Here is a 113,329-nt window from a genome sequence, read left to right as displayed (position 1 = left end):
GGGAACAACGTCCGGGCGCAGAACTGGCAGGCCGCCATGGATGCCACCGACCAGCTGGTGGTCACCATGTCCGCCCGGAACGACTCCGCCGAGACAGCCGCCCGGATGCTCGACCACCTGGAACAGAGCGGGCGGCAACGGCTGGTCCGGCAGGCGGTCACCGTGGTCTCCATGCCACCGTCCCGCAAGGAGATCGACCTGCCCGCCATCCAGGAACACTTCGCCGCCCGTACCCGGGCGGTGCTGCTCGCCCCGTACGAGCGACTCATCGACACCGGCGAGCCGCTGCGGTACGCGCAGCTCTCGACGGCCACCCGGGACGCCTGGCTCAAGATCGCCGCCTCGGTGGCCGAGGGCCTGTAGGCCGCCTGCCGACGCGCCGCCGACCCGGGCGTGCCCGGGCCGGCAACACCGCACCGGGTCAGTTGCTGGCCAGCGCGTCGGCGGCGGCCGGATCGCAGTCGCGGAGGAACTGGGCGCAGCGGGCCGCCTCGTCCGCCTCGGCGATCGCGTCGGCAGCCCGGGACAGCACGTAGAGGCAGCGCAGGAAGCCACGGTTGGGCTCGTGCGACCACGGCACCGGCCCGTGCCCCTTCCAGCCGCTGCGTCGCAGCTGGTCCAGACCCCGGTGGTAGCCGGTACGGGCGTACGCGTACGCCGGCACGACCTGGCCCTGCGCGAACGCCCGGGCGGCGAGCGCCGCCCATGCCGCGCTGTGCGTCGGGTACCGGGCCGCCGCCTCGGCGAACGCCTCGTCGCTGCCGGCCTGCTCGGCTGCGGCCAGCGCGGAGTCGGCCTCGACGTGCGCGGGCAGGAGCGTGGCGGGCGGCTCAGGTAGGAGGTTCTGCATCGCCCCATTCAACCCGCTTCGCACGGCGGCCCGCGAGGGGGTCCGGTCAGCCGGTCGGCTGAACGGCCGAGAGGTCGGTCACGCCTGCGGCCCATGCCGTCGTCGGGTCGTATCCACTACAACTATGGATCCGGAGCCTCCCCAGGAACCGGAAGTGCGGGAGCCCGGCCAGGCCGCCGGGCTCCCGTCTCATCACCGGGTCGTCCCCCGGGGCCACGTCCACGGCGTTGCGCCGGCCCGGCAGGATGACCCGATGCCGACTCCACCACCCGCGGACGTCATCGAGCCGCACACCTGGACAGACGAGATCCAGACCCGGGCGGAGTTCGACAGGCGACTGGCCACCGGCAGCCTGGTCGGGCTCACCGTGCAGGGCCTCCGGCTGGACCTGGCGCCGGTCCCCGACCTCACCGGGGTCGAGGTGGCCGGCACGCTCTTCGTCGGCTGCCGCTTCGCCTCCCGGCAGGTCGGAGCCGACCTGGTCCGGCGGGGCGCCAACGTGGTGCCGCCCTTCTCCGGCCTGCCGTACCCGACCCAGCCGTCCCACCTCTACACCCCGGAGGAACTCGCCGCCGGCTTCGCCGAGGGTGGCTTCACGGCGATGTACGACACCCGGGTGTACGCGCACTTCCGCGCGCACGGCGGCGCGTTACCCGATGTCCGGGAAGCGCTCGGCCAGCGGCTGCACGACCACGGTGTGGACAACGCGCTCGCCGACGCCACCCGTGCCTGGCTGACCACCCACGGGCCGCAGTCGGTGGTCGGGGTGATGGGCGGACACGCGGTCCGCCGCGGCAGTGAGCCGTACCGGATGGCCGCGGTGCTCGGCCGGGAGCTCGCGCGGGCGCACCGGTTGGTGGTCACCGGTGGTGGGCCGGGCGTGATGGAGGCGGCCAACCTGGGTGCGTACCTGTCGACCCGGTCGGCGGAGGACCTCAACGCGGCCATCGACCTGCTCGCCACCGCGCCGGACTACACCGACCACGACCGCTACACGGCGGCGGCGCTGCGGGTACGGGAACTCTTCGGCCGCTCGGTCACGCCGCCGGTCAACGGCACCGAGCCGGTGACCGCCTATCGGGCGGACTCAGCCGCGCTGACCAGTGGCGATCTGGACTGGGCGGGCTGCGGCGGCCTCGCCGTGCCGACCTGGCTGTACGGGCACGAGCCGGCGAACCTGTTCGCGGGCCGGATCGCCAAGTACTTCTCCAACGCCATCCGGGAGGACACCATCCTGCGGCTGGCCCGGGGTGGCATCGTCTTCGCCCCCGGCCGCGCCGGCACCGTGCAGGAGGTGTTCCAGGCGGCCACCAAGACCTACTACGGCACCGACGGAGCCAGTGGCGCGTACGTCTTCCTGGACCGCGCGTACTGGACGACGGAGCTGCCGGTGGAGTCGCTGCTGCGCCCGCTACTGGCCGCCTCCCCCTTCGGGGACCTCTCGAACACCGTGCACCTGACCGACGACGTCCACGAGGCCGCCCGCCTGCTGACGAGGTAGGAAGACGGAAGCCTGCCTGTGCGGGCGCAACGGCACGGCGGCCGGCCCCGAGTCGGAGCCGGCCGCCGTCCGGGCGACGTCAGTTCGTCACTTGGTCATCGTGGTGCCGGTGGAGCGCAGGTGCTCGCAGGCCTCCGCCACGCGGGTGGCCATGCCCGCCTCGGCGGCCTTGCCCCACACCCGCGGGTCGTACATCTTCTTGTTGCCGACCTCGCCGTCGACCTTGAGCACGCCGTCGTAGTTGCGGAGCATGTGGTCCGCCGCCGGACGGGTGAAGGCGTACTGGGTGTCGGTGTCGATGTTCATCTTCACCACGCCGTAGTCGAGCGCTTCGCGGATCTCCGAGAGCAGCGAACCGGAGCCGCCGTGGAAGACCAGGCTGAGCGGCTTGTCCTTGCCGTACTTGGCGCCGACCGCCTCCTGGATCTGGTTGAGGATCTCCGGGCGGAGCTTGACGTTGCCCGGCTTGTAGACGCCGTGCACGTTGCCGAAGGTCAGCGCCGCCATGTAGCGGCCCTTCTCGCCCAGGCCGAGCGCCTCGACCATGGCCAGGCCGTCCTCGACAGTGGTGTAGAGCTTGTCGTTGATGGCGTTCTCGACGCCATCCTCCTCGCCGCCGACGACACCGACCTCGATCTCCAGGACGATCTTGCCCTTGGCCGCCTCGTCGAGCAGCTGGGCCGCGATCTCCAGGTTCTCCGCCACCGGCACGGCCGAACCGTCCCACATGTGCGACTGGTACAGCGGCTCCTGGCCGGCCTTCACCCGCTCCTGGGAGATGGCCATCAGCGGCCGGACGAACTTGTCCAGCTTGTCCTTCGGGCAGTGGTCGGTGTGCAGGGCGATGTTGACCGGGTACTTCTTGGCCACCTCGTGCGCGTACGCGGCGAACGCCACCGCACCGGTGACCATGTCCTTGACCGAGGGGCCGGAGAGGTACTCCGCGCCACCGGTGGAGACCTGGATGATGCCGTCGCTCTCCGCGTCGGCGAAGCCCTTGAGCGCCGCGTTCAGCGTCTGCGAGGACGTCACGTTGATCGCCGGGTACGCGTACCGGCCGGCCTTGGCGCGGTCCAGCATCTCGGCGTAAGCCTCGGGGGAAGCGATGGGCATGTCGAACGCTCCTTACTTGCCGCTGTCGGCCGTACGGCCGCTGTTCTCCGTAGGGGCCCGGCCGTGCGGCCGCCTCTTCTACCTTGGGGGCCGGCCGTGCGGCCGCCAGTCCTACCGTGCTGCGCCGGACCGCGCTGTCCTCCGCGGGCAGTATCCCGTAGCGGCACCGGACCGGCACAACCGGGCCGGTTCACCGCCGGTCCGCTGGATCCGGTACGGCGACGCTGATCAGCCAGGTGACCACCGCCATCACGATGGCCCCCCAGAAAGCCGCCCAGAAGCCGTCCACCTGAAACGGCAGCTCGAACGCCCGGGCGATCCGGTCGGTCAGCAGGAACAACAGGGCGTTCACCACCAGCGCGAACAGGCCGAGGGTCAGCAGGTAGAAGACGCAGCCCACGACCTTGATGACCGGCTTGAGCACCGCGTTGACCAGGCCGAAGATCAGCGCCACGATGAGCAGGGTGAACGCCGTGTCGTAACCGGTGCGCCCGGTCACCTCGACACCGGGCACGATCAGCGTGGTGATCCACAGTGCGATGGCGGTCGCCGCCAGTCGGATGAGGAAGCCCACGGCCCCATCCTGGCACCGGCGGGAGTCACCGGTGGGCCGATTCGGCCGACTCGGCTACGACGACGGCGTACGCTCGGCGGCTCGGCACCGGCGTACGGCTCGGCGGTTCCCAGCGTGCCGCCGGCACACCCCGTACGGTGGGTGGGTACCCGACCGCCGACATCCCGGAGGCATCGAATGGGCCAGCCCGACGAGGACTTCGCCCCCGGCGACCACCTGAGCCCGGAGGAGCGCGACCTGGAGGCCGAACCCGCCGACGCTGTCGAGCAGGCTGCCGTGGTCGACCCGAGTCAGGTCGACGTCGAGCCGCATCGCGGCCTGGAGGTCGACGACTGGGACGCCATGGAACAGGCCCGCGTGGTCGGTGCCGACGAGGACGACTACCGCTGATCAACCTTTCGGTCAGACCTCGCCCGGGACAGTCGATACGGACAGCGGGAACCTTAGAGATTCCTTAGCATCCGGGGGCTTCACCTGCACCCCTCACGGGAGGACCCCCTTCATGCTCACCCACTCCACCCGGCGCCGGCTGGCCGGGTTGGGCGTGGCCGGCGCGCTGATCGCTGCCGTCGCCACCCCTGCCACTCCCGCCTCGGCCGAGGAGTCCGAGATTTCCCTGGGCGTCTACTTCGGCGACACCACCATCGCCGCCGGCTCCCCCGGCAAGATCGACAGCCCGATCCTGTTCGCTTCCTCCACGGTGGTGGTACACGACCTCACCGTGCGCTACGACTTCACCGGGCTCGCGGGCAAGGCGACCGTGACGCCGGAGTACGACGCCGACTACTGCTCGACGCCCGAACCGAACGTCCTCGTCTGCACGGACCCGTTCGAGGTCGAGCTGTACGAGGGCGGATTCGGTGGCCTCTACTCGGTGGTCATCGCGCCCACCAAGGACGCCAAGGACGGCGACGAGGGCACCGTCAAGGTGAGCCTCAGTGCCACCGGCTACGCGGCCGTGACCCACGAGGCGCGGGTGCGGATCGGCGAGGGCGTCGATCTGGCCGCCGGCCCCGAGACGGAGCACTCCGGCAAGCCGGGCTCGTCGTTCACCGTGCCGCTGCGGGTCGGCAACCCGGGCGAGACGGTCGCCAAGGGCGCCGTCGCCGTCTTCTACAACGACTACGGGATCCAGGCCGACAAGCAGTACGCCAACTGCACGTACGAGGGAAGTTGGCTGCGCACCTGCCACTTCGACCGCCAGCTGGAGCCGCGTACCAGCTACGTCGCCACCCTGCCGTACCGGATCGCCAAGGACGCGTTCGCGCCGGGCTTCGACTACGGCGAGATCCTGTGGCTGACTCCGGCCGAGTTCGAGGACTACGAGGCGTACGTGAAGAGCCGCGGCGCCACCATCGGCAAGCCGGGCACCGGCGGCGAACTGCTGCTGGACGAGGCCGGTCCGAGCATCGCAGCGCGTACCTTCCAGGCGGACACCCAGCCGGACAACAACTGGTCGAGCCTCGGGGTGACGGTCACCGGCAAGAACAGCACCGACCTTGAGGCGGTCGGCGACGAGGTCTCCGGCGCGAAGGGCGACGAGGTCGTCGCCACCGTCGGCTTCCGCAACAACGGCCCGGCCACCCTGGACTACGGCCGTTCCGGATCCTCGGTCACCAACATGGAGGTCGCGATTCCGAACGGCACCACCGCGGTCAAGGTGCCCGACAACTGCTCACCGGTGCGCGGCGAGAACGAGTGGGGCGAACCGGGCGAGCCGGGTGCCGGCCTTTACCGCTGCTACACCAGCTGGTTCATCAAGGCCGGTGACGCGGAGACCATGGAGTTCGGGCTCCGGATCGACAAGGTCGTGCCGAACGCCACCGGCGAGGTCAAGGTCAACGTCGCCTGCCAGTGCGACGGCGGCTTCTACGCCGACTTGAAGCCGGCCAACGACGTCGCCAAGCTCGTCGTCAACCCGAGCGGCGGCCAGGGTGGCGGTGACGGCGGCGAGCTGCCGATCACCGGCGCCAACACCGCGCTGATCGCGGGCGTCGGCGGCGTGCTGCTCGCCGCCGGTGTGGCCGGCTTCGTGCTGGCCCGCCGCCGCCGTACCCACTTCACCGCGTAGCCCGTACGGAACGACAGCACCACCGGTGCCCCGCCGACCATCCTCGGCGGGGCACCGCCCTTTCCCCCACCCCCCGCTGGCCACGAGTTGGCCGTCGCGATCCTGGCCTGCGAATCGGAGCGGTCGACCCGCAGCTCTGACCTGGCCGGGCGGGTGACGCGGGCCCCGGTAGCCTGATTGACCGTGGCGGACGCCACACGGGGCCAGTGATCGAGCGATTCACGGAACGGAATCTTCATGGCATTGGGCGAACGGGTAGGCCATGTCCTGCGCGGCGCGGCCATCGGTGTGGCCGAGGCCGTGCCAGGGGTCAGCGGCGGGACGATCGCGCTGGTGACCGGCGTGTACGAGCGGGTCATCGCGTCCGCCGGGCATCTGGTGAACACGGTGCGGTACGCGGTGACCGACGTGCCGCGCGGGCGCGGGTGGACGCGGGCGGGGCACCAGCTACGGCAGGTGCACTGGGAGGTGGTGATCCCGCTGCTGATCGGCATGCTGCCCGGCCTGCTGATCGCGGCGAAGCTGCTCGAACCACTGCTGGTCGACCATCCGGAGCAGACCAGAGGACTCTTCCTCGGGCTGGTCCTCGCCTCGGTGCTGGTGCCGATCTCGATGGTCGGCAAGCCGTGGCGCGGGCTGGAGGTGCTCGCTCTGATCGTCGCCGCGATGGCGGCGTTCATTCTGACCGGCCTGCCGCAGGCCACCATCGAACCGCACCCGTTGGTCGTACTGGTCGCGGCGGCGGTCGCGGTCTGTGCCCTGGTGCTGCCCGGGGTCTCCGGGTCGTTCCTGCTGCTCACCGTCGGCCTGTACGAGCCGACCATCAGCGCCGTCAACGATCGCGACTTCGGCTACCTGGCGATCTTCGCCACGGGCATGGTCATCGGCTTGGCGCTCTTCGTCAAGCTGCTTCAGTGGCTGCTTGAGCAGCACCGCCGGATGACCCTGGCGGTGATGGCCGGTGTCATCCTGGGCAGCCTGCGCGCGCTGTGGCCGTGGCAGTCCGAGGACCGCGCCCTGTACGCGCCGGGCGACCACGTTCCGTCCATTGTGGCGCTGTTCCTGATCGGAGTCGCCGTGGTCACGGCAATGATCATCGCCGAGCGTCGCCGGCTGCGCCGGGCCGCCCGGGACCTCACCGAGGAGACGTACGAGACGCCGCGCGTCCACTGACGACCGCCGCTTGATGGCTGCCCGGCTGGGCAGCCACCAAGCGGTTCCGGTTCAGCGAGCCTTTTTGGTGGCCCGCTTACGCGGCGGGGTCAGCAGGTCGGCGATCGTGGCGATCGCGGTCGGGACCAACCGGTAGTAGGCCCACACACCGCGCTTCTCCCGCTCCAGCAAGCCGGCCTCGGTGAGGATTCGGAGGTGGTGGCTGACCGTCGGCTGGGAGAGGCCGAGCGGCGCGGTGAGGTCACACACGCACGCTTCTCCCTCGGGTGCCGACTGGATCAGGCTGAGCAGCCGCAGCCGAGCGGGGTCGGCAAGGGCCTTGAGGACCCCCGCCAGCCGCTCGGCGTCGGCGCGTTCGATCGGCTCGCCGGCAAGCGGCGAGATCTGAGGCATAGTCATTTCGGCCAACGCAGTTCCCACGTATTCCATCCTTCCACCAGCAGCATCGATCCGCCTGCATATCAGCAGGTCCGAATCGGCAAACTTTTACGCCACAAGGCCGAGGTCAGCCAACGTATAGGCCGCCCGATAGGGCAATCCGGCGGCTCGCACCGCGTCGCCGGCACCACGATCAACGATAACCGCCACCCCCACGACCTCGGCCCCGGCCTCGCGGAGGGCCTCGACGGCGGTCAACACGCTTCCCCCGGTGGTAGAGGTGTCCTCCACCGCCAGCACCCGGCGACCCGCCACGTCGGGCCCCTCGATCCGACGTTGCAGCCCGTGCGCCTTGCCCGCCTTGCGGACCACGAACGCGTCCAACGGACGCCCGGCAGCGTGCAGCATCGCGAAGGCGATCGGGTCGGCCCCCAGGGTCAGACCGCCCACCGCGTCGTACGACCAGTCGGCGGTCAGCTCCCGCATCACCCGTCCCACCAACGGTGCCGCCTGGTTATGCAGCGTGACGCGACGCAGGTCTACATACCAGTCGGCCTCCCGCCCGGAGGAGAGCACCACCCGGCCATGGACCACAGCCAGGTCGGAGATGAATTTACGCAGGTCGTCGTGGTCCCCCATGGCGATAGAGGGTACTGCGCAAGTCTGTGTGCCGCGTGTGCGGGCCACCCTGGTCAACCCTCCGGGGGACCGATGAGTGGCGATGTCCGGTTACGCTACGTCGATCATCACGGGTGGATCGGTTCATGTCCTCCGCCCCGCCACGCGGTCGGCCGCTCGGCCGCCGGTCAGCCGCGGTCGCGGCCGATGCGCCCACGGGTGTCCCGGGAGACCACGTCGAGCAGGCGACGCGGGGCGTGCCGCAGCCCCGCCACGGCCACTTTGTACTTCCACGACGGAACGCTCACCAACTTGCCTTTGCGCAGGTCACGCAGGGCCTCGTCGACCACATCGGTGGCTTCGAGCCACATCCATTCGGGGGTTTTCGACATGTCGATGCCGGCTCGTTGGTGGAACTCCGTGCGGGTGTAGCCCGGGCAGAGCGCCATCACGCGTACGCCGAAGGGGCGGGCGGACTGCCCGACGGACTCGCTGAAGTTGGTCACCCACGCCTTGCTGGCCGAGTACGTGGACCCGGGCATCACCGCGCCGAAACCTGCCACCGAAGAGACATTAATCACTGCCCCGCTGCGCCGCTCGGTCATCGTGGCCAGCGCGGCGAGGGTCAGCCGAAGCACCGCATGGACGTTCAGCCGCAGCAGTCGGGTCTCGTCCTGGACGGACGACCGGAGGAAGGGCTTGTTCAGGCTGATGCCGGCGTTGTTGATCAGAAGCTCGACGGACGGCCCGTCGGCCAGCCGTCGTTCGACCGCGGCGCAACCGTCGTCGGTGGACAGATCAGCGGTGAGGGTCTCGGTCTCCACGCCGTGCCGACCGGTCAACTCGGCGGCCTGGGCCGCCAGCCGGGTCGCGTCGCGGGCCACCAGCACCAGGTGCCATCCGTCGGAGGCGAGCCGGGCAGCGAACGCCGCCCCGATGCCCGCCGTCGCCCCGGTGATCAACGCCCATCGTTCGGTCGTCCGGTCGGGCGTCACGGGCGTCATCACCTCGGCGGGTTCGGGGGCGACGGCGGCGCCCCGGGCGGCGGGTAGGGCTGGTACGGCGGCTGGTGCGGCGCCGCCGGTGGCTGTCCGAACGGTGCTGTGGGTGGCTGGTGGAGTGCCGGCCGACGCCGGAACCAGGCGTTGGCCGCAGGCAGTGCCAGCAGCACGGCTACCACAAGGTAACCGAGCACCTGAGCGATCGAAAGGGTGACGGTGAGCGGAATCCACCAGGACGGATAGGCGTCCGGCAGCCGAGCGAGCAAATCGGCGGTCGCCCGGTCGTCACCGAAATCCAGGGGCACGGCGCGCTGCACGATCAGGGTGGCGAGCCCACCACACCCGCAGCACATGCCCAACCCGGCGACCACCCAGGTCGCCACCCGGGCCGCCGGTCGGCGGGCGGTCAGCCCCACGGCCAGGCCGACGAGGAGCAGAGCGGCGAGAATGCTCAGCACCGCCGACACCACGACCGAGGCCCGCAACAGAGCCACCGCCGCGTCGACCTGACCGGGGTCGGCGTCGGCCGTCGCGCGGAACCGGTCTACCGTGCCGCTCACCGAGACGAGCCCGATCACCGCGTACGCGAGCGCGCCGAGCGCCATCACCATCAGCGTCGACACGGCCAGCAGCACCGTGGCCGGCCGGCGAGCCGGTGCCTGTTCGGGGTACGACACGACGAGTCCCTCCGGTAGGCGTTCGGAAGCAACCTACTCGGAGGGACCGTCGCGGTCGTGTGTTACGCGTGTGTCGAAGACCTGGGGCAAGCCGAGGCAGAGTTCAGGTGCCGGCCGACCAGGGACGTCGACACCCGCGCCAACCCACCGAAGGTCAGCCGGGGCGATCGGTGGGCGGCTGGGTACCGGGCTGCTCCGGGCCATCCGACGGCGGGGTCTGCCCGCTCGGCTGGCCGCCCTGACCGCCGGCCGGTGGCTGGCTGCCGGTGGCCGGATAGCCGGGCTCGCCCGGCTGCTGTGGGGTGCCCGGGTAACCCGGCTCGGCCGGGCTGGTGCCCGGGTAACCGGGGGCCTGCGGGTAGCCGGGCTGGCTCGGGTAGGCACCGCCGGGCGTGGGCGGCTCCCACTGCTGGGTCGGCTTACGGAAGAACTCGTTCGCCTTGGGCAGCGCCAGCAGGATCAGCGCCGTCAACAGCGAGATCAGGCTGATCACGCCGAGCAGGATGCTGACCGGCGTGGTCCAGCTCGGCAACGCCTCCTCCAGCCGACGCTGGATCTCCTCGCCGCTGGGCATGTCGCCGCTGGTCTCGCCGGGTGCGCTGAAGTTGCCGGCGAAACCGCTGAGCAGACTGAAACCGGTGCAGCAGAAGAGGATGCCCCCGACGATCCAGGTGGCGATCCGGGTGCCGTTCTTGCCGCGCAGGTTCATCAGCCCCAGGCCGAACAGCGCGAACGCCACCACCAGCAGGAAGATGGCGGTGCCGACGCCAATCACGACGGTGATGTCGGCGACGTTCTCCGCCCCCTCGACGGTGGAGTCGCGGTAGGCGTCCTCCATCACCTCGCGGACGGTACCGATGGTGGCCAGCGAGATGATCACGCTGATCAGCTGACAGATCGCGAACACCAACAGCAGGTAGGTGGATATCGTCACCACGCCCGGCCGCGGCCGGGCCGGCGTGTTCTGAGGATCGACCATCTTTCTCCCTTCCTGGAACGCGCTTCACCGTATCGGCAACAGGCCATTCCGGCACGGTGCGACGCCGAGCGGTGGGCACGTGACCGGCCACCCGGTCGACCGGGATCGATCGGACGGGCTGGTTTCCCGGCTCAGGACCTGTTCTGCGGGTGCACGGTCACCCCGTCACTGCCCAGCCGTTCGCCACGGGCCATCGCCCAGCCCGCCTCCCCGTACGCCTCGAAGGTGAGCCGCGCTCCGCCCGGTGCACGGTAGTCGTGGTAGCGCATGGTGCCGCTCGACGTCAGGTCGGTGGCTCCGGAGGCGGTGTACCGGGCCTGGCCGGACTCGTGCCAGCTGTAGCGCCGGCCGCCGGACTCCACCTCGGGCGCGCCCGGCGTGACGGCGGCGTCGCGCGGCACCGACTCCCACAGCACCAGTTCGAACCCGGGACTCTCCGCCACCGAGAGCCGACGCCGGGCACCGTGCTCATCGCGGTCGTCGAGGAGGTGCTCGGCCCACCTCCACTCGCCTTCCACCAGGCGAATCGACCCCCGCACCGAATAGGTGGCGTCACCGATTTCGACGATGTCCCCGACCTCGATCCGCCTCGGGTCACGTCGGTTCCCGTCGCCGTACCGCTGCTGCTGCCGACGTGCCGCTGCCGACCGGTCGCGCCACCAGCGCAGCGTCAGCCCGGCAACGACCACCCCGACCAGGCAACCGGCCGCCAGGTACGCCGTCATCCCGTCCATCCGGTCACCTCCCGAGACAGTTCGGCGGGGTCGTCGACCATGATCCGGGCAGCCGCCGCCTCCCGCCAACCGGCTACCGGTCGGCGGGATCCGTTCCGCCGGGAGCCGCGGCACCCCCCTGCTCACCATCGCCGGAGGCCGCGGTGGCACCGCCGGGGAAGGTCGGTCCGTCCGACGCGGGTGGCGCGGCCGACACCGGAGGTGCCTCCGGGACGGTCGGCGAGGCCGCGTGGTGCGGGGGATACCCGGCCGGACCCGGGCCGCCCTCGGCACCGGGTACGGCGTACCCGGGATACCCGGGCACCGCATACCCCGCATCGGGCACCCCATACCCCGGTGGCACCGGATACCCGGGCGGCGGATAGCCCGGCGGGAAACCGGGCTGTGGTGGATAGCCCGGCGGCGCGGGATAGCCGGGATAGCTCATCGGCAAGGCGTAGCCGATCAGGTGGGCGTTCGGGATGTCGCGGCCGGCGGGTGGCCAGACGGCTGCCGGTTCGGCGCGGGGCACGAACCAGCGGTGGGCCGGCGGCAGCGCCAGCAGCAGCACCACCGCCGCCGTGAGCAGGAAGACCAGCAGCACCCCGAGGCCCACCAGCGGAAAGAACATGTCGAACGGATTCGGCTGGTCGTACAGCGCCTCGATGAAGTCCGACTCCTGCCAGAATTCGTCGTCCGGTGGCGGCACGTCCTCCGGGTAAGACTCGTCGACGTACGGCCCCTCGGCCATCGCGAACGCCAGACCGAACGGAATCAGGAACGCGCCGGCACAGCCCTGGGCGACGCAGAGCAGCAGTTGCACGCCACCGGCGACGAAGACCATGACCCGGGCGGTGTTGCTGCCCGCACGTACCCGGGGCGCGGTCAGGCCCAGCCAGAGCGCCAGCAGCAGGGCGGGTACGCCGAACACCGCCGCCATCATGACGCTGTTCCAGCGCTCCGCGCGTACCTGGTCCGGGTCCGCGTTCGGCACCTGCCGCACCGCCTGGTCAACTGCGTGGTTCCAGTCGATCGCCGCCAACACCAGCAACGTGACGAGGCCGAGCAGGATCACCACGGTGGCGAGTTGCAGCCAGAAGGCCACCGTGACGGTGCCGGGACGCGGCGGACGGGGTGGGGGTACGGCTGCCGGAGCTTCGGCGGTCGCGGTCATGTCGCGGACGGTACGGCCCGATCGCAAGCCTCGGCAGCGCCGTTTGGGCAGACTCGTCCCGGTGGACGGATCATGCTCCGTTGAGTCGCTCGACCGCGTACTCGCCGACCGTGGTGCTTCCCATCACGCAGCCGGTCATCGTGTTCAGCTCCGCCGGGTCTTCGCGCAGCGCCGTCCAGGCCGCCCGCCCGGCCGCCGGGTCGAGCCGTTCCAGCAGGGTGGCGGCGTACACGCGGCCCGCGGGGGCACCGCCGGTGAGCAGCCGGTCGAGCAGGTCGCGTACCTCCTCCGGGTGGTCGGCCACGGCCGCCGCGACGCGCTGGTACGCCTCGGTCTCGGGCAGCAGCGTGCCCGCGATGCCGACCCCGCCGAACGCCAACGTGCTGGCGTGGCCGAGTTCCGCGACGGCCCTCGCCAACTCCGACTCCTTCTTGCGCCGCATGCCGAACATGTCTCCATCCTCGCCCCGGGAGCCCGCCTCCGCCCGTCGGAGGCGGGCCCGGTGCGACGGGTTCAGCTGGACGTGACCGACAGGCCGTCCTTGCTGTCCCGGAGGTCGACCCGCACCGCGTCGCCGTCGCGGACCTCGCCGGCGAGCAGCGCCCTGGCGAGTTGGTCGCCGATCGCCGACTGGACCAGCCGACGCAGCGGCCGGGCACCGTAGATCGGGTCGTACCCGTGCTCGGCGAGCCAGCCACGGGCGTCCTCGGTGACGTCCAACGTCAACCGGCGGTCGGCGAGACGTCGACCCAACCGCGCCAGTTGGATGTCCACGATGGCCCGGAGGTCGTCACCGTGCAGGGCGGCGAAGACCACGATGTCGTCGAGTCGGTTGAGGAACTCCGGCTTGAAGTGCGACCGGACCGTCGCCAGAACGCCCTCACGGCGCTGCTCCTCGGCCAACGTCAGGTCGCTGATCACCGCCGAACCGAGGTTCGAGGTGAGGATCAGGATGGCGTTGCGGAAGTCGACCGTACGCCCCTGGCCGTCGGTGAGCCGACCGTCGTCGAGCACCTGGAGCAGGACGTCGAAAACGTCCGGGTGGGCCTTTTCCACCTCGTCCAGCAGGATCACCGAGTACGGCCGGCGGCGCACCGCCTCGGTGAGCTGGCCGCCCTCCTCGTAGCCGACGTAGCCGGGCGGTGCGCCGACCAGACGGGCCACGGAGTGCTTCTCGCCGTACTCGCTCATGTCGATGCGGACCATGGCCCGCTCGTCGTCGAAGAGGAACTCGGCGAGCGCTTTGGCCAACTCGGTCTTGCCGACACCGGTCGGGCCGAGGAAGAGGAAGCTGCCGGTCGGACGGTCCGGGTCGGCGACTCCGGCCCGCGCGCGGCGGACGGCGTCGGAGACCGCGGCGACCGCCTCGGCCTGGCCGACCACGCGCCCGCGCAGCGACTCCTCCATCCGCAGCAGCTTGGCGGTTTCACCCTCCAGCAACCGGCCGGCGGGAATGCCGGTCCACGAGGCGACGACCGCGGCGATGTCGTCCGCGCCGACCTCCTCCTTGAGCATCGCGCCGGCGGACTGGAGTCGCGCCAACTCCTCCTCGGCGGTGGCCAGTTCGGCCTGGAGGGCGGGGATCCGGCCGTACCGCAGCTCGGCGGCGCGTTCCAGCTCGCCGTCGCGCTCGGCCCGTTCGGCCTCGCCACCGAGCCGCTCCAGTTCCTCCTTGGCGGTGGAGAGCTTGGTGATGTGGCTCTTCTCCAGTTGCCACCGCTCGGAGAGGGCGGTGAGCTGCTCGCGCTTGTCGGCCAGCTCCTTGCGTAGCCGCTCCAGCCGCTCGGCGGACGCCGCGTCCGGCTCCTTGGCCAGCGCCATCTCCTCGATCTCCAGCCGGCGCACCGCTCGCTCGATCTCGTCCACCTCGACCGGACGCGAGTCGATCTCCATCCGGAGCCGGGAGGCGGACTCGTCGACCAGGTCGATCGCCTTGTCCGGCAGGAACCGGTCGGTGATGTACCGGTCGGAGAGAGCAGCGGCGGCGACCAGGGCGGCGTCGGTGATCCGTACGCCGTGGTGCACCTCGTAGCGCTCCTTGAGCCCGCGCAGGATGCCGATGGTGTCCTCCACGGTGGGCTCACCGACCAGTACCGGCTGGAAGCGGCGCTCCAACGCCGGATCCTTCTCGATGTGCTCGCGGTACTCGTCGAGCGTGGTCGCGCCGACCATGCGCAGCTCGCCACGGGCGAGCATCGGCTTGAGCATGTTGCCGGCGTCCATCGAGCCCTCGCCCTTGCCGGCACCCACGACGGTGTGCAGCTCGTCGAGGAAAGTAATGACCTGCCCGTCAGAGTTCTTGATCTCCTCCAGGACGGACTTCAGCCGCTCCTCGAACTGGCCCCGGTACTGTGCGCCCGCCACCATGGCGCCGAGGTCGAGCGAGACGAGTTTCTTGTCGCGCAGCGACTCCGGCACGTCGCCGGCCACGATCCGCTGCGCCAGGCCCTCGACGATCGCGGTCTTGCCGACACCGGGCTCGCCGATCAGCACCGGGTTGTTCTTGGTACGCCGGGACAGCACCTGGATCACCCGGCGGATCTCGGAGTCCCGGCCGATCACCGGGTCGATCTTGCCGTCCCGCGCGCTCGCGGTCAGGTCCACGCCGTACTTGGTAAGCGCCTGGTAGGTCTGCTCCGGATCGGCGGTGGTCACCCGGCGGTCCCCGCCGCGTACCGTCGGGAAGGCGGCCACCAGGCTCTCCTCGGTGGCACCGGCGGCCTTGAGCGCGGCGGACACGGCCCCGCCGACCCGGGCCAGCCCGGCGAGCAGGTGCTCGGTGGAGGTGTACTCGTCGCCCAGCGGGCGGGCGATCTGCTCGGCGGCGCCGATGGCGTTGACGAACTCGCGGGCCAGGGTCGGCTCGGCGATGCTGGAGCCGCGGGCGGCGGGCAGCGCGTCGACGGCCCGTTGGGTGGCCCGGCGCAGCTCGGTCGGGTCGGCCCCGACGGCGCGCAACAGGCCGGCAGCGGTCGAGCCCTCGGTGTCCAGCAGCGACAGCAGCAGGTGCCACGGTTCCACGGTGGCGTGCCCGCGCTGGTTGGCCAGGGCGACGGCACCGGTGATGGTCTCGCGGCTCTTGGTGGTGAGGCGTTCGGTGTTCATGGGCTCCCCTGGATCGGTGTGTCCACTGATACCGACAGAACCAGAGTTGAGTCTATTCCGCTCAACCTCACTGATGTGATCTCCGTCACCCTCCTTCGCCATCTCCATATCAGGCGACCACCAGACCCGCAACGTGCTGGAAATTTCCACCACCGCGACAGCGGAGATCAAACGGTTACGCGGAGTTACCAAGTCAGCGTTCGAATGTCGCCGAATAACTTGTCCGACCATTGATGTCAACCGAGGCCAGCCATCGATTGAACCGCCGGCAATACCGCAGCAGCCAGGGTCCGACAAGACCTCTTGACGGAGGGTTTACCTGATAAACCACAAGTGTGTTTTGTCACCCAGCGGAGGGGTTCTCACGCAGGTCTGCTTGTTGAAGCTTGGGAATAGACCACAACCACTCCTGAGAGGACGGGGCACATGCACGTGATGACACGAGTCGCGAGTGTTTTCGCGATGGCGGTGGTAACTGTCGCCGGAACTGCCAACGCTGCGCACGCCGCGGACAAGGACGAGTCGACCGCCCTTTCGACGCGCGGCCAGGCCGCGTATCAACAACAGCAACTCCGTGCTCTTGCCGCAGCCGGTGACTGTGGAGTGCGGGTAGACCTGCCACACGCTTCCTACACCACCGACAACCAGATCCACACCAGGGTCGAGTCCTTCTGTCAGGGCACCACGATCGTCAACAACACGATCACCGGCAAGAGTTACCGATCCCGCTGGTACGGCTGGGAGCACAGGAGGACCAAGACGAACGGCCCGAAAACAGCCTGGCGGGTTCGGGTGACCGTGGACGTCGATTGCGACTACGGCTCCTGGCACCGCTGGCGGACCGAAGGATTCGGCAGCGGAATTCTCGACGGACAGCCGGTCAGTGCCGCGGCGTACGAAGAGAACGACGACGAGATTCAGTGTGGTTCCAACAACTGACACCCATCCCGGTAAGCATCGGTGGCGTACGGCCGTCATCGCGTATGCCAGCGCGGTGACGGCCGCCGTCATGCTGCTCGCCACGACCGGATGCCGTCCGGAGCACCACCAGACCGGCCCAGCAGCGGGAAGCAACTCCCACCAGGGCGATATGCCGTACCTGTCCGATGCACTCCTCACCGCTCCGCTGGAGCCGCCGGCACTGAGCCTCGTCACGGCGGAGGAACGACGGCCACTACGGAGAATCATGATCGACTGGTCGGCTCGTGGCGGGCCGGTCACCGGTCCACCACGGCACGTCGACTGGCCGGAGGTCCGGCTTGCCAGGGCGACCAGACGGGTGACCATGGAGTTCGGGACAGCGCAGCTGCCGTCCCGCGTGGTTCTCTACCGCTATCCCGCAACGGGAGCCGATGGCATACCGGACGAGGACACCGGCACCGAGACGATCTGCGGCTACTCGGCTCCGGCGGCGGCCTGCTCGCGATCGGATGGCGGAGACCGGCCGGCACGAGTGAGTGTGGCACTCGATGTCGAAGAGGGCACGTACTGGGTGGTTCACGCTGCTTGGCCCGTGCTCGTGGGTCGCGGTTCCACCCAGGACGTGCCCATCGTCTCGGCATCATGGGTGGTCAGGGTCGACCGTATGGAAGGACGACGCGGATGAACGTGACGAGGTGGCTGTCCCTGATGACCCGCGACGCGGTCACCTCGGCGAGCGCAAGCGTCGGCACGACCGGTCCGCACGACACTTTCGAGCAGGTGTCCGAGCACCGACTGCGTGCGACCAGCATGCTGAGCTGGTCCTACACCGCCAGGGACGACCACGGCGAAATGCGGTGGTGCTGTGACGGCCAGAACCTGGTGCAGGTGCGCGTTGACGGTGAACGGCTCAGCTCGCCGGTGCCTGGCGAGGACACCCTCGACGACCCTCGGTATTTCTACTCGTGGCCGGCGGTAGTGGACGCCTGGTTCGTGGAGATGCTCCGCCCGGTAGACCTCCTCGCCCGGGTGGTCGTGTCGGCGGTGACCGGGCCGGACGCCAGCGGCCTGATCCACCTCGAGGCCAGTCCGATGGGCAACGAACCGTCGCCGTACAACGGATTTTCCCTACCCGACCGGAGGGCGCTGCGGATCGCTCTCGACCCCGAGCGGGGTTGCCTGGTCACGGTGACCGTGAATCACGTTGACCGCCCCCCGCTGACCTGCCGCCTCACCCAGCTTGAATGAGTCGCCCGGCAACCGTCCGTGACCGCTGACACGCAGGCCGTACCCGCTGCGCCGACCTCGTAGGCCGGACGCCGTGCCGGTAGCGTTGCCCGGGTGCGAGTACGTGTCGAACAGACTGCCTTACCGGGGATCGGCGTACGTCATGACATGATGACGGAGTCCGGCCGGCGGTTGGGGGTCGTCTCCCACCGCAGCGGTCGCCGCGACCTCGTCCTGTACGACGCGGACGACCCGGACGGTTGCTCGGCGGACATCCCACTCACCGACGACGAGGCGGGGGCGCTGGCCGACATCCTGGGCGCGTCGCTGATCCTCGGGCAGCTCTCCGGGCTGCGCGAACAGGCCGCTGGCCTGCTCACCGAGCAGATCGCCGTCCCGGCCTCCTCCACCTATGTCAACCGGCCCCTCGGTGACGCGAAGGTGCGCACCCGCACGGGAGCCTCGATCGTGGCGATCCTGCGCGCCGGCGAGGTTATCGTTTCGCCGAGTCCGACGTTCCGCCTCGCCGCCGGCGACGTGCTCGTCATCGTCGGCAACCGGCAGGGCCTGGACGGGGCAAGCGCGATCTTCGCCGCCGACGATCCCGCCGGCTGAGCCCGATGCACGACTTCAGCACCCTGCTCATCGAGGTCGGCGGGTTGCTGTTCCTGCTCGGGTTGCTCGGCCGGCTGGGCCGCCGGGTCGGGCTCTCGCCGATCCCGCTCTATCTGCTGGCGGGGCTGGCCTTCGGTCACGGCGGCGTGCTGGAGCTAAGCGCCAGCGAGGAGTTCTTCGCGATCGGCGCCGAGATCGGTGTGATCCTGCTGCTGGTGATGCTCGGCCTGGAGTACTCCGCCGACGAACTCGTGGGCAGCCTGCGGTCGGCCGCGCCGGCAGGACTGCTCGACGCGCTGTTGAACGCGCTGCCCGGTGCGGCATTCGCGCTGCTGCTCGGTTGGGGTTGGGTGGCTGCGGTGGTGCTCGGCGGGATCACCTGGGTCTCGTCCTCGGGGGTGATCGCCAAGGTTCTGGCCGACCTGGGTCGACTCGGTAACCGGGAGACCCCCGTGATCCTCTCCGTGCTGGTGGTCGAGGACCTCGCGATGGCCTTCTACCTGCCACTGCTGACCGCTCTGCTGGCCGGAGTCGGATTCGTCAAGGGCGGTGTCTCCCTCGCCGTCGCGGTGCTGACCGTGATCGCCGTGCTGGTGGTGGCCCTTCGTTATGGCAACGTCCTCTCCCGGGCGTTGTCGGCCGGCAGCGCCGAGGCACTGCTGCTCGGGGTACTCGGACTGACCCTCCTGGTCGCCGGGGTCGCCGCGAAGTTGCAGGTGTCGGCGGCGGTGGGCGCGTTCCTGGTCGGCATCGCGCTCTCCGGGCCGGTCGCCCACCACGCAACCGAGCTGCTGACTCCGCTGCGGGACCTCTTCGCCGCCGTGTTCTTCGTCTTCTTCGGCCTCGCCACCGATCCACGGCACATCCCACCGGTGCTGCTACCGGCGCTGCTGCTCGCGCTGGCCACCATGGGGACCAAGACGCTTACCGGCTACCTGGCCGCCCGGCGGACGGGCATCGCCGAACCGGGCCGCTGGCGCGCCGGCCTGGCACTGGTACCCCGGGGCGAGTTCTCCATCGTCATCGCCGGAATCGCGGTGGCCTCCGGCACCGTTTCACCGAAACTGGCGGCACTGGCGGCGACGTACGTGCTGATCACGGTCGTCACCGGGCCGGTGCTGGCCCGGCTGCCCGACCTCGCCTGGTTCAAGGGTTGGCTACGGGCCCGAGCCGCGGCGCAGCGGGCCCGGGCGGCGGCCGCGTCGAACCGAGCGTGAGCGTCGAATCAGCCGATTCCACCGTCCGGAGGGCCCGCGTCGACCAAGAGATGCCGAATTGCTTCCCGTAGGGGCTACCGGTACTCACCGGTACCGCGTTAACGTGTCGCCCCAGCAGCCAGGGTTCGCGGTGGGCGGACGCCCCCGCGGGCGAAAGCGGAAGGTTGGCCGGTGAGCGTGCAGGAGTCAGCGTTCCACGGCTTCGCCAACCCCGTCGACCCAACCCCGGCGGAGTTGCGAGCGTGGGCCTACCACCCCGATTCCGTCCCGTTGACGTCGATGCCGCCGGACTGGGACCTGCTGGTCTCCGGTGACCGGTTGGTGATGACGCTGTTCGAACTCGCCATGGACACCCGCTGTCCGGCGCGTCGGTTCGCGCTGCACTGTCTCTACATCTACGCCGCCGACGGGATCCGGACGAACTTCCGGGCACATCCGAAGCGCCGCTTCCGGAAGCTGGTCGACCAGGCCGAGCGCAACGGCGACGAGATGATGCGCACCTGGGCGCACAACAGTCGGGTACTGCTGACCCGACCGGAGCTTTTCGTGTACCGGGAGTGGTGCGAGGGCGGGCTGGTGCGGGAGAACCGCCGACTTTGAACGCCGAACGGGCCGGGACCCCCCGTGGCTCCCGGCCCGCACGTCGGCGGATCGTCAGCGCGACCCGCCCCGCTCGCGACGGTGCTGATCGCTGCGCACCTGGCCGGCACCATGGCCGACCCGGCCGCTGTCCGCGGCGACCCGATCGCCCCGGCCGCTGAACCTGCCGGCCTGGACCTGGTCGGAGAAGCGTCCCTTGGTGATCCGGTCGAACCGGTGCTGGACGTTCTCAGCCAGGTCGTCGAGGCGTTGCTCCGTCTCCTCGGCCACCTTCCTCGCCGATTCCGTCATGGCTCCCCCCGCCAGTTCGGAGTCCGGATTGAGATGGTTTAGACCTGATTTCTGAAGACTAGTCGAGGCAACCTGTCTCTCGCTCGGGTTTCCGGAACCACGAGCGGCGCAGCACCCGCGGACACGCGAAAGGGGTGTGGCTCCGTCGGAGCCACACCCCTTTCGCCGTAGCGGCCGTCAGCGCCCGGAGCTGCGTCGGGGACGCCAGACCACCAGGGCGGTCGAGGTCTGGTTGGTGGGGACGAGATCCCGACCGGGGAAGCGGGCCAGCGACTCCAGCTCGGCCATCCGGCGGTACGCGGCGTCGAGTTCCGCCTCCAGCTGGGCGACCCGCTGCTGTGCCTGCTCCAGCAGTTGCTCCAACCCGATGATCCGCTTGATCCCGGCGAGGTTGACGCCGTCGTCCTGACTGAGCCGCTGCACCTCGCGCAGCAGCACCACGTCCCGGACGCTGTACCGCCGCCCGCCACCGGCCGCCCGGCCGGCCTGCACCAGGCCGAGCCGGTCGTACTGGCGCAGTGTCTGCGGATGCATGCCCGCCATCCGCGCCGCAACCGAGATCATCAGCACCTTGGCCTCGTATGCCGGGTCATCCGAGCCGACGAACCCGTCCATCCCGCTCACCTCCGCACCGCTTCACCGATCAACCGAACCGACGCACCCGCGCGTCGAGATGTTCCCGGGCCGCCGGCGGGGTCTGCTCGGCGAACGTCTCCAGCGCGGCCCGCGCCTCGTCCGAGATCCGCGCTGGCACCACCACGTCCAGGGTGACCAGCAGATCGCCCTGCTGTCCGTCCCGGCGGCTGACCCCCTTGCCCCTGGCCCGCAGGATGCGACCGCTCGGCGTACCTGGCGGCACCCGCAGGGTCACCGGACCGTCGAGCGTCGGCACCCGCAGGTCGGTGCCGAGGACGGCCTCCGCGAATGTGATCGGCACGGTCAGGGTGAGGTCGTCGCCGGTACGCCCGAAGACCTCGTCCGGGCGAACCTTCACGTGCACGAACAGATCACCCGCCGGACCGCCGCGCTCACCCGGCTCGCCTCGGCCGGCCAGCCGGATCCGCTGGCCGTCGGCCACCCCGGCGGGAAAGCGGACGTTGAGCGTACGGGTCTTGGTGACTCCGCCGGTGCCCTGGCACTCCGGGCACTTCTCGTCCACCACCGTGCCCACGCCCTGACAGTTGCGGCAGGGCTCGGAAAAACTGAACGCACCCTGGTTCCGGTTGGTGACCCCGGCACCGTGGCAGACCGGACAGGTACGTGGCACGGTGCCGGGCTTGGCACCGTTGCCGTGGCAGGTGTCGCAGACGCCGGGCGCGCGCAGCGTCAGCGGCAGGGTCACGCCGCGTACCGCGTCGTTGAAGTCGAGCGCCACCTCGGTCTCGATGTCCCGGCCCCGAGCCGGACCTGGTGCGCCCGCAGCCCCGCCACCGCCGGAGAAGATCGAGCTGAACAGGTCGGAGATGTTGCCACCGGCGAACCGGCCGCCGCCCGGCTGCGCACCACCGAACAGGTCGGAGACGTCGAACGGCGCACCGCCCGGCTGGCCGCCCTGACGGGCGCCACGCCGGAACGCGCCCGAGCCGAAGAGCGAGCGCATCTCGTCGTACTCGCGGCGCTTGGCGTCGTCGCCGAGCACCGCGTACGCCTCGGACACCGCTTTGAAGCGTTCCTCGGCCTTGGCGTCGCCGGGGTTGTGGTCCGGGTGCGACTCGCGGGCCAGCTTGCGGTACGCCTTCTTGATCTCATCAGCCGGTGCGGCTTTCGCCACGCCCAGGACCGCGTAGTAGTCCTTCTCGATCCAGTCCTTCGAACTCACCCGTACACCTCCTCCCCACCTCCGGGCCCGGTCCGCCCCGCCCGCCGGGTCTCGGCGAGCGGGGCGGCCGGATCACCGTCGCGCACTATTCCGGGTCGGCGACCGCGACCAGCGCGGGCCGCAGCAGTCGCTCACCGACCTGGTAGCCCCGACGCATCACCTGCACGCAGGTCGGCTCGGTGACGTCGGACGAGGTCTGGTGGGCCACCGCCTCGTGCCGCGTCGGGTCGAACGGATCGCCCTGCTCGCCGAACGGGGTCAGCCCGAACTTGCCCAGCGCGGTGATGAGCTGCTCGGCCACCGAACCGAACGGGCCGACCAGATCGCCATGCTCCCGGGCCCGGTCGAGATCGTCCAGGATCGGCAGCAGCGCGGCGAGCACGGATCCGGTGGCCTGCTCGGTGACCAGGCCACGGTCGCGCTCGACCCGCTTGCGGTAGTTGGCGTACTCGGCCGACACCCGCTGCACGTCGCGGGTGCGTTCGTCCAGCTCGGCGCGGAGCGCCTCCAGCTCGGCACCCAGCCCGCCGACGGTCGGCTCGGTCGGCTCCCCGACCGGCTGTGCCGGCGCGTCCACGACCGGCGGACCCTCGGTGGACGCGTCGCTGAGCGCGCTCGCCTCGACCTCGATCGAGTCGACCACGACCTCGGCCTCCTCGACCAGGCCCTCCGCTGGCACGTCCGGTCCGGCGTCCGCCGCCGTACCGTCGGGCTCGCGGATCTGACTGATCTTGCGGTTGTTGCGGATGACGACCCGCGGCGCGTCGCCGGTGGCCGGCTCGGACGCCGAGCCACCCGGCGCCGACCCGGTGTCACCCGGGTCGGCGGCTCGTGGCTTCTCCGTCATACGACTACCTCATCCCTCTGCCCGTGCGTTCGGGTGGCCAGGACCGTCACTTCTTGTCCTCGTCCACGATCTCCGCGTCGACCACGTCGTCCGCGCCGGGCCGTGCGCCGCCGGCCTGCGCGCCACCGGTCGCGTCGGCACCACCGGCCGCGCCGGGACCGGCCTCGCCGCCCGCCTGGGACTGCTCGGCCTGCTGGGCGTAGAGCAGCGAGCCCGCCTCCTGGGAGACCTGCGCGAGCCGCTCGTGCGCCGACTTGATCTTCTCGATGTCGCTGCCACCGAGAGCGCCACGCAGCTCGCCGAGGGCCTCGTTGAGCTTCTCGCGGTTCTCGGCGGGGAGCTTCTCACCGTTCTCGGCGAGGAACTTCTCGGTCTGCCACTGCAGGGCCTCGGCCACGTTGCGGGTCTCGGCCTCCTCACGGCGGCGCTTGTCCTCCTCCGCGTGCTCCTCGGCGTCCCGGCGCATCCGCTCGATGTCGTCCTTCGGCAGCGAGGAGCCGCCGGTGATCGTCATCTTCTGTTCCTTGCCGGTACCCAGGTCCTTGGCGTGGACGTTGACGATGCCGTTGGCGTCGATGTCGAAGGTGACCTCGATCTGCGGCACGCCGCGCGGGGCCGGCGGAAGGCCGGTCAGCTCGAAGGTGCCGAGCTTCTTGTTGTACGCGGCGATCTCACGCTCGCCCTGGAAGACCTGGATCAGCACCGACGGCTGGTTGTCGTCGGCGGTGGTGAACACCTCGGAGCGCTTGGTCGGGATGGTGGTGTTGCGCTCGATGAGCTTGGTGAAGATGCCACCCTTGGTCTCGATGCCCAGGCTCAGCGGCGTCACGTCGAGCAGCAGGACGTCCTTGACCTCGCCCTTGAGCACGCCGGCCTGAAGGGCGGCACCCACGGCGACGACCTCGTCCGGGTTGACGCCCTTGTTGGGCTCCTTGCCGGTGAGCTGCTTGACCAGGTCGGTCACGGCCGGCATCCGGGTCGAGCCACCGACGAGGATCACGTGGTCGACGTCGGAGACCTTGATCCCGGCGTCCTTCACGGCCTGCTCGAAGGGGCCCTTGCAGCGGTCCAGCAGATCCTGCGTCATCCGCTGGAACTCGGCCCGGCTGAGGGTCACGTCCAGGTGCAGCGGGCCGGCGGCACCGGCGGTGATGTACGGCAGGTTGATGTTGGTGGTGGTGGCGGCGGACAGCTCGATCTTGGCCTTCTCGGCGGCCTCCTTGAGCCGCTGCATCGCCATCTTGTCCTGCGACAGGTCGATGCCGTGCTCACCCCGGAAGGTCTTCACCAGGTGGTCCATGATCCGCTGGTCCCAGTCGTCACCACCGAGGAGGTTGTCACCGCTTGTCGACTTGACCTCGATGACGCCCTCGGCCAACTCCAGCAGCGACACGTCGAAGGTGCCGCCACCGAGGTCGAAGACCAGGACGGTCTGCTCCTTGGAGCCCTTGTCCAGCCCGTACGCCAGGGCGGCCGCGGTCGGCTCGTTCACGATCCGCAGCACGTTGAAGCCGGCGATCTCGCCAGCCTCCTTGGTGGCCTGCCGCTGGCCGTCGTTGAAATAGGCCGGGACGGTGATCACCGCGTCGGTGATCTGCTCGCCCAGGTAGGCCTCGGCGTCCCGCTTGAGCTTCATCAGCGTCCGGGCCGAGATCTCCTGCGGGGTGTACTTCTTGCCGTCGATGTCGACGGACCAGTTGGTGCCGATCTCCCGCTTGACCGAGCGGATCGTCCGGTCCGGGTTCGTCACCGCCTGGCGCTTGGCGACCTCACCGACGAGCACCTCGCCGTTACGGGCGAACGCGACGATCGACGGGGTCGTCCGCGAGCCCTCAGCGTTGGCGATGACGGTGGGCTCACCGCCCTCCAGAACGCTGACGCAGGAGTTCGTCGTGCCGAGGTCGATACCGACCGCACGTGCCATCTTCGCTTCCTCGCTTCGTTACGTTGAGCAGGTGACGGGCCCTCCCGTCCTCGCTGCGCGGCGCCTGCCGTCCGCAGCGACCCCACCTCAAGTTGAGTGAACTTGACTCAATAGTGCCACGCCCCCGGAAATCGTCAAGTCAGGGTTGAGTCGGGTCGGCGCAACTCGGCATTCCTACCGACCGGTTGTCTTACCTTGTGTCGGTCGGGCACGCTTTAGCGGTGACGACGCACGGCGATTCCGCCTCACCGTCCGGCGCGCCCGCCGTCGCAGCCCGCACCGGGTCCACCGGCGCCGGCGAGGACCGGCCCGCGCCCACCGGGGACGACACCCTGCCAGACGCCCTGACCAGCCTGCGCGCCGCGATCGGGGCGGCCCGGTTCCCGCTGGCCCTGCCCTCGGCCGAGCTGGCCGCGCGCACCGTCGCCGCCCTCGCCGACCAGCTCGACGACTACCTGCTGCCCCGCCTGACCCGCCTCGACGCACCGCTGCTCGTGGTGGTCGGCGGATCCACCGGCGCCGGCAAGTCGACCCTGGTCAACAGCCTGGTGCAGGCCCGGGTCAGCGCCGCCGGGGTGCTGCGGCCGACCACCCGGTCCCCGGTACTGGTCTGCAACCCGGCAGACGCGGCCTGGTTCCGCCGGGGGGAGCTGCTGCCCGGGCTGACCCGCACCAACCAGCCCAGCGACGATCCCCGCACCCTGCATCTGGTCACCGCCCCGGCACTCCCTCCGGGGCTGGCGTTCCTGGACGCCCCCGACATCGACTCGGTGGTCGACGCCAACCGGGCCCTGGCCAACCAGCTGCTCGCCGCCGCCGACCTCTGGCTCTTCGTCACCACCGCCGCCCGGTACGCCGACGCCGTCCCCTGGGAGCTGCTGCACAACGCCCGGACCAGGGGCGCGGTACTCGCCCTGGTACTCAACCGGGTCCCGGCCGAGGCGACCGACGAGGTGGCCGCCCATCTCGCCGAGATGCTCGCCGAGCAGGGTCTCGAGGCCGCCCCGCTGTTCGTGCTCCCGGAGACCTGGATCGACGGGCAGGGGCTGCTACCGGGCCGCAGCACCGCACCGCTGGCCGACTGGTTCGCCCGGCTCGCCGCCGACGCGGAGGCCCGTTCGGCAGTGGTCCGGCAGACGCTGGGCGGCGCGCTGGCCCTGCTGCAACCCACCGTCGAGAGCCTGGCCCTCGCCGCCGACGAGCAGGTCGCCGCCGCCGACGCGCTGGACGACCGGGTACGTGCGGCGTACCGGGCCGCTAACCGGACCGTCGACCAGGGGCTGCGCGACGGTCGACTGCTCCGTGGCGAGGTGCTCGCCCGTTGGCAGGAGTTCATCGGCACCAGCGACCTCTTCCGCACCCTTGAGGCACGGATCGGCCGGCTGCGGGACCGCGTCATGGCCGCCTTCTCCGGGCGCCCGGCCCCCGCCGTCGAGCTGCGGGACGCGATCGAGTCGCAACTTGTCACCCTGCTGCGGGGGGTGGCCGCCGAGGCGGCCGAGCACGCGTACACCGGTTGGAAGGCGCACCCGGCCGGCGCGGCCCTGCTCGAACCCGACCTCGCCCACCATGCCGCCGACCTGCCGCAGCGCGCCGAGCGCCTGGTCCGCGACTGGCAGCGCGGCGTGCTGGAACTGGTCCGGGCCGAAGGTGGCGACCGGCGCTTCGTGGCGCGGACCGCGGCGTACGCGGTGAACGCCACCGGGCTGGCCGTGATGATCGCGGTCTTCGCCTCCACCGCCTTCATCCCGACCGGGCTGGAGGTGGCCACCGGTGCCGGCACCACCCTCGCCGGTCAGGCGGTCCTTCAGGCGATCTTCGGTGATCAGGCCGTGCGTACGCTGGCCAGAAAGGCCCGGGAGGACCTGCTGGAGCGGGTGACGGTGCTGCTGGACGCCGAGGCCACCCGCTATCTCGCCCGGACCCGGCAGGCCCGACCGCCGGCACAGAACGCGACGTCGCTGCGCCAGGCGGCCGAACGGGTGGAGGCGGCCCGGTTGGGCAGCGGCTTCGCCGACGCCGCACCCGTGCTCAGCGCCCAGACGACGGGCGTCGACGCCCAGCTGACCGATGAGGAGCGGCCGTGACCGGCATGGGCGGACGCCTCCGCGAGGCGTTGCGAATCGCCGACGGGCGGGTGGACGCCGACCAACTGGTCGCCCGGCTGGAGGCGGTACGGCGGTTCCTCGGCATCGTCGACGGCCACCTGCCGGACACTCCGCTGGTGCCGGCCCGCACCCTTGTCGAACGCGCCGGGACCCGACTGGCGCTCTCCCGCGACCACACCGTGGTGGCGCTGGCCGGAGCCACGGGCAGCGGCAAGTCGAGCCTGTTCAACGCGATGGCCCGGATGGCCCTCTCACCCGTCGGGGTACGCCGGCCCACCACCGGTGTCACGCACGCCTGCGTGTGGGGCCCGCTCGACGGGGGCACCCGGCTGCTCGACTGGCTCGGCGTGCTGCCCCGCCACCGCTTCGTCCGGGAGAGCCTGCTCGACGGCGACGACGAGTCCACCTTGCACGGGCTGATCCTGCTCGACCTGCCGGACTTCGACTCCGTCGACCACGCGCACCGGCTGGAGGTGGACCGGCTGCTCGGCCTGGTGGACCTGGTGGTCTGGGTGGTCGACCCGCAGAAGTACGCCGACCGGGTGATGCACCGTAGCTACCTCCGCGAGTTCCACCGGCACCGGGACGTGACCCTGGTCGTGCTCAACCAGACCGACCGGCTGCCGCCCGCCGAGGTGCCCCGGGTACTGGCCGACCTGCGCCGCCTGCTCGACGCGGACGGGCTCGACGGGGTACCGCTGCTGGCCACCACCGTCGCCGACCCGGAGGGCCCGGAGCGGTTGCGGGCGGCGCTGGAACGCGCCGTCGCCGAACGCCAGGCCGCGCTGCGTCGTCTCTCCGGTGATGTGGACGCCGTCGTCACCGCGCTGGACGACATGGTCGGCGCGCCCCGCACCGCACTCGCCGCCGACGATCCCGCGGTCACCGCGTTGGACCGTGCCCTGTGCCGGGCAGCCGGAGTGCCGACCGTCGTGGCGGCGGTCGAGCAGGCGTACCGGCATCGCGCCGCAGCAGCCACCGGCTGGCCGTTGCTACGGCTCTGGCGGCGACTGCGGGCCGACCCGCTGCGCCGGCTGCACCTGCCCGACCGGCGGGCCGGTGGTGACCCGGCGGAGAGCCTGGTGGCCGCCACCTCCGTACCCGAGCCCAACGCGGCCGACAAGTCCGCACTGGCACTGGCGTTGCGGACGGTGGCCGACCGGGCCGGGGACGGGCTGCCGAACGCCTGGCCTGACGCGATGGCGGCAGCGGCCCGGTCCCGCCTCGGTGACCTGCCGGACGCCTTGGACGGCGCGCTCGCCAGCACCGACCTCGGCGTCGACCGTCCTCGTGCGTGGTGGCGACTGGTGGGCGGGGTGCAGTGGCTGGCGACCTTCGCCGCGGTGGCCGGGCTGGGCTGGCTGGTCCTCGGCTACGCGGTGCGGGCTCTCGGATTGCCGGAGTTGCGTCACCCGATGGTCGGTGAGGTACCGGTGCCGACCCTGCTGCTGCTCGGCGGGTTGCTGACCGGGTTGATCGTGGCGGCCCTGACCCGCCCGCTGGTGAGGTGGGCCGCCCGGCAGGCCCGTCACCGGGCGGAGGCGCAGCTGACCCGGGCCGTCGCCAGCGTCGGCGAACAGCAGGTGCTGGCCCCGGTGCGGGCCGTGATCGCCGCGCACGCCGACGCACGCACCGTCCTCGAGGTTGCCCGACACCGCTGACCCGGCCGCTGAACGTTCCTGGACACCGCGCGATCGGCGTAGGGTCGGGTCATGGCCACGCCACAGACCCCCTACGACGCGGTGCTGCACGCCGCACGCGACGTGACCAAGCTCGACTCGGCCCTCGACGCGGAGATGCTCGGTGCGGCCCTGCTCGGCAGCGTGTACGAGGTCGCCGAGACGGACCGGGAGGCGGCGGTACGCGAATTCGTGGGCGACTTCCTCGCCGCCACCTCGAGACGACGGGCGGTCGCGGCGACGACGGTCCGGGCCGTCTTCGCGGCCCTGGTGCCGGACGCGGCGGGCGCCGACCGGGTCCGTCCCGGTGCGACGGCACCGGCCTGGTCCGGACAGCTCGGCAAGGTGCACGTCACCGGCACCTGGTCGTACGGCGACGTGTACGGCGACCAGACCTCCTACCTGGCCACGTTCGCCTATGACGACGCGACCGGAGGGCCGGAACACGCCCTGGTCGCCCTGATCGACCACAACATCGGCATCACCAAGGACGTGTTCGTCGGCGGTCCGGCGGGCCGGATCCTGGAGCAGGTCCGACAGTTGTGCGCCGAAGACGAGTTGACCTGGTTCCGGGAGGAAAGCCCGACCCGGATGCGGGACGAGGTGAGCCGGCATCTGGCCGTCACCGACCACCTGGGTCAGCTGCCCGGAGCCGCCTCCCTGGCCACCGACCGGGCGCTGGTCGGCGCCCGGCTGGCGGTCCTGCCGGCCACGACCGCACCACCGCCCCGGCAGGCCGACGACCCGTTGCCCGACGCCGAGCGGGCCGCGGAGATCCGCCGGTTCCTGGGCTCGCCGGACGCCGCCCGGGCCGGACTGGACGCGGTCGACGACGCCGAACTGGCCTCACTGCACTTCTGCCTGGGGCTGCTGCTCGACCACGCGGCCACCTTCCCCGACGCCGACCCGCTGCGGTGGAGCCCGACCGTCGCCGGTCTCTTCCTGCTCGACTGGGTGCACCGTCGGGCCGTGCTCGACATGGACGACGCGGCGATGCTGCCCCGGGTACTGCGCGCCTGGGCCGGATACGCGGCCCACCGGCGTGGGCTGCCCGATTCGGCAGCCGCCGCCACGGACGCCGCGATCGAGGAGATGGTGCCGGAGTTCGTCCGGCTCTACGCGACCGGCGAGCGTCGCAGCCCGGCCACTGCCGCAGTGGCCCAGTTGATGGCAGACGGCATCGACCCGGATGACCCGGCGGCCCTGGACGCCTGGATCGAGGCCAACCGCCACCGCCTCGCTGACGACAGCTGAACCGCACCTAACGCTCACCGAACCGCCCCACGTCCGGCCCGCCCGTCAGGCCGTACCCCCCGTCGAGCCGGCACCGCACGTCAGGCCGGCACCGCACGTTGAGCCGGCGGCGGGCCGGCAGTGCCCTCGCAGGCGGAACGCGCCCGCGCGCGGGCGCTGCCGGTGCGCTCGGATGTGGCGGGCAACAGCGGCTCGGTCACGATGGTGGCCGGTGGGGGCTCCGGCGCGGACCCACCGCCGCCCGGGGTGGCCGACGGACCGCCCGGCGCGGTCGGCTCGGCGGACGCGGAAGGGCCGCTGGACGTACTCGGGTCGGTCGTCGGCGACGGGTCACCCGACGTGGTCGGTTCGGCAGACGCGGTAGGACCGTCCGACGGGCCTGGATCGGCGGACGCTGACGGATCACTCGACGCCGTCGGACCGGCGGACGCGGAGGGATCGGTCGACGGGCTCGGGCCCGTGGTCGGCGGATCGTTGGACGCGGTCGGTTCGACCGGATCGCTCGGGTCAGCCGAGGCGGTCGGCGGGTCCGGATCGACGGTCGGCGTGGGCGAACCGCTCGTCGGCGACGGCGACGGTGACCGGGTCGGGGTGGGCGCCGGGCGAGGGGCCGGGGTGCTGGTGGGCGGCCGGGGAGCCGGTGCGGTAGCCGGCGCCTCGGGGCGACGGGCCGGCGAATGCTCGACCGGGACGCCGACGATCGTCAGTCGTGGCGTCGGCACCACGGGGTTGACCGGTGATGCCGCCGGCTCGACCGAGGGCACCGCGGTCACGGTGGACGTCGGCGAACCGGTGGGCGGCGGCGGGACCACCACCGGACCGATGGAGGGCGTCGGGATGAACGGCGTACTGCCGTCCGGCAGTGCCGTGCTGCCGACCGTCGCGGAGCCGGTGCTGATCGCGGCGAGGACCGGCATCGAGGCCGTGCCGGCGAGCAGCGCCACCGTCAGCAGATAGCCCCGGGTGGGGCCTGCGGTACGCACGGCGCGGTGCGCACCCACGACAGGGCGGTAGCCGGACGCCCGGTGCCGGCCGAGGATCGGCGTCCCGGGACCTTCACCTGGTTCGGACACCACGCGCTCCTCGTCGTCGCCCCTGGTCAGGGCCGCCCGATGGGTACCCTGACGAGCCGCCAAAGTTGGATCCGGCCCACGCGATCAGCCTGGGGCAGTGACTCTGCGTCAGCCAACCCCCTACCGCGTGTCAACATGCTTATCTGGCCGAATGGTGACGAATCATCACCGGAACGGTCGCGCGTCGATCGGCCGGACACTCCGGCGCTTCAGGTAACGAAGCGGGCCGGCCACCGGATGCGGGGCGGGCGGGGTGTGGGACGCCTCACCTCTGATGCGAAACTGGAGGCACGGCGGCAGCGCAGCCGCGACCTCCGCGCACCCACGCGGTAGGCGCGACTGGGCACCGGCGCTCCCGAACCGGGTTCGGCCAGAATCCGGCTCATGCCGCGCGGCAGCCCCTACCGGGGTCAGGCGCGGCCGCCAGGAACCATCCCGGCACCAGCCGGGACGGGCGCACGAGTCGCGCGGCCGGGTGACCCCCCGGTGCCGACGCAGACACGACAGGGAGAGACGGATGGCAAAGGGCGACCCCGGGGCCCCGGCCCGCGGCCGGCGAGCCGCACCCCGATCCAGGAAGGCCACCACCGGCGATCCGGAGCTGGTGCAGTTGCTCACGCCCTCCGGCGAGCGGATCGAGAGCGTGACCGGCCCGGACGGCACCGAGTACCGCGTCGACTTCACCGACGAGGAGTACCGCGGCCTCTACCGCGACCTGGTGCTCGTCCGGAAGCTGGACGCCGAGGCGACCGCCCTGCAACGGCAGGGCGAGCTGGGCATCTGGGCGAGCCTGCTCGGCCAGGAGGCGGCGCAGGTCGGTTCCGGCCGGGCGCTGCGTACGCAGGACATGGCGTTCCCCACCTACCGCGAGCACGGCGTGCTCTACTGCCGTGGCATCGACCCGATCATGCCGCTGGGCCTGTTCCGCGGAGTCGACCAGGGCGGCTGGGACCCGAACGAGTTCAAGTTCAACATGTACACGATCGTGATCGGGGCGCAGACCCTGCACGCCACCGGTTACGCCATGGGCGTCGCGATGGACGGCAAGACCGGCACCGACGACGGCGAGGCGGTGATCGCCTACTTCGGCGACGGCGCCACCAGCCAGGGTGACGTCAACGAGGCGTTCGTCTGGGCCGGCGTGTTCAACTCCCCCCTGGTGTTCTTCTGCCAGAACAACCAGTACGCCATCTCCGAGCCGCTGGAGCGGCAGACCCGCATCCCCCTCTACCGGCGGGCCGCCGGTTTCGGGTTCCCCGGCGTCCGGGTCGACGGCAACGACGTGCTGGCCACGTACGCGGTGACGCGGCACGCGCTGGACAACGCCCGGCACGGGCAGGGCCCGAGCCTGATCGAGGCGTACACCTATCGGATGGGCGCACACACCACCTCCGACGACCCGACCCGCTACCGGATCGCCAGCGAGGTCGAGGCGTGGCAGGCCAAGGACCCGATCGCCCGGATGAAGGCGTTCCTGGAGCGGGAGAAGATCGCCGACGCCGGGTTCTTCACGGAGGTCGACGAGCAGGCCCGCCGGGAGGCGGTGGACCTGCGTGAGCGGGTGCTCGCCATGCCGAATCCGGAACCGGGCACCATGTTCGACCACGTCTACCCCAACGGGTCGCCGCTGCTCGACGAGCAGCGCGCGCAGTTCAGCCGGTACCTGGAGTCGTTCGAGGGGAGCGCGCACTGATGGCCACGGAGACGCTCACCCTCGGCAAGGCCCTCAACGCCGGCCTGCGCAAGGCACTGGAGAACGACCCGAAGGTCGTCATCATGGGCGAGGACGTCGGCAAGCTCGGCGGCGTCTTCCGGATCACCGACGGGTTGCAGAAGGACTTCGGCGACCAGCGGGTGATCGACACTCCGCTCGCCGAGTCGGGCATCATCGGCACCGCGGTCGGCCTGGCCATCCGGGGCTACCGCCCGGTCTGCGAGATCCAGTTCGACGGATTCGTCTACCCCGCGTACGACCAGATCGTGTCGCAGGTCGCGAAGATGCACTACCGCTCTCGGGGCAAGCTCAACATCCCGATGGTGATCCGGATCCCGTTCGGCGGCGGCATCGGGGCGGTGGAGCACCACTCCGAGTCGCCCGAGGCGTACTTCGCGCACACCGCCGGGTTGAAGGTGGTCTCCTGCGCCAGCCCGCAGGACGCCTACGTGATGATCCAGCAGGCCATCGCCTCGGACGACCCGATCGTGTTCCTGGAGCCGAAGCGGCGTTACTGGGAGAAGGGGCAGGTCGAGCTGGACGCTCCGCTGTCCGAGGCGTACCCGCTGCACGCTTCCCGAGTCGCCCGGGCCGGCACCGACGCCACCCTGCTCGCGTACGGCCCGATGGTGCGTACCTGCCTCGACGCGGCGACCGCCGCCGCCGAGGACGGGCGGAACCTGGAGGTCATCGACCTGCGCACGCTCTCCCCGCTGGACCTCGGCGTGGTGTACGAGTCGGTGCGGCGTACCGGCCGCGCGGTGGTGGTGCACGAGGCACCGTCCAACCTGGGCATGGGCGCGGAGATCGCGGCCCGGATCACCGAGGAGTGCTTCTACTCGCTGGAGTCGCCGGTGCTGCGGGTGGCCGGCTTCGACACCCCTTACCCGGCAGCCCGGGTGGAGGAGGAGTACCTTCCCGATCTCGACCGGGTGCTCGACGCCGTCGACCGCACCTTCGGCTGGTGAGCGGCATGTCGCGGATCAAGGAATTCAACCTGCCCGACCTGGGCGAGGGCCTGACCGAGGGCGAGATCCTCGCCTGGCTGGTCAAGGTGGGCGACACGATCGAGCTGAACCAGCCGATCGTCGAGGTGGAGACGGCCAAGGCGGCCGTGGAGATTCCGGCGAAGTGGGCCGGTCAGGTCCAGGCGATCTTCCACCCGGAGGGCTCCACGGTCGAGGTCGGCACCCCGATCATCGCGATCGACACCGACCCGGGCGCCGGTCCGGTGGAGCAGTCCACCACCGGTGCGCCCACCACTGACCTGCCCGCGCCGTCGGCGGCGTCGTTGGCCGCCGTCGAGGTCGCGCCGACCGAGGGTGCGGTCGAGCCGGGCCTGATCGGCGGTCCCGCCCCGGGCGGCCGTACCGCCGTTCTGGTCGGTTACGGTCCGCGCACCACGGCGGCGAAGCGCCGTCCCCGCAAGGACACCACCCCGGCCGCGGCCGCACCGGCGCCGGCCGCACCGGTCCAGGTCAGCCCGGCGCGGGTCGTTCCGGCGCCGGTCCAGCCCACGTCCGCGCCGGCGGTCAACGGCAACGGTCGGAGCAGCGGACCGGTGCTGGCCAAGCCACCGGTTCGCAAGCTCGCCAAGGACCTGGGAGTCGACCTGGGCACGCTGACCGGGTCCGGTCCGTCGGGTTCGATCACTCGGGAGGACGTACAGCGGGCGGCGGCCCCGGCGGCGGCCGAACCGGTGACGGTCACCACCTCGGTCAGCTCGGCCGCGAGCTTCGGCGCGGACCGCGAGCAGCGCATTCCGGTCAAGGGCGTACGCAAGCTCACCGCCGAGAACATGTCCCGCTCGGCCTTCACCGCTCCGCACGTCACCGAGTTCCTGACCGTGGACGTGACCCGGGCCATGAAGGCGCTGGACCGGCTGCGTGGGCGGCGGGAGTGGCGTGACGTACGGGTCTCGCCGCTGCTGTTGGTCGCCAAGGCGGTGCTGCTGGCGGTCCGGCGGCATCCGATGGTCAACTCCAGTTGGGCCGGCGACGAGATCGTCGTCAAGGAGTACGTCAACCTCGGCATCGCGGCGGCCACCGAACGCGGTCTGATCGTGCCGAACATCAAGGACGCCGGCCGGTTGACCCTGCGCGAGCTCGCCGAGGCGATGACCGACCTGGTGCAGACCGCCAAGGCCGGCAAGACCTCGCCGGCCGACATGTCCGGCGGCACTCTGACGATCACCAACGTCGGGGTGTTCGGGGTGGACACCGGTACGCCGATCCTGCCCCCGGGCGAGTCGGCGATCCTGGCCTTCGGTGCGGTACGCGAACAGCCCTGGGTCCACAAGGGCAAGGTCAAGCCGCGCCTGGTCACCACGCTCGGCCTCTCCTTCGACCACCGGATCATCGATGGTGAGCTGGGCTCGAAGTTCCTCCGCGACGTGGGCGACTTCCTCGCCGATCCGGAGGCGGCCCTGCTCGCCTGGACCTGACGCGCGACGACGGCGACGGCCGGTGTGCCACGGGTTGACGCCCGGCACACCGGCCGTTGCCGTTTGATGAAGAAAGAGGTGGCGTTCGGTACTGCTTGCCTAAGATTCTTAGGCTGGTGGCTCAGCTCACCTAATAATCGCTGGCGAACCCGAGCGTGGTGCGCTTCAATAGAGGGGACGACGGAACGACAACCGAATAGCCCAGGAGGAGAGACACCATGAGCATGATCGAGCGAATCCGCAACCGCCGCGACGCCAGCCGCCGCGCCCGCGCCATCGAGCGGGCCCTGCGCTCCGCCAGTTCGCCCGCGGTTCGCGACGAGATCCTCGCCATCGCCCAGCGTCACATGCACTGACGCCACACGACGTTATCCGCCTCCTCCAGATCGACGACCCGCCCGGGCGAACCGGGCGGGTCGTCGGCGTTCCGACCGCCGCTGACACCGGGATACCGCCCCGACGCAGCGCCCGGTACGGTGGGGCTCGGTCGTCGTCCGCACTCGGGGACAGGTCGAGGCGATAGAAGCACCTCGACACCGCCCGGCGACGGACAGTGATGGCCGAAGCTCCCCGGAAGCCCACCGGCGGCGACCGGGATACGGTGCGGGGAGCCGGCACAGCCGGTACGCCGGCACCGCCGGCTGCCCTGCCGAGACCATCGGCGACGGCGGCCGACATGTGATGGAGGAGGCGCACGCATGACGTCCGAGGGCCCGCACCGCCCCGGCCAGGAGCCGGACGAGGTGCCGCCGGGCGGCGGCGGATCGGCGCCGTACGGCGACCGACCGGCTCAGCAGGACAACGGGTACGGCGCATCCGCCCCCGACCTCGGTTGGGCGCCGCCACCACCCGCCCGCCCGGACACGTCCGCACCAGCCTGGGTCAACCAGCAGGGCAATGCGTGGGGCAGCGCCCAGGCGACCCGGCAGGCGGAACCCACACCCGGCAGTTGGGACCAGCCCGCCGGCAACCAGCCGGACTGGGCGTCCCAGGGGGACCAGCCGCAGCAGCCCGCCCCCGGCTGGGCACCGGCCACACCGCCCACATCGGATCGGCCCGCCTGGGCAAACGGCGCCCAGGCCGGGCCCGCCTGGGCCACGGATCCCGCCACTGGGGACTCCGCGCAACCCGCCGAATGGACGCCGAACCAACCGGCCCCGAGTCAGCCCGACTGGGCTACCAACCAGCCGGCCACAAGTCAGCCCGACTGGGCTGCCAACCAGCCGGCCACAAGTCAGCCGGGCTGGGCCGGCGGGCAGCCCGCCCCGGGCCAGTCCAACCCGGCAGCGGCCACTGGGTGGGCCGGTGGCCAGCAGCCTGACTGGGCCGGCGCGCCGAGTGCCGACGACCAGACTCCCGGCTGGGCCGCGACCTCAGGTCAGCCCCAACCGACCTGGGCGCAGGCCGATCAGCCACCCCCGGCCCGCGAGCCGGCAGCTCGGGCCAGCGCTCAGGTGCCGGCCCCGGACGCGGGCCAGCAGCAGCGGCCCACCGACGGGCCGTCACGCGCCGAGGCATGGCCGGCCGAGCAGCCGGAGCAGTCCGGCTGGGCGACCGGCCAGCGACGGGAGCCCGCCGGGGGCGGCTGGGCCGAGCAGCCGGCCGAGGGCTGGCACTCGGGCGGTGACCGGCCGGCGCAGCCCGAGTGGGCCACACCCGCACGGGAGGAACCGGCCGGCTGGGCCGGAGGCAACCCGGCTGCCGGCCCGCCACCGTCCTGGAGCCCGTCCGCCGAGCCGCTGCCGTCCCGCACCGCCGCCGATCGGTCCGTGCCGGACATCGAGCCGTGGGCACCCGGTGAGGCATGGGGTCAGGCGGCGGATCCCGCCGCACCCCGAACCACCTCCGAACCCGACGCGGGCCGGTCCGAGGACGCGGTCTACCAGCCCGCACCCGGCCCGGGTATCTCCCCCGCCAACATGGTGCCGTTGCCTCCCCAGGAGCAGCGGGTGCCGGGTGCCAGCCTGGCCGCCACACCGCCGGCAGAATTCGCCCAGCCCACGCCGTTCACCGACGACCCAGCCGGACCTCCTGGCCGCCCGGTCAACGATCAGCCGGCCGGCGGCGCGGCCTGGGGCCACCCCGAGCCCCGGCACGACGAGCCGCAGTCCCCGGTCATCCCGGCACCGCGCACCTCTCCGGAGGCCGAGGGCCGGGCCGCTCCGCCAGCCGGCGGCGGTGTCGCGGCGAGCGCCTCCGTGCCACTGTCCAGCCGGGTCATGCCCCCGGCCGACCACGCGGTTCGTCCGACCAATTCACCCGCGCCACAACCACGGGTGTACGGCCGACCGGCCCGCCCCGAGCACACCGAGGAACCGGCCCAGGAGCACGGCGAGCAACCCCTGGTACCCCGCTTCGACCAGAGCCCGGGGCGGTTCGACGTCGACCAGGCTGGGGCGCGCGGCGATCAGGGCCCGGAGCGGTTCGAGCAGACCCCGGAGCCCCGCTTCGCCGACCGGGAGCCGCCGATGGGCGGGCCGAACGCCTTCGCCGGTCCGGTCGCCCCGGCTTCGCCGGCTGCTCCACCCGCGTTCCCGCCGGGGATACCGTCCTTCATCGACGCGCCTCCGGCCAACCGGCCGGTCAACGGCGTACGGCCGCACGCCGAGCCGGAACGCCCGGCCGACCCGTTCGGCGGCGCACCCCGTGACCCGTTCGGCGGGCCGGGCAACGACCCGTTCGGCGGGCCGTCCGAGCGCCCGGGCGGCGCCTACGGCTCTCCCGTCCGGTCCGAGCCGGGCAGCGAGCACAACTCGGCGTTCCCCCCGCCGCCGCAGTCCGCACCACCGTGGAGCCCGGGTCCGGGCGGCGGGTCGGGCGAGGCGGAGCAGGGGCGCTTCGACGCGTTCAAGCCGGTCGCTGAGCCGGCGCCGGAAACTCCGGCACCGAAGGTACGCAACGGGCGGGTACTCGCCGCGGTGCTGGTCGCCGCCGTGCTCATCCTGGCCATTCCGCTCGGCCTGCTGATGCTCCTCGGCATGGTCGGTGGTTCGGACGACTCGAATGCCTTCGACCCGCCGGTCGGCTCGTGCGTCAAGCGTTCCGGCGAGACCGCCGTGGCTGTCGACTGCGCCGATCCGGAAGCCTTCAGCGTGGTGTCCAAGGTCGAGTCGAAGGACAAGTGCCCCGACCCGGCCATGCCTTACGTGGACCTCCGCGGCGCCACCGCCAACCCGGTGCTCTGCCTGAAGGAGTCGACCGGCGGCTGATCTGCCGCACACTCGACGGCGGGGTCACGGGCAACCGTGGCCCCGCCTCTTTCCTGCCCGGCCGACCTCGACCGAGCCCGGCTCCCTCCCCTTCGAGCCGGCTGGCCGCTGCCGGTAGGGCACGATGGGGGCATGAGTGCACGCGTGCGGGCGCCCGAGCTTCGGGGCCGGGCCTGGTTGAACACCGGCGGGCGGCAGCTGACGCTCGCCGACCTGCGAGGCAAGATCGTCATCGCGGATTTCTGGACCTTCTGTTGCATCAACTGCCTGCACGTGCTCGACGAGTTGCGCCCCCTTGAGCAGAAGTACGCCGACGTTCTCGTGGTGATCGGGGTGCACTCGCCGAAGTTCGAGCACGAGAAGGACGCCGACGCGCTGGCCGCCGCCGTCGAGCGGTACGGCGTGCACCACCCCGTCCTCGACGATCCTGAGCTGGACATGTGGCAGCAGTACGCGGCCCGTGCCTGGCCGACCCTCGCGGTGATCGACCCGGAGGGGTACGTGGTGGCCACCATGGCGGGTGAGGGCCACGCGGACGGGCTGACCCGGCTGATCGACGACCTGATCGCCACCCACGAGGCCAAGGGCACGCTGCACCGGGGCGACGGTCCGTACGTCCCGGTCGCCGAGCCGGAAACCACCCTCCGCTTCCCGGGCAAGGCGGTGGCCCTGCCCGAGGGTGGCCTGCTGGTCTCCGACTCGGCGCGGCACCGCCTGGTCGAGTTGGCCGCCGACGCCGAGACCGTCGTCCGTACCGTCGGCACCGGCGAGCGGGGCCGGACCGACGGTTCCGCCGGTGCCGCGACCTTCTCCGAGCCGCAGGGGCTGTGTCTGCTGCCGCCACCCGTCGCCGAGGTCGCCGGCTACGACCTGGTGGTCGCCGACACCGTCAACCACCTGCTGCGGGGCGTACGGCTGGCCACCGGCGAGGTGCTCACCGTGGCCGGCACCGGACGGCAGTGGCGGTCGACGGTCGACGACCACGCGCACGACGCCCGATCGGTCGACCTCTCCTCACCCTGGGATCTCGCCTGGTACGACGACAAGGTCGTCATCGCCATGGCCGGCATCCACCAGCTCTGGTGGTTCGACCCGATCAAGCGCACCGCCGGCATGTACGCCGGCACCACGGTGGAGGCGCTGCGCGACGGGCCGCTGGCCGAAGCATGGCTGGCCCAGCCGTCCGGGCTCGCCGTCTCCACCGACGGCAACCGGCTCTGGGTCGCCGACAGCGAGACCAGCGCCGTCCGCTACGTCGAGAACGGCGTGCTGGGTACCGCCGTGGGTCAGGGCCTGTTCGACTTCGGGCACGTGGACGGGCCGGCAGCGGAGGCCCGGCTACAGCACCCGCTCGGCGTCTGCGCCCTGCCCGACGGCTCGGTCCTGATCGCGGACACCTACAACGGCGCGGTACGGCGGTACGACCCGGCCAGCGATCGGGTCGCCACCGTCGCCAGTGGCCTGGCCGAGCCCAGCGACCTGGTGCTCACCGCCGACGGCGCGGTGCTGGTGGTGGAGTCGGCGGCGCACCGGATCACCCGGCTGGCACCCGGCGCGCTCTCGGCAGCCGGCGCGGAGACTGTCGACGGTCCACGGCACCGTACCGAGCGCAAGCCGACGGAGCTGGCCTCGGGCGAGGTCGTGCTGGACGTCGTCTTCACCCCGGCCCCCGGGCAGAAGCTGGACGACACCTTCGGACCATCCACCCGGCTCGTCGTCTCCGCGTCGCCGCCGGAGTTGCTGGTTGAGGGGGCGGGCACCGGCACCGACCTGTCCCGGCGTCTGGTGATCGACGGATCGGTGCCCGACGGGGTGCTTCAGGTGACCGCCCAGGCGGCCACCTGTGACGCCGACGTGGAGCACGCGGCCTGCCACCTGACCCGGCAGGACTGGGGCGTACCGGTGCGGGTGGTCGACGGCGGCGCCGGCCGGCTGCCATTGGTCCTGCGCGGCATGGACGCCGGCTGACGCCCGACCACGGTGCCCTGCTCGCGCCTCAGGCGAACGGGGCGGGGGTGACCCCGGCGTCGACGAGGGCGGCACGGACGAGTTCCGCGGCGCCCACCGCGCCGGGGCTGTCGCCGTGCAGGCAGACCGACTCCACCACGCACGGGACCGTACCGCCGTCGACGGTGACCACGACCCGCTCGGTGGCCATCCGTACCGCCCGGCGGGCGACCTCCTGCGGATCGGTGACCAACGCGTCCGGCGAGGTGCGCGGGACCAGACGACCGTTGGGCAGGTAGTTCCGGTCGGCGAAGCCCTCGGCCACCACCCGGACGCCGGCGCCCTGGGCGAGTTGGGCGAGCACCGACCCGGGCGGGCAGAGGACGGGCAGCTCCGGGTCGAAGTCTTCGAGGGCGGCCAGCAGGGCCGCCGCCGGCAGTTCCTCGCTGGCTGCCGCGTGGTAGAGCGCCCCGTGGGGCTTGAGGTAGCGAACCCGGGTGCGGTACGCCCGGCAGAACGCGTTGAGCGCGCCGAGTTGGTAGAGCACCTCGTCGCGCAGTTCCGCGAACTCGTACTCGATGTGCCGTCGGCCGAAGCCGGCGAGGTCCCGGTACCCGACCTGGGCTCCGACGGCGACTCCCCGCTCCGCGGCGGCGGCGCAGACCCGGCGCATGGTGGCCGGATCCCCGGCGTGGAAGCCGCAGGCGACGTTGGCGGAGGTGACCAGGTTCAGCAGGGCCTGGTCGTCACCGAGACGCCAGATGCCGAAGCCCTCGCCGAGGTCAGCGTTGAGGTCCATGAAATCTCACCGTAGTGCCTGGACGGGCCTGCGCGAGCGGGGTCACGTCGTCCACCACCGCGATGACCGGGTATCCGCCGGTGGTGGGGTGATCGGCGAGGAAGATCAGTGGTTGGCCGTCCGCCGGCACCTGCACCGCGCCGAGGACGACTCCTTCGCTGGGCAGTTCCCCGGCCACCGCGCGGGGCAGCGGCGCGCCGCTCAGGCGCGCGCCGACCCGGTTGCTCAGGGGACTCACCTGGTACGCCGTGCCGAGCAGCCGGTCCAGTGCCGCCGGGGTGAACCAGGTGTGCCGAGGACCGAGCCGCACGGTCAGCCGCAACTCCGTCGGGGACGCCACCGGCATGGTGACGTCGACCGGGGCGGGCGGGTTGGCGGGGGTGCCCAGCGGCAGCAGGTCACCGTCGCGCAGCGGCGCCGGTCCGAGCCCGGCGAGGGTGTCGGTGGAGCGGCTGCCCAGCACCGGTGTGACGGCGATGCCACCGGCCACCGCGAGCCAGCAGCGCAGGCCCTGTCGGGCCGGGCCGATGCGCAGCAGGGCACCGCCCGGTACGGCCAGCGGGCGGCCGGTGTCACCGGGGCGCTGGCCGACCCGAACGTCTGTCTCGGCACCGACGACGGCGACGGTGGTGGCTCGGGTGGGCCGCAGCTCGCAGCCGGTCAGGGTGATCTCCAGCCCGGCCGCGTGCTCCGGATTGCCGACCAGGCGGTTGGCTAGGCGCAGCGCCGCCGGGTCGAGGGCACCGGAACGGGGTACGCCGAGGTGTGCCCAGCCGGGCCGGCCGAGGTCCTGCACGGTGGTCAACGCCCCGGCCCGGAGCACTTCGAGGGTGCCGCTCACCGCTCCACCAGCCGGACCCGGGTGCCGGGGCTGAGCAGGGCCGGCGGGTCCGCCGTCACGTCGAAGAGGGTCACCTCGGTCCGCCCGACCAGCAGCCAGCCGCCCGGGGACGCGGTGGGATAGATGCCCGCGTACCGGCCGGCCAGGGCGACCGAACCGGCCGGCACCCGTTGCCGGGGCGTCGGCAGCCGGGGCACCGCCAGCTCGGCCGGCAGCCCGGTGAGGTACCCGAAGCCGGGCGCGAAACCGCAGAAGGCGACCTGGAACTCGGTGTCCCGCAGGCGACGCACCACGCCGGGTACGTCCGTGCGCCAGTGATCGGCAACCCGGGGGAGGTCTGCTCCGGCGTAGTTGACGGGCACCTCGACGAGAGGGGCGGACGCGGCGGTGGGTGCCGCCGTCGTTGTTCCGGCGGGCGGGGCGGAGGCGGTCCATCCGGCGATCAGGGCGGCGGTGGCCGGTGGATCGGGTACGCCGTCGAGCAACACGGTGGTGGCGGCCGGCACGATCTCGACGGCGACCAGTTCGCCCAGCTCGCGGCGGTGCCACAGCTCCGCCCGCCACGCCTCGACGGTGGCGGCCACCTCGGCGCCCTGGCTCGTCGGCGTTGCGGGATCTCTTTCCTCCGGTGGCGCGAGGTCGAGCAGGAGGGCGTGCGTGCCGACCGGTCTGATCCGCATTCCGCCATCCTCCCGGACGAGTGGATGCTTTCGCGTCGGCCACTGGTCGGACAGCGTGACCAGTTGCACTACCCGAAAGTAACCTACGCTGCCGTAACCTAAGGACGTGACCACCTCAGCACGCCCCCGGCTCAAGCCGGTCGACATCGGGAAACCCCGGATGCGCGGCTGGCTGCACACGTACGCGTTCTTCGTCGCCCTGGTCTGCGGCATCGTGCTCTGTTCGATCGCCGCCACCCGCCCGGGCTGGACCCCCCTGCTCAGCTCGGCCATCTACAGCTTCACCGTCTGCGGTCTCTTCGGCACCAGCGCGTTGTACCACCGTCGGGTGTGGTCGACCCGCGGCTACGCGGTCATGCGCCGGATGGACCACTCGATGATCTTCCTGTTCATCGCCGGCACGTACACCCCGTTCTGCCTGCTGCTGCTGGAGACCCGGGCCGCCGTCATGATGCTGTCGATCGTCTGGGGCGGTGCCCTGGGCGGTGTGGCGCTCAAGCTGATCTGGCCACACGCCAACCGGTGGATCTCCGCGCCGCTCTACCTCGCCCTCGGCTGGGTGTCCGTGGCGATGCTGCCCGACATCCTCCACCAGGGCGGCGTCACCGCACTGGTGCTGCTCGCCGTGGGCGGCGCGATCTACACCGTGGGCGCAGTCTTCTACGCGCTACGCCGCCCCAATCCGTGGCCCACCGTCTTCGGCCACCACGAGTTCTTCCACGCCTGCACGTTGGTCGCTGCGATCTGCCACCACATCGCCATCTACTTCGCACTGTTCGCCTGAGCCGGCGCACAACGACAGCGGGGGTGGTGAGCCTCGTCGCTCACCACCCCCGCTGGGTCCATCGGGCTGGGTCCTGAAGGTCAGATCGTGGGACCGGGCCGGCGCACCTCGCGGTACTCCTGGACCACCCGGTCGTCCCGAACCGGCACGGCGCGCTCGGCCACCACCCGTTCCTCGCGCACCGGCGCGACGACCGTACGGCGACGCGAGTTCCAGTAGTAGAGGGTCACGATCAGCCCGGCGACGCCCGCGAGCATAAGCACCCAGCCGACGACGCTCAGGTTGAGCCAGCCCAGGTCCGCCTCCACGGCGAACGCGAAGATCGCGCCCAGCGCGATCAGGAAAATACTGCCACCGATGCCCATCTCGTCGCCTCCTTGGCTATCGAAGCTGGCATTCCACTCCGCCGCGGCCACGGATGAGGTTGCGGCACCGATCGACTTACCCCGGCACGGAGATCGCCAATCCGGCAAGCTGGAGACATGACGGACAGCCCGCACGACGAGCGGACACTGGTGCTACTGCGGCATGCCAAGGCCGAACAGCCCACCACGGACGGTCCCGACATCGAACGCCCGCTGGCCGCTCGCGGCCGGGCGGACGCCGCGGCGGCCGGGGCGTGGCTGGCTCGGCACGGGCTGCTGCCGGACGTGGTGCTCTGCTCGGCGGCTGTACGAACCAGACAGACGTGGCACGCCGTCCAGTTGGGGATCACCGGCTCACCGCCGGAGAGCGGTCCCGCAGGTCCGGCTCCGGTGATCCGCTACGAACCGGACGCCTACGAGGCGCATCCGGAAGACCTGCTGCACCTGATCCGGCAGGTGTCACCGACCGCGACCACGGTCCTGTTGATTGCCCACAATCCTGGTGTATCCCTGCTGTCCGAACTGCTCGATCCGGTTCGGGCCGATCCGGAAGGGCTGCGTACCGGCGGTCTCGTGGTGCACCGGACGGCCCTGCCCTGGGCGGAACTGAGCCGCGGCGCGGCCGCAATCGAGACGCGGCACACCGCACGCGGCTAGGCTCGCGTGCGGTGTGGGCGGAGACGGTCGCTCAGCTCGGCGGTGCGGTCGGTGGTGGTGGATCGGGCGGTGGCGGCATCATCGCGGTCGGATGCGAGAGCCGGTTCTCCTCCACGATCAACGTCCGGGCCCGCTTGCGGCGGTCCTGCCAGAACCAGAGCGTGGTGAGCAACACGGCCAGCCCGGCCAGGATGAAGACCCAACCGACCGCCCGCAGGTCGACCCACCAGACGTTGGCCCGGATGGCGAAGGTCAGGATCGCGCCGATCGCGATCAGGAAGATCCCACTACCTATGCCCATGTGCGCGGCACTCCCCCGTGCGGTTGCTCTGGGCGTACTCGGACTGGTCCGCACCGCATACCCACCCACCCCCCACTTACCCCACCCCTCACCCCCACGACCAAGGGGTTGATCATGAGGTTAGCGGCGATGTTGATCTCTCAAACTGCCGCTAACCTCATGATCAACGAGACCGGGTTGGGGTGGGGTGGGGGTGGGGGTGGGGGTGGGGGTTAGAAGGCTTCTTCGGGGAGGTCCATTACGTCTAGGTCGGTGCCTTCGATGATGCGGCGGTCGGCGCCGGTGCGGGGCAGCACCTCGCGGGCGAAGAACCGGGCAGCGGCCACCTTTCCGGTGTAGAACGCCTTGTCCGCCGCCGTCACCTCACCGGCGAGCGCCTTCAGCGCCACGTCGGCCTGCTTCTGCAGCAGCCAGCCGACGACCACGTCACCGAGGGCCAGCAGGAACCGCCGGCTGCTCAGCCCGACCTTGTACAGCGCCCGGGTGTCCCCACCCTGCGCCTCACCCAACCAGCCGGTCATCACGCCGAGCATGTTCTGGATCTCGGCGAGCGCCTTGCCGAGCGCCTGGCGCTCCTCCTTGAGCTGGCCGTTGCCCCCCTCGGTGGCGATGAACTCCTGGATCTCGCCGGCCACGGCCATCAGTGCCTTGCCGTTGTCCCGAACGATCTTTCGGAAGATCAGGTCGAGGCTCTGAATGGCCGTGGTGCCCTCGTACAGCGTGTCGATCTTGGCGTCCCGGACGTACTGCTCCAGCGGGTAGTCCTGGAGGAAGCCGGAGCCACCGAAGGTCTGCAGCGACTCGTGCCCGAGCAGTTCGTACGCCCGCTCCGAGCCGACGCCCTTGACCAGCGGGAGGAGCAGATCGTTGACCCGCTTGGCCAGCTTGATGGCCTTCTCGTCGCCGGCCGCCTCCGCAATGGCGACCTTGTCCTGCCAGGTGGCGGTGTAGAGGACCAAGGCCCGCAGACCCTCGGCGTACGACTTCTGCAGCAGCAACGAGCGGCGCACGTCGGGGTGCGCGGTGATGGCCACCCGGGGGGCCGTCTTGTCCGCCATCTGGGTCAGGTCGGCGCCCTGCACCCGGTTCTTGGCGTACTCCAACGCGTTGAGGTAACCGGTGGACAGGGTGGCGATGGCCTTCGTGCCGACCATCATTCGGGCGTACTCGATGATCATGAACATCTGCCGGATGCCGTCGTGCTTCTCGCCCAGCAACCAGCCCTTGGCCGGTACGCCGTGCTCGCCGAAGGTGATCTCGCAGGTGTTGGAGACCTTCAGGCCCATCTTGTGCTCGACGTTTGTGGCGAAGACGCCGTTGCGCTCGCCCAGCTCGCCGGTGTTCTCGTCGAAGTGGTACTTCGGGACGACGAACAGCGACAGGCCCTTGGTGCCGGGGCCACCCACGCCCTCCACCCCGACCGGGCGGGCGAGTACGTAGTGGACGATGTTGTCGCTCAGGTCGTGCTCACCGGAGGTGATGAAGCGCTTGACACCTTCGATGTGCCACGAGCCGTCCGGCTGCGGGATCGCCCGTGCCCGGCCAGCGCCCACGTCCGAGCCGGCGTCCGGCTCGGTGAGCACCATCGTGGAGCCCCACTGCTGGTCGATGAAGAGCTTGGCCCACTTCTTCTGCTGCTCGGTGCCCTCCACGTGCAGCACGTGCGCGAAGGACGGGCCGGAGGCGTACATCCAGACCGGCGCGTTCGAGCCGAGCACCAGCTCGGCGAGCGCCCACCACAGCGCCCGGGGGGCGTTGGTGCCGTCCAGCTCCGCGGGCAGGTCCAGGCGCCAGAACTCGGACTCCATGAACGCCCGGTACGACTTCTTGAACGACTCCGGCAGGGGCGCGCTGTGCGTGGCCGGGTCGAAGACCGGCGGGTTGCGGTCGCTGTCCTGGTAACTGGCGGCCAGGTCCTGCCGAGCCAGCCGGTCGACCTCGGCGAGGAAGCTCCGCGCGGTGTCGACGTCGAGGTCGGAGTACGGCTCCTGGCCGAACGCCCGGTCCGCTCCGAACACCTCGAACAGGTTGAATTCGAGGTCCCGAAGGTTGCTCTTGTAGTGGGTCATGTCGCTGGCCCCGCTTCCGGACAGGTGTTACCGATCAGTAACCCTGACTCTATTACTCGCGGGTAGGCAGCGACAAGTCGATCCTGATAGTGACAGGCATTACACACCTGCCGTTCAGGTTCACCTGCGAGGCCCTCAAGGTGATCACCCTTCGGCCGCACCGACCTCCCAACTCGGTACCGCCGCCGTTGCCTTGCCCGGCGAGCCCGTGTACTCCATCAGGACCAGCGCGATGTCGTCGTCGAGCCGGCCGTGCACCCATTCGACAAGTGCGGTCTCCAGGGAGGCGAGGCCGTCACCGACCGTACCGTGCCCGAGCAGCCGCCAGGCCCGATCCGCAGTGGGGAAAAACTCGCCGTCCCGCCGTGCCTCGCCGAGCCCATCGGTGAACAGCAGCAACCGGTCACCCGGCTCCAGCCGCTCCACCCGTGGCCGGACCACCGGCATGAAGCCCAGCGGCGGCGCCGGTGCCGGCGGCTCAAGCGAGATCACCGCGCCGCGACGCAGCAGCAGCGGAGCGGGATGTCCACAGTTGACGATGGTGAGCGTGCCACCGCGCTCCTCGACCAACGCGGCCGTGACGAAGTCCTCGTCACCGACGTTGCGCGCCACTGCCCGGTCCAGATCCGTCACCACGGCCCGCAGATCGGCCCGCTCGTACGCCACGTGCCGGTACGAGCCGAGGACGATGCTCGCCAGCCGGACCGCCTCCAGCCCCTTGCCGCGCACATCCCCAATGATCATCCGAACGCCGTACGGAGTTTCGATAGCCTCGTAGAGGTCGCCGCCGATCTCGGCCGTGGCGGTCGACGATATGTACCGACCCGCCACGGAAAGAGCGCCCACCCGAGGACCGAGCGGGCGCAGCACCGCCTGTTGAGCCACCATGGCCAGCTTCGACAGCTCGGCGATCTGCTCCGCCTGCCGCTGCCGTACCGCCGCAACCGCCCCCGCGATACCCGTACCCAACGCGATGCCGGCCACGGCGACGGCCGTGGCGACCGAGACCGTCCGCTCGGCCAGGGCGAAGGTCGCCCCCAGCACGGAGGCGGCGGCGCCGACGCCGAGCACGATCCGCCAGGAGGCGAGCGCGGCGGCCAGGAACGGCGCGGCAACCATCAGCGCGATGTAGTTCGCCGAACGGCCGTCGGCCAACTCGACCGCGGACACGATTGCGAGCAGGACGAGGGCCGCGCCGAGGCCGGCGCGGGATCCGGGGCTCAGCGGGCCGCGGCCCGGCTGGAGGAGTTGCGTGCGTACATCCGACAGCATGCCCGATGTACGTGAGCGAAAGAATGAGCCTGGCCCCTCGAACGACACGGATCTGGCCACGAGGGTCCGGAGCCGGAGCCGATCGCGGCGCTCCACCGCGTCAGCCGAGCACCTCGTAGCGGACCTCGATGTGACCGAGATCGAGTGACGCGATCTCGGCGAACGCGGCCCGGGCCAGGTCCAGGCAACGCCCCTCGATGAACGGACCGCGATCGTTGATCCGGACGATTACCGACTTGCCGTTGGCCGGGTTGGTCACCCGCACCTTCGTATCGAAGGGCAGGGTCTTGTGGGCGGCCGTCATTCCCTCCGGGTCGAACGTCTCGCCGTTGGCGGTCATCTGACCCTGCCAGTAGAAGGACGCGCCGCAGGAGCCGGTGTCGACCACCGGGCGGGCCGTCGTCTTCTTGGCCGTCGGCTTCGGCTTCGGGCTGGCCGTACGCTGCTTGCTCCGCGACGGCGCCTGGACGGTACGACTCGGCGTCGGGCTCACCGTCGGGCTCGGCGAGGCACTGGCGCTGGGAGTCGGCGACGCGGTCGGCGAGCTGGTCGTGGGGGCGCTCGTTTCCAGGGTGGGCGACAGGTCGATCGCGGCCGGTCGAGCCGGCTCCGCGTCGGCGGTCAGTCGTACGGCGCCGACGGTGCCGCCGACGGCGAGCGCGACCGCCACCACAGCGCTGGCCGTGAGACCGGCCGGCGAGGTGAACCTGCGGGTACGGGAGTGCTTACCAGCCACCGGCCCGGTCCTTTCTCAGCGGGTCAAACCGGGTCGGACCATAACGAGAGAAGCACTTCCGAAGTCAACGTGATCATGGCGCTTTGACCGCAATTGCGGTGATACGTGAAGCCGATCATCCGAGTCGTGGTGGGCCGGGAGGGCCGGTGTTCGACTGGCGGGTGACGCAGGATGGTGACATGGCCGTTGAGCTGAGCAGACGCCTCATCGAGCTGTTCGGGTGGATCGACCCCGGCCCGGGCGCGAGCCACCTGGTCAGCGACACCTCCGGGTGGTGGCGGGATCCGGCGACGCTCGCCGAGCTGGGGCCTGCGCTGGTCGCGCCGTTCCGGGCGGCTCGGCCCACGGTGGTCGTCTCCCCGGCGGTCACCGGGTTCCTGCTCGGGCCGCTGGCGGCCACCGCCCTCGGCGTGGGATTCGTGGCGGCGCACAAGCCGGGGGACGGACGGTTGCCTGCCGGCTCGCTGACCTGGGCGCAGAGTCCCCCCGACTTTCGCGGTCGACGGCTGGACCTCGCGGTGCGTGACCGGCACCTGGGTCCGGGCGACCGGGTGCTGGTGGTTGACGACTGGGTCGACACCGGCGCTCAGGTGCGCGCGATCTACGAGATCTGTGCGGCCCGGGGCGCCGACCCGGTCGGCACCGCCGCCGTGGTCGCCACCTGTCCACCAGCCCTGGCGGCCACCCTACGAATCACCGCACTCCTCACCACGCCCGACCTTCCCGGCTGACCCCCGCTTCATCCCGCTGCTCATGATGTCGCTGCCCCTCGCTCCGGCGTGGCGCGACAACGGCCTCATGAACGGGGTCAGCGGACGAAGTCCTCGACCACGGTGCAGACCTGGCCGAGCGCCTCGGCTGAGCGGGCCAGCGGGCCGGGCACCATCAGCGCGTGATCGGCGCCGGGGATCTCCAACACGTGCGGGGTGAGACGCCGGGCGATTCCGCCGTCCCAGGACGAGTCGGCGGTGCCACCGACCAGGATGAACGGCGCGGTGGCCCGGCGCAGCGCGTCGACCACGTCGCCGCGGTGCAGCGACGGGGTGAGCCAGACCGCGGGCAGCCCCCGGACGGCCGCGAGCGGTGCGGCGAGGGTGCCGAGCGACTTGCCGACCAACAGGTCCGTCCGCTCGTTCAAGGTCGGGGAGACCTGGTCACACACCCATCTGCCGATGGTGTCGATGTCGAAGTCCTCCGGCACCTCCCAGGAGATCCCGTGCAGCCCGAAACCGACCCGGCGCAGCGCCTCGCCCAGGTAGAGAAAGAGGGGGTACCGGGTGTCGTACCCGCGTCCCGGGATGAGCACCGCACGTCGGTCCGCCATGGACATCTCCTTGTCGTCGGCCATCGACCGTACCCCCATTCGCACCCTTCCGGGACGACTCACTCAGGCTGCACCGGATGCCGGCGATCGAGCGGTAGCCTCGACACGATGTGGCCACGGATCGGCGGACTCCGCGCGCTGGCTCTCGGCACCCCCGGTGAGCTACGGGCGCGCCTCAACACCCTTGTGCTGGCCGGCGTGAAGACCGCCACCGCCGGCCTGCTCAGCGAGTACGCCGATGAGGGCGAGGAACTTGAGCACGTCGGAGAACGGCTGGCCCTCGTCGATGACGCCGACGGGTTGGTGGCCGTCGTCCAGGTGACCGACATCGAGGTGACCCGGTTCGCCGAGGTGCCGTGGGACTTCGCCCGCGCCGAGGGGGAGGGCGACCGCTCGATCGAGGAATGGCGGGCCGGACACGCCGCCTACTGGTCCCGCGTCGGCACCCCGGTCACCGACGACAGCGAGATCGCCTGCGTACGCTTCCGCCTGGTGTCCGCCGGAGCTGGCGGCATCGCCACCGGCGACCTCGGCACCTGAGCGGCCATTCGGCTCGCAGCCCGCGCCGGCCTGCGCCCATCTGGCGGACGGCGCCCAGCTTCAGCGACGCAACTCGGGCAGGAGGCGGGTGGCGACCTCCTCCAGGACCGCCTCGTCACCGGCGTACCAGCTGCTCTCCCGCGGCCAGTGCGTGATCACATCGGTGAAGCCGAGCTTCGCCGCCCGCTCCACCTGATCGGCGAAGAACTGCGCGCTACGCAACGAGAAGACCGGTGCCGAGTCCAGCGAGAGGTAGCGGTCCAGGCTGGCCGGGTCACGCCCCTGCGCCGCCAGGGTCGCGTCGAGGCGGGTGGTCAGCTCGGCCACCCCGGTCCACCAGTCGTTCAGCTCGTCGACGGCGGGCCCGGTGGTCACCCAGCCCTGCCCGAAGCGGGCCGCGATGCGCATCGACCGGGGGCCGTTGGCGGCCACCACGAACGGCACCCGGGGCTCCTGAACGCAGCCCGGATTGCTCCGGGCGTCGACCGCCGCGAACCATTCGCCCCGCCAGGTGGTGCCGTCCTGTCGCAGGACAGCGTCGAGCAACTCGGTGAACTCGGCGAACCGATCCACCCGCTGCCGCGGGGGCAGCGTCTCACCGCCGAGGACGGCGGCGTCGAACCCGATGCCGCCCGCGCCGAGGCCGAGCAGCGCCCGGCCGTCGGAGACGTCGTCCAACGCGGTCACCTGCCGGGCGAAGGCCGCCGGATGCCGGAAGTTCGGTGAGGCGACGAGCGTGCCGAGACGGATCCGGGTGGTCACCGTCGCGGCGGCGGTCAACGTGGTCATCGAGTCGAACCAGGGCCCGTCCACCAGGTCGCGCCAGCCCAGGTGGTCGTACGTCCAGGCGTGGTCGAAGCCCCACTCGTCGGCTCGCCGCCAGCGGTGCCGCGCCACCGACCAGCGCTGGTCGGGCAGGATCACGATGCCAAACCTCATGATCACGATGGTACGCGGGCGCGGGTCGCACCGCGGGGCACGGCAAGGGGCCCGGCCCCAGGGTCTGCCTCCCCTCGGACCGGGCCCCTCGTGCTGCCTCGACCAGCCCTCACATGAGAGCTTCGACGGCGGCCGGTGCCCGGGTCAGCGTCACCGTGGTCGGTGCGAGTTCGACCTGGACGATCTCGCCCTCGTAGTTCGGGTCGTTCGCCCAGGCGTTGCCGGTCACCTCGACCTTCCCCTTCTGGAACGGGGTGGTGCCCGTCGGGTCCGCCGTCGCGGACCACTGGGCAGTCTCACCCTCGACGCAGTCGACCCGGCCGCTGAACGGACCACGGATGATGATCTTCTTCTTGACCTGGGTGACCAGGCCACTGAGCTGCACCGTCGCGTCCGCGTTGCAGACCACGGTGCCGTGCACCGTGGCCTTGCCGTTCAGCTTGCTGAAGACGCCGTCCGCCGCCGGCGTGACGGTGAACTCCAGCGGGGCCGGCGGCGGCGGATTGCCGATCACGACCCGGCCGCGCAGAGCCGGCTCGCCGCCCTCGCAATGCTGCTCGAAGGTGGCGTCGAGGCGCTCCACGTACCCGTGCGGGCCGAACGCCACATCGGCGACCACGAACGAGCCGGTGATGGTGTTGCAGCCCCGGCCGTTGCCGCTGATGTCGATGCCGGCGCCCGCGCCGCTGAACGGCGCGCGCGTGGCGTCGGGATAGTCCCCGACGGCGAGCTGCTGCCCGGCCGGCGCCTTGAGCTCCATCGACCACCAGTCACCGTTGCTGCCGTTGATCGACAGGTAGACCCCGCGAAGCAGGTCGTCGGCGCGGATCGACAGTTGGTCTCCCGCCCCGGCGTCGTAGCTGTAGGTGGCGCCGCCGGTGACCCAGTCGCCGGGGTCCCCGGTCATCGTGAAGGTGCCGGCCGTCACCGGCTCGGCCTGGGCGGCAGTCGCTCCCGTCAGCAGGCCGGCCGCGGTGACGGCACCCGCAAGGAGCGTCGCCGCGATGGCCCGACTGGTACGCATGGTCATGGATGCCTCTTCTCCACGGAGTGGGCGCTTTCCTCGCCTCGCCGGGGAGAGCCTAGGAACGACGAGCCGGGCGCGTTGTCCCACCGGTCAAAGTGGACAGTTCGCCCCACGCGCGAGCGGTCGGGCCCCACGCCCTCAGGCCGGGCCCTCGCACGGAGTGCTAGCCGGTCCACACCGGCAACTCATCCGCCCGCACCAGGCTCATAACAGTGCCGAGTGCCGCCCGTCGATCGTCAGGGAGCTGATCGACCAGGACGCTGCACCCTACCCAGCTGCTGCCGCACTGCTCGACCATCTGTCTGGTGGTGAGCGCCTGGCTGCCTGTCTCGATCCAGTCATCCACGAGCAGAACCCGGTCGTCTGATCCGAGTGAGGATCGCTGCAAGCGCAAGGTGTGCGACCGTTGGCGGTAGTCCGGTTCGGCTCTCGCGGTGATCTTGTCGCCGGGAAACAGCCCTTCACGCTTGCGCACTGGTATGAACCCGACGCCCAACTCCACCGCCGCAGCGGCCCCAAGAAGGAACCCCCGGGACTCGATCCCACAGATGGCGGTGACATCCGAGTTCCTGAACGGTTCGACCAGACCTGCGACGACATGACGGAGTGCCGTGGCATCGCGGAATATCGCCCACACGTCAGCGTGGCCCTCGATCCATCGGAAGTGCTTCAGGAGCAGACCACGTGCGGAGTCGGACATGGTGTAAGTGTGGCTGCCCAGTCTTGCCACGATCGACGCAATAGTTGCTCGTCTTGCCGCCTGTAGTCGGATGGGCCACGGCCGCCCTGATCTACCAGCACGCCCCTTCGGAGGCGGATCGGGCCATCGTCCAGGCGGTGGGGGACGCGGTGATGGCCGAACGGAAGAAGGCCAGGATGCCGGCGGCCGGCGCACCGGGCAAGCCCCAGGACACGGGCAGGAAGCGTGGGCCAGTGGCCCGTGGAGGCCCGTCAGGCGTACGCGGCCCGCGGAATACGAAGCCCTGGCTGGACTCGCGTCCTGACCAGGGCTTTCGTGCGTTGGAGCGGGTGACGGGAATCGAACCCGCACTGTCAGCTTGGGAAGCTGATGTTCTGCCATTGAACTACACCCGCAGGCGGCACCACTCTACCCGAGCCACCCCGACCGACGCACCCAGGCCCCACCGGACGACGAGTCGCCCGCCGAACGTCCCGTTCCGCGCAACTTCCCCGAGCTTGCTGCATGAAGACGGGTCGGAGGCAGCAACATCCCCGAAGGTGCACGGATCTTGGCGCCCCTCGGCGTGCGGGGCCGGCGCCTGCGGTCGGGCAGACCGGGCGGGGGTGGAAGAAGTTTCACCACCGCAACATATGGCCATGTTCAAATCTGTCTATCGGTTGTAACGTCTGCCCCACGTTTTCCACACGACGCGACACAACCCCCGGTCGCGTCGCCAGAAAGAGGTGGGCATATGGGACTGCGTCCCGTCCTGCTGAACCGGCGCATGGCCGGCATCGCATCGACGTCATTGGCGCTGGCGCTCGGCGTGGCCACGGTCGGCCTACTGCCGGCCGCAACCACGACCGCGAGCCCGGCCGCGGCCGCCGTCACCGCCGACGAGGTGTGTGAGGATCCGACGGGCACCCTGGCTCGGGCCAAGGCTGGCGGTGCCGCCGGGCACGATCCGAACCAGCTGACCCTCGCCCAGGTGCATCAGCGCGAGGCCGAGTTCGCCGACATCCTGCAGGAGCGAGCCAAGCGAGTTGGCCAACGTACGCTGAACGCCCAGGCCGCTGCGGCCTCGGTCACCATTCCGGTGGTGGTGCACGTGATCCGCCGGGACACGACCCGGGCCGGTGGAAACATCCCCGACTCGATGATCCAGTCCCAGATCAACGTGCTCAACCAGTCGTTCAGCGGCGCGACCGGTGGCGCCGCGACCGCCTTCGCGTTCCAGTTGCAGAGCATCAACCGGGTGACCAACTCGTCGTGGTACCCGATCCGGCAGGGCTCGACGGCCGAGCGGCAGATGAAGACCCAACTGCGCCAGGGCAGCAAGTCGACGCTCAACATCTACCTCGGCGCGCTCAGCAACAACCTGCTCGGCTGGGCGACCTTCCCGCAGCGCAACCTGAACGTCATGGACGGCGTGGTCGTGCTCAGCGAATCACTGCCCGGTGGCACCGCCACCAACTACAACCAGGGTGACACCGGCACCCACGAGGTCGGCCACTGGCTGAACCTCTACCACACCTTCCAGGGTGGCTGCTCAGGCAGCGGTGACCAGGTCGGGGACACCCCGGCCGAAGCCTCGCCGGCCAGCGGCTGCCCGACCGGCCGGGACACCTGCTCCAGCCAGGGCCTCGACCCGATCACCAACTTCATGGACTACTCGTACGACGGATGTATGTACCAGTTCACTGCGGGCCAGGCCACCCGCATGATCAACGCCTGGAACTCCTACCGCGCGGCATAGCGCCAGCGCCGCACCGCGTACCGCAGGTGCCGGCTCCGTCGGACGGGGCCGGCACCTGCGCGTGCGGGTCAGGCGGCGCGGCGGTGATGCCGGCCGGAGCGGGCCGGCACCGGGCGTACGGCCTGAGGCGCGGCACCGGCCGGGTCTAGCCAGACCTGGACGGCCGGACTGGACGCCAACTCGCTCGGCCCACCCACCGACTGCTCGCGCCGGGCCAGCATCGCCACGTCGACGGTGAACTCGAAGAGGCGCCAGTCGGCGTGTGGGGCGGCCCACGCGGCGAGCGCCAACCGGGCGACAGTGGCGTCGTCCGTGACGGGCCGGGCGCGCCCGGCGACGTACGCCTCGTCGTCGCTCTCCTCCGGCGGGAACGAGTGCAGCGCGTAACGGCCGTCGCGTTCCAGGTCGCGCCGCTTCGGTGAGTCGATCACGAAGCAGTAGAGACCGTCGTCGGTGATCACGGGGGAAACCGGGTGCACCCGGGGCCCGCCGTCGGCACGAACCGTGGCCAGGTAGCCGAAGCCGGGGCCGTACTGCTGCATGAGAAGGCGGATCCCGTCGGCGAGTCGAGGCTCGTCAGCGGCGAATTCGGACCAGGAAGCCATGCCGACATCCTATCGAACACACGTTCGAAGCGGGTAGTCCGACACGCGTGTCGCATACCGGCAGCTATGGTGTGGCGATGCTGCTCTCCGACCGTGACCTGGTCTCCGAGATCAAGGCGGGCACCCTGGCGCTCGAACCGTTCGAGCCCACGCTGGTGCAGCCCTCCAGCATCGACGTACGCCTGGACAAACTGTTCCGGGTCTTCAACAACCACCTCTACACCCACATCGACCCGGCGACCCGGCAGGACGACCTCACCTCCGCCGTCGAGGTGCCCGACGGCCAGGCGTTCGTGCTGCACCCGGGCGAGTTCGTGCTCGCCTCGACGCTTGAGGTCATCTCGCTTGGCGACCAGCTCGCCGGCCGCCTCGAAGGCAAGTCCAGCCTGGGACGACTCGGCCTGCTCACGCACTCCACCGCCGGCTTCATCGATCCCGGCTTCTCCGGTCACGTCACCCTGGAGCTGTCCAACGTGGCCAACCTGCCGATCACCCTCTGGCCGGGCATGAAGATCGGGCAGCTCTGCATCTTCCGGCTCTCCTCGCCGGCCGAGCACCCGTACGGATCGGCCGTCTACGGCTCCCGCTACCAGGGCCAGCGCGGCCCGACACCGAGTCGTGCCTGGCAGAGCTGGCGCACCTGGCCCATCCGCTGACACCGCAACCGACGATCCTCAGCCGGGCCGGCCGAAGCTGTGCACCGGGCTGCTGTCCAGCCGCTTCATCTTGACCGGCTGACCCGCCCGGGAGGCGTGTACCACCCAGCCACCACCGACGTACATGCCGACGTGGTGCAGGTCCCGGAAGTAGAAGACCAGATCGCCGGGGCGCAGTGCGCCGCGACTGACCGACGCGGTGACCCGGCGCTGCCTGGCCGCGTTGTGCGGCAGTGCGACACCGGCCCGCGACCATGCGGCCAGCGTCAGCCCGGAGCAGTCGTACGCCTTCGGCCCCTCGGCGCCCCAGGAGTACGGCTTGCCGATCTGGGCGCAGGCGAAGGTGACCGCCTCACCGGCCGGTCCGCCGGGGTAGCTGGCCGGGCAGGGTGCCGGCCGCAGCGGGCCACCGCCACCCTTTCCGTACGCCCGTAGCCGGAGCCGTTGCAGCCGGTCGATCTCGGCGTCGATTCGTCGCCGCTTGTCGGCGAGATCGGCCTCGGTGCGGCTGAGCTGATCGATGGTCTGGTCCAGCCCGGCCCGGGCCGCGGCTAGTTCGTCGCGCAGCTCCCTCGCGCGCCGGACGTCCTGCTGCTGGACGCGTGCGTACCGGTCGAGCAGGCCGATTTGCTCGACGACTTCACCCGGCGACCGGCTGCCGAGGAGCGCGTTGACGGTCCGTATCTGCTCGCCCTTGTACGCGCCGGCAGCGAGCTTGCCGACCCGGTCCATCGCCTGGTCCACCTGACGTTGCAGCGGCGCGATCCGAGCGGCCAGCGCGTCCGCCTCCCGCCGTTTGCCGGCCAGGTCCTGCCGGGTGGCGTTGTGCTGTTCGATGACGGGTTCGAGCCGGTTCCAGTCCTCGTCGATCCGGCGCTCGATGTCGGCGACCGTGGGGTCGGCCCAGGCCGCCGCCACGCCGCCGGTCAACATCACGGCGGTCGCGGCCAGGGCGGCGGGGATGCAGCGGTACCAGCGAAAACGCGGCGCATCCGTCGGCCGGCCGGGCAATCCCGGACGCGGTGACGGCGGCCGCGGGGCATGGTCTGCCACCGGGCTCAGCACTCCTTCTCCCATACCGCCTACCGGGTTAGCTGACGGGTTCGGGCGGGAAGGGGCGCCCTACCGTGACCCGCACGGATTCACCCCGCGTACCTGGTTCCCCGGCTCGCTCACGAGCGATTCGGCGGTGTCGGACCGTTACCGCCCCGGATGGACGGACCTGCCAGCGGCCGACGATTGCCCAGCGTAGGGACGATCAGCGTCGATACGCAACACAACCACACCGTCACTGTGGGTGCTGACATCCGACAATGCCGAGGGCCCCCGTCGACTTGACCGGGGGCCCTCGGGAGATCCTGCGCGACCGCTCAGCGGACGCTGGTGGCGGCTCAGCCGGGTCGGCGGAAACCGGCAAGCGGCATGGTGGTGATCGGCGAGACGTTGACCGGCTTACCGGCTCGGGCCGCATGCACCATCTGGTTGTTGCCCAGGTAGAGCCCCACGTGGTGCAGGTCGCTGAAGAAGAAGACCAGGTCACCGGGACGGGCGTCGGACCGGGAAATGGCCTTGCCCTCGTTCCACTGTGCGCCGGTGAAGTGGGTGAGCGAGATGCCGGCAGCCCGGTACGCGTACTGGGTCAGACCCGAGCAGTCGAACGAGTTCGGTCCGGTGGCACCCCACACGTATGGCTTGCCGACCTGCGCGCACGCGGTACGGATGGCCGTGCGGGCCGCGTCACTGACCACACCGTTGATGGTCGGGCAGTTGGTGGTCTTCACCGTGGTCACCGGCAGCGACCGTTCGAGCCGCTTGATCTCGGCGTCGATCTGCTTCTTCTTCGCCGCCAGCTGCTTTGCCTTCGTCTCCTGGTCGGCGATCAGAGCGTCGAGCTTGGCCTTCTGGTCGTCGTACTTCTTGCGGATCTTCATGACGCCTTCGAGCTCGCGGCGCTCCTGCGACGCGAGCCGGTCAAGGAAGGCCATCTGCTCGCCGAGCTCGTTCGGCTTGGAGTTGAGCAGCACAACACCGATCTCCTTGGACGGGCCGGTGATGTAGTACCGGGAGGCGAGATCGGCGACCCGGTTCATCGCCAGCTCGGTCTCCAGGGCCAGCGGCTGGATCTTCTTCTCCAGGCTCTTCGACTTCTGCTTGTTGACCCGCAGCTGGGAGCGCACCTTGTTGTACTGCTCGATGGTGGGTTCCAGCTTCTCCCACTGCTTGTCGATCTGGGCCTCGATCTCGTCGACCGAGGGTTCGGCGTACGCGGGGGCGGCGAGCAGGCCGGCACCGACCGCGGCGGCGGCGACGAGGACGACCAGCCCACGGGCGGCCCTACGCAGGCCATCCGGACGAGATCGCCCTGACGCACGACGATGGAGGGGCATGGTTGCCACCGGCAGCGTCTCCTTTGCAACCGACCACTGGGCGTCCCGCGAGCGGTAAGGGGCGGGGACAGACGACCCATGGCGGTCGGTGCCCAACATTAGGGAACGGTAGGTGGGGAATCAAGGCGACCAACGGCTCATTCACCTTTGCGCGACGGTACGCACACAAAGGGTGTCGACCAATTCGTTACAGTTACGCACGTCAATTAAAAACCGGGCGGGGCGGCACTGGTGGAGGTGCCGCCCGCTCGATGCGTTTGACGGCGGTCAGCCGGCCACCGACATGCTGTCCCCGGTGCCACCGACCCGCTCGGGCTTGACCGACCGGAGCAGGACGCTGGCCACGTCGATCACCTCGACCTGCTCGCCGGCACCCTTGCCGTTGACCCCGTCGCTGAGCATGGTCGAGCAGAACGGACAGCCGACGGCGACCGTCCTCGCCCCGGTGGACATGGCCTCCTCGACCCGGTCCACGTTGATCCGCTTGCCGATGCGCTCCTCCATCCACATACGGGCACCACCCGCACCGCAGCAGAAAGAGCGCTCGCTGTTACGCGGCATTTCGGTCAGCTCACCCTGGATCGCGCTGCCGAGCACCTCGCGCGGCGGCGTGAAGACCCGGTTGTGCCGCCCCAGGTAACACGGGTCGTGGTAGGTCACGCCGCCGTCGACCGGCTGCACCGGAGTGAGCCGACCGGTGGCGACCAGGTGAGCCAGCAACTGGGTGTGGTGCACCACCTCGAACTCACCGCCCAGCTGGCCGTACTCATTGCCCAGCGTGTTGAAACAGTGCGGGCAGGTTGCGACGATCTTGCGCTTGGCCTTCTCCCGACCCTCGAACGCTTCGTTCAGGGTCTCGACATTCTGTTGGGCGAGCATCTGGAAGACGAACTCGTTGCCGATCCGCCGGGCCGGGTCGCCGGTACAGGTCTCCCCCTCGCCGAGAATGGCGAAGGAGACCCCCGCCTCGTTGAGCAGGGTCGCGACGGCCCGGGTGGTCTTCTTCGCCTTGTCCTCGAACGCACCGGCGCAACCCACCCAGAAGAGGTACTCGAAGTCTTCGACCTCGCCGACCCGGGGCACCTCGAAGTCGAGCCCCTTGGTCCAGTCCTCACGGGTGTTCTGCGGCGCGCCCCACGGGTTGCCCTTGTTCTCCAGGTTGCGCAGCATCACGCCGGCCTCGGAGGGGAAGCTGGACTCGATGAGGACCTGGTAGCGACGCATGTCGACGATGTGGTCGACGTGCTCGATGTCCACCGGGCACTGCTCGACGCAGGCGCCGCAGGTGGTGCAGGACCAGAGCACGTCGGGGTCGATCACGCCGCCGGCCTCGGCGTCGCCGATCAGCGGCTTCTCCGCCTCGGCGAGGGCCAGCACGTCGACGTGGGCGAGCTGCGCGGCGGTGGCCTTCTCCTCACCGGTGAGGTCCTTGCCGCCGCCGGCCAGCAGGTAGGGCGCCTTGGCGTACGCGTGGTCCCGCAGGCTGAGCACCAGCAGCTTCGGCGACAGCGGCTTTCCGGTGTTCCAGGCCGGGCACTGCGACTGGCAGCGGCCACACTCGGTGCAGGTGCTGAAGTCCAGCAGACCCTTCCAGGTGAACTGCTCGACCTGGGCGATACCGAACTGGTCCTTCTCCGGGTCGGCCTCCTCGAAGTCGAGCGGCTTGCCGTCGCTCATCATCGGCCGCAGCGCGCCGAGGCCGGAGCCGGCCGCACCCGGCTTGCGCTTGAAGAAGATGTTGGGGAAGGCGAGGAATCGGTGCCAGGCGACACCCATCGTCACGTTCAACGAGATGACGATGACCCAGGCCATCGAGATCGAGATCTTGACGAGCGCGGCGACGCTGACGCCGGAGTCCCAGGCTGGCAGCAGGGCACCGACCGCGTGACTGAGCGGGGTGGCCCAGGTGGGGTACTCGAAGTGGTCGGTGGCCACCTTGAAGCCGCGGATCAGAAAGCCCATGACCAGTACGGCGAGGACGACCGCCTCGACGAAGTAGCCCTGCCACATGGTGGAGCCGGTGAACCGCGACCGACGTCCCGCCCGATTCGGCCGGTTCGCCAGCCGAATCCCGATCAGGACACCGATGCCGATAACGCCCAGAATGCCGATCCACTCGGTGACCAGCCCGTAGAGGGTCCAGCCACCGATCAGCGGCAGCCCACCGGTCGGCGAGACCACCTCGAAGTACGCCTCAAGCACCAGCAACGACAGCACGACGAAGCCGACCATCACGAACCAGTGCGCCGCGCCCACCACGCTCCAGCGGAGCATCCGGGTGTGCCCGGCGGTCTCCGCCAGCATGGTCCTGGTGCGGCCGACCTTGTCGTCGGAGCGGGTCGGATCGGGCTGACCCAGCCGGATGACGGCCACCATCTTCGAGACCGCGCGTACCGCAAGCCACACCGCGACAGCGGTGATGGCGGCCGCGAGGATCGTGGTGACGATCTGGACGCTGCCCATCGAGTTGGCCTCCCGGTTGCTGCCTGTCGAGCGGCTCGGCGACCGGGGCGTCGGTGCGATCGTCGACCCACGCCGCCGCACCTCAACCTGATCGGTCGATGACCTCGCTCCGCTCGGTCATGCAGTGCAGCCTACGCGCAAGGTTACCCAGCAGTAACGTGAGTCATCTCGCACCTGGGGCCACGCTGCCCTGCGCACACCTTAGGAGGCCGACGGCACCGCCGCTCGGGCGGGCCGCCGGTGGTGCCGGACAGTCAGGGCGTTGAGCTGCGGGTCAGCGCCAGCGGGAAAGCACGATCAGGGAGGCGACCATCGCGCCGAACCCGACCGCCAGGTTCCAGTACCCCAGCTCCATGACCGGGTACTCCTGCTCGGAGAGGTAGTAGACCACCAGCCAGCCGATGCCGAAGACGATCAGCGACACCGCCAGGACCGGCAGCCACACCGGGCTGGGCTTGTTGGTGGCCGCGGTCGTCGCCGTCGGGCGGACGTCCGTAGGCGGGGTGTACACCTTCTTCTTGCGGACCTGAGACTTGGGCACGGCGCTCTCCAGAGGGGTTACGACCTCGTCCGGCCTGACAACCGGGCGCGAGGGCGACGGTCCATGGCCAATAATGTTCGACAGCTAGCGTAGTCCGGAAGACCCGTCCGATCCACGAATGAGGTGAGACCGGTACCGGGCAGCACCGGAAAACCGGGCAGCACGGCCGGCGCCCCGCCCACACCGGGTGGCGTCGGAGCACGATGACGAGGGGGACTGGCCCGTGGAGTACACATCCGGCGCAGCGTCGTGGCAGAAGGCGCTGCGACGACTCGTCGCCGGGTTGCTGCCCCGGCGGCCACGTCAACGCCGGCCGTTCTGGTCGGTAGGCGTACCGCTGATCGCCCTGACGGCCGGCCTGCTCTTCACCACGACGGCCACGACGGCGGGCGGCACCACTCTGCGTGAGGACCGCCGGCCCCAACTGACCGAGCTGATCGAGGACCGCCGGGCACAGGTGGCGGCCAACGAGAAGCGGGCCGCCACGCTGCGCGGGGAGTTGGAGAACCGGACGGCCGTCCTGGCCAACTCCGACGGTCCGATCAGGGAACAGCAGCAGCGCGCCGACGCCAGTCGGGCCGCCGCCGGCTTCACCGCCCTCACCGGTACCGGTCTGACCGTGGAGCTCAACGACGCGCCGCAGCTCAGCAATCTGCCCGAAGGGGCCTCCAACGACGACCTGGTCGTCCATCAGGGCGACGTGCAGGCGGTGGTCAACGCGCTCTGGGCCGGTGGTGCCGAGGCGATGTCAATCATGAACGTGCGCGTGTTGGCGACCAGCGCGGTACGCTGCGTGGGTAACACCCTGCTGTTGCACGGCCGGGTGTACTCCCCGCCATTCAAGATCGTAGCAATTGGCGACCCCGCCGCACTCCGGCAGGCCCTCGCCGCTTCCGAGGGAGTCCGGTGGTTCAGGGACGCGGTCGACAACTACCAACTCGGCTACTCAGAGACCCCAGGCACCGTCACGGTGCCCGCCTTCGAGGACTCCACCACCCTGCGTTCGGCGACGGTGCCGGCGGTGCCGCAGTGAGCGCGCGGTGAGCCCGCAGTCCGACGGTCGGCACCGCGACCAGACCGACGAGCCCACCGCCTTCCTGCCCAAGGTCGAGCGGGGCGGGTCCACCGACGCCCGCACGACGGGAGCCTGGCCCGACCCGGTGCCGCCCACCCGGTCCGGGCCGTCGCAGGCACCGCACGATCCGCCGACCGCGGCTCCGCGTCCGACCGATCAGGCTTCGGCCGAGGGTCGACCGCCGGACGGCCACCGGCCGACCAACTCCGGCCGGTTCGACGGTGCCGCCGAGACCACCTCGCCGGCCGGCCGGTGGGACGTACCAGCGCCGACGGACCCACCTGCCCGGACCGCGACCACGCCCGGCGTTCCGACCGGCTGGAGCGCACCTGCGGGGCCGGAGCGGACCAACGCGCCGACGGCCGACCGTCGGGGTGCCGGCCCCAGCCAGGAGCAGCCGACCGCACCCGGACGTTGGGACACCGCCCCGGCCACGGACCGCCGGGCGAACCAGTGGGACGCTGCGGCGACGACCGGGCGTAGCGCAAACCAGTGGGATCCGGCACCGAGTGGGCAACAGGTGGTGGATCCCGACCGTACGGCGAACCAGTGGGACGCCGCGCCCGGTCCGGTTCGTGACGCCGCCAGCCGGCAGCCGGACGCGGCGACCAACGGCCAGTGGCAGGGCGTACCCCTGCCGTCGGGTCAGCCGGACATTCCGGTGGGGCCCACGCCGTGGCGCGGGGCCTTCCAGCCGTCCCGGAGCGCGGGCGATCGGGAGCAGCCGAGCGGCACCCGCCCGGCCGACACGGACGCCGGCCACGCCGGTCACCCGAGTATCACCGGCACCGCCGGCCGGCCGGGCTGGACGGACCCGGCCGACACCGCGGCCCGACCGGGCGTCGGCCAAGCCGTCGGCACCCCGCCGCCCTGGCCCGGTGCCCAAGCCCAGGCGCCCGGTCCGAACCGCTCCGGCACCGGAACGGCGCAGCCCAGCGGCGGCCGGACCTGGCCCAGCGGCGAGCAGTCGAGACAGCCCGCCGGGACCACGCCACCTGCCGCTGTACGGCCGGCCACGCCACCGTCCGATTCGTCACCACAGCCGTCGCAACCGGTGCCGGCCCCGCAGTTCGGGGCACCCTACGGCGCGCACCCGCCGCGTCCCGGTGCCGGGCAACCTGCCGGCGCAGCGCCGGCACCGCACCCGCCGTACGTCGGACCGGCGAGCAACAGCGGCCCGGAGCGGCCGTCTGATCCCGGACGGCCGGTTCCGTACGGCCCGGCGACGCAGCCGGCGCAGGCTGGCCAGGACAGCTCGGCACCGCATGTGTCACGCCCCGAGCCGGCCGGCCAGGACCGGCCCGCTGGCAGCGGTCCGGCGTATCCGGTGCCTGGTCAGCCACCGGCCACACCGTCCCGGTCGACGGAGGGGCGACGCTCGCCCGGTGTGGAGCCGCCACGGCAGTCGACGGACCACGCACCCGGCCAGGGTGACTGGTCCGGTGAGGGGCCGACCGCGTTGATGCCGAAGGTCGGCGACCGTGCCGGCTCGGCTGATGGCGGCCGGGCGACGGAGCCGACCCGGGCGACGAACGGCCATCCCGGCACCGCGGCCGTGCTGGGCAGCCAGGCGGCCACGGACCGTCCGGTCAACGCCACCTCGGGTCAGCAGGCCCGTTCGGCGGCACCCGGCCAGCCGACGGCACCGGGGCAAGCTTCCGCACCCGGCCAGCCATCCGCGCCGGGCCGATCGGCCGACCCGGCGGCGACCGCCCTCATCCCGGCGGTCACCGGGGCGCGGCCGAACGCCGTGCCCGCACTGGACTCGACCGCCCTGATGGGTGCCGTACCCCGGCCGCCCAAGAGCGAGGAACCGTCCGACGGTGCCGACCAGCCCGCCGAGGCACCGAAGCCCCGGCGCGGCGACCGGGTGGTGCAACTTCGCGCCCATCAGACGGGCGAGGGCTACAAGAGCGTCTACTCGGAGCTGACCCGCCCGTCGCTGTGGTCGAGGGTGCGTACCGGTCTGCGGTTCAGCGGCGAGCTGCTGATCACCTTCGGCCTGGTGGTGCTGCTCTTCGCCGGCTACGAGATCTGGGGCAAGTCGGCGATCGTCGACGCCCACCAGGGCGAGCTGAGCGAGCAACTGGCCCAGGCGTGGGCACCCGAACCGGTGACGGACCCGACGGTGTCGGCGTCGGCCAGCCCGTCCGCCAAGCCGAAGCCGGCGGTGCAGGGCACGCCGATCGCCGGCCTCTACATTCCGAAGTTCGACAAGGAATGGATCGTGGTCGAGGGCGTCGGCCAGCAGGACATCCGGTACGCCCCGGGCCACTACCCGGACAGCGCCATGCCGGGCCAGGTGGGCAACTTCTCGGTGGCCGGGCACCGGAACCGGGCCACCTTCTGGCGGCTTGACGAGCTGCGCGAGGGCGACCCGATCCTGGTCGAAGGCCGGAACGAGTGGTATGTCTACCAGGTGACCGAGAGCCTGATCGTCAAGCCGACGCAGGTCGAGGTGGTGGCGCCGGTGCCGGGTCGACCGGGTGAGAAGCCGACCAAGCGGATGCTGACCCTGACCACCTGCAACCCGAAGTTCGACAACTACCAGCGGCTGATCATTCACGCCGAGTTGACGCGTACCCAGCCCAAGGCCGAGGGACGCCCGGCGGAGCTGGGGACCTGACCATGTACGCCTGGATCTGGCGCAAACTACCCTTCGGGCTGCCCGGCAAGCTCGTCGGCAGCCTGCTGCTCGCCACCACGATGGTGGCGTTGCTGTGGTACGTGGTGTTTCCCTGGGCGGAGCCGCTGCTGCCCTTCGACGACGTGCAGGTCACCCAGGACGACTCCGGCGTACCGAGTGCGCCGGACGGCGACGTCGGGCCCGGGGACGACGGCGCGGTCGACGACGCGCCACCGGGCGACGAGCACGATCTGCCGTACGAAACCGACCGGAACAACACCCCACCGCCGGACGAGGACGAGTGAGCCCGATGCGCGTCCTGGTGATCGACAACTACGACTCCTTCGTCTTCAACCTCGTGCAGTACCTCGGCCAGCTCGGTGTGGAGTGCGAGGTACGACGTAACGACGAGATCGAGGTGGCCGAGGTCGGCCGGGTCGGCGCGGCCGGCATCCTGCTCTCCCCAGGCCCGGGTACGCCCGACCGGGCCGGCATCTGCCTCGACGTGATCCGCGAGTACGCCGGCAAACTGCCGATCTTCGGGGTGTGCCTGGGTCATCAGGCCATCGGCGAGGCGTTCGGCGCAACCGTCGCCCGCGCTCCGGAGCTGCTGCACGGCAAGACCTCGGAGGTCCGGCACGACGGCAGCGGCGTCCTCGCCGGCCTGCCCGACCCCTTCACGGCGACCCGCTACCACTCCCTCGCCGTGCTGCGGGAGACCCTGCCGGCGGAGCTGGAGGTGACCGGCTGGACGGCCTCCGGCATCGTGATGGCGATGCGGCACCGCACGCTGCCGATCGAGGGCGTCCAGTTCCACCCCGAGTCGGTGCTCACCGAGGGCGGTCACCTGATGCTGGCCAACTGGCTCGCCGCCTGCGGCCACCCCGACGCCCTGGAGCGCGCCCCGGAACTGGCCGCCGAGGTCGACGCCCGCCGCCGCGCCGCCTTCGCCACCACCTGAGAGTCAGGTTCGCCTTCGTCGCGCCGGCCTGGTCGACCACTTCCCCGGTGGTCGACGGGTACCTCCGGACCGGGATCGGTCGAGACCTCGAAGCCCGAGCGTCACAACCAGAATCCCCACCGACGTCATCGGATCGGACCGAGCTGCCGGGCGGTCAGCGGGCCAGGGCGTCGGAAATGGCGGGGTCGGCGGGTGAGGTGACGGCCGGTGGCCGGTCGCGGATGACGTCCCAGGCCGCCTTGCCGCTGGCCAGATAGTCCCGAGCCGCCTTCCGCACCAGCAGGCCGGTGCCGCAGCCGGAGCAGCGGGCGGTCACGCCGTCGGCGTCGATGCCGACGTGCCGGCACAGCGTCACCGCCCGGGACAGGTGATAGGACTGGGTGACGATCAGGGCACGCTCGATCCCGTACACCTCGCGGGCCCGCAGGCAGCTGTCGTACGTGTCCAGCCCGTGCGGGTCGGCGACGACGCGCTGCGGGTCGACACCGAGCTGCTCGGTCAGGTGAGCGGCCATGATCGCCGGCTCGTCGCCGGACTCGCCCGCACCGTCGCCGGACACGAGGACCACCCGGGCCTTACCGCTGCGTACCAGCTCGGCTGCGGTCTCCAGGCGGCCGGCGAGCCGGACCCCCGGTTGTCGGCCGTCCTCCGTCACGGCGGTACCCAGGACGATCACCACGTCGGCGGTCGGAGCCTGCGCCGCCGGGTGGACGTGGCCGCGCGCACCGACTGTCGTCCACAGCCAGGGCAGGCTGACGGCCAGCAGCATCGCGACAAGGACCGGTACGGCCATCCGCAACAGGCGTCGCCGCCGGCGCTTCACCAGGTCGACCGGAGGGGTCGGCGGCGTCACTACCCGAGACGGAACGGAGAGAAGGAGGGCAGGAGCCCACCGCCGTCGCCGCCGTCGTCATCCGGCGGCGGCGTGGTGGGAGCACCGGTGGTCGGCGGGGTCTGGGTCGGCGGGTCCGGGTCCTCCTCCGGCTCCGGCACCGACACGATGATCTTCACCGTGCTGCCCTTGGTGCGCTCGGCGTTGCCGTTCGGGCTCTGGTCGACCACCCGCCCGGCCTCGTCCGCGGGGCGCTCCGGACCCAGCTCGGTCTCGACGTCGAAGCCGGCGCGTTCCAGGGTCCGCTCCGCCTCCGCCTGGGACAGGCCGACCACCGACGGCACCGTCGCCACGTTGCCCTTCGACACGGTGAGGATGACCTCGGTGCCCTCCGCGACCTTCTCACCCGAGGGCGGGTCGACCTTCAACACCTGGCCTTCGGTGGCCGCGTTGTTGGCCTCTTCGATCTCCACCTTAAGTTTGAGGTTCTCGAGCTGCGTCTTGGCGGCCTCCTGCGTACTGCCGACGAGGCCGTTCGGGATGGTCACCTCGGGCTTGCCGCCGCAGATGCGTACGGTCACCGTGCTGTTCGGTTCCGCCCGCTCGCCGGGAGGTGGGGACTGGTTGGTGACCGTCCCCTCCTTGCAGTCCGAGGTGAACTCCGGTTCGCCGCGCGCCGGCACGAAGCCGTCCCGCTCGATCTGGGCGAACGCTTCGGCCTGGGTCAACCCGGTGACCGTCGGCACCGCGACGTCCTGCGGCTCGTCACGCTGGTTCAGCAGCAGCGCGGCGACCAGGGCGATCACCGCGAGCACGCCGAGCGCGGCGAACGTGGCGATCAGCCAGGACGACGCCTTGCGCTGGCGCGGATCACCCACCCGGGCGGGAATCTGCCGGGTCTGCGTCGCGCCCCCCGTCGGGTAGCCGGGGTGGCCGGCCGCGGCCATCGCCACGGTCTCGTCCTCGCGCATCACCGGGGTCGCCAGCACCGGCCGACCGGCTGCCGCGCGGAGCAGATCCGCCCGCATCTCCCCGGCGCTCTGGTAGCGGTTCAACGGGTTCTTCGACAGTGCCTTGAGCACGATCGCGTCGACCGCCGGGTTGACGTCCGGGTTGAGATCGCTCGGGGTGGGCGGAGCCTCCCGTACGTGCTGGTAGGCGACGCTGACCGGGCTGTCCCCGACGAACGGCGGATGACCGCAGAGCAGCTCGAAGAGCACACAGCCGGCGGCGTACACGTCGGAACGGGCGTCGACCGCCTCGCCGCGCGCCTGTTCCGGGGAGAGGTACTGCGCGGTGCCGATGACCGCGCTGGTCTGCGTCATCGTGGTGGCGCCGCTGGCCAACGCCCGGGCGATGCCGAAGTCCATCACCTTGACCTGGCCGGTCTGGGTGAGCATCACGTTGCCCGGCTTGATGTCGCGGTGGATGATGCCGTGCCGGTGGCTGAAGTCCAGCGCGGCGCAGATGTCGGCGGAGATCTCCAGCGCCCGCCGGGGCTGCAACCGGCCCTCGGCGCCGAGCACCTCCTTCAGCGTGCGCCCGTTCACGAACTCCATCACGATGAACGGCAGCGTCTCGCCGGTCGGCGCCTGCTCCTCGCCGGTGTCGTAGACGGCGACGATGGCCGGGTGGTTGAGCGAGGCGGCGTTCTGCGCCTCCCGCCGGAAACGCATCTGGAAGGTGGCGTCGCGGGCCAGGTCGGCGCGGAGCATCTTGATCGCGACGTCCCGGCCGAGCCGCAGGTCACGACCGCGATGCACCTCGGCCATGCCGCCGTACCCGAGCAGCTCGCCGACCTGGTACCTGCCACCGAGCAGGCGGGCCTGCGCTGTCATCGCGTCTGTCGTCCTTCGCTCGTCGTCGTCACGTCGCCGCCCATCCGGGGCTGATCCAGTCGACGGTACGCCGTATCGACCAGATCGTCTCGCCCGTCAGGCCGCAGCGCGTCGGACGTCACCGTTGGCACGGAAGCCCCATCCGGCGTGCCCGCGCCGAGGTTGTTCCGTAGTTCGTAGGAAATCACGCCGGAGCAGATGAGGACCAGTGCGCCCACCATGATGGCCAGGAAGACCATCCCGGATCGTGACCGTCGAGGCACCGGGCGTGATGGCCCCGGCTGCGGAGCGTACCCGGGCGGGACCGTGGCCGCGCCACGCGGGTAGCCGGCGGCGGCCGGTGCCACCGCAGTGGGACGGTGTGGAGCCACCGGCGGACGGGCCTGCGGATGAGCCGGCGGCGGCCGGTGCCCGACGGCCGGCGGGTGCGCCGGGGCCGGGGAGTGCGGGGCCGCGACCGGACGCGGTGGCTGCGGAACCTGCGCGCGGCCCGGTGCCGGCGAGGCCGGCGCGGCAGAGATCGGTGCGGCCTGCCCACCGGCTCGGGCCTGCCGGGACAGCGCGGTCTTCAACTGCCGGGCCGCACCGGCCAGCGCGGCGGCGCTCGGCCAACGCTCCTTCGGGTCCTTCGCCAACGCCCGCTCCACAAGCGCGCGGACCTGGGGCGGGATGTCGGAGGGCAGCGGTCGGGGCGTCTCCCGGACGTGCCGCATGGCGATGTCGAGGGGGTTGTCACCCTCGAACGGCCGCCGACCGGCGAGGCACTGGTAGGCGACCACGCCGAGCGCGTAGACGTCGGAGGCGGGGGTGGCGACCTGGCCGGTGGCCTGCTCCGGCGAGATGTACGAGGCGGTGCCGAGCACCGAACCGGCCGCGGTGAGCTGCCCGACCAGGTCCGACCGGGCGATGCCGAAGTCGGTCAGCACCAGCGTGCCGTTGGGGCGGACCAGCAGGTTGCCGGGCTTCACGTCCCGGTGCACGATGCCCTTCACATGCGCGGCGTGCAGCGCGTCCGCCGCCTGGGCGACGAGCGCCATGGTCCGCGCCGGGGTGAGCCGGCCGACCCGGCTCAGCGTGGCCGAGAGGGGGTCACCCTCCACGTACTCCATCACCAGGAAGGCGATGTGCTGGTCGTTGCCGAAGTCGTAGACGTCAACCACGCCCGGGTGGTTGATCGTGGCCATGGTGCGGGCCTCGCCGCGGAACCGCTCGGCGAACCCGGGCTCGTCCAGCAACGCCGGAAGCAGGCTCTTGACCGCCACCGTACGACCGAGCACCTGGTCGGTGCCGCGCCAGACGTCACCCATGCCGCCGCTGGCGATCCGCTCGTCGAGGCGGTAGCGGTTACCGAGCTGCACCCCGGGACTGAGCATGTCAGCGCCCCCCGGGTTCGGCGATCACGGCCCGCATGATCTGACCGGCGATCCGGGCGGCCTCGGCGCTGCCGCCGCTGCCGGCCTCCTCCAGGACGACGCAGACGGCGGAGATCGGCTTGCCCTCGGAGTCGAGGACGAAGCCGATGAACCAACCGTGGTCGGGGCGGTCCGGCGCGGACTGTGCGGTGCCGGTCTTGCCGCCGACGGTGTAGCCGTTGATCCGGGAGTTCCGGCCGGTGCCGTTCTCCACCACGCTCACCATCATGTCCCGCAGGTCGGCGGCGACCTGACCGCTCACCGGCCGGCGCAACTCACGCGGGTTGGCGGTGTCGTAGACGGTGGTGCGGTCCGGTGCCAGCAGCTGACGCACCAGGTACGGCCGCATCTGGCTGCCGCCGTTGGCCACCGCCGCAGCGATCATGGCCCCCTGCAACGGGGTCATCCGCACGTCCCGCTGCCCGATGGAGGACTGCGCAAGCGCCGCCGGGTCGGGACTGCCGTCCGGGTTCTCCATGCTGCCGGTCCGGCTGGCCGCCACGCTCAGGCCGCCCTCGCCGAGCCGGCCGACGGTCAGATCCTCCTGCTCGAAGCCGAACTGCCGGGCCTTCTCCTTGAGCACGTCGGGGCCGAGCTGGCCGCCGAGCTTCGCGAAGCCGGTGTTGCAGGACTCGGTGACCGCGTTCATCAGGGTCACCTGCGACTCGGGGCAGATCGACGGCGCGGCGTTACGGATCGGCTCGCTGGAGGTGGGCGGGGTGTAGCTCGACCCGGCCGGGATCTCGGTCTCCTTGGTGATCCCGTTCTCCAGCGCGGCCGCGGCCACCACGATCTTGAAGGTGGAGCCCGGCGGCAGCACCTCGCCGATCGCCCGGTTCCGCAGCGGCCGTCCCGCCTCCTGTTCGAGCCGGTTGTACGCGGCGGTCGCGTCGTCGGTGTCGTGGCTGGCCAGCGGGTTCGGATCGAAGCTGGGGATGGAGACCATCGCCTGCACCGCCCCGGTAGCCGGGTCGATGGCGATCGCCGCGCCCTTGTTCGCACCGACGTTGTTGCCCCGCAACTCGTCGTACGCGGTGTCCTGGGCCCGCTTCGACAGGGTCAGCAGCACGTTGCCACCGGCGGTGGTGTCGCCGGTGACCATGTCCCGCAGCCGGTTGACGATGAGCTGGTCGCTGGTGCCGGCGAGGAAGTCGTTCTCGGCGCGCTCCAGACCGGTCGCGGAGCCGTTGACCGGCTCGTACCCCAGCACGTGGGCGTACTTTTCCCCGCCCGGGTAGGTGCGCAGGTACTTCAGCTCGCCGTCGGTCTCCTTGCTGACCGCCAGGGCGGTGCCACCGGCCTCGATGTTGCCCCGCTTCCGGTCGTACTTGGCGACCTGGACCCGACCGTTGTAGTCGCTGGTGCGGTACTCGTCGGCCTTGTACGCCTGGATCCAGTTCAGGTTGGCGAAGAGCAGGCCGAACAGGACGATGACGACGACGCCGACCCGGCGCAGGGGTGCGTTCACGGCTTGATCACCTCCGTGGGGGCACCGTGCAGCTGCTCGGGCGGGCCGGAGGGGCGGGTCACCTTGCCACCGGCGCCGTCGACCGGCCGGCGGCCGGCGTCGGAGACGCGCAGCAGCACCGCGATGAGCAGCCAGTTCGCCATCAGCGAGGAGCCACCGGCGGAGAGGAACGGCGTGGTCTGACCGGTCAGCGGGATGAGCTTGCTGATCCCGCCGACGATCACGAAGACCTGGAGGGCGAGGGTGAAGGCCAGGCCACCGGCGAGCAGCTTGCCGAACGAGTCCCGGACCGCCAGGGCGGCCCGCAGACCGCGCTCGACGATGAGCAGGTAGATCACCAGTAGCGCGGAGAGGCCGAAGAGACCGATCTCCTCACCGATGCCGGCGAAGATGAAGTCGTTGCGTACCTCCGGCAGCAGCAGCGGCTGGCCGCCGCCCGGACCGGCGCCGAACAACCCGCCGGAGCCGAGCGCGAGCAGCCCCTGCACCAGCTGGTAGCCGTCGTCGTACGGCTGGGCGAAGGGGTCGAGCCAGATCTGTGCCCGTAGGTAGAAGTTCGCGAACGGACCGCCCACCGCCTCGCCGAGCACGTACGCGAGGTAGGCGCCGCCGAAGAAGAGGACCAGGCCGATGAGCAGCCAGCTGACCCGTTCGGTGGCGATGTAGACCGTGGCCACGAACATGCCGAAGTAGAGCAGCGAGGTGCCCAGGTCCTTCTCGAAGACGAGGACCAGCAGGCTGATCACCCAGACGACGAGCACCGGGCCGAGGTCTCGGCCGCGCGGGAAGTCGATGCCGAGGAACCGGTGACTCGCCAGCGACAGCACCTCGCGCTTGCGCACCAGGTAGTAGGCGAAGAAGACCAGCAGGGCCAGCTTGGCGAACTCACCGGGCTGGATGGAGAAGCTGCCGATGCGTACCCAGAGCTTCGCACCGTTGATCTCGGAGATGCTGGCCGGCAGCACCGCCGGCAGCATGACCAGCACGATGCCCGCCAGACCCAGGGTGTACGCGTACCGGGAGATCGACCGATGGTCGCGCATCAACGCCAGCAGCCCGGCGGCGAGCATCACCGAGATCAGCGTCCAGGCGAGCTGCCGACCGCCGATGCCGGCGAAGATGGCCAGGTCGGCCCGTTCCTCAGGGGCCGCATTGGCGAGGTCGAGCCGGCGGAGGAAGCCGACTCCCAGCCCGTTGAGCAGGGCCACCGCCGGTAGCAGCGCCGGATCGGCGAACGGCGCCAGGAACCGGATCACCAGATGCATGCCGAGGAACACCGCGGTGAGCGTGGCGGCCGGCACCCAGAAGCCTGGCGTGACCGTGTCGAGCACATTCGCCTCGACCATCGCGCCGTACGCGGCGACCAGCGCCATCGCCAGCAGGAGCAGCGACAGCTCGGCGTTGCGGCGGGACCGCGCCATGCGTACGCCGGGTCGCTCGCCCGCGGTCGCGGGCGAGGATGCCGGGGTGGCCGCTGCGGTCACGATCGTCCTCGGGTGGGAGCCGGTGCCTACTCGGGCGACCGGCAGGCCGCCGGATCGACCGTGGGCGTGAAGGTGTCGACGGGGGGCGCGTCGGGGGTGCTGTCCGGTGCGGCGGCGGAGGCGCCGGTCGGCGTGACCGTGGCTCCGGCGGGCGGTGACGCCGAGATGCTGCCCACCTGACTCGGTGAGCCGGCCGGAACGCTCGGCGATCCCGCTGGCGCGCTCGGCGTCGGGGACGGCGAACCCACAAGCGAGGGCGTGGGGCTCGGTGTCGGCGGACAGATCGGCTTCAGGTTCACGTTTGTCGGGCTGTCCATCGTCAGCTCGGCCAGCCGTCGTTCCGCGTCCGGCTCACTCTTGGCCGGAATGCCCTGCTTGACCTGCTCCTGCGCGGCCAGGGTGAGGTCGTCCAACTGGGCACTGCTCTCGGAGTGCACGCTGGAGAGATCCATCCCGGCGATCTGGCCCTGAATGCCACGGAACACGGCCACCTGGCCGTTCTCGGTCGCGCCCACGTAGTACTGGCGCTGGGTGTAGCTCCAACCGGCGAACACCCCACCGCCGACGATCACCAGCAGTGCGGTCGTCATCGCGAGCGCACGCAACGGACGGCGGCGGGCCTCGGGTTCGTCGTCGTTGTTGGCGGACTCGTCAGGCGTCGCCGGCCGGGGCGCGGAGAGCGCCGAGGCACGAGCCGCTGGAGTGGAGACATCCGCCGAGGTGGCCATCCCCCGGTCCCGGGCCGCCGCACCGCCGACGATCGGCGCCGCCTCGACGATGTCCCGGTCGGTGGCGTCGGCGATGATCACGGTGATGTTGTCCGGACCGCCACCGCGCAGGGCGAGCTGGACGAGCCGTTCCACGCACTGCTGCGGGTCGGCGTACTCCCGCATGGTCTCGGCGATGGTCTCCGCGCTGACCACACCGGAGAGCCCGTCGGAACAGATCAGGTACCGGTCGCCGGGCAACACCTGCCGGACCGAGTACTCCGGATCGATGTCGCGGCCGTCCAGCGCCCGGGTGAGCAACGAGCGCTGGGGGTGGCTGCTCGCCTCCTCCGGGCTGATCCGGCCTTCGTCGACGAGCATCTGTACGTAGGTGTCGTCCTTGGTGATCTGCGCGAACTCTCCGTCGCGCAGCAGGTAGGCCCGCGAGTCGCCGATGTGGACCATGCCCAGCTTGCTGCCGGAGAACAGGGTCGCGGTAAGCGTGGTGCCCATCCCCTCCAACTGGGGATTGGCCTCCACCGTCTCGCGGAGTTGCTGGTTGGCGGTGCCCACCGCGGAGCGGAGCGCGTCGACCAGGGCGTCGCCGGGGACGTCCTCGTCCAGTGGCGCCATGGCACCGATGACGATGTTGCTGGCGACGTCACCGGCGGCCATACCGCCCATGCCGTCGGCAACGGCGAGTAGCCGCGGCCCGGCGTAGACGGAGTCTTGATTACCGTCTCGGATCAGACCGCGGTCGCTGTGGGCCGCATAGCGCAGGGTCAGAGTCATGGCCGTAATTCGAGAGAGGTGCGGCCGATTCGGATCGGCACGCCGAGGGGGACGGGGGTCGGTCCGGTGACCTTAGCGCGATCCAGGTACGTCCCGTTAGTCGAACCCAGGTCCTCGACGAACCACTGCCCGTCGCGCGGCACGAGCCGGGCGTGTCGCGCGGACGCGTAGTCGTCCGTGATGACGAGGGTGGAGTCCTCGGCACGACCGATCGTTATCTGCGCCTCACCCAACGTGATCCGCGTGCCGGCCAGCTGACCTGCGGTCACCACCAGCTGGTGCGCCGCCCGCCCCCGCTTCACCTTCGCCGGCTTCGCCGACGCCTGACCCGTCGACGCGCCCACCGTCCGGGGCGCGGCTACCAGTCGACCCGAGCGGGCCCCCGCGAAGAGGTCCCGGCGGATGACGCCGACCACCGTGAACACGAAGATCCACAGCAGGACGAGGAATCCGAACCGGGCAACGGTGATAACGAGTTCCGGCAAGGCGGATCAGCCGTCCACGCGGAAGGTCAGAGTGGTCGTACCGAGCTGGATCATGTCACCGGGGTTCAACGCCACCGCGGAAACCCGCTGGCCGTTGACCATGGTGCCGTTGGTCGAGCCGAGATCGGTCAGCACGACCTGCCCACCGTCGAAGTCCAGCCGGGCGTGTCGCCGGGAGATGCCGACGTCCGGCAGGCGCAGGTTGGCCTGGTCGCCACGACCGATCACGGTCGAGCCCATCTGTAGCGGGTAGGTGCGGCCGTCGCCGGAGACCAGTCGGATGTTGCGCCCACCGCCGTGACCCGGCGGCGGGCCGTAGCCACCACCCTGGTCGTAGGACGGGTAGCCGGGCGGGCCGGCGTCGTATCCGGGCGGACCGGCGTCATAGCCGGGCGCCGAAACCGGGGCGACCTCGCCACCGGTGTAGACCTCCGCGGTGACCCGGAACATACCGGTGTCCAGTCCTTCACCGCGCTCGATCTCGACGATCACGTCCCCGTAGACCGTCCAGGCCTGCTCGCCGATGAACTCCGCCTGCGACTGGGCCAGCTCCTGGGCCAGCGCGGCGGCGTACGGCGCCAGCCGACTGTGGTCGTACGGGGAGAGATCGATCACGTAGCGGTTGGGCACCAACGTGCGCCCACCAGCCAGGATGGCCTTGTGTGCCTCGGCCTCCCGCTGCATGGCGTTGAGGATCTCCACGGGGTGGACCACCCCTTTGAAGACCTTGGCGAAAGCCCCTTCGACCAGGCCTTCCAGACGCTTCTCGAAGCGTTGCAGCACGCTCACCGGCTCCTCCTCGGGTCCCGAGGACATGATGGTATCCGTCCAGAGCGCACGCAGCTCACACGCCGCTCGGCCGGCAGGCCGCGGCCCGTTCGGACGGCTTCTGATTGTCGTGCTACTCTTTCGTCCGCCACGAACGGTAACCGCTGCGCGCAGCGAAAGCCATTCGCGGCAGCAGACCAAGGTCACGTAGCATGGCTGAGGCCCGCCGGTCACCGGCGGTGTCCGGCTCAGGCGACGTTGACTGAGGTCAGGCCACGGGGAAGTGGCGGAATGGCAGACGCGCACGGTTCAGGTCCGTGTGTCCGAAAGGACGTGGGGGTTCAACTCCCCCCTTCCCCACCACAGCTGAGGGCTCCGCGAACGCGGGGCCCTCGCTCCGTATCCGGGCGTGCCGGACGTCACGCTATGCTCCGATGGTTTCTGCCTCCGACGCACCAGGAGTGGCGTGTGACTGTCGCATTCGTGACCGGGTCGGGCGGGCTGATCGGCTCCGAGGCGGTCCGGCATTTCGCCGGCCTCGGTCTCGACGTCGTCGGCATCGACAACGACATGCGGCAGGAATTCTTCGGCGAGGAGGCGTCCACCGCCTGGAATGTCCGCCGGCTGACCGACGAGCTTGGTGAGGCGTACTCCCACCACAGCATCGACATCCGGGACCGGGCGGCGCTCGGCGCGCTGTTCGGCCGGTACGGCCGGGACGTGGCTGTGGTGATCCACACTGCCGCCCAGCCCTCGCACGACTGGGCGGTGCGTGACCCGTTCACCGACTTCGACGTCAACGCCGCCGGCACGCTCAACGTCCTGCAGAACGTCCGGGAACACTGCATCGACGCCCCGGTCATCCACTGCTCCACCAACAAGGTCTACGGCGACCGGCCGAACAGCCTGCCCCTCACGGAGTTGGAGACCCGCTGGGAGATCGAGCCGGGTCACCCGTACGAGCAGGGCATCCGGGAGGACATGTCGATCGACGCGTGCCTGCACTCGATCTTCGGTGCCTCCAAGGTGGCGGCGGACGTCATGGTGCAGGAGTACGGCCGCTACTTCGGCATGAAGACGGCCTGCTTCCGAGGCGGGACGCTCACCGGTCCGGCGCACTCGGCGACCGAGTTGCACGGCTTCCTCGGCTACGTGATGCGGGCGAACATGGAGCGCCGCACCTACAAGATCTTCGGCTACCAGGGCAAGCAGGTCCGCGACGCCATCCACAGCTCGGACGTGGTCTCCGCGTTCGAAGCCTTCTTCCGCAACCCCCGCTCGGCCGCCGTCTACAACCTCGGCGGGGGCAGGCACTCGAACACCTCCAACCGGGAGGCGTTCCTGCTGGCCGAGCAGATCACCGGCCAAGAGATGATCACCGAGTACGTCGAGGCCAACCGGATCGGCGACCACAAGTGGTGGATCGGCTCCAACGAGGCGTTCCAGGCCGACTACCCGGACTGGAAGCAGGTGTACGACGTACCCATGATCATGCGAGAGATCTACGAGGCCAACGTGGACAAGTGGGTGCCGGGAGCATGACCAAGAAGAACGTGCTCGGTGTCCTGGTCGATGCGACCGACTACGCCGAGGCCACCGAGCAGGTGGTGGCCGCCGGGCAGGAACGCCGGCCGTTGGCCCTTACCGCGCTGGCCGTGCACGGCGTGATGACCGGAGTGCTGGACCGGGCACACAACGCCCGGCTCAACTCCTTCGACGTGGTGACCCCGGACGGTCAGCCGGTGCGCTGGGCGCTGAACCTGCTGCACGGCGCCCAGCTCACCGATCGGGTCTACGGACCGACGCTGACGCTGCACGTGCTCTCCCGCTTCGCCGACGAAGGGCTGCCGGTCTACCTGTACGGCTCGACCGAGGAGACCCTCACCCGGCTGATCCCGGCGCTGGAGCGGATGTTCCCGGCACTCAAGATCGCCGGGGTTGAGGCGTCCAAGTTCCGCGGCGTACAGCCGGGCGAGGACGTCGAGATCGCCGACCGGATCAAGGCCAGCGGTGCCCGGCTGGTCCTGGTCGGGCTCGGCTGCCCCCGGCAGGAGATCTTCGCGTACGCGATGCGTCCGCTGCTGGACATGCCGCTGATGGCGGTCGGCGCGGCCTTCGACTACCACGCCGGGTTGTTGCGCCAGCCGCCGTCGTGGATGCAGCGCGCCGGGTTGGAGTGGTTCTGGCGTCTCGGCCTGGAACCCAAGCGCCTGTGGCGGCGCTACGTGATCCTGAACCCCGCGTACCTGGGTCGCCTGTTCGCGCAGAAGACCGGGCTGTGGAAAGCTCGGCCGCCCGCGCCGGCCTCTGAACGGCCGACCACGTTCGCGGTCTGAACCGGCACAGCAGACGGGCCCCGGCGCTACGCCGGGGCCCGTTGCCGTACCGGGACGTCAGAGGGTCAGCGTCCAGGTGTTGATGTAGCCGGTGTCACCGCCGTAGACGTCGCGGACCTGGAGACGCCAGGTGCCGTTCGCCGCCTCGCTGGACAGGTTCACCGTGTAGGTGGTGTTCACGTTGTCCGTGCCGTCGAAGATGCTGCTGTTCTTCAGCCGGTAGGACGAACCGTCCGGGGCGAGCAGGTCGATGACCAGGTCGCCCCGGTAGGTGTGCACGATGTTCACCGCGACGGTCGAACTCGACGCGGCGTTCCGGTTGCAGCCGGAGATCGTGATCGAGCTGGTCACCGCCGAGCCCGAGTCCGGGATCGACACGTCGGTGCCGTTGGTCCCGGAGCAGCCACCGCCGCTGCCACCGGTCACCGTCAGCGAGTACGTCGCGCTCCTGGTGCCGGAGGCCGCGGTGCCGGTGACGGTCACCGGGTACGTGCCGGCCGGCGTGCTGGTCGAGGTGCTGATGGTCAGCGTGGACGACCCGCCCGAGGTGACGGTGGCCGGGCTGAACGAGGCGGTCGCCCCGGACGGCAGGCCGCTGGCCGAGAGGCTGACGGACTGGGCAGAACCGTTGGTGGTCGCGGTGGACACGGTGGCGGTCGCCGAGCTACCCGCCGTGACCGAGCCGGAGGTCGGCGACACCGAGACCGAGAAGTCGTTGGTCGGCGGCGGGGTGCTGCCGTTGACCACGTAGAGCAGCTGGTTGGGGGTGCCGCTGCCCACGTTCGAGATCACGTTCGGAGTGGAGTTGCTGACCAGGTAGTCCCGGACCTGCTGCGGGCTCCACGACGGGTTGGCCGACAGCACCAGCGCCGCCACCCCGGCGACGTGCGGCGAGGCCATCGAGGTGCCGCTGATGGTGTTCGTCGCGGTGTTGCTGGTGTGCCAGGCGGAGGTGATGCTCACCCCCGGGGCGAGGATGTCCACACAGGTGCCGTAGTTGGAGAAGCTGGCGGCCGCGTCGTTGCTCTGGGTGGCGCCGACGGTGATCGCCGGTGCGGCCCGGGCCGGTGAGTAGTTGCAGGCGTTCTGCCGTTGGCCGAGGGCGTTGCCGTTGCCGGCGGCCACCGCGTACGTGACGCCGGAGTTGATGGAGTTGATGACCGCGTTGTCGACCGAGGTGTTCGCCCCGCCGCCGAGGCTCATGTTGGCCACGGCCGGCTTCACCGCGTTGGCGGTGACCCAGTCGATGCCGGCGATGACACCGGCGTTGGTACCACTACCGGAGCAGTTGAGCACCTTGACCGCCACCAGGCGGGTCGCCTTGGCCACGCCGTACGCCGAGCCACCGACCGTACCGGCCACGTGGGTGCCGTGGCCGTTGCAGTCGGTGTTGTTGGAGTCGACCGTGTTGGTGCCCCAGGTCGCCCGGCCGCCGAAGTCGGAGTGGGTGGTCCGGATGCCGGTGTCGATGACGTACGAGGTCACGTTAGTGGCCGTGTTGGGGTAGGTGTACGAGCTGTTGAGCGGCAGGTTCCGCTGGTCGATCCGGTCCAGGCCCCAGGACGGGGGGTTCGTCTGGGTACCCGCGAGAGAAACGACGTGGTTCTGTTCGACGTACGCGACGGCGGGGTCCGCCGCGATCCGCGCCGCGGCCCGCGCGCTGACCCGCACCTCGGCGCCCCGGACGGCCGCGCTGTAGGTCCGGGCGGTGGCACCGCCGTGCCGGCGTAGCAGCCGGTCCACGGAGGAGCCGACCGCCGTACGACTGACTTCGCTGTCCTTGAACACGACGATGTAGCTGTCCTTGACGGCGGTTGCGCCGCCAGCGCTGCGGACGGTGCCGACCGGCTCGGCCGCCATGGCCGGCGTGGCTGCCGCCAGCATGGCCAGCGTGGCCAGCCCGACAAGCACCGATCTCTGTGGAAGAACCATCTTCCTACCTCCCTCCGATCGGCATCGAACGTCCACCTGCTCGTGGCAGATTGATCGATGAATACCGATCACGGTGAGGGTAGTTGGATGTGTGCGGACAGTTAAACATGTCGGATCCCTCATAACACTGGCGAGATGGTTCCCCTACGGGGACGGGTACGGGACGAACGGGGGGTGGGCCCGGATTCGGCGAGTCCGAAATCGGGCAAGGCTGATGGGCATGCAGAGCCATCTCGCCCTCCTGCTTCCGGTCGCGGCCGTCTGGTGGACCGCCGGCTACCTCGCGGACGGGCTACCCCGCCTGAAGCACGCTCGCGAGCTGCGCCAGCACTCGGGCCGGCTGCTCACGCTGACGCTGACCGCGCTCGGCCTGACGATGGCTCTGCCGATCGCCGGGCTGGCCACCGTCGGACCGACCCTGGCGGACCGGGCCGCCGACGGGCTGACGCTCGCCGCCGTACCCGCCCTGCTGGTGGCCGGCTGCACGGTGCGCCGGTTGCGCCGGTTGTGGGCCGGGGCCGGCGCGCTGGCCGTCGCCGCCGGCACACCGGCCCCGCACGGACTGCGGGCCGCCGCCGCTCACCCGTTGATCGGGCTGCCGTTGCAGGTGACAGGTTTGGCGCTGCTGCCGGCCGTCATCGTGGCGAGCGGTGCCGGCCAGTATCTCGGGCCCTCGGCAACCGGGCCGGCGATCACCATCGCGGCACTGGCCGTCGCTTCGATCGGCGTACGCCACGCGTTGCGGCACAACCGGTTCGCCGAGCGGGCCATGCCCGACCGGGTGTCGTCACCGCGCCCGACCGCCGGTGCCCTGCACGTATAGCAGTTCCAGGATCGCCCTGGTCGCCTCGAACCAGCGGTCGAGCCAGCCGGGTGGCGGCACGCTGCCCTTCGGTGGCAGCTCCATCAACAGGCCACGCAGCAGCGGATGGTCCACGAGGGAACCGTCGTCGACCGTCGACCAGCCACCGGCTGGAAAGGACGGCTCGGTCAGCGGATTCGGATCCAGCGACGGCAGGGTGAGCGGCGACGGCGACTCCGTCGCCGTCGGGGTCTCCCGGCTGGCGTGCTCGGTTTCCGCCGACACCACCTCGGTCAGCACGGTGTCCCGCCGGGCCCCGCGATACTTGCCGCCGAACCGTTCCGGCTTTCCCGGTCCGTTGGTGAGGTTCTCCGACCCGATACTCGTCATCCGTCTCGCCTGCCTCGCTCGGTTACCCGCCCTGCCGGGGGGATGTCGACCAGCGCGTACCGAGAGGTACAACGACACGGGCAGGATGTGGCGACGGCACCCGGCGGAGCATGCGTCTGCGGGTCGCGCCGCCGACGCTGTTCGACGCCCCCACCGCAGCCGGGTCACAACAGCGAATCCCCGCTCGGCCACGGGCCGAACGGGGATTCGTCGTCACCGCCCCCGGGCGTCAGGCCCGGGGGAACGCGCCGTCCCTGGTACTGGCGACGAAAGCGTGCCAGTCACCCGGGGCGAAGACCAGGGCCGGTCCGGCCTTGTCCTTCGAGTCCCGGACGCCGACCGCCCCGGTCACGTACGCCACCTCGACGCAGTTGTCACAGTTCGGCCCGCTCTTCGAGCTCTTGAACCATGTCGCCTGCGCCAGGTTCACGGAGAATCCTTGCGTCGCCACTTCCACAACGGCTCCTCTGCCAGTCTCGCGATGTACTCGACGGACTCCTCCGGACGCTTGGCCGCTGCTCGAATGTGATCGAAGATGAAGCTGTACTTCTGTAGTTCGTCGCTCTTCTCCAGGAAGAGCCCACCCGTGGCGTTCTCCGCGTACACGACATCCGGATCACCGGGTTCGGGGAAGCTGAGGATCGTGAAGGTGCCGTCCATGCCGGCGTGCGCCCCGACCTCGAACGGCAGGACCTGAAGCGTCACGTTCGGCAGCTGTGCCACCTCCACCAACCGGCTGAGCTGGTCACGCATGACCGTGTCCCCGCCCACCGGACGGCTCAACACCGCTTCATCGAGCACCACCCACAGATCGACCGGATCATCCTGGGTCAACAACGACTGACGGCCGAGTCGGACACGCACCCGTTGCTGTACCTGCTCCGGACTGAAGTCGGGGCGGGCCGCACGGATCATCGCGCTGGCGTAGTCCTCGGTCTCCAGCAGCCCCGGCACCACCTGCTGCTCGTACGCGCGAATCGAACTCGCCGCCGCCTCAAGGCCCACGTACGCCCCGACCAGCACCGTGCTGTAGGGATGCCACCAGCCCTTCTGCCGCGCCTCCCGGGCGATCTGCACCAACTCGTCGCTCTCGGCACCGACCACTCCGTAGATCCGGAGCATGTCCCGCACGTCCCGGGGAGTCGCGGTGGTGTGACCTGTCTCGATACGCGAAATCTTGGAAGCCGAGCATTCCAACTGCTCCGCCACGGCCTCTATGGTGATTCCGGCGGCCTCGCGCTGCCGGCGCAGTTCTGCGCCAAGCCGGCGCCGCCGGATGGTCGGGCTGCGCCGCTCGCTCACCGTGCCACCTCTCCGCTTCGACGCGCCGCGCTGACCGCCCGCCCACGGCGCGATCCTTTCGGCGAGCGTTCGCGGCGTGGAGTGTCCCGGTCCTCGGCCGGCCGCGGCGGGCGAAACCGGCTCTCAGTGTGCCGCCCGGGTGGCAGCCCGTTCAAGCGCCGTTTCGCGCGAGCCGCTCACGTATCGGCAAAAGTCGACGTGCAACTTGCATGAAGCACACTCCTGATGCACTCTGTCCGTATGACCCGGGTTACTGACCGTCTCCGATCCGTCTCCACGAGTGATCAACCTCGTAGCGAGGTCGGTCTCCGGGGAGGAGCTTCGCCACCAGCAGCTCCACGCTGACGGACCACGACACCGGCTCCGGTCCCCCGAGACACGACCTCGTCGCCGGAGCCAAACCCCCATTCCTCCAGCCGGCCCTTCCCCGCCGGCCGACCATTTCAGGAGCCCATGTGCTTCCCCGCTCCGGTGACGTACTGCACGTGACACGCGCGGCGAGTGTCCAGTTCCTCAGGCCAATCCTGTTCCGGGTGATCCGGGTGCTCGACCGGCCCACCTACGACGGTTGGCTCTGGCTCGAAGGCTACGAGTTGAACGCGGCGGGGGACGCGGTCAACCGTCGGTCGATCTTCGTTCAACGGGCCGGGCTGCGGCAGGTCCAGGCCGCCCCGCAGCCGCGTCCACACACCGTACGCTCGGCCCGCCGGCCGGCCGTACGGACGCCGGTTCGGGTGCACTGAGCACCACCGACGTCAGGTGAAAAGGATTCGGGGGGCATGCCGCCGACATAGAATCGGTATGCCCACCCCGGCATGTTTCCACCCCGCGCCTCCCGGACCCCGAACCTGGGATGGCCATGGTCAACTTGTCCACGCGGGAGCCACGCCGGTCCCGCATCGCCCACACCTTCGGACTCCTGGCGCTTCTCGGTGCCGTCACCACCCTGGTGGTGCTGGGCCGAGATCCGGCACTGTCGTCCACCCGGCTGGCCGAGCCCGTACCGGCCCCGGAGATCACTGTCGTGGAGAGCGAGCCGGTCGAGCCGGACGTCACCACCGACGACGTCTGGGACGCCTTCGCCCGCGACGGCTTCTTCGACCAGACGGCCGACGACCCGGCGGAGTCCGACGGCGTCTCCGGGCAGCCCTCGTACCCGGCTGACCACGAAGCGCCGGCCAGGGCCACGGGTGGTCACACCCGGGAGGAACTCAGCCGCTCGCTGTTCTGGTCCGGGGTGTTCGGGCTGGCGATCTCCCTCGCCGGTCTCGGACTGGTCGGCACCAGACGCCGGATGTGGTGAGACTCGGGCGGTCACCCCGTGGGGCTCGCCGTGACGGTTGGCTCGGTGGTCGGCTCGCCCGTGCTCGGTTCCGGACTCGGACTGGCCGCCGCGACCACCAGCTGAACCTCATCGCCCACCTCCACCGACTCACCGGCCTCTGGATCGGTGGCGATGACGGTCCCCTCCGGCTGATCCGACGGGCGGTACTCCACCCGATAGTCGAGGTCGAGCCCGTCCAGCGCGGCCCGGGCCGCGGCTTCCGGCAGACCCACCAGCGGCGGTACCGGCACCTCGGCCGGCGCGGCGCTCGTCGTCGGCGCCGCTGACGGGGACTCGGTGGTCGGCGACGGCGACGCCGTGGTCGGCGGGGCCTGGGTGGTCGGTGCGGGCGACTCCGGTGCCGGGCCGTCGTCGTTCAGCCCCTGGCCGGCCAGCCAGAACCCACCCCCGATCAGGCCGAGCAGGAGCAGGAGCAGGACGCCCCAGAGGATCGGCAGCCACCACGGGCGGCCCGGCTGCTCGTCGGCGTACCAGTCGCCGCCGGCCAGCTCGCGGTCCACACCCGGCCGCACCGACGGCACCTCCGCGCGCCCCGACCAGGCCACCGACCCGGAACGCTGGCTGGGCGGCAGCGGCGCGGTCGCGTCCGCCGGCTCGGCGGCGGCCCGGTCCAGCGGGGCAGTTTCGTCCGGCGTACGCCCGATCGGCGCGGTCTCGTCCGGCGGTCCCGCCGGCTCTGCGGTCGCGGGATCCATCGGTGCGGTCTCGTCGGGAGCGCGCCCCATCGGCGCCGTCTCGTCCGGCGCACGCGGCGCGGTCGCGCCCGCCGGCTCTGCGGCTGCGCGATCCAGCGGCGCGGTCTCGTCCGGGTTGTCTGCGGACGGCGGGATCGGACGGGTCCGGTCGTCCGGTTGCCCGTCGGTCGGCTTCTGGCGGTCGTCGCTCACGGCACGTCCTTTCCGCCGACCGGGCGGGCACCAGGCCCCTCGACGGTCAACCTAGCGGTTTAGCCGGTCATCGGCCGGCATCAGCGTGTCGGGTGCGCGTCACGGTGCCGGAGCGCTCGCGTCCGCACTCGGCGGCGTGCCGCACCAGATCTGGACCACGTCGTTCCACCTGCCGACCGTGCCGCCCGGCGGTTGCTGCGACGTGACCGTGCCGGAGCGTCCGTTGGGATAGCGGGGAGAGAACCCCTCGTCGACGAGTTCGTCCCTCGCCTCGTGGCACGTCTCACCGGTCAGGTCGGGCACCTCGTTCGGTGGGGCGGCCCCAGCTACATTGATCTTGACGGTGACACCGCGTCGCACCGGTGTACCCGGAGCCGGATCGGTGCTGCGCACGCTGGCACTGTCCCCGCTGCCGAAGACGAGCTGCCAGCCCAGGCCCAGGTCCCGCAGTTCCTCCCTGGCCTCCTCGAAATCTGCGCCGACCAGGTCCGGGACGGTGAGTCCGGTCGGCCGCGACGGGCTGGGGCTGCTACTCGGCGTGGTCGCGGTGTTCGGCGTCGGTCGCTCCAGCGGCGGCGAGGTCTGCACCGTCGGGCTGGGTAGGGGAGTGCCGGCCGCGCCGGAGGACACCGGTCCGGGTCGAAACTCCTGATCGCCGGCGAGCACCCAGCCCCCGGCCGCGCCGATGATCGCGAGCAGTACGGCGGCGGCCACACCGCCGAGGATCAGCCTCGCCCGGTCCGGGCCGGTGTCACCGCGCCCCGGCCGCCCGCCCGTGGTCCCGTCCGTCATCCCGCCCACCGCCTTATCACCCACGACCGTAGCGACCGGGGCCAAGCACTGTCCGTAACCGTCGCCGGTAGATGCCGCGCACGACTCGCCGCACCGACCACAGGACGTTACGCTGCCCGGCATGGCCAGACAGGGCTGGGGAGGATCGATCGCCACCGCGGCCGGCGTGGCAGCCGGTGCCGGTGCCGCCCAACTGGGCTTCGGATACGGCCTGGGCATTCTCAACTGGGCGCCCCCGGAGGCGACCGCCGGCACGGCGGCCTGGGTGGCGAGCCTGATCTGGGCGACCTGGATCGCGGCCACGTCAACCATCTTCGGTGCGGTCTGCGCCCAACGGCTGCACGACCGTCGCCGGGCCGCATCCCCGACCGATCCGGCGACGGTGGCCGGCGGGCCGCCCGCCTCCGGTTCCCCGGCGCCGCCGTCCGGCGCCGCAGCGCCGACCATTTCCGCAGCGGCGGGCAGCGGGCCGGCGACGTCCGGCAGCCCGGTTCCGCCCTCCGGTGAGCTTCCGTCCACCACCGCCAAGCAGGACGGTGGCGGACTGTGGGGAATCGCGCTGGCCGTGGCCGCCGGCCTGGGCGCACTGATCACGGTGTTGCTGGTCGCCGTACCGGCCCGGGTCGCGGTGGTGCCGGACACGCCGTCCCCCCGGGACATGGCCGCCGGGTACGCGGCGGTCGGCGTACTGATCGGGACGCTCGTGGCGGTCTGGGCGCTGCGGTGCCGCGCCGCCGCCACCAACGTCATCGCCACCGCCGGCTGGCTCTGGCTGCTCGCGGTCATCGCCGTGGTCGACTCGGTGCTCGCCGGTCGCGGGCTGACCACCGCGCAGCTCGGGATCTGGCAACTCAGCTCGGACAACGACCAGTTCTGGATCCGGGACTACTTCTACTGGCCCGGTGCCGTCCTGTCGCTCGGTTCAGCACTGGTGATCGGCGCGCTGGCCGCCCGCCGCGGAGTCCGGGCGACCGAGCGGCGGGTCGGTGCCACCGCCTCCGGTGCCGCCGGGCCGCTGCTGGTGGCCATCGCCTACTTCCTGGCCGTGCCGAGGCTCACCGCGATCAGCCCGGAACAGGTGTCCGCTCATCTCACCGCCCCGTACGCGGTGATCGTCGGCATCGGCGGGTCGGTCCTGGTGGCGGCGCTGGCCCAGCGATCGGCCCGGCTGGCGGCACACCGGTCGAGCGGCGCCGACGCGGCCCCGGTGGTGCCCCGGCAGCGGATCGGTGACGACCGGCTGAAGCCCGGGGCCGGGTCGCATGCCGAGCGGCCAGCACCGGATGCCAACCGTCCCGAGCCTGCGGCCGATCGGTCGGCACCGGATAGCGAGCGGGCCGGGCCGGGCGTCCACCGGCCCGACGAGCCGGTGGCCGGCAAGGTGTCGGCGGCACCGGAAGAAACCGCACCGGGAAAAACCACATCGCGGCCGGCAGCGGCGGTCAAGTCGGCGGCACCGAAACCCGCGGCACCGAAACCCACGGCAGCGAAGCCGGAAGGATCGGCGGAGGTGGGTGGCCACACCGGGGCCTCGCTGTCCGAAACGTCGTCCGGCAGCGACGAGACGACCGAGGGCGGAAGCCGCCGCGGCCGTCCCCAACGACGCGGTCGCTAGTGCGGTGTCCCGAGGGGCGATGTCGTGCCAGGAGCCGACGAGGTTCCGGCTCGCTCAGTCGAGCGGCCAGGTGTGTACCGGCTCGTTTGTGTACTGCAACTCCGCGTAGCGCTGGAGCATGTGGTGCAGCGCGGCCCGACGCTCCAGACCCAGGTGCCGCTCGGCGGCCCACACGGTGGCGGTCTGCCAGACCGCTCCGTTGCGTCCGGTACGACAGCGTTGCTCGATGATGCCGAGCAACCGGTCCCGGTCGGCGGCGGCGACGCCGAAGCCGTCGAGGCCGGCGGCGGCGAGCGGCAGCAGTGTGTCGAGCACCAGCGTGGTCACCGGCACATCGCCCAGCTGCGGCCAGTGCAGGACCGCGTCCATGCCCCGGCGGGCAGCCGCGTGGAAGTTCTCCTCGGCGGAGCTGAAGGTCAGCTGGCTCCAGATCGGCCGGTCGGCCTCCGCCATGCCCCGGACCAGCCCGAAGTAGAAGGCGGCGTTGGCCAGCATGTCGACCACGGTCGGCCCGGCCGGTAGCACCCGGTTCTCCACCCGCAGGTGCGGACGGCCGTTCATGATGTCGTACACGGGCCGGTTCCACCGGTAGACGGTGCCGTTGTGCAGCCGCAACTCGGCCAGCTCGGGAACGCCGCCGGCGTGCAGGACCTCCACCGGGTCCTCGCTCTCGCAGATCGGCAGCAGCGGCGGGAAGTAGCGGACGTTCTCCTCGAACAGGTCGAAGATCGAGGTGATCCACCGCTCGCCGAACCAGACCCGGGGCCGTACGCCCTGGGCCTTCAGCTCGTCCGGCCGGGTATCGGTGGCCTGCTCGAACAGGGCGATGCGGGTCTCCGCCCAGAGCTGCCGATCGTAGAGGAACGGGGAGTTGGCACCCACCGCCACCTGGGCGGCGGCGATCGCCTGGGAGGCGTTCCAGTAGTCGGCGAAGCTGTCCGGCGCCACCTGGAGGTGGAACTGGAGGCTGGTGCAGGCCGCCTCCGGCGCGATGGAGTCGTTGTGCGTACGCAGTCGTTCGACGCCCCGGATGTCGAGCTCGATGTCCTCACCCCGAGCGCCGACGATCTGGTCGTTGAGCACCCGGTAACGCTCGTTTGTGGAGAGGTTGTCCGCCACCAGGTGTCGCTCGTTCAACGTGGGCAGGATGCCGACCAGCACGATCCGGGTGTCCGACCGCGCGGCGCGTTCGTTGGCCCGGTTGAGGCTGGCGCAGAGGTCACGCTCGTAGTCGGCGAACCCGGTGCCGGAGATCAGCCGTGGGTTGGCGTTCAGTTCCAGGTTGAACTGCCCGAGCTCGGTCTGGAACAACGGGTCGGCGATCGCGGCGAGGATCTCCTCGTTGCGCATGGCCGGTTCGGCGGCCGGGTCGACCAGGTTGAGCTCGATCTCCAACCCGGTCATCGGCCGGTCGGCGTCGAAGCCGAAGTCGTCCAGCATGAGCGCGAACACGTCCAGGCAGCGCCGGACCTTCTGCCGGTACCGGACTCGATCCTCACGGGAGAAGGCGGCTCGATCGACGTCCCTGCCCATGCTTCCTCCCGGCGCGCGACGCCACGGAACGGTGCCGCTCCGCAGCGCACTGTGAACCATACTCGCTGGGAGCGCTGCACCCAGCCGCCCCGAAGATCGGTCCATTGCCGCAGTCCACCCGTTGCAGCGGCCGATCGCGTCGCCCCCGACCAGGTTGCTCGCTCCCGCTGGAGTAGGTACCCAGTCGCACCGTCGGACCCTTGATGCACGCGGAGAACAAGTTGTGACAATTCGCACCGGCAACGCGTACGAGTGAAGGTCCCCGGACAGCCGACAGGCCCGCGCGGTGCGGGCGCGGGCCTGTCGGAGCGTACGGATCAGGACTGCCGGATGGCCTCGCCCTCGATCTCGATCTTGACCTTCTTGCCGACCAGGACGCCACCGGACTCCAGGGCGACGTTCCAGGTCAGGCCGAAGTCCTCACGGTCGATCTCGGTGCTCGCCGAGAAACCGAAGATGTCCTGGCCGAAGGGGCTGCGGCCGACACCCTCGAACTCGACCTTGAGGTCGACCGGACGGGTCACGTCCTTGATGGTCAACTCGCCGGTCAGGACGAACTCGTTGCCCTCGTGCGACTTCACGCCGGTGCTGCGGTACTCCAGCGTGGCGAACTTCTCCGCGTCGAGGAACTCGGGGCTGCGCAGGTGCGCGTCCCGATCCGCCTGGGCGGTGTTGATGCTGGCGGCCTGGATGGTGGCGGAGACCGTGGACTCCAGCGGATCCTCGGCGATGGTGATGGTGGCGCTCGCGTCAGCGAACTCGCCGCGAACCTTGCTCACCATCATGTGCCGGGCAACGAAGCCGACCCGCTTGTGCGCCACATCCAGCAGGTAGGTGCCGGCCGCCGGGATGGTGAGGCCGTTCCACTCGCGGGTAACCGGCTCGGTGCTGCTGGTCATGAGAGACTGCCCTCCGGGAGATATTGTTTAGTAGCCCAACGGCTGCGTCAGCAACTATAGCCGTGACAATATTCCTGCTGTCAAGTATTGGTACGATGGTCTGGTGGAAGCGAACACGTTCGACGACCCTCGAATCACGGCCGTCGGTCTGCTCTTCGAGGTGCACGCCGGGCTGGCCGCCCGATTCGCCGCCCAGCTGGAGGAGCACGGCCTGTCATCGGTCGAGTTCGAGGTGCTGACCAGACTCACCCGGTCACCCGCCAACCAGCTGCGGATGACCGACCTCGCCGCTCAGACCTCACTGTCCACCAGCGGCGTGACCCGGGTGGTGGACCGGATGGAACGCGACGGGTTGATCACCCGCCGCGCCTGCCCCTCCGACCGACGAAGCTCGTACGCGGTGGTGACGCCGGCCGGCCTGCGCCGGCTCAACGAGAGCCTGCCCGGGCATCTTCAGCTCATCGAGGACTGGTTCACCGGGCAACTCGACCCGGCTGCGCTGGCCGCCCTGCTCGACGGCCTGCGCCGGGTACGCGACGCCGTACATCCCTGCGCAACCGCCGGCAGCCGTTCCGCCGCACCGGGCGAACCTCCGGCCGAATGCGACGAGGAGGGCAGGTCACCCGCACCGGGCGGCCACCCGGGCCGCTGAGGCATCCCGCGCGTCGCCTGCGCCGACGGTTGCCGGCGCCCTCAACCGCCTGGCGGACCCTGGGTATGCGCGCGAGCAGCCGAGCGTGACGGGACCGGCAGAACCACCGGCAGAACCACCGGGCCAATAGGTGATAGCCCACCAAACCAGACAGACGGGCCGACTGCGCCTCGCTAGTCTCGCAGCGGCGGGGGCAGCGGGGGGCACCGGCGCGGGCGATGAGCGAGGGGTGGCAACAGGGGGCTTCCTCGCCCGCGCCGTCCCCGTCCCCGCCACCGGTGGGCCGGCCGCCGACCGCACCGCCTTCGCCGGCCTCACCGCCCCGGGGCCGTCGGGCCGTTCCGGGCCACCGACAGCACGTAGATCAGTTCCTCCTCGTGCTCCAGCAGCCGGATGCCGCCCTCCCGGCAGGCCACGTCCAGCCGATCGAGCACACTCGCGTCCGAGGTGCTCGCCGCCAAGCCCACCAGAGCCTCCACGACCGTGCGTCGGTCCCGACCGGTCTCGTCCGGCTCCGCTGCGGCCGCGAACCACTCCGCCGCGACCTCCCGGTCCCCACGATGCAGCGCCAGATGCCCCTCGATCAGTGCGCCGGTGCCGTCGAGCGGACGCAGCTCGGCGAGCACCTCGGCGGCCTCGACCGCCCGACCGTCCTGGGCGAGCGCCAGACCCAGTGTCCCCAGCACCTGTCGCCGACCGCGCGGGGTGCCCAGGTCGCCGAAGGCCGTCAACACCCGGCGAGCCTCGTCGGCCGCGTCGGCGTACCGGCCGGCCAGGCGGAACACCTCCGCGACGGTGCCCCGAGCCAGCACCCGCAGCCGCTGCTCCGCGACCTGACCACCGAGCCGGTCCACCACCGCGAGCCGGCGGCGAGCCGTGGTCAGGTCACCGAGCCTCATCTCGTGCCACGCCAGCTGATGTTGCGCGACCGCCATCTGGCGGGTCAGGCCATGCTCGGTGGCCAGGGCCAGCACCGCCTCCGCCTGCTCCCGTGCCTGGCCCGGCCGTCCGGTCGCGGCCAGCAGGACGCCGAGGACCGTCCGCGCCTCCAATTCGCCCGGCACGTCACCGAGCCGACGGAACTCCGCCAACGCCGCGCGAGCCGTCGACAGCTCCGTTGCGGCCGCGCCGTGCTCGCTGGCGAGCATCGCCACACCGACCGAGGCCCACGCGCGCAGGGCCGGGTCGGCATCGGCGGTACGCGGATCGGCCAGCAGGCGCAGCAGCCACTGCCGGCCGACAACGTCCCGCCCACGTAACCGCCACCACCGGGGCAGGTTCACCGCGAGACGTAGCGCGGTCAAGGGGTCGTCGACCGCCGCGTACGCCAACGCGGAGCTGATGTCGCCGGTGACCTCGTCGAGACGGTGCGCGGCGGCACCGGCACCGGCACCCGTCAACCCCGACGCGGTCCGCTCCACCAGCCGGGTCACCACCCGAGCGTGCCGACGGCGGATCACCGTCGACTCGCCGGCACCGGACGCCTGCTCGACGGCGTAATCCCGGACGGCGTCGACGAACCGGAACCGGAACGAGCCACCGCCTCGTACGCTCAGCAGCCCGAGATCGAGGAAGCGGTTCAGCAGCGGCACCGGATCGACGCCGGTGCCGGCGAGCATCTCCTCGGCCAACTCCACCGACCACCGGTTGCCGAAGGCGGCGAGCTGCCGCAGCGCCGCCCGGTCCTCGACGGCGAGCAGCCGGTAGCTGGTGGCCACCGCGTCACGCAGGGTCTCCGCCACCGCCGTGCGGGCATCGTCACCCCGTGGCCGTGTCTCCCAACCGCTGTGCGTGGCGGCAGAGGTGTCCAGATCCAGCACCCGGTCGCCGTACCGGTCGAGCAGTTCGGTGAGATCGAGGAGCCGGCCGCGCGCCGCCATCAGTTCGATCGCCAGCGGCAGCCCGCCCAGCCGGCGTACCAGGGCGGCCAGCGCGGGCAACTCGGCGTCGGCCGGCGGTTCCCGCCGGACCTGAGCCAGTCGCGAGGTGAACAGGGTGACCGCCGGATATCCGACGAGGGTCGCCGGGTCGGTGTCGCCCGGTGGCGGCACCTCCAACGGCGATACGGGGCGCACCCACTCGCTCGGTAGCCCGACCGGATGCCGGCCGGTGACCAGCACCCGCAGCGACGGCACCGCACCGACGAGTCGCCGCAGGGTGCCGGCCACCGGATCGGGCGCCCGCTCCACCGCGTCCACCAGCAGCAGCGCCCGCCGGTCACCGAGCCGCGCGGCCAACTCGGTGTCCCGGGCCACGCCGAAGACAGTCATGACGGCGGCGTGCACGTCGGCCGCGTCCGACCCGGCGCCGACCAGCACCCCGGCGACACCGCCGGGATGAGTGGGCGTGGCTGCGTGGACCGCCGCCAACGCCAGGGCGGTCTTGCCGACACCGGCCAACCCCACCAGGCTCACCACCCGGGGACCGCGTGGATCGTTCAGCAGAGTTGCCAGCTCGGAGATGTCACGCTCCCGGCCGATCAGGTCCGGTGGTGGCGGCAGCCCCAGCGGCGTACCGACCTCGGGCTGGGCGGTCGTCGCCGGGCTGGTGCCCCGGGCGGCGGCCAGAAATGCCGCGCGGGCGGAGCCGGTCAGCCCGAGCGCCCCGGCGAGCAGCTCGACGGTGGTGCGTTGGGGCCGGGTGGAGCGGCCCCGTTCCAGGTCACGGACCGTCCGTACCCCGACGCCGGCACGAGCCGCCAGCTCAGCCTGGGTCGCGCCGGCAGCCTGCCGGTGCGCCCGCAGCAGCTCCGGCAGACCGGCGTGCGGCGGACCGGATTGACGATCATGACCGGGAGCCATGGGCACGGACAATACGGCCCAGGCCCGACATCGGACACGGGATCGTCGGCCACCCGACGATGCCGTGCCGAAACCTGACAACCACCGATCGGCAGCCGGCCTGCATCGAACCGGCATCGATGTGCGACGGCCGGCTGGCCGCCCGACGCGTCCGGCCGATCCGGCCGGTTCACATCCCCAGGTCGCGGGCGATGATCATGCGCTGCACCTCGGAGGTGCCCTCGCCGATCTCCAGGATCTTGGAGTCCCGCCAGAACCGGGCCACCGGGTACTCGTTCATGAAGCCGTACCCGCCGTGGATCTGCGTCGCCTCCCGGGCGTTGTCCACCGCGATCGTGCTCGCGTGCAGCTTGGCGATCGCCGCCTGCCGCTTGAACGGCTCGCCGGCGAGCATCCGGGCAGCGGCGTCGTAGTAGGCGAGCCGGGCGGTGTACGCCTTCGCCTCCATGTCGGCGATCTTGAACTGGATCGCCTGGTAGTTGCCGATCGGTTGACCGAAGGCGTGCCGCTCCTTCGCGTACTTGATCGACTCGTCGACACAGCCTTGAGCGAGACCGACGGCCAGCGCGGCGATGGCGATCCGGCCCTCGTCGAGGATTTGCAGGAACTGGGCGAAGCCCCGACCACGCTCGCCGAGCAGGTTCTCCGCCGGCACCCGGCAGTCGTCGAAGTTCAGCTCGTGGGTGTCCGAGGCGGTCCAACCGACCTTGGAGTAGCCGGGCGCGACGGTGAAGCCGGGCGTCCCGCTGGGCACGATGATGGAGGACAACTCCTTCGTGCCGTCCGGCCGGGTGCCGGTGACCGCGGTGACGGTGACCAGGGCGGTGATATCGGTACCGGAGTTGGTGATGAACGCCTTCGAGCCGTTGATGACCCATTCGCCGGCCGCCTCGTCCAGCACCGCCCGGGTCTCGGTGCCCCCCGCGTCCGAGCCGAAGCCCGGCTCGGTCAGCCCGAACCCGGCCAACGCCTCGCCGCTGAGCAGCCGGGGCAGCCACCGCGCCTGCTGCTCGTCGGTGCCGAACCGGTAGATCGGCATCGCGCCCAACGAGACCGCCGCCTCCAGGGTGATGGCCACGCTGGAGTCGACCCGGGCCAGTTCCTCCAGAGCCAGGCAGAGCGCGAAGTAGTCGCCGCCCATGCCGCCGCGCTCCTCGGCGAAGGGCAGGCCGAACAGGCCCATCTTGCCCATCTGACGAATGATCTCGTACGGGAAGGTGTGCTGCTCGTAGTGCTCGGCGATGACCGGCGCGACCACCTCGCGGGCGAAGTCCCGCACGCTGTCGCGAAGCGCCTCGTGCTCCTCGGAGAGCCGGAAGTCCATCGGGTTCCTCCTGTGTGGACGGCCCGCCGGGCGCTTGTGGCGCCGGGACGGGATCGGTGCTGGTGCCGGACGGCTCAGACCGGGGTGACGCCGTGCCGTCGCCGGGAGAAGTGCCGCTGCTTGCCCCGCGCGGCGGCGAACCGGCGCACCAGCTCGGCACGCAGTTCCTGCGGCTCCACGATCGCGTCGACCACCAGCTCGCTGGCGAGCCGGACGATGTCGATGTCCCGTTCGTACTCCTCGCGTCGGGCGGCGACGAACGCCGCCCGCTCGGCCTCGTCCTCGATGGCCGCGATCTTGTTGGCGTACACGGCGTTCACCGCGGCCTCCGCACCCATCACCGCGATCTTGGCGGTGGGCAGCGCGATCGTGGCATCCGGCTCGAAGCCTGGCCCGGCCATGGCGTAGAGGCCGGCACCGTACGCCTTGCGCACCACCACACAGATCTTGGGTACGGTCGCCTCGGAGATCGCGGTGATCATCTTTGCGCCGTGCCGAATGATGCCCTGCTTCTCCACCGCGCTGCCGACCATGAACCCGGGCACGTCGCTCAGGAACAGCAGCGGCACGTTGAACGCGTCGCAGAGCTGCACGAACCGGGTCGCCTTGTCCGCCGAGTCGACGAAGAGCACCCCGCCCTTGAACATCGAGTTGTTGCCGACCACGCCGACGACCTCGCCGTTCAGCCGGCCGAAGCCGATGGTCAACTCCTTCGCCCAGAGGGCCTGGATCTCGAAGAAGGAATCCTCGTCGAGCAGGCCCTTGACGTACCGCCGCATGTCGAACGCCTGCCGCTCGCTCGCCGGCACCAGCGCGGCGAGGTCGGCCTTGGCCGGCGCCTCGACGACGGACGCGGCGGGCGGCTGCTGCGTCCAGTTCGCCGGCAGGTACGACAGGTAGCGCTTCACCACGTCGAGCGCATCGGCTTCGGTCTTGCAGAGGAAGTGCCCGACACCGGACTCGGCGCAGTGCACCCGCGCCCCACCCATCGCCTCCAGGGTGGTCTTCTCACCGGTCACCATCTCGACCATCCGGTCCGACCCGAGGTACATGCTGGCGTTGCCGTCGACCATGGCGACCACGTCGCAGAACGCCGGAATGTACGCCCCGCCGGCCGCACTGGGCCCGAACAGCGCGCAGACCTGGGGGATCGAGCCGGAGGCGCGGACCTGGTTCCAGAAGATCTTCCCGGCGCCACGACGCCCGGGGAACAGGTCGACCTGGTCGGTGATCCGGGCACCCGCCGAGTCGACCAGGTAGACCATCGGCACGCCGGTGTCGTACGCCCGCTCGATGATCCGGATGATCTTCTCGACGGTGCGGGCGCCCCAGCTGCCGGCCTTGACCGTGGAGTCGTTTGCCATCAGGCAGACCTGACGACCGTCGATGGTGGCGGTGCCGGTGACCACGCCGTCGGCGGGCAGTCCCTCGGCGAGGGCGTTGGCGTAGAGGCCGTCCTCGACGAAGCTGCCCTCGTCGACCAGCAGTGCGACCCGCTCCCGGGCGAACAGTTTGCCCTTGGCCGCGTTCGCCGCGTGGTACTTCTCCGCGCCGCCGGCCCGGACCCGCTTGCGCAGCTGCTCCAGCGCCTCACCGTCAACCGTCACCACGGCCCCCCACCCCAAGCAACCTGAACGATCGTTAGGCTACCGCACCTGCGCCCACCCCGCTAACCCCATCGTTGATCATGAGGTTAGCGGCAGCTCTAGAGATCAACTCTGCCGCTAACCTCATGATCAACCGGCTCTGGGCGGGGTGAGGCGGGTGCGGGGGCCGGCGCGGAGGACGCCGGAGGGGAGAGTTCGGGCGGTCAGGTGCTCGGCCAGCTCGGCGACCTCGATCAGGGCGTCCAGATCGATCCCGGTGTCGATGCCCATGTCGTGCAGCATGTGCACCGCCTCCTCGGTGGCCAGGTTTCCGCTGGCCCCGGGCGCGTACGGGCAGCCACCCAGGCCGCCGACACTGGCGTCGAACTCGGTGACGCCGAGTTCCAGGGCGGTCAGCAGATTGGCCAACGCGGTACCCCGGGTGTTGTGGAAGTGCAGCAGCACCGGAACATCGGCATCGCGATCGCGTACGGCGGTGAGCAGGTCACGGACACGTCGGGGCGTACCCATGCCGGTGGTGTCGCCGAACGCGACGCGGTCGGCGCCGTCGCGAACCACCCGGTCCACGATGGCGGCCACCCGCACCGGATCGATGTCGCCCTCGTAGGGGCAGCCGAAGCTGGTCGCCACGATCACCTCGGCGCGGGCACCGGCACCGTGCAGCAGGTCGATCAGCTCGGCGATGTCGTCCAACGACTCGTCGGTGGAACGGTTGACGTTGCGCCGGTTGTGCGTGTCGCTTGCCGAGACGACCACCTCGATCTCGGTGAAGCCGGCGGCGAGGGCGCGCTGCGCGCCGCGCGTGTTCGGCACCAACGCGGAGTAGCGCACCCCGTCGACCCGTTGCGCCCGTCGCCACACCTCGTCGGCGTCGGCCATCTGCGGGATCGCCCTGGGGTGCACGAACGACACCGCCTCGATCCGCCGTACCCCCGTCTGCGAGAGCGCGTCGAGCAGCCGCACCTTGGCGTCGGTGGGGATCGGCGCCTCGTTCTGCAACCCGTCGCGCGGCCCGACCTCACGAATGGACACGTACTCCGGCATCTCTGCCATCCGGCCACCTCACTGTGACACGTCCTGTCGCCAACTCCCCCAGCATGTCACGCCCCACCCCACCCGCGTTGATCAAGAAGTTTTGGTCGAGATTCGCGCCGCAGCCGACCAAAACCTCTTGATCAACGCGGGTGGGGTGGGGGTCAGCGGAGGCGGGAGACGATTGAGGTGTCGTAGTCGCCGGAGAGGAACTCCTGGTCTTCGAGCAGCTCGGCGAAGAAGGGGAGGTTGTGCTTGGGGCCGGACAGGTCGAAGGCGGCCACTGCCGCGCGGGCGCGGGCGATGGCCTCGGTCCGATCCTGGCCGTGCACGATCAGCTTCGCCATCAGGCTGTCGTAGAACGGGGTGACGGTGTTCCCCTCGGCGTAGCCGGAGTCGACGCGTACGCCCTCGCCGGTCGGCTCGACCCAGGTCCTGATCGTCCCCGGGCCGGGCAGGAACCGCTTCGGATCCTCGGCGTTGACCCGCAGCTCGATGGCGTGCCCGCGCACGGTCAGCGCGTCCGGGTCGAAGGTCGGCGGCAGGCCGGCGGCCACCCGCAGCTGTTCCTCCACCAGGTCGATGCCGTGCACCAGCTCGGTCACCGGGTGCTCCACCTGAAGCCGGGTGTTCATCTCCAGGAAGAAGAACTCCCCGGTCGCCGGATCGAGCAGGCACTCGACAGTGCCGGCGTTGCGGTAGTCAACCGCTTCGCCCGCGCGCACGGCCGCGGCCAGCAGGCGGGAGCGTAGTTCCGGCGAGACCGCCGGGGAGGGCGACTCCTCCACCAGCTTCTGGTTACGCCGCTGCACCGAGCACTCCCGCTCGCCCAGGGCCAGCACCCGACCGTCGGCCAGGCCGAGGATCTGCACCTCGACGTGCCGCACCCGGGGGAAGTACCGCTCCAGCAGCACCGAGCCGTCGCCGAACATCCGCTCCGCGAAGGCCCGGACCTTGTCGTACTCGGTGCGCAGCGCGGCCTCGTCGACCGCCACCCCCATGCCCATGCCGCCGCCACCGGCAGCGGCCTTCACCATCACCGGGTAGCCGATCTCCGCCGCCGCCGCGACCGCCGCCGCCACGTCGGCCGCCGGCTCGGTGGTCCCGGCCGCCACCGGCACGCCGGCCGCCGCCATCAGGTTCCGCGCATTGATCTTGTCGCCCATCGCGCTTATCGCGTCCGCGCCGGGTCCGACCCAGATCAGGCCGCTGGCCTCGACGGTACGGGCGAATTCGGCGTTCTCCGACAGGAAGCCGTAACCGGGGTGAATCGCCTGCGCTCCGGTCGACCGGGCGGCGGCGAGGATCGCCTCGGTGTTGCGGTAGCTCTGGGCCGGGTTGGCCGGCCCGACGCAGACGGCCTCGTCTGCCTCGCCGACGAACGGCAGGTCGGCGTCGGCCTCCGAGTGCACCGCGATCGCCCGCACCCCGAGCCGCCGGGCGGTACGGATGATCCGGCGGGCGATCTCGCCCCGGTTGGCGACCAGCAGCGACTCGATCATGCTTCCTCCGCGTCCAGATGGTGGGATCGCGTGCTAGGGAACCACGCCGCCCCGGGTGCGAGGAAGGGCCCCTCTCAACGCCAACGGCAGAGCGGGGCCCTGGTGCGGTGTCCGAGCGACGGCGACGCGGGCGTACCGGGGTCGGCTCCCCGCTCGGTGGCGCCAGCGGGGATGTGATGAAGCGCACCAGTCCTGGCCGGTCAGCCCAGGACCGCCGGACGCCGACGGGTCAGGCGGGCTCGGTGGGGGCGAGCAGCGCGGCCAGCGTGGCGGCGCGCAGCAGCTCGGACCGACGCCGGTGGTCGACCTCGCCGCCGAGGAACGGGGTGGAGTTCATCAGGCCGAACGCGGCGTGTGCCAACACCCGCGCCTCACCGTCCGGCAGCCCCGGGTGCAGAGCGGTCAGCACGGTGACCCACTCCTCGACGTAGAGCCGTTGGAGTCGGCGGATGCGCCGTCGGGGCTCCTCCGGCAGCCGATCCAGCTCGTGCAGGTGCAGCGCGATGACGGCCGGATTGGCGAGCGCGAAGTCGACGTGGAAGTCGATAAGCGACTCCAGCGAAGCGCGTGGGTCGCCGGGATGGGCGGCGGAGCGCTGCCGTCCGCCGTCGAGCAGCCCCTCGCTGACCGGCGTCAGCGCGGCGACCAGCATCGCCTCCTTGCCGGCGAAGTGGTGGTAGAGCGCCGGGCCGGTCACGCCGGCAGCCGCGCCGATGTCGTCCATCGACACGCCGTGGTAGCCCCGCGAGGCGAAGAGACCCACCGCGATCTCAAGAATCTCGTCTTTGCGGGATCGGCGTCGTCCCGCCCCCGTGGCCCCGCCGTTCGCGCCCCGGGCCTGCTGCTCCACCGTCACCGGGCCAGCGTAGACCCGACTGTCGACCGCGTGGGGCCGTGGTTACCCGCCAGTCCGATAGCCGGGAACGTCGACTCACGTCGGGCGTTGGTTGAGGCCGGAGAGCCGGAGCGCGATCCGGCTCCGCACCGGCGGCAGCACCGAGATCAGGCGTAGCAGCAGGTCCCGGGCCGGCCGGGCGGCGGGCGGCACGGTGGCGAGGCGGGTCAGTCGGTCGGCGAATCCGGCCACCTCGTGTGCGAGTGGCCGACGTCTGGCCGCGTACTGGTCCAGCCGGGTCTCGGCGGCTCCGGCGAGCACGTCGGCCAGGGTCTCGCCGAGGTCGACGGCGTCGCTGATGCCGAGGTTCATGCCCTGCCCTCCGGCCGGGCTGTGCACGTGTCCGGCATCGCCGGCCAGCAGCACCGGACCGGAGCGGAACGTCCCGGCGACCCGTCGGTGCAGTCGGAAGCGCGAGGACCAGAGCACCTCGCGCACCTGGTCCGGCCGTTGCCGGGGACCACGCTCGTCGAGCAGGCGTTGCAGATAGGCCGCGTCCGGATCGGCGGGCGGATCGGTGACGGTGGCGACCAGGCGTACCCGCCCGTCGGGCAGCGGCGCCCAGACCAGCGGCCCGCCCCGGGCAAGGAAGATCGACGCGCCGTCGCGGGGCAGGCCGCTGTCGAGGCGTACGTCGGCAAGCACGAACGACTCCTCGGAGCCGGCCGGCCCGGTGAACGTGATGCCGGCCAGCTCACGGACGGTGCTGTTGATGCCGTCGGCCCCGATCACCCATCGGGCGCGCAGGCTCGTGCCGTCGAAGTCGGCCACCGAGCCGTCGCCGTCGCGGCGGAGGCCGGTGAGCCGGTACGGGCGCAGCACCCGTACGCCGGCCTCGGCCAGCTGGTCGGTGAGCACCTCCTCGGTCACCGACTGGGACACCATCAGCGCGTACCGGTGCCGGCTGGGTAACCCGCCGAACGGCACGGTGACCAGCACCCGGTCCCGGTCGCGGACGCTGAACCGGGCCGACCGCAGCCCGCGGGCCACCAGCATCTCGCCGGCTCCGATCCGGTCGAGCACCTCCAGGGTGTACGCGTGCACGACGGCGGCCCGCGAGGTCACCGCCGGCTTCTCCCGCTGGTCCACGACGGTCACCTCGACCCCTCGACGAGCCAGGGTGAGTGCGGCGGTGAGCCCGGTCGGGCCCGCGCCGACGACCAGGACGTCCGTTCGTTCGGGCAGCATGGCGACCTCCTCGACGGGATGCCAACAAGTGTTGGCCAACGCTTGTTGGCAACGTTAGGCCGCCCCGGATTGGGAAGTCAACAGCCGTTGGCATACCGTCGGTCACATGACGGAGGGCGTACCCGAACGGGCTTCGAAAGCGGGCGCGGAGCCGACGGCCGGCGGCGGACGCCGCAGCTCGGAGGTGACCCGCGCGGCCATCCTGCGAGCCGCCCGGGACCGCTTCGCCGCCGACGGGTACGACCGGGCGACGATCCGGGCCATCGCCGCGGACGCGCGGATCGACCCGTCGATGGTGATGCGGTACTACGGCAGCAAGGAGAACCTGTTCGCCACGGCGGCCGAGTTCGACCTGCGGCTGCCCGACCTGAGCGGCGTGCCGGCCGATCGCCTCGGCACGGCGCTGACCAGCTACTTCTTCACCCGCTGGGAGGGCGACTCGACCCTGCCGGCGCTGCTGCGCACGGCGAGCACCAACCCGAGCGGGGCGGAGCGGGTACGCGCCATCTTCGCCACCCAGCTGGGCACGGCAGTCGGCCGGGTGGTCGCGGACCCCGCCGAGGCCCCACGGCGCGCTGGACTGGTCGCCAGCCAACTGCTCGGCGTCGCTCTGACCCGCTACGTCCTGCGCCTACCCCCGATGGTCGACATCTCCCCCGCCGAGCTGATCACCTGGCTCGCCCCCACCATCCACCGCTACCTCACCCACCCCGCCCCCCACTGACCCCCCTGCGCTGATCGCTCCCCCCGCGCTGATCACCCGCCCCGTTGATCATGAGGTTAGCGGCATAGTCGATCTTTATTCCAGCCGCTAACCTCATGGTCAACATGGCGTCACCGCGGGTTGGGGCCCTTGACGACGGGGGCGCGGACGAGGTTGCCCCACTCGGTCCAGGAGCCGTCGTAGTTGCGCACCTTCGGATAGCCGAGCAGGTGCCGGAGTACGAACCAGGTGTGGCTGGACCGTTCGCCGATCCGGCAGTAGGCGATCACGTCGTCGTCCGGTGTCAGGCCGAGCTGGTCGGCGTAGATGCCCCGCAGCTCGTCGGCCGACTTGAAGGTGCCGTCGTCGTTGGCGGCCGACTTCCACGGCTTGCTCACCGCGCCCGGGATGTGACCGCCGCGCAGCGCGCCCTCCTGCGGGTAGTCCGGCATGTGCAGCATCTCGCCGGTGTACTCGCCCGGCGAACGCACGTCGACCAGCGGCCGGCCGGCGTCGACGTGCGCCGACACCTCCTCGCGGAACGCCCGCACCGGCGCGTCGTCGCGCTGCGGCACCGGGTAGTTCGCCCGAGGCCGGGTCGGCTTGTCGCGGGTCAGCTCGCGCCCCTCGGCGATCCACTTCTGCCGGCCGCCGTCGAGCAGCCGCACGTCCTGGTGGCCGAAGAGCGTGAAGACCCAGAGGGCGTACGCGGCCCACCAGTTGAAGTTGTCGCCGTAGAAGACGACCGTGTCGTCACGGCCGATGCCCTTGGCGGCGCAGAGTTCGGCGAACCGTTCGGCGTCCAGGTAGTCCCGGGTCACCTGGTCGTTCAGCTCCAGATGCCAGTCGACCTTGACGGCACCCGGAATGTGACCGCTGTCATAGAGCAGTACGTCCTCGTCGGACTCGACGACCACGAGACCGTCGTCGCCCAGATGCTCGGCCAGCCAGTCGGTGGTGACCAGTCGCTGCGGGTCCGCGTACGACTGAAGTCGGGGATCGGGATCGTTCGGCACAGACATGGTCCCCAAAGTACGCCGCGCTTCGCTCGGCCAACGGAATTCGGGTGCAGCGGATGTGGTCCGCCAGGCGTGACACTCCTGACTGCCGCCGAAGACGAGGACCACCATGACCGCAGCGCCACCAGGGGCCGATCCACCGCCGGTGGACTTCAGCGAGTTCTACCAGGCGCACTTCCAGCGGGTGGCGGTGCAGCTCTACGCGTACCTCGGTGATCACGCCGAGGCGCAGGACCTCACCCAGGAGGCGTTCTGCCGGACACTTGAGCGCTGGGACCGGATCAGCGCGTACGACGATCCGTCGGCGTTCGTCCGCCGGGTGGCCTGGAACCTGGCCACCAGCCGGCTCCGTCGGCTCCGCACCGCCGTGCGTCACCTGGCCCGGCAGCGGGAGGAACATGTGCCCGGCCCCAACCCGGACCGGGTGATGCTGCTGGCGGCGCTCACCATCCTGCCCGCCGCCCAACGCCGGGCGATCGTCCTGCACCACCTGGCCGAACTCACCGTCGCGGAGATCGCCGACCAACTCGGCGTACCCGAGGGGACCGTCAAGTCCTGGCTGTCGCGGGCCCGCACGACCCTGGCCCGCCACCTCACCGAGCGGCAGGAGGCCGGCCGTGCGTGAGATCAACCTGGACCGGTTGTTCGCCGAGTTCGAAGCGACCGCCGCGCCCACCTTCCGCCCGCCGGGCGTGGACGCCGCCCGACGCCGGGTGAACCGCCGTCGGCGTCGCCGCCGTGGCCTGCTGGCCGGGTTGGTCGCGCTGCTGCTGACCGGGCCGGGCGTGTACGCCACCGCAGGTCGGGACGCCGACCGTGACCCGCCCGACCCGACTCCGTCACCGGCGACCCCGTCACCGGCCCCGGACGGACAGGTGATCGAGCGGAAGGTGAATCCGGTGGGGGTAGCCGGCAGGTTGGCCGGTTTACGCTTCGTCGACGCCCGGCACGGCTGGGCCCTCTTCGACACCTGCGGGCCCGACGACAGCGACCGGACCGGCTGCCGGCTCGACCTCGCGCGTACCGCTGATGGGGGCGCGACCTGGCAGCGGACGCCGCTGCCGGACACGGCGAACAACCCCCGGTGGGCCGGACCGTACTACCTGCTACCGCTGGACGGCCGGAACCTGACCGTGGGCGTACCCGACGGCTACCTGGTCACCACCGACGGCGGTGCCTCCTTCACCGAGCATCCTCGGGAGTCCCCGCCCGAGGTCACCCGGCTCGCCGCGGCCACCCGGCGCGGCTACCTGCTCCAATGCCCGGGAAGCGGCGCACTGATCAAACTGAACTGTGCCGAATGGGAACTCGCCCGGATCGGCGCGGCGAAAGTGCCGACCCAGCCCCCGGTGATCCTGAGCGGTGCGGCCAGCAACGATCTGATCGACGGTGGCGACGGTCGGATCTGGGTGACGACCCGAAACGGTGACTGGCTGACCGTCGCGGTAAGCGACGATGACGGCGGGACCTGGCAAGAGCTGCCTGACGTTGCCGGTGCCGCTCGACTGCTGGTCTCACCCGACGGTCGGGACGCGTGGCTGGTCAACATCAATGAGGGTTTCGACGCCCCGACCCATAAGCGGGTGTGGCGGTTGGATGGCGACCGGTGGCAGGAGCGGACGCAATTGCCGCCCGACACGAACTCGGCCGCCGCGGTCAACGGTGGCCTGCTGGCAGTGACCAACCCGTGGGGCAACGTGGGCTACTGGACGGGCGACCGCTATCTCGATGTCCCAGTACTCCGGCGCCGCCTCACCAGCGGCGAGCACCCCCCGACGGTGCAGGTGCTTCCCGACGACACCATCGTCATCACCACCCCGACCGACACCACCCTCGGCACCGGCCCCGCCCAGACAAGAACCTGGACCCGCCACCTCCACTAACAGCCCCCACCCACCGCAGCCTCCCAGGCCCACCCAGGCCCGGCCTGGTTGATCAAGAAGTTTTGGTCTAGGCAGGCGGAAAACCAGACCGAAACTTCTTGATCAACGCGGTGGGTTGAGGGGTTGGAAGGGGGTGAGGGTGGGGCGTTTGGCGGTGCGGGTGTCGCCGGAGGAGCGGCCGGTGAGGCGGCGCTTGAGCCAGGGGGCCAGGTGTCGGCCCGCCCAGCGGAGGTCGGCGGTGCGGGCGGACAGCCAGGGGGTGGGCTCCGGGTTCGGCGGGACCAGCAGCCACTCCTCGTCGCACCCGACACCGAGCGCGGTCAGCACCTGACCGGCCACGCGGCGGTGCCCGGCCGGAGACAGGTGCAGCCGGTCGGTGCTCCAGAGCATCGGGTTCAGGTACGTGTCGTCGGCGTACAGGTCGACCAGGATGGCGCCGTGTCGCTCGGCGGTCTCCCCGACAGCACGGTTGAGCAGAGCGACCCGGGGTGCGATCAGCCGTTGGCCGGGCAGCCGCGCCATCACGTCGGCGAACCGGAACAGCAGTACGTCGGCGCCGCGGCTGCGCAGCCGGCCGACCACCTCGTCGAAGCGGGAGACCAGGGTGTCCGGGTCGAAGCTGCGCCGCAGCACGTCGTTGCCGCCCGCCGCGAAGCTGATCAGGTCGGGCTTCATCGCCAGCGCCGCCGGCACCTGTTCGGCCACCACGCTCGGGAAGGTCCGCCCCCGGATGGCCAGGTTGGCGTACGCGAAGTCGGGGCCTGCCTCGGCGGCGAGCCGGGTGGCCACCAGATCCGCCCAGCCCCGGAAACTGCCGTCCGGGTAGGCATCGTCCAGGCCCTCGGTGAAGCTGTCCCCGACCGCGACGTAACTGCGCCAGCGCACCTGCTCACTCCTCCGACATGCGAGTAGGAAGGAACTCCTGCCTACCACCGGAAGTTTTGCATCGGCCACCCTCGCGGTGGTGCCCCGAGCGGGGGAACGTGGCGGACGTCATCGACACTTCACCGGTGATGGTGTCCATCCCCGCCGGCCGGGTGCAGCTCTCCGATCGACGGACCGAGCGCCGGTGGTCGGTCGAGGTCGAGGCGTACCAACTCGCCGCCTTTCCGGTCACCCAGGCCGAGTACGCGCAGGTCACCGGCGAGCGTCCCAGCGCCTCCACCGGTGACCGTCGGCCGGTCGAGAGCGTCTCCTGGTGGGACGCGATCCGGTTCTGCAACGCGCGCTCGACGCGGGAAGGGTTGCGGCCGGCGTACCGGGTCGACGGCGAGCACGTCGACTGGGACGTCGCCGCCGACGGCTACCGGCTGCCAACCGAGGCAGAGTGGGAGTACGCCTGCCGGGCCGGCACGACCGGCCCCCGGTACGGGCCGCTTGACGAGATCGCCTGGTACCGCGACAACTCCGGCGGACGCGTCCACGAGGTCGGCGGCCGACAGCCCAACGCCTGGGGCCTGTACGACATGTTGGGCAACGTGTGGGACTGGTGCTGGGACGTCTACGACGCGCAGGTCTACGGCAGCTACCGGGTGCTCCGTGGCGGCGGATGGTTCGACGAGCACTGGAGTTGTCGCGCCTCGGTACGCCGCCGCAGCCACCCGACCTTCACCGTCGACGACGTGGGCTTCCGGGTGGCGCGCTCCGGCTGAGCGGGGGGACACCGCGACGAGCCCGTCGCGAGTAGTGTCCTGAACCACACGCTCTGTTCACGCCCCGTTCACCTGAAGGATTCTGCTGTGGCCGTTGGTCGTCGCTGGCTGTCGCTGACAGCCGCTGCCGCGCTGGTTCTCGTCGGCGGGATCGCTGCCCCCGCCGGTCCCGCCTCGGCGCTCGACCCGGACCCGAAGTTCACCTTCGATGTACCAGGTACGACGGTTGCGGTGGGAGTCAGCAAGAAGAGGGTCTACCTGAAGGTGACCAACCTGACCGACGAGACGCCGAGCGAAATCCAGTTCCGCGTCCGACCCCTCGAACTGGACTGGTTCGAAAAGGCCACGGTCGACTGGACGGAACGCGCCGGCTCCGGCGAGTGCGACGGTGACAGCGGAAGTTGGTACTGCCGCATCGCGAAGGACATCCGTCCTGAGTTGCTGCCGGCACCCGGCGGGACCTCGGACATTCCCATCGACATCAATGTTCGGGGGACGCCTGAGCCTTTCGAAGGCACGTTCGAGGTCGAGGTCGGCGTGGCCTGGGGCGAGAACGGAAAGCGGATCACCGACAAAAAGACGTTCCCGCTCGCCCTGGTCGACGATGCCGAAGCCGACCTGTCGGTGGTGGCGCCGGACGTCAGGCAGTCGGTGCGCGTCGGTGCCGGCGGCCGGCTGGAAACCACCGGGACGTTGAATCCGGGTGAGACGGGCGCGGTGCGGTACCGGATCGTCAACCACGGCCGGAAGGCGGTGAGCGGCGTCACCGTCACCCTGGGCCTGCCCGAGGGTGTGACCTTCACCCAGCCGCCGCAGGAGTGCGAGGTCGGCGACGACGGACGGTCGGCGGTCTGCACCTACGATTCGCTCGCGCTGGTGCCGATCGGTGAGGACACCGAGCCGAACGACGACGTCCACTCCGCTGTCGAGCTCCACAACCTGGTGACGGTGCCGGCCGACAGCACGGCACCTGTCACCCTGGCCGGCGGCACCGTGCAGGTCGAGGGCCTGACCGACGGCATCAGCGCCCGCTCCGCCCCGGAGCCCACCGTGCTGCCGGCGAACGCCGTAGCCGTGCCGGCAGCCGACGTCGACGCCAGCGACAACCAGGACGGGTACGCCGTCGTGGTCGCCGCCAAGAAGGACGACGACAACGGTGGCGGGGGTGGCCTGCCGGTCACCGGGCCGCAGGCCGGGCTGATCGCCGGAGCCGGTCTCGCCATGGTCGCGGCGGGCGTCATGCTGCTGCTCGCCCGACGTCGCCGCTCGGTCGCGTTCGTCTCCGGCGACGACACCACCGCCTCCTGATCCTTCCGCCGGCCAGCCCCGCCCAGGGCCGGTCGGCGCAGGACCGGTCGGTACCGTGCCCGCCGACCTCAATCCGGCCAACACCGGACCCGACGGCCCTGGTCCAGTAGCGCCCGGGGACGACTCCGGGCCGGGTCAGGTGATACGGCAGCGGCCGGTACAGGCGGGCGGCAGGGCGACAGCCGGGCGACGGTACGGGCCCCAGGCCACGAACCGCTGGAACAGCTCGCGCGGGGTAGGGCCACCCTCCGGGTCCAGCCGGAACAGGTCGTGGGTCGCCTCGTAGTAGAGCCCGGACAGGTAGACGGCCAGGTCCAGCCAACGGTTGTCGTACTCGACGCGGAGCAGCAGCCGGGCCTCGGCACACGGCCAGGACAGCCCGCAGGCGCTACACAACCAGAGCGGGCGTAGCGGCAGATGCTGCGGTCCGTCCAGCGGGTGCCGTCGGGGCCGCTCGGCCGCCGGGCCGCGACGCGGCACAGGCATTCGGTTCGGGTCGGGCATCTCCACCTCCTGCGGCGAACGGGAAGGGGCCGCCCCGACACGGGGGATAGCGGGGCGGCCCCGGCGCAGCCCCACCCCGTCCCCGATGGATGGGAGCAGGACCGCCGAGTGACATTCTGGTGACCACGCGACTACTGTCGGAAGGCACCGACGCCGGCCGTGGCGCGACCGGCATCCGGCCGGGAAGCCCGTTTGAGCAGGCCATTGATCGTGGAGGCACTGTGGAATCCGAGCCGACCGCCGAACTGATCCGGGCACAGTTGCGCCGGCTACGGCTGGCCGCCGATCTGACCCAGGAGGATTTCGGCAAGCAGGTGCACTTTTCCGGCTCACAGATCTCCGCGATCGAGCTGGGGCAGCGTCCGTTCGACCGGCTCTTCCTCAAGCGGGCCGACGAGGTGCTGAACAGCGACGGTCTGCTGCTGGGGCTGCTGCGCATCGCCGAGCTGCACGGCCAGCCCGGTTGGCTGCGGCCATGGCTGGACGCCGAGCGCAGCGCCACGCAGTTGCGCTGCTACCACCCGACGCTGATCCCGGGGCTGCTCCAGACCGAGCACTACGCCCGCGCGGTGATCCGCGCCGATGACATGCTCAGCGATGACGAGGTGGAGCGGCGGGTAGCAATCCGGATGGACCGCCAGGCGATCCTGACCCGGGCCGACAACCCACCGATCCTGATCGCGGTGATCGAGGAGGCCACGCTGCGCCGGGTCGACGAAAGCTTCCGGGGCATCATGACGCAGCAGGTTGTCCACCTGCTCGACTGCGTGCAGCGCGGCGGCGTGATGATCCTCGTAATTCCGATCGAGGTGAGCGTGCATGTAGGCCACGCCGGTCCGTTCACCCTGGCTTGTGGAGCCGACGGCGACTGGGTCGGCCACTTGGAGAACCACCTCGGTGGCGCGACCATCGACAAGGCCGAGGAACTCGCTACCCTGCACGCCAGGTGGGACGGCATCCGCAGCGTCGCCCTCCCCAGGAGACAGTCCGAGCTGCTGATGAAGGAAGTGATGGAGTCGTGGTCCACGATCTGACCGGCGCGACCTGGCGCAAGTCCACCCGCAGCGCCGGCGGCGAGTGTGTCGAGGTGGCCGACAACCTGCCCGGCGTGGTCGGCGTACGCGACAGCAAGGACGCCACCGGCCCGGTCCTCACCTTCGCCCCGACCGCCTGGCGTCGCTTCGTCGCCCACACCAAGCTCGGCTGACCGCACCACGCCCCACCCGCCGAGCGTCGACCTAGCCGCCGGTTCAGCGGGAGGCGACCGCCAGCACCGCGTCGGCGAAAGCCTGCGGCGCCTCCTGCGGCAGGTTGTGCCCCACCCCACCGGCGACCGTGCGGTGCTCGTACGGGCCGGTGAACTGCTTCGCGTATGCCTCGGGTGGTAGGTGGGGTGCGCCGTTGGCATCGCCTTCCAGGCTGATCGTCGGCACGGTGATCGGCGGTTTGCCGGCCAGCCGCTCCTCCAGATCCGCGTACTGCGGCTCGCCGTCGGCGAGGCCCAGCCGCCACCGGTAGTTGTGGATGACGACGTCGACATGGTCGGGGTTGTCGAGCGCCACCGCGCTGCGGTCGAAGGTGGCGTCGTCAAAGTCCCACCTCGGCGAGGCCGTCTGCCAGATCAGCTTGGCGAAGTCGCGGGTGTTCCGCGCGTACCCCTCCCGGCCGCGCTCGGTGGCGAAGTAGTACTGGTACCACCAGGCGTGCTCAGCCGCCGGGGTCAGTGGCACCCGACCCGACGCCTGACCGTCGATCAGGTAACCGCTCACCGCGACCAGGCCCCGACAGCGCTCCGGCCAGAGCGCGGCCACGATGCCGGCGGTGCGGGCACCCCAGTCGAACCCGGCCAGGATCGCCCGGTCGATCTCCAGCGCGTCGAGGAACGCGACGGTGTCGACCGCGAGGGCGGCCGGCTCAGCGTTCCGCACCGCGTCAGCGGACCGGAACCGGGTGGTGCCGTGGCCACGCGCGTAGGGCAGCAGCACCCGGTGGCCGGCGCTGGTCAGCAGGGGCACGACCTCGGCGAAGCTGTGGATGTCGTACGGCCAGCCGTGCAGCAGGAGCACCACCGGACCGTCCGGCGGGCCGGCGTCGACGAAACCGACATCGAGTACGCCAGCCTCGACCTTCCGCACGTCAGTGAACAACGCACCCACCCCTGCCTCGGTCGACGCCACCCCATCACCGAACCTAGGACGTAGCGATGGTCACCGAGACCGCTTCCGCAGATCACGGTGCGGGTGCTACCGCACGAGGTCCTCCTCAGGTACGCACCCGGGAAACACCCCAGGCGATCAAGCCCGTGACGACGCCGACGATGACGCCGGTGAAGAGGCTGCTGATGGCGGCGAAGAACCGCACGATGACGGTCTGCGTCCCCGGCGCGAGATCGGTCAGGTTTCCGCCGAGGGTCGGCGGCTCGTCGAAGGCCACGTGCCAGAGCAACTGATGGGTCAGGGCCAGCAGGACGCCGTACAGCAGACCGACGACGAGCAGGGTCAAAAACGGGTTGGGCACCCGCTTCGCCAGGGCCACGGTGATCCACACGATCGGCGGCACCACCACCAGCAGCAAGTTGACGAAGGTGCGCTCGTGCACCAGACCCAGGTCGTGCAGCACCACCCGGGGCAGGCCGAGCAGTGCCAGCCCGAGCAGGGCGAGCAACGGAAGCCCGAGAGCCGGGCGAGGTGACGTGTCCATGCCGGCAACGCTAGGAACGATCGGTGGCGACGCCATCCGCCCAGGAACCCGGTCACGGTACGTCGGGAAGCGACCCCCGGTGTCGCGTTCCGACGACTCCGGCGACCCCGACCTCGCCGTACGCTGATTTCGTGGCCGGCCAGTCGACGCAGCGGAGGGTACGTCCCTGGGTCACCGATGTGCTTCTCGGCGCGGGCGTCGCCGGCACCGTGTCGATCGTCATCACCGCGAACGAGGGTGGCCGGCACGGGCCGGACCAGCTCGCGTACCTCTGGGCGGTCGGTCTGGGCGCGCTGATGCTGGTCCGGCGGCGCTACCCGGTGGTGGTGCTGGCCGTCAGCGTGCTCGGCCTGTTCGCCTACTACGCCGCCGGTTACCCGGCCATCGGGCTGGCCGTGCCGGTGGCCGCCGCGCTGTTCTCCGCGGCCGAACACGGCCGGATCGCCGCCTCGGTCGCCGCCGCCGTGCTGGTGATCGTGGTCTCGGTGGTCTTCCGGCTCGCCGAGGGGCAGGATTTCTCCTTCGTCGTCGGCTACGAGCTGGCCGGGCACGTCCTGCTGATGGGTGCGGCGATCGCCCTCGGTGACAGCCTGCGCTCCCGGCGCGCCGCGCAGGCGGACGCCCGCCGGATCGCCGAACTGACCGAGGCGAGGTACCGGCAGGAGGCGCAGGCCCGGCTGCGGGACGAGCGAATGGCCATCGCCCGCGACCTGCACGACTCCCTCGGCCACACCACCTCGGTGATCGCGCTGCACGCCGACGTCGCCCAGGAGGCGCTGGGCCGTGACGAGGCCGCCGCCCGGTCGGCGTTGGAGCTGATCCGGTCCACCGCCCGCCGCAGCATGGACGACCTACGGCGGACGGTGACGCTGCTGCGGTCGCCCGGCGACCCGCCGCGTACGGTCGTCTCGCTGACCAACCTCGACGCGGTCACCCGGGCCGCCTCGGCCGCCGGGTTCGACGTCGACGTGCGGGTGGCCGTCGACACGCCCCTGCCGGCACCGGTGGAGGCCGCCGCGTTCCGGATCATGCAGGAGGCGGTCACCAACGTGGTTCGGCACTCCGCCGGCAGCCGCGTCGAGATCCGTGCCGAGCAGCACGGCGATCAGCTCACCGTCACCGTCACCGACACCGGCTCCGATCCGGCCCCCGGTACAGAACCGACGCGCGGGGCAGGGTCAGCCGGGCCGCCGACCTACCGCGAAGCCGCGAACGGCCGGGTCGAGCCGTCAGCGGTGGTCCGGCCCGGGCACGGCATCGCCGGGATGCGGGAACGGGCCGAGAGCCTCGGCGGCACGCTCACCGCCGGGCACCGGCACGCGGGTTTCGTGGTGAGCGCGGTGCTACCCGTGGCGGAGCCGTCGTGACAAGCGTGCTGGTGGTCGACGACCAGGATCTCGTCCGAGCCGGGATACGCACCCTGCTGGCGGCCGACCCGCAGCTCACCGTGGTCGGCGAGGCCGCCGACGGCCGCTCCGGTCTGCGCCTGGCCCGCCAGTTGCGGCCGGACGTCGTACTCATGGACATCCGGATGCCGGTGATGGACGGCCTGGCCGCCACCGCGGCGATCCGCGCCGACGCCACCCTGACCGCCACCCGGGTGCTGATCCTCACCACCTTCGACGACGACGAGGACATCATCGAGGCGGTCGCCCTCGGAGCCGCCGGCTACCTGTTGAAGGACACACCCTCGGACGACCTGCGGCGGGCGGTGCACACGACCGCAGCCGGCGGGAACCTGCTCTCACCCACGGTCGCCCGCCGGGTGATGGAGCGGCTCGCCGCCACGCCGAGACAGCCGCCGCCCGATCCTCGACTCTCCGCGCTCACCGATCGGGAGCGGGCAGTGCTGGCCCGGGTCGGGCTGGGTGAGACGAACGACGAGATCGGCCGCGCGCTGTTCATCAGCCCCGCGACCGCCCGCACGTACGTCAGCCGGCTGCTGGCCAAGCTGGACGCCCGCGACCGCACCGCCCTAGCCGTCATCGCCCACCGCGCCGGCCTAACCACCCCCGACCCCACCTGACCCACCCACCCCC

Annotated in this window: 108 protein-coding genes, 2 tRNA genes and 1 riboswitch (1 of these 111 cut by a window edge); of the genes, 47 read left to right on the top strand and 63 right to left on the bottom strand. The window is 71.0% G+C overall.

Features of this window, described 5'->3' with window-relative positions; all coding sequences use genetic code 11:
• Positions 1-363, top strand: the final stretch of a protein-coding gene (locus KBX50_RS18650) for a chromosome partitioning protein (protein ID WP_210938377.1). The gene continues 1,743 nt to the left of window position 1, outside the view; only the last 363 of its 2,106 coding nucleotides appear in the window; its start codon lies beyond the left edge, outside the window; its stop codon occupies positions 361-363.
• Between the two features lie 58 nt (positions 364-421).
• Here KBX50_RS18650 and KBX50_RS18645 read toward each other — a convergent pair whose 3' ends face one another.
• On the bottom strand, positions 422-850 hold the full coding sequence (locus KBX50_RS18645; protein ID WP_210938375.1) for a DUF3151 domain-containing protein: 429 nt from the start codon (positions 848-850) through the stop codon (positions 422-424).
• A gap of 253 nt (positions 851-1,103) precedes the next feature.
• On the opposite strand from KBX50_RS18645, the gene KBX50_RS18640 reads away from it, so the two are divergent.
• Positions 1,104-2,351, top strand: a complete 1,248-nt coding sequence (locus KBX50_RS18640) for an LOG family protein (protein WP_210938373.1) — start codon at positions 1,104-1,106, stop codon at positions 2,349-2,351.
• Between the two features lie 87 nt (positions 2,352-2,438).
• Here the strand turns inward: KBX50_RS18640 and fbaA are convergent, their stop codons facing one another.
• Both fbaA and KBX50_RS18630 read right to left on the bottom strand, forming a co-directional pair.
• A complete protein-coding gene (gene fbaA, locus KBX50_RS18635) occupies positions 2,439-3,464 on the bottom strand; it encodes a class II fructose-bisphosphate aldolase (RefSeq protein ID WP_093403777.1) in 1,026 nt (341 codons plus the stop codon).
• A 190-nt stretch (positions 3,465-3,654) separates the two neighbouring features.
• Positions 3,655-4,038: a phage holin family protein gene (locus tag KBX50_RS18630; RefSeq protein WP_210938371.1), complete on the bottom strand. Its 384-nt coding sequence runs from the start codon at positions 4,036-4,038 to the stop codon at positions 3,655-3,657.
• A 177-nt stretch (positions 4,039-4,215) separates the two neighbouring features.
• On the opposite strand from KBX50_RS18630, the gene KBX50_RS18625 reads away from it, so the two are divergent.
• From KBX50_RS18625 to KBX50_RS18615, 3 genes are all read left to right on the top strand, one after another.
• Positions 4,216-4,428 (top strand): hypothetical protein, encoded by a 213-nt coding sequence (locus KBX50_RS18625; protein WP_093403775.1) that lies wholly within the window; start codon positions 4,216-4,218, stop codon positions 4,426-4,428.
• A 112-nt stretch (positions 4,429-4,540) separates the two neighbouring features.
• Positions 4,541-6,109, top strand: coding sequence for an LPXTG cell wall anchor domain-containing protein (locus tag KBX50_RS18620; protein WP_210938369.1), 1,569 nt, complete (start codon positions 4,541-4,543; stop codon positions 6,107-6,109).
• 237 nt (positions 6,110-6,346) lie between these two features.
• Positions 6,347-7,282 carry a DUF368 domain-containing protein gene (locus tag KBX50_RS18615; protein ID WP_210938367.1) on the top strand — a complete coding sequence of 312 codons (936 nt, stop codon included), beginning with the start codon at positions 6,347-6,349 and terminating at the stop codon, positions 7,280-7,282.
• Between the two features lie 51 nt (positions 7,283-7,333).
• Here KBX50_RS18615 and KBX50_RS18610 read toward each other — a convergent pair whose 3' ends face one another.
• The 9 genes from KBX50_RS18610 to clpB form a co-directional block, all read right to left on the bottom strand.
• A complete protein-coding gene (locus tag KBX50_RS18610; protein WP_007073957.1) occupies positions 7,334-7,711 on the bottom strand; it encodes a helix-turn-helix transcriptional regulator in 378 nt (125 codons plus the stop codon).
• A gap of 57 nt (positions 7,712-7,768) precedes the next feature.
• A complete protein-coding gene (gene pyrE / locus KBX50_RS18605) occupies positions 7,769-8,299 on the bottom strand; it encodes an orotate phosphoribosyltransferase (RefSeq protein ID WP_210938365.1) in 531 nt (176 codons plus the stop codon).
• A gap of 167 nt (positions 8,300-8,466) precedes the next feature.
• On the bottom strand, positions 8,467-9,282 hold the full coding sequence (locus KBX50_RS18600; RefSeq protein WP_210938364.1) for an SDR family oxidoreductase: 816 nt from the start codon (positions 9,280-9,282) through the stop codon (positions 8,467-8,469).
• On the bottom strand, positions 9,282-9,956 hold the full coding sequence (locus tag KBX50_RS18595; protein WP_307871010.1) for a hypothetical protein: 675 nt from the start codon (positions 9,954-9,956) through the stop codon (positions 9,282-9,284). The genes KBX50_RS18600 and KBX50_RS18595 overlap by 1 nt, the downstream gene beginning before the upstream one ends.
• A 154-nt stretch (positions 9,957-10,110) precedes the next feature.
• Positions 10,111-10,935, bottom strand: coding sequence for a hypothetical protein (locus tag KBX50_RS18590; RefSeq protein ID WP_210938363.1), 825 nt, complete (start codon positions 10,933-10,935; stop codon positions 10,111-10,113).
• 131 nt (positions 10,936-11,066) lie between these two features.
• On the bottom strand, positions 11,067-11,669 hold the full coding sequence (locus tag KBX50_RS18585) for a DUF4178 domain-containing protein (RefSeq protein WP_210938362.1): 603 nt from the start codon (positions 11,667-11,669) through the stop codon (positions 11,067-11,069).
• 73 nt (positions 11,670-11,742) lie between these two features.
• Complete coding sequence (locus KBX50_RS33395; protein ID WP_210938397.1) at positions 11,743-12,822, bottom strand: hypothetical protein; 1,080 nt, start codon at positions 12,820-12,822, stop codon at positions 11,743-11,745.
• 70 nt (positions 12,823-12,892) lie between these two features.
• Positions 12,893-13,273, bottom strand: a complete 381-nt coding sequence (locus KBX50_RS18575) for a hypothetical protein (RefSeq protein WP_210938361.1) — start codon at positions 13,271-13,273, stop codon at positions 12,893-12,895.
• Positions 13,274-13,335: 62 nt separating this feature from the next.
• Positions 13,336-15,927 carry an ATP-dependent chaperone ClpB gene (clpB, locus tag KBX50_RS18570; protein WP_210938360.1) on the bottom strand — a complete coding sequence of 864 codons (2,592 nt, stop codon included), beginning with the start codon at positions 15,925-15,927 and terminating at the stop codon, positions 13,336-13,338.
• A gap of 462 nt (positions 15,928-16,389) precedes the next feature.
• On the opposite strand from clpB, the gene KBX50_RS18565 reads away from it, so the two are divergent.
• The 5 genes from KBX50_RS18565 to KBX50_RS18545 all read left to right on the top strand — a co-directional run bounded on the left by KBX50_RS18565 (position 16,390) and on the right by KBX50_RS18545 (position 20,507).
• Positions 16,390-16,866 (top strand): hypothetical protein, encoded by a 477-nt coding sequence (locus tag KBX50_RS18565; protein ID WP_210938358.1) that lies wholly within the window; start codon positions 16,390-16,392, stop codon positions 16,864-16,866.
• 663 nt (positions 16,867-17,529) lie between these two features.
• Complete coding sequence (locus KBX50_RS18560; RefSeq protein WP_210938357.1) at positions 17,530-18,096, top strand: hypothetical protein; 567 nt, start codon at positions 17,530-17,532, stop codon at positions 18,094-18,096.
• 93 nt (positions 18,097-18,189) lie between these two features.
• Positions 18,190-18,690: a cation:proton antiporter regulatory subunit gene (locus tag KBX50_RS18555; protein WP_210938356.1), complete on the top strand. Its 501-nt coding sequence runs from the start codon at positions 18,190-18,192 to the stop codon at positions 18,688-18,690.
• Between the two features lie 5 nt (positions 18,691-18,695).
• A complete protein-coding gene (locus KBX50_RS18550; RefSeq protein ID WP_210938355.1) occupies positions 18,696-19,907 on the top strand; it encodes a cation:proton antiporter in 1,212 nt (403 codons plus the stop codon).
• A 171-nt stretch (positions 19,908-20,078) separates the two neighbouring features.
• Entirely contained in the window at positions 20,079-20,507 is a 429-nt protein-coding gene (locus KBX50_RS18545) for a hypothetical protein (RefSeq protein WP_099848208.1), read from the top strand.
• A gap of 54 nt (positions 20,508-20,561) precedes the next feature.
• Here KBX50_RS18545 and KBX50_RS18540 read toward each other — a convergent pair whose 3' ends face one another.
• The 5 genes from KBX50_RS18540 to dnaK form a co-directional block, all read right to left on the bottom strand.
• Entirely contained in the window at positions 20,562-20,798 is a 237-nt protein-coding gene (locus KBX50_RS18540) for a hypothetical protein (protein ID WP_210938354.1), read from the bottom strand.
• 177 nt (positions 20,799-20,975) lie between these two features.
• Positions 20,976-21,413 (bottom strand): heat shock protein transcriptional repressor HspR, encoded by a 438-nt coding sequence (locus tag KBX50_RS18535; protein ID WP_210938353.1) that lies wholly within the window; start codon positions 21,411-21,413, stop codon positions 20,976-20,978.
• Positions 21,414-21,441: 28 nt separating this feature from the next.
• Positions 21,442-22,617 (bottom strand): molecular chaperone DnaJ, encoded by a 1,176-nt coding sequence (gene dnaJ, locus KBX50_RS18530; RefSeq protein WP_210938352.1) that lies wholly within the window; start codon positions 22,615-22,617, stop codon positions 21,442-21,444.
• An 85-nt stretch (positions 22,618-22,702) separates the two neighbouring features.
• Positions 22,703-23,464, bottom strand: a complete 762-nt coding sequence (grpE, locus tag KBX50_RS18525; RefSeq protein WP_210938351.1) for a nucleotide exchange factor GrpE — start codon at positions 23,462-23,464, stop codon at positions 22,703-22,705.
• Between the two features lie 46 nt (positions 23,465-23,510).
• Complete coding sequence (dnaK, locus tag KBX50_RS18520) at positions 23,511-25,388, bottom strand: molecular chaperone DnaK (RefSeq protein ID WP_204019248.1); 1,878 nt, start codon at positions 25,386-25,388, stop codon at positions 23,511-23,513.
• Between the two features lie 221 nt (positions 25,389-25,609).
• Here dnaK and KBX50_RS18515 point away from each other — a divergent pair, with 221 nt between their 5' ends.
• From KBX50_RS18515 to KBX50_RS18470, 10 genes are all read left to right on the top strand, one after another.
• Positions 25,610-27,475, top strand: a complete 1,866-nt coding sequence (locus KBX50_RS18515; protein ID WP_210938350.1) for a GTPase domain-containing protein — start codon at positions 25,610-25,612, stop codon at positions 27,473-27,475.
• Positions 27,476-27,480: 5 nt separating this feature from the next.
• Positions 27,481-29,157 carry a GTPase gene (locus KBX50_RS18510; protein ID WP_210938395.1) on the top strand — a complete coding sequence of 559 codons (1,677 nt, stop codon included), beginning with the start codon at positions 27,481-27,483 and terminating at the stop codon, positions 29,155-29,157.
• Positions 29,158-29,208: 51 nt separating this feature from the next.
• Positions 29,209-30,429, top strand: coding sequence for a hypothetical protein (locus KBX50_RS18505; protein ID WP_210938348.1), 1,221 nt, complete (start codon positions 29,209-29,211; stop codon positions 30,427-30,429).
• 120 nt (positions 30,430-30,549) lie between these two features.
• Complete coding sequence (locus KBX50_RS18500) at positions 30,550-31,386, top strand: hypothetical protein (RefSeq protein WP_247673968.1); 837 nt, start codon at positions 30,550-30,552, stop codon at positions 31,384-31,386.
• Between the two features lie 633 nt (positions 31,387-32,019).
• Positions 32,020-33,195 carry a pyruvate dehydrogenase (acetyl-transferring) E1 component subunit alpha gene (gene pdhA / locus KBX50_RS18495; protein ID WP_210938346.1) on the top strand — a complete coding sequence of 392 codons (1,176 nt, stop codon included), beginning with the start codon at positions 32,020-32,022 and terminating at the stop codon, positions 33,193-33,195.
• Complete coding sequence (locus KBX50_RS18490; RefSeq protein WP_093409117.1) at positions 33,195-34,184, top strand: alpha-ketoacid dehydrogenase subunit beta; 990 nt, start codon at positions 33,195-33,197, stop codon at positions 34,182-34,184. Before pdhA ends, KBX50_RS18490 begins: the two co-directional genes overlap by 1 nt.
• Before the next feature lie 5 nt (positions 34,185-34,189).
• Positions 34,190-35,659: a dihydrolipoamide acetyltransferase family protein gene (locus KBX50_RS18485; RefSeq protein ID WP_210938392.1), complete on the top strand. Its 1,470-nt coding sequence runs from the start codon at positions 34,190-34,192 to the stop codon at positions 35,657-35,659.
• A gap of 218 nt (positions 35,660-35,877) precedes the next feature.
• Complete coding sequence (locus KBX50_RS18480; RefSeq protein ID WP_165437957.1) at positions 35,878-36,015, top strand: hypothetical protein; 138 nt, start codon at positions 35,878-35,880, stop codon at positions 36,013-36,015.
• A 342-nt stretch (positions 36,016-36,357) separates the two neighbouring features.
• Positions 36,358-38,868 carry a hypothetical protein gene (locus tag KBX50_RS18475; RefSeq protein WP_210938345.1) on the top strand — a complete coding sequence of 837 codons (2,511 nt, stop codon included), beginning with the start codon at positions 36,358-36,360 and terminating at the stop codon, positions 38,866-38,868.
• Between the two features lie 132 nt (positions 38,869-39,000).
• Positions 39,001-40,836 carry an NHL domain-containing thioredoxin family protein gene (locus tag KBX50_RS18470; protein ID WP_210938344.1) on the top strand — a complete coding sequence of 612 codons (1,836 nt, stop codon included), beginning with the start codon at positions 39,001-39,003 and terminating at the stop codon, positions 40,834-40,836.
• 28 nt (positions 40,837-40,864) lie between these two features.
• Here the strand turns inward: KBX50_RS18470 and KBX50_RS18465 are convergent, their stop codons facing one another.
• The 3 genes from KBX50_RS18465 to KBX50_RS18455 are packed head-to-tail and all read right to left on the bottom strand — an operon-like array spanning position 40,865 to position 43,135.
• Complete coding sequence (locus tag KBX50_RS18465) at positions 40,865-41,614, bottom strand: LamB/YcsF family protein (RefSeq protein ID WP_210938343.1); 750 nt, start codon at positions 41,612-41,614, stop codon at positions 40,865-40,867.
• Positions 41,598-42,455 carry a biotin-dependent carboxyltransferase family protein gene (locus KBX50_RS18460; protein WP_210938342.1) on the bottom strand — a complete coding sequence of 286 codons (858 nt, stop codon included), beginning with the start codon at positions 42,453-42,455 and terminating at the stop codon, positions 41,598-41,600. Before KBX50_RS18460 ends, KBX50_RS18465 begins: the two co-directional genes overlap by 17 nt.
• Complete coding sequence (locus tag KBX50_RS18455; RefSeq protein WP_210938341.1) at positions 42,452-43,135, bottom strand: allophanate hydrolase subunit 1; 684 nt, start codon at positions 43,133-43,135, stop codon at positions 42,452-42,454. Before KBX50_RS18455 ends, KBX50_RS18460 begins: the two co-directional genes overlap by 4 nt.
• 106 nt (positions 43,136-43,241) lie before the next feature.
• On the opposite strand from KBX50_RS18455, the gene KBX50_RS18450 reads away from it, so the two are divergent.
• Complete coding sequence (locus KBX50_RS18450; RefSeq protein WP_210938340.1) at positions 43,242-43,919, top strand: hemolysin III family protein; 678 nt, start codon at positions 43,242-43,244, stop codon at positions 43,917-43,919.
• An 80-nt stretch (positions 43,920-43,999) separates the two neighbouring features.
• Here KBX50_RS18450 and KBX50_RS18445 read toward each other — a convergent pair whose 3' ends face one another.
• A complete protein-coding gene (locus tag KBX50_RS18445; RefSeq protein ID WP_210938339.1) occupies positions 44,000-44,284 on the bottom strand; it encodes a DUF6458 family protein in 285 nt (94 codons plus the stop codon).
• Between the two features lie 117 nt (positions 44,285-44,401).
• Here KBX50_RS18445 and KBX50_RS18440 point away from each other — a divergent pair, with 117 nt between their 5' ends.
• Positions 44,402-44,941, top strand: coding sequence for a histidine phosphatase family protein (locus tag KBX50_RS18440; protein WP_210938338.1), 540 nt, complete (start codon positions 44,402-44,404; stop codon positions 44,939-44,941).
• A 31-nt stretch (positions 44,942-44,972) separates the two neighbouring features.
• On the opposite strand, the gene KBX50_RS18435 is transcribed toward KBX50_RS18440, so the two are convergent.
• From KBX50_RS18435 to KBX50_RS33390, 4 genes are all read right to left on the bottom strand, one after another.
• Positions 44,973-45,242, bottom strand: a complete 270-nt coding sequence (locus tag KBX50_RS18435; RefSeq protein WP_043961115.1) for a DUF6458 family protein — start codon at positions 45,240-45,242, stop codon at positions 44,973-44,975.
• A 212-nt stretch (positions 45,243-45,454) separates the two neighbouring features.
• Positions 45,455-47,311 carry an acyl-CoA dehydrogenase gene (locus tag KBX50_RS18430; protein ID WP_210938337.1) on the bottom strand — a complete coding sequence of 619 codons (1,857 nt, stop codon included), beginning with the start codon at positions 47,309-47,311 and terminating at the stop codon, positions 45,455-45,457.
• A gap of 144 nt (positions 47,312-47,455) precedes the next feature.
• Positions 47,456-48,583, bottom strand: a complete 1,128-nt coding sequence (locus KBX50_RS18425) for a PP2C family protein-serine/threonine phosphatase (protein ID WP_210938336.1) — start codon at positions 48,581-48,583, stop codon at positions 47,456-47,458.
• A 100-nt stretch (positions 48,584-48,683) separates the two neighbouring features.
• Entirely contained in the window at positions 48,684-49,319 is a 636-nt protein-coding gene (locus tag KBX50_RS33390; RefSeq protein WP_210938335.1) for a septal ring lytic transglycosylase RlpA family protein, read from the bottom strand.
• A 179-nt stretch (positions 49,320-49,498) separates the two neighbouring features.
• On the opposite strand from KBX50_RS33390, the gene KBX50_RS18415 reads away from it, so the two are divergent.
• A complete protein-coding gene (locus tag KBX50_RS18415; RefSeq protein WP_210938334.1) occupies positions 49,499-50,050 on the top strand; it encodes a phosphoribosyltransferase family protein in 552 nt (183 codons plus the stop codon).
• A gap of 77 nt (positions 50,051-50,127) precedes the next feature.
• Here the strand turns inward: KBX50_RS18415 and KBX50_RS18410 are convergent, their stop codons facing one another.
• On the bottom strand, positions 50,128-50,643 hold the full coding sequence (locus KBX50_RS18410; RefSeq protein ID WP_210938333.1) for an alpha/beta fold hydrolase: 516 nt from the start codon (positions 50,641-50,643) through the stop codon (positions 50,128-50,130).
• Between the two features lie 108 nt (positions 50,644-50,751).
• On the opposite strand from KBX50_RS18410, the gene KBX50_RS18405 reads away from it, so the two are divergent.
• Positions 50,752-51,183, top strand: a complete 432-nt coding sequence (locus KBX50_RS18405; RefSeq protein ID WP_210938331.1) for an ASCH domain-containing protein — start codon at positions 50,752-50,754, stop codon at positions 51,181-51,183.
• A 60-nt stretch (positions 51,184-51,243) separates the two neighbouring features.
• Here KBX50_RS18405 and KBX50_RS18400 read toward each other — a convergent pair whose 3' ends face one another.
• From KBX50_RS18400 to KBX50_RS18385, 4 genes are all read right to left on the bottom strand, one after another.
• The gene (locus tag KBX50_RS18400) at positions 51,244-52,122 is read right to left on the bottom strand and encodes an LLM class flavin-dependent oxidoreductase (protein WP_210938329.1); all 879 of its coding nucleotides are present in this window, start codon (positions 52,120-52,122) and stop codon (positions 51,244-51,246) included.
• 109 nt (positions 52,123-52,231) lie between these two features.
• Positions 52,232-53,152 carry a hypothetical protein gene (locus tag KBX50_RS18395; protein WP_210938327.1) on the bottom strand — a complete coding sequence of 307 codons (921 nt, stop codon included), beginning with the start codon at positions 53,150-53,152 and terminating at the stop codon, positions 52,232-52,234.
• Between the two features lie 160 nt (positions 53,153-53,312).
• Entirely contained in the window at positions 53,313-53,849 is a 537-nt protein-coding gene (locus tag KBX50_RS18390) for a phosphoribosyltransferase family protein (RefSeq protein ID WP_210938324.1), read from the bottom strand.
• A 321-nt stretch (positions 53,850-54,170) separates the two neighbouring features.
• Positions 54,171-54,244: transfer RNA gene (locus KBX50_RS18385), tRNA-Gly, on the bottom strand.
• A 338-nt stretch (positions 54,245-54,582) separates the two neighbouring features.
• Here KBX50_RS18385 and KBX50_RS18380 point away from each other — a divergent pair.
• Entirely contained in the window at positions 54,583-55,587 is a 1,005-nt protein-coding gene (locus tag KBX50_RS18380; RefSeq protein ID WP_210938322.1) for a zinc metalloprotease, read from the top strand.
• 68 nt (positions 55,588-55,655) lie between these two features.
• Here KBX50_RS18380 and KBX50_RS18375 read toward each other — a convergent pair whose 3' ends face one another.
• Entirely contained in the window at positions 55,656-56,192 is a 537-nt protein-coding gene (locus KBX50_RS18375) for a pyridoxamine 5'-phosphate oxidase family protein (RefSeq protein WP_210938320.1), read from the bottom strand.
• Positions 56,193-56,269: 77 nt separating this feature from the next.
• Here KBX50_RS18375 and dcd point away from each other — a divergent pair, with 77 nt between their 5' ends.
• Entirely contained in the window at positions 56,270-56,848 is a 579-nt protein-coding gene (dcd, locus tag KBX50_RS18370; protein WP_169596777.1) for a dCTP deaminase, read from the top strand.
• 18 nt (positions 56,849-56,866) lie between these two features.
• On the opposite strand, the gene KBX50_RS18365 is transcribed toward dcd, so the two are convergent.
• From KBX50_RS18365 to KBX50_RS18350, 4 genes are all read right to left on the bottom strand, one after another.
• A complete protein-coding gene (locus KBX50_RS18365) occupies positions 56,867-57,901 on the bottom strand; it encodes an NlpC/P60 family protein (protein WP_307871009.1) in 1,035 nt (344 codons plus the stop codon).
• 12 nt (positions 57,902-57,913) lie between these two features.
• Positions 57,914-58,047, bottom strand: a riboswitch (cyclic di-AMP (ydaO/yuaA leader).
• A 192-nt stretch (positions 58,048-58,239) separates the two neighbouring features.
• Positions 58,240-59,250 (bottom strand): NlpC/P60 family protein, encoded by a 1,011-nt coding sequence (locus KBX50_RS18360; protein WP_210938391.1) that lies wholly within the window; start codon positions 59,248-59,250, stop codon positions 58,240-58,242.
• 252 nt (positions 59,251-59,502) lie between these two features.
• The gene (locus tag KBX50_RS18355; protein ID WP_210938316.1) at positions 59,503-61,698 is read right to left on the bottom strand and encodes a (Fe-S)-binding protein; all 2,196 of its coding nucleotides are present in this window, start codon (positions 61,696-61,698) and stop codon (positions 59,503-59,505) included.
• 274 nt (positions 61,699-61,972) lie between these two features.
• A complete protein-coding gene (locus KBX50_RS18350) occupies positions 61,973-62,239 on the bottom strand; it encodes a cell division protein CrgA (protein ID WP_093409169.1) in 267 nt (88 codons plus the stop codon).
• A gap of 223 nt (positions 62,240-62,462) precedes the next feature.
• Here KBX50_RS18350 and KBX50_RS18345 point away from each other — a divergent pair, with 223 nt between their 5' ends.
• The 4 genes from KBX50_RS18345 to KBX50_RS18330 are packed head-to-tail and all read left to right on the top strand — an operon-like array spanning position 62,463 to position 66,901.
• Positions 62,463-63,272, top strand: a complete 810-nt coding sequence (locus KBX50_RS18345; protein WP_210938315.1) for a DUF881 domain-containing protein — start codon at positions 62,463-62,465, stop codon at positions 63,270-63,272.
• Positions 63,273-63,279: 7 nt separating this feature from the next.
• Positions 63,280-65,940 (top strand): class E sortase, encoded by a 2,661-nt coding sequence (locus KBX50_RS33645; RefSeq protein ID WP_307871008.1) that lies wholly within the window; start codon positions 63,280-63,282, stop codon positions 65,938-65,940.
• Between the two features lie 2 nt (positions 65,941-65,942).
• Positions 65,943-66,245 carry a hypothetical protein gene (locus KBX50_RS18335; protein WP_210938314.1) on the top strand — a complete coding sequence of 101 codons (303 nt, stop codon included), beginning with the start codon at positions 65,943-65,945 and terminating at the stop codon, positions 66,243-66,245.
• Positions 66,246-66,250: 5 nt separating this feature from the next.
• Positions 66,251-66,901, top strand: a complete 651-nt coding sequence (locus tag KBX50_RS18330; RefSeq protein ID WP_210938313.1) for an aminodeoxychorismate/anthranilate synthase component II — start codon at positions 66,251-66,253, stop codon at positions 66,899-66,901.
• 154 nt (positions 66,902-67,055) lie between these two features.
• On the opposite strand, the gene KBX50_RS18325 is transcribed toward KBX50_RS18330, so the two are convergent.
• The 8 genes from KBX50_RS18325 to KBX50_RS18290 are packed head-to-tail and all read right to left on the bottom strand — an operon-like array spanning position 67,056 to position 76,735.
• Positions 67,056-67,754, bottom strand: a complete 699-nt coding sequence (locus KBX50_RS18325) for an ElyC/SanA/YdcF family protein (protein WP_307871007.1) — start codon at positions 67,752-67,754, stop codon at positions 67,056-67,058.
• Complete coding sequence (gene pknB, locus KBX50_RS18320; protein ID WP_210938312.1) at positions 67,754-69,571, bottom strand: Stk1 family PASTA domain-containing Ser/Thr kinase; 1,818 nt, start codon at positions 69,569-69,571, stop codon at positions 67,754-67,756. Before pknB ends, KBX50_RS18325 begins: the two co-directional genes overlap by 1 nt.
• Positions 69,568-70,944, bottom strand: coding sequence for a serine/threonine-protein kinase (locus KBX50_RS18315; RefSeq protein ID WP_210938311.1), 1,377 nt, complete (start codon positions 70,942-70,944; stop codon positions 69,568-69,570). The genes pknB and KBX50_RS18315 overlap by 4 nt, the downstream gene beginning before the upstream one ends.
• Before the next feature lies 1 nt (position 70,945).
• Entirely contained in the window at positions 70,946-72,451 is a 1,506-nt protein-coding gene (locus tag KBX50_RS18310) for a penicillin-binding protein 2 (protein WP_210938310.1), read from the bottom strand.
• On the bottom strand, positions 72,448-73,935 hold the full coding sequence (locus KBX50_RS18305; protein WP_210938308.1) for an FtsW/RodA/SpoVE family cell cycle protein: 1,488 nt from the start codon (positions 73,933-73,935) through the stop codon (positions 72,448-72,450). The genes KBX50_RS18310 and KBX50_RS18305 overlap by 4 nt, the downstream gene beginning before the upstream one ends.
• A 26-nt stretch (positions 73,936-73,961) precedes the next feature.
• Complete coding sequence (locus tag KBX50_RS18300) at positions 73,962-75,434, bottom strand: PP2C family serine/threonine-protein phosphatase (protein ID WP_210938306.1); 1,473 nt, start codon at positions 75,432-75,434, stop codon at positions 73,962-73,964.
• Entirely contained in the window at positions 75,431-75,919 is a 489-nt protein-coding gene (locus KBX50_RS18295) for an FHA domain-containing protein (RefSeq protein ID WP_093409190.1), read from the bottom strand. The genes KBX50_RS18300 and KBX50_RS18295 overlap by 4 nt, the downstream gene beginning before the upstream one ends.
• A gap of 6 nt (positions 75,920-75,925) precedes the next feature.
• On the bottom strand, positions 75,926-76,735 hold the full coding sequence (locus KBX50_RS18290; RefSeq protein ID WP_093409193.1) for a DUF3662 and FHA domain-containing protein: 810 nt from the start codon (positions 76,733-76,735) through the stop codon (positions 75,926-75,928).
• A 229-nt stretch (positions 76,736-76,964) separates the two neighbouring features.
• Here KBX50_RS18290 and KBX50_RS18285 point away from each other — a divergent pair.
• The 3 genes from KBX50_RS18285 (at position 76,965) to KBX50_RS18275 (ending at position 79,023) form a co-directional block, all read left to right on the top strand.
• A tRNA-Leu gene (locus KBX50_RS18285) sits at positions 76,965-77,050 on the top strand.
• 63 nt (positions 77,051-77,113) lie between these two features.
• On the top strand, positions 77,114-78,229 hold the full coding sequence (locus KBX50_RS18280) for an NAD-dependent epimerase/dehydratase family protein (protein WP_210938304.1): 1,116 nt from the start codon (positions 77,114-77,116) through the stop codon (positions 78,227-78,229).
• A complete protein-coding gene (locus KBX50_RS18275) occupies positions 78,226-79,023 on the top strand; it encodes a WecB/TagA/CpsF family glycosyltransferase (protein ID WP_210938302.1) in 798 nt (265 codons plus the stop codon). The genes KBX50_RS18280 and KBX50_RS18275 overlap by 4 nt, the downstream gene beginning before the upstream one ends.
• 57 nt (positions 79,024-79,080) lie before the next feature.
• On the opposite strand, the gene KBX50_RS18270 is transcribed toward KBX50_RS18275, so the two are convergent.
• Positions 79,081-80,955, bottom strand: a complete 1,875-nt coding sequence (locus tag KBX50_RS18270; RefSeq protein WP_210938300.1) for a S8 family serine peptidase — start codon at positions 80,953-80,955, stop codon at positions 79,081-79,083.
• A gap of 220 nt (positions 80,956-81,175) precedes the next feature.
• Here KBX50_RS18270 and KBX50_RS18265 point away from each other — a divergent pair, with 220 nt between their 5' ends.
• On the top strand, positions 81,176-81,778 hold the full coding sequence (locus KBX50_RS18265) for a hypothetical protein (RefSeq protein WP_210938299.1): 603 nt from the start codon (positions 81,176-81,178) through the stop codon (positions 81,776-81,778).
• On the opposite strand, the gene KBX50_RS18260 is transcribed toward KBX50_RS18265, so the two are convergent.
• The 3 genes from KBX50_RS18260 to KBX50_RS18250 all read right to left on the bottom strand — a co-directional run bounded on the left by KBX50_RS18260 (position 81,743) and on the right by KBX50_RS18250 (position 83,449).
• Positions 81,743-82,147, bottom strand: coding sequence for a hypothetical protein (locus KBX50_RS18260; protein WP_210938298.1), 405 nt, complete (start codon positions 82,145-82,147; stop codon positions 81,743-81,745). The two genes, KBX50_RS18265 and KBX50_RS18260, sit on opposite strands and share 36 nt — an antisense overlap.
• 229 nt (positions 82,148-82,376) lie before the next feature.
• Positions 82,377-82,598 carry a DUF397 domain-containing protein gene (locus KBX50_RS18255; protein WP_093409203.1) on the bottom strand — a complete coding sequence of 74 codons (222 nt, stop codon included), beginning with the start codon at positions 82,596-82,598 and terminating at the stop codon, positions 82,377-82,379.
• Entirely contained in the window at positions 82,574-83,449 is an 876-nt protein-coding gene (locus tag KBX50_RS18250; protein WP_210938297.1) for a helix-turn-helix transcriptional regulator, read from the bottom strand. The genes KBX50_RS18255 and KBX50_RS18250 overlap by 25 nt, the downstream gene beginning before the upstream one ends.
• 455 nt (positions 83,450-83,904) lie before the next feature.
• Between KBX50_RS18250 and KBX50_RS18245 the strand changes: the two genes are divergently transcribed.
• Together KBX50_RS18245 and KBX50_RS18240 are read left to right on the top strand one after the other, a co-directional pair.
• Complete coding sequence (locus KBX50_RS18245) at positions 83,905-84,192, top strand: hypothetical protein (protein WP_093409209.1); 288 nt, start codon at positions 83,905-83,907, stop codon at positions 84,190-84,192.
• 110 nt (positions 84,193-84,302) lie between these two features.
• Positions 84,303-84,752: a hypothetical protein gene (locus tag KBX50_RS18240; RefSeq protein WP_210938296.1), complete on the top strand. Its 450-nt coding sequence runs from the start codon at positions 84,303-84,305 to the stop codon at positions 84,750-84,752.
• Positions 84,753-84,763: 11 nt separating this feature from the next.
• On the opposite strand, the gene KBX50_RS18235 is transcribed toward KBX50_RS18240, so the two are convergent.
• A complete protein-coding gene (locus tag KBX50_RS18235; protein ID WP_307871006.1) occupies positions 84,764-85,681 on the bottom strand; it encodes a PASTA domain-containing protein in 918 nt (305 codons plus the stop codon).
• Positions 85,682-85,780: 99 nt separating this feature from the next.
• Positions 85,781-86,473: a PASTA domain-containing protein gene (locus tag KBX50_RS18230; RefSeq protein ID WP_210938295.1), complete on the bottom strand. Its 693-nt coding sequence runs from the start codon at positions 86,471-86,473 to the stop codon at positions 85,781-85,783.
• A gap of 121 nt (positions 86,474-86,594) precedes the next feature.
• Between KBX50_RS18230 and KBX50_RS18225 the strand changes: the two genes are divergently transcribed.
• Positions 86,595-88,088: a hypothetical protein gene (locus KBX50_RS18225; protein WP_210938294.1), complete on the top strand. Its 1,494-nt coding sequence runs from the start codon at positions 86,595-86,597 to the stop codon at positions 88,086-88,088.
• Between the two features lie 54 nt (positions 88,089-88,142).
• On the opposite strand, the gene KBX50_RS18220 is transcribed toward KBX50_RS18225, so the two are convergent.
• Both KBX50_RS18220 and KBX50_RS18215 read right to left on the bottom strand, forming a co-directional pair.
• Positions 88,143-89,621, bottom strand: a complete 1,479-nt coding sequence (locus KBX50_RS18220; protein WP_210938292.1) for a glutamate--cysteine ligase — start codon at positions 89,619-89,621, stop codon at positions 88,143-88,145.
• Positions 89,622-89,938: 317 nt separating this feature from the next.
• Positions 89,939-90,520 (bottom strand): YceI family protein, encoded by a 582-nt coding sequence (locus KBX50_RS18215; RefSeq protein ID WP_093409221.1) that lies wholly within the window; start codon positions 90,518-90,520, stop codon positions 89,939-89,941.
• Between the two features lie 103 nt (positions 90,521-90,623).
• On the opposite strand from KBX50_RS18215, the gene KBX50_RS18210 reads away from it, so the two are divergent.
• On the top strand, positions 90,624-91,172 hold the full coding sequence (locus tag KBX50_RS18210) for a MarR family transcriptional regulator (protein WP_307871005.1): 549 nt from the start codon (positions 90,624-90,626) through the stop codon (positions 91,170-91,172).
• A gap of 314 nt (positions 91,173-91,486) precedes the next feature.
• Here the strand turns inward: KBX50_RS18210 and KBX50_RS18205 are convergent, their stop codons facing one another.
• From KBX50_RS18205 to KBX50_RS18175, 7 genes are all read right to left on the bottom strand, one after another.
• Positions 91,487-93,973, bottom strand: a complete 2,487-nt coding sequence (locus KBX50_RS18205) for a helix-turn-helix domain-containing protein (RefSeq protein WP_210938289.1) — start codon at positions 93,971-93,973, stop codon at positions 91,487-91,489.
• Between the two features lie 169 nt (positions 93,974-94,142).
• Positions 94,143-95,297 (bottom strand): acyl-CoA dehydrogenase family protein, encoded by a 1,155-nt coding sequence (locus tag KBX50_RS18200; protein WP_210938287.1) that lies wholly within the window; start codon positions 95,295-95,297, stop codon positions 94,143-94,145.
• Positions 95,298-95,371: 74 nt separating this feature from the next.
• A complete protein-coding gene (locus KBX50_RS18195; RefSeq protein WP_210938387.1) occupies positions 95,372-96,904 on the bottom strand; it encodes an acyl-CoA carboxylase subunit beta in 1,533 nt (510 codons plus the stop codon).
• 129 nt (positions 96,905-97,033) lie between these two features.
• Positions 97,034-97,957, bottom strand: coding sequence for a hydroxymethylglutaryl-CoA lyase (locus KBX50_RS18190; protein WP_210938285.1), 924 nt, complete (start codon positions 97,955-97,957; stop codon positions 97,034-97,036).
• A gap of 143 nt (positions 97,958-98,100) precedes the next feature.
• Positions 98,101-99,438, bottom strand: coding sequence for an acetyl/propionyl/methylcrotonyl-CoA carboxylase subunit alpha (locus KBX50_RS18185; RefSeq protein WP_210938284.1), 1,338 nt, complete (start codon positions 99,436-99,438; stop codon positions 98,101-98,103).
• A 229-nt stretch (positions 99,439-99,667) separates the two neighbouring features.
• Positions 99,668-100,294, bottom strand: coding sequence for a TetR/AcrR family transcriptional regulator (locus tag KBX50_RS18180; protein WP_210938283.1), 627 nt, complete (start codon positions 100,292-100,294; stop codon positions 99,668-99,670).
• Between the two features lie 75 nt (positions 100,295-100,369).
• Positions 100,370-101,521 (bottom strand): FAD-dependent oxidoreductase, encoded by a 1,152-nt coding sequence (locus KBX50_RS18175; protein WP_210938282.1) that lies wholly within the window; start codon positions 101,519-101,521, stop codon positions 100,370-100,372.
• Positions 101,522-101,627: 106 nt separating this feature from the next.
• Between KBX50_RS18175 and KBX50_RS18170 the strand changes: the two genes are divergently transcribed.
• On the top strand, positions 101,628-102,245 hold the full coding sequence (locus KBX50_RS18170; protein ID WP_210938281.1) for a TetR family transcriptional regulator: 618 nt from the start codon (positions 101,628-101,630) through the stop codon (positions 102,243-102,245).
• Positions 102,246-102,355: 110 nt separating this feature from the next.
• On the opposite strand, the gene KBX50_RS18165 is transcribed toward KBX50_RS18170, so the two are convergent.
• Positions 102,356-103,246: a sulfurtransferase gene (locus KBX50_RS18165; RefSeq protein ID WP_210938280.1), complete on the bottom strand. Its 891-nt coding sequence runs from the start codon at positions 103,244-103,246 to the stop codon at positions 102,356-102,358.
• Positions 103,247-103,352: 106 nt separating this feature from the next.
• Here KBX50_RS18165 and KBX50_RS18160 point away from each other — a divergent pair, with 106 nt between their 5' ends.
• Both KBX50_RS18160 and KBX50_RS18155 read left to right on the top strand, forming a co-directional pair.
• Positions 103,353-103,868 carry a SigE family RNA polymerase sigma factor gene (locus tag KBX50_RS18160; protein WP_210938278.1) on the top strand — a complete coding sequence of 172 codons (516 nt, stop codon included), beginning with the start codon at positions 103,353-103,355 and terminating at the stop codon, positions 103,866-103,868.
• On the top strand, positions 103,861-105,126 hold the full coding sequence (locus KBX50_RS18155) for a sialidase family protein (RefSeq protein ID WP_210938276.1): 1,266 nt from the start codon (positions 103,861-103,863) through the stop codon (positions 105,124-105,126). The genes KBX50_RS18160 and KBX50_RS18155 overlap by 8 nt, the downstream gene beginning before the upstream one ends.
• 102 nt (positions 105,127-105,228) lie before the next feature.
• On the opposite strand, the gene KBX50_RS18150 is transcribed toward KBX50_RS18155, so the two are convergent.
• Positions 105,229-106,011 carry an SGNH/GDSL hydrolase family protein gene (locus KBX50_RS18150; RefSeq protein ID WP_210938274.1) on the bottom strand — a complete coding sequence of 261 codons (783 nt, stop codon included), beginning with the start codon at positions 106,009-106,011 and terminating at the stop codon, positions 105,229-105,231.
• A gap of 128 nt (positions 106,012-106,139) precedes the next feature.
• Here KBX50_RS18150 and KBX50_RS18145 point away from each other — a divergent pair, with 128 nt between their 5' ends.
• Together KBX50_RS18145 and KBX50_RS18140 are read left to right on the top strand one after the other, a co-directional pair.
• On the top strand, positions 106,140-106,778 hold the full coding sequence (locus KBX50_RS18145) for an SUMF1/EgtB/PvdO family nonheme iron enzyme (protein WP_210938385.1): 639 nt from the start codon (positions 106,140-106,142) through the stop codon (positions 106,776-106,778).
• Positions 106,779-106,865: 87 nt separating this feature from the next.
• The gene (locus KBX50_RS18140; protein ID WP_210938272.1) at positions 106,866-108,086 is read left to right on the top strand and encodes a hypothetical protein; all 1,221 of its coding nucleotides are present in this window, start codon (positions 106,866-106,868) and stop codon (positions 108,084-108,086) included.
• Between the two features lie 135 nt (positions 108,087-108,221).
• On the opposite strand, the gene KBX50_RS18135 is transcribed toward KBX50_RS18140, so the two are convergent.
• Entirely contained in the window at positions 108,222-108,590 is a 369-nt protein-coding gene (locus KBX50_RS18135; RefSeq protein WP_210938270.1) for a hypothetical protein, read from the bottom strand.
• Positions 108,591-108,811: 221 nt separating this feature from the next.
• Between KBX50_RS18135 and KBX50_RS18130 the strand changes: the two genes are divergently transcribed.
• Entirely contained in the window at positions 108,812-109,624 is an 813-nt protein-coding gene (locus tag KBX50_RS18130; RefSeq protein ID WP_307871004.1) for a helix-turn-helix transcriptional regulator, read from the top strand.
• Entirely contained in the window at positions 109,609-109,797 is a 189-nt protein-coding gene (locus KBX50_RS18125) for a DUF397 domain-containing protein (protein ID WP_210938268.1), read from the top strand. Before KBX50_RS18130 ends, KBX50_RS18125 begins: the two co-directional genes overlap by 16 nt.
• Positions 109,798-109,840: 43 nt before the next feature.
• Here the strand turns inward: KBX50_RS18125 and KBX50_RS18120 are convergent, their stop codons facing one another.
• Positions 109,841-110,737: an alpha/beta fold hydrolase gene (locus KBX50_RS18120; protein ID WP_247673965.1), complete on the bottom strand. Its 897-nt coding sequence runs from the start codon at positions 110,735-110,737 to the stop codon at positions 109,841-109,843.
• 115 nt (positions 110,738-110,852) lie between these two features.
• Entirely contained in the window at positions 110,853-111,290 is a 438-nt protein-coding gene (locus tag KBX50_RS18115; RefSeq protein ID WP_210938267.1) for a hypothetical protein, read from the bottom strand.
• Between the two features lie 131 nt (positions 111,291-111,421).
• Between KBX50_RS18115 and KBX50_RS33640 the strand changes: the two genes are divergently transcribed.
• Positions 111,422-112,657 (top strand): sensor histidine kinase, encoded by a 1,236-nt coding sequence (locus KBX50_RS33640; RefSeq protein ID WP_210938266.1) that lies wholly within the window; start codon positions 111,422-111,424, stop codon positions 112,655-112,657.
• Positions 112,654-113,316 carry a response regulator transcription factor gene (locus tag KBX50_RS18105; protein WP_210938265.1) on the top strand — a complete coding sequence of 221 codons (663 nt, stop codon included), beginning with the start codon at positions 112,654-112,656 and terminating at the stop codon, positions 113,314-113,316. Before KBX50_RS33640 ends, KBX50_RS18105 begins: the two co-directional genes overlap by 4 nt.
• Positions 113,317-113,329: the final 13 nt, after the last annotated feature.

The sequence above is a fragment of the Micromonospora sp. C51 genome (assembly GCF_018070435.1).
In the GTDB taxonomy this organism is placed as follows: Bacteria; Actinomycetota; Actinomycetes; order Mycobacteriales; family Micromonosporaceae; genus Micromonospora; species Micromonospora sediminimaris.
Note: the sequence above shows the minus strand (reverse complement) of the source record. Positions and strands in the feature narration are given on the sequence as shown.

Bases quoted from the DNA above. Each gene is read 5' to 3' on its own strand.
- KBX50_RS18400 (WP_210938329.1), bottom strand. From the start codon at position 52,122: ATGAGGTTTGGCATCGTGATCCTGCCCGACCAGCGCTGGTCGGTGGCG.
- KBX50_RS18290 (WP_093409193.1), bottom strand. From the start codon at position 76,735: ATGTCCTCGGGACCCGAGGAGGAGCCGGTGAGCGTGCTGCAACGCTTC.
- KBX50_RS18165 (WP_210938280.1), bottom strand. From the start codon at position 103,246: ATGTCTGTGCCGAACGATCCCGATCCCCGACTTCAGTCGTACGCGGAC.
- KBX50_RS18270 (WP_210938300.1), bottom strand. From the start codon at position 80,955: ATGGTTCTTCCACAGAGATCGGTGCTTGTCGGGCTGGCCACGCTGGCC.
- KBX50_RS18190 (WP_210938285.1), bottom strand. From the start codon at position 97,957: ATGGCAGAGATGCCGGAGTACGTGTCCATTCGTGAGGTCGGGCCGCGC.
- KBX50_RS18170 (WP_210938281.1), top strand. From the start codon at position 101,628: ATGACGGAGGGCGTACCCGAACGGGCTTCGAAAGCGGGCGCGGAGCCG.
- KBX50_RS18185 (WP_210938284.1), bottom strand. From the start codon at position 99,438: ATGATCGAGTCGCTGCTGGTCGCCAACCGGGGCGAGATCGCCCGCCGG.
- KBX50_RS18275 (WP_210938302.1), top strand. From the start codon at position 78,226: ATGACCAAGAAGAACGTGCTCGGTGTCCTGGTCGATGCGACCGACTAC.
- KBX50_RS18640 (WP_210938373.1), top strand. From the start codon at position 1,104: ATGCCGACTCCACCACCCGCGGACGTCATCGAGCCGCACACCTGGACA.
- KBX50_RS18265 (WP_210938299.1), top strand. From the start codon at position 81,176: ATGCAGAGCCATCTCGCCCTCCTGCTTCCGGTCGCGGCCGTCTGGTGG.
- KBX50_RS18480 (WP_165437957.1), top strand. From the start codon at position 35,878: ATGAGCATGATCGAGCGAATCCGCAACCGCCGCGACGCCAGCCGCCGC.
- KBX50_RS18455 (WP_210938341.1), bottom strand. From the start codon at position 43,135: ATGCGGATCAGACCGGTCGGCACGCACGCCCTCCTGCTCGACCTCGCG.
- KBX50_RS18560 (WP_210938357.1), top strand. From the start codon at position 17,530: ATGAACGTGACGAGGTGGCTGTCCCTGATGACCCGCGACGCGGTCACC.
- KBX50_RS18575 (WP_210938361.1), bottom strand. From the start codon at position 13,273: ATGTTCGGCATGCGGCGCAAGAAGGAGTCGGAGTTGGCGAGGGCCGTC.
- KBX50_RS18505 (WP_210938348.1), top strand. From the start codon at position 29,209: ATGGCCACGCCACAGACCCCCTACGACGCGGTGCTGCACGCCGCACGC.
- KBX50_RS18510 (WP_210938395.1), top strand. From the start codon at position 27,481: ATGGGCGGACGCCTCCGCGAGGCGTTGCGAATCGCCGACGGGCGGGTG.
- KBX50_RS18470 (WP_210938344.1), top strand. From the start codon at position 39,001: ATGAGTGCACGCGTGCGGGCGCCCGAGCTTCGGGGCCGGGCCTGGTTG.
- KBX50_RS18375 (WP_210938320.1), bottom strand. From the start codon at position 56,192: ATGGCTTCCTGGTCCGAATTCGCCGCTGACGAGCCTCGACTCGCCGAC.
- KBX50_RS18425 (WP_210938336.1), bottom strand. From the start codon at position 48,583: ATGCTGTCGGATGTACGCACGCAACTCCTCCAGCCGGGCCGCGGCCCG.
- KBX50_RS18490 (WP_093409117.1), top strand. From the start codon at position 33,195: ATGGCCACGGAGACGCTCACCCTCGGCAAGGCCCTCAACGCCGGCCTG.
- KBX50_RS18160 (WP_210938278.1), top strand. From the start codon at position 103,353: ATGACCGCAGCGCCACCAGGGGCCGATCCACCGCCGGTGGACTTCAGC.
- pknB (WP_210938312.1), bottom strand. From the start codon at position 69,571: ATGACAGCGCAGGCCCGCCTGCTCGGTGGCAGGTACCAGGTCGGCGAG.
- KBX50_RS18230 (WP_210938295.1), bottom strand. From the start codon at position 86,473: ATGACGGACGGGACCACGGGCGGGCGGCCGGGGCGCGGTGACACCGGC.
- KBX50_RS18535 (WP_210938353.1), bottom strand. From the start codon at position 21,413: ATGGACGGGTTCGTCGGCTCGGATGACCCGGCATACGAGGCCAAGGTG.
- KBX50_RS18330 (WP_210938313.1), top strand. From the start codon at position 66,251: ATGCGCGTCCTGGTGATCGACAACTACGACTCCTTCGTCTTCAACCTC.
- KBX50_RS18415 (WP_210938334.1), top strand. From the start codon at position 49,499: ATGGCCGTTGAGCTGAGCAGACGCCTCATCGAGCTGTTCGGGTGGATC.
- KBX50_RS18625 (WP_093403775.1), top strand. From the start codon at position 4,216: ATGGGCCAGCCCGACGAGGACTTCGCCCCCGGCGACCACCTGAGCCCG.
- KBX50_RS18405 (WP_210938331.1), top strand. From the start codon at position 50,752: ATGTGGCCACGGATCGGCGGACTCCGCGCGCTGGCTCTCGGCACCCCC.
- clpB (WP_210938360.1), bottom strand. From the start codon at position 15,927: ATGAACACCGAACGCCTCACCACCAAGAGCCGCGAGACCATCACCGGT.
- KBX50_RS18135 (WP_210938270.1), bottom strand. From the start codon at position 108,590: ATGCCCGACCCGAACCGAATGCCTGTGCCGCGTCGCGGCCCGGCGGCC.
- KBX50_RS18440 (WP_210938338.1), top strand. From the start codon at position 44,402: ATGACGGACAGCCCGCACGACGAGCGGACACTGGTGCTACTGCGGCAT.
- KBX50_RS18300 (WP_210938306.1), bottom strand. From the start codon at position 75,434: ATGACTCTGACCCTGCGCTATGCGGCCCACAGCGACCGCGGTCTGATC.
- KBX50_RS18430 (WP_210938337.1), bottom strand. From the start codon at position 47,311: ATGACCCACTACAAGAGCAACCTTCGGGACCTCGAATTCAACCTGTTC.
- KBX50_RS18395 (WP_210938327.1), bottom strand. From the start codon at position 53,152: ATGACCATGCGTACCAGTCGGGCCATCGCGGCGACGCTCCTTGCGGGT.
- dnaK (WP_204019248.1), bottom strand. From the start codon at position 25,388: ATGGCACGTGCGGTCGGTATCGACCTCGGCACGACGAACTCCTGCGTC.
- pdhA (WP_210938346.1), top strand. From the start codon at position 32,020: ATGGCAAAGGGCGACCCCGGGGCCCCGGCCCGCGGCCGGCGAGCCGCA.
- pyrE (WP_210938365.1), bottom strand. From the start codon at position 8,299: ATGGGGGACCACGACGACCTGCGTAAATTCATCTCCGACCTGGCTGTG.
- KBX50_RS18485 (WP_210938392.1), top strand. From the start codon at position 34,190: ATGTCGCGGATCAAGGAATTCAACCTGCCCGACCTGGGCGAGGGCCTG.
- KBX50_RS18475 (WP_210938345.1), top strand. From the start codon at position 36,358: ATGACGTCCGAGGGCCCGCACCGCCCCGGCCAGGAGCCGGACGAGGTG.
- KBX50_RS18465 (WP_210938343.1), bottom strand. From the start codon at position 41,614: ATGGACCTCAACGCTGACCTCGGCGAGGGCTTCGGCATCTGGCGTCTC.
- KBX50_RS18565 (WP_210938358.1), top strand. From the start codon at position 16,390: ATGGCGGTGGTAACTGTCGCCGGAACTGCCAACGCTGCGCACGCCGCG.
- KBX50_RS18220 (WP_210938292.1), bottom strand. From the start codon at position 89,621: ATGGGCAGGGACGTCGATCGAGCCGCCTTCTCCCGTGAGGATCGAGTC.
- KBX50_RS18200 (WP_210938287.1), bottom strand. From the start codon at position 95,297: ATGGACTTCCGGCTCTCCGAGGAGCACGAGGCGCTTCGCGACAGCGTG.
- KBX50_RS18240 (WP_210938296.1), top strand. From the start codon at position 84,303: ATGGCCATGGTCAACTTGTCCACGCGGGAGCCACGCCGGTCCCGCATC.
- KBX50_RS18585 (WP_210938362.1), bottom strand. From the start codon at position 11,669: ATGGACGGGATGACGGCGTACCTGGCGGCCGGTTGCCTGGTCGGGGTG.
- KBX50_RS18205 (WP_210938289.1), bottom strand. From the start codon at position 93,973: ATGGCTCCCGGTCATGATCGTCAATCCGGTCCGCCGCACGCCGGTCTG.
- KBX50_RS18540 (WP_210938354.1), bottom strand. From the start codon at position 20,798: ATGACGGAATCGGCGAGGAAGGTGGCCGAGGAGACGGAGCAACGCCTC.
- KBX50_RS18355 (WP_210938316.1), bottom strand. From the start codon at position 61,698: ATGGGCAGCGTCCAGATCGTCACCACGATCCTCGCGGCCGCCATCACC.
- KBX50_RS18315 (WP_210938311.1), bottom strand. From the start codon at position 70,944: ATGCTCAGTCCCGGGGTGCAGCTCGGTAACCGCTACCGCCTCGACGAG.
- KBX50_RS18280 (WP_210938304.1), top strand. From the start codon at position 77,114: ATGCTCCGATGGTTTCTGCCTCCGACGCACCAGGAGTGGCGTGTGACT.
- KBX50_RS18435 (WP_043961115.1), bottom strand. From the start codon at position 45,242: ATGGGCATAGGTAGTGGGATCTTCCTGATCGCGATCGGCGCGATCCTG.
- KBX50_RS18335 (WP_210938314.1), top strand. From the start codon at position 65,943: ATGTACGCCTGGATCTGGCGCAAACTACCCTTCGGGCTGCCCGGCAAG.
- KBX50_RS18410 (WP_210938333.1), bottom strand. From the start codon at position 50,643: ATGGCGGACCGACGTGCGGTGCTCATCCCGGGACGCGGGTACGACACC.
- KBX50_RS18380 (WP_210938322.1), top strand. From the start codon at position 54,583: ATGGGACTGCGTCCCGTCCTGCTGAACCGGCGCATGGCCGGCATCGCA.
- KBX50_RS18390 (WP_210938324.1), bottom strand. From the start codon at position 53,849: ATGTCCGACTCCGCACGTGGTCTGCTCCTGAAGCACTTCCGATGGATC.
- KBX50_RS18610 (WP_007073957.1), bottom strand. From the start codon at position 7,711: ATGGAATACGTGGGAACTGCGTTGGCCGAAATGACTATGCCTCAGATC.
- KBX50_RS18590 (WP_210938363.1), bottom strand. From the start codon at position 10,935: ATGGTCGATCCTCAGAACACGCCGGCCCGGCCGCGGCCGGGCGTGGTG.
- dcd (WP_169596777.1), top strand. From the start codon at position 56,270: ATGCTGCTCTCCGACCGTGACCTGGTCTCCGAGATCAAGGCGGGCACC.
- KBX50_RS18175 (WP_210938282.1), bottom strand. From the start codon at position 101,521: ATGCTGCCCGAACGAACGGACGTCCTGGTCGTCGGCGCGGGCCCGACC.
- grpE (WP_210938351.1), bottom strand. From the start codon at position 23,464: ATGACGGAGAAGCCACGAGCCGCCGACCCGGGTGACACCGGGTCGGCG.
- KBX50_RS18600 (WP_210938364.1), bottom strand. From the start codon at position 9,282: ATGACGCCCGTGACGCCCGACCGGACGACCGAACGATGGGCGTTGATC.
- fbaA (WP_093403777.1), bottom strand. From the start codon at position 3,464: ATGCCCATCGCTTCCCCCGAGGCTTACGCCGAGATGCTGGACCGCGCC.
- KBX50_RS18620 (WP_210938369.1), top strand. From the start codon at position 4,541: ATGCTCACCCACTCCACCCGGCGCCGGCTGGCCGGGTTGGGCGTGGCC.
- KBX50_RS18645 (WP_210938375.1), bottom strand. From the start codon at position 850: ATGCAGAACCTCCTACCTGAGCCGCCCGCCACGCTCCTGCCCGCGCAC.
- KBX50_RS18225 (WP_210938294.1), top strand. From the start codon at position 86,595: ATGGCCAGACAGGGCTGGGGAGGATCGATCGCCACCGCGGCCGGCGTG.
- KBX50_RS33395 (WP_210938397.1), bottom strand. From the start codon at position 12,822: ATGACCGCGACCGCCGAAGCTCCGGCAGCCGTACCCCCACCCCGTCCG.
- KBX50_RS18445 (WP_210938339.1), bottom strand. From the start codon at position 44,284: ATGGGCATCGGTGGCAGTATTTTCCTGATCGCGCTGGGCGCGATCTTC.
- KBX50_RS18145 (WP_210938385.1), top strand. From the start codon at position 106,140: ATGGTGTCCATCCCCGCCGGCCGGGTGCAGCTCTCCGATCGACGGACC.
- KBX50_RS18550 (WP_210938355.1), top strand. From the start codon at position 18,696: ATGCACGACTTCAGCACCCTGCTCATCGAGGTCGGCGGGTTGCTGTTC.
- KBX50_RS18260 (WP_210938298.1), bottom strand. From the start codon at position 82,147: ATGACGAGTATCGGGTCGGAGAACCTCACCAACGGACCGGGAAAGCCG.
- KBX50_RS18615 (WP_210938367.1), top strand. From the start codon at position 6,347: ATGGCATTGGGCGAACGGGTAGGCCATGTCCTGCGCGGCGCGGCCATC.
- KBX50_RS18115 (WP_210938267.1), bottom strand. From the start codon at position 111,290: ATGGACACGTCACCTCGCCCGGCTCTCGGGCTTCCGTTGCTCGCCCTG.
- KBX50_RS18215 (WP_093409221.1), bottom strand. From the start codon at position 90,520: ATGACCAGCAGCACCGAGCCGGTTACCCGCGAGTGGAACGGCCTCACC.